Origin of the sequence: Nostoc mirabile CHAB5784 (genome assembly GCF_020829645.1) — a bacterium.
GTDB classification, from domain to species: domain Bacteria; phylum Cyanobacteriota; class Cyanobacteriia; order Cyanobacteriales; family Nostocaceae; genus Nostoc; species Nostoc mirabile.
Map to the genome: position 1 here is coordinate 1 of NZ_JAIVFS010000013.1, position 115,343 is coordinate 115,343.

A 115,343-nucleotide genomic window follows, 5' to 3' on the forward strand; every position below is an offset into this window, starting at 1 on the left:
CAAGTTAGCCAAACTCAAGCTAAATAAACTTGAAGTTATGGCTGATTCCTACCTGCGGGCATTGGCTTTCGATTTCGTAGAAATCTAACAAGCCTGCTTTCACAGTTTTGGAATCAACGGAGCGCACGAACGGAATATCATCTGGATCTGGTTCTTCCGCTTTCACTGCTGGATAAGTGGTTCGCTCATAATTTGTAGGTTGGGGTACGGGTTCGTAAGTTTTCGCCTGGGGAGCAACGCCAACAGGATTTGTCGCTGGGGTAGGCGCTGGACGTGGTGACTCGTAACTGGGAACGTCTTTCTGTGGAGGACGAGATGCTGAAGATGGTTGTCGGGAAGCAGTTTCAGTGAATGATGGAGTTACGGTTGCTGAGGGCAATGGATCGGTATTAAAACTACCTCCAACAGGTTGAATTTGTTGCACCGTCAATTCAGCGCGTTTTTCTTTAAAACCTTCTTGACGTTCAACAGTATTCATGCTTAAACGTCCTACCAGGATGACGCGATCGCCTTGGTGGTAGTTTTGCTGAATTTCCGTCGCTAAATTCCCCCACCCGACAACTTTCAGGGTAGCTGGCGGATCTTCTGGTTTCTGGGAATTGGGAAACTGCACCAGCATTTCCGTGACTCCCAGATTATCGGCTGTATAGCGGAGTTGCGGCTCGTTGATAATTTCCGCCATCAAAACGCAGCTGTTCATTAAAATTACTCCTGACTGCAAAAAGTACTGATTAAAAAAGAGAAGGTTTTTCTATGTAGTGCCAATTAATATCTAGATAGGTTTAATCTTTTGCATTTTTTAATAATGTTTGAACAAATTTTCTAAATCTACTCTTAGATCAGAATTCAGTCCTTCTGAATTCAGGAGTCAGGAGAACACTTGATGAATCAATATACCAATCATACTAAACTCCTTATCAATTCTGACTTCTGACTCCTGTGTGCTGAATTCTTTTGAGTCCTTTCTAGCATAAAAGCCAAGCGATCGCTTTGAACAGCATTAAATATGCCGCCCGCCACCCTCGCTTGACTAAATGAGCATTGAATTCTGTCTGGAGTAGTATAATTGTACCACTCATTGATTAAATAGAAAAAATTATTGGCAAAAATTAACTCTTGACGTGAACTGGAAAAACACCCAAGGCAATCAACCTGGCTGGAAGGTCGCCCAAGATGGGTAAGCGCAAAAACGCAGGTGGTACAAAGGTGCGATTTGAGGTGAGAACCGGGGCAAATACCCGCTTTTGGATAAAAGTTTGAAACGCCTGAATGATGCGTGTGGGTAACTCGCGTTGACGCTGTACTTTTGCTAGATCGCTAAGTTGTACTTGTCCGTTTTTGAGCGGTTTGCTGAGTACATTCGCCGCGACTACAGCATCTTGAATTGCATAATTAATGCCAACTCCACCGACGGGGGACATTATATGGGCAGCATCACCAATGAGTAACAAACCTGGACGATACCAGCGTTTGACGCGGCTGGACTCGACCGAGAGAAAAGCTATTTGTGACCAATCATCTAAATTTTGGATGCGTTGCTGGAATTCTGGCACTACTTCGACAACAGATTTTTTTAATTCCTCCAAACCCGCAGCCCGTAGTTGTTGATAGCCTCCTTTAGAAATAACATAGGCAACTTGCCACTCATCACCACGGTCAAGCATGGCAATGATTTTACCTTGACCAAAGCGCCCCATTCCCCCTTCAGGGTCTTCTGGCTGACGCGGTAGGCGGAACCAGAGGACATCCATTGGTGGCGAGGTTTCGATTGATTCAAACTCACCCAGGTGGCGTAAACGTGAGTGGCGACCGTCTGCACCAACTGTCACTATTGCCCGGATTTCATGCCAACCACCGCCTCCCCGATAGCGGACACCTTGAATTACGCCATTTTCCGTCATTAATTCCTGCACATTCGCACCCATTACCAGATGGAAATTAGGATATTTTTGTGCTTCTTGGGTGATAAACTCCAGGAATTTTACCTGGGGAAGCATCGTAATGTAGGGGTAATGGGTTTTCAGATGACTAAAATCTGCCAATGTGACAGTATCTTGAGGAGTTTTAAACCTAATTTGGCGCATTTTCGCATGGGGGAGTTTTAGCAAGCGATCGCTAAGTCCCAATTCTTCCATAATTTCCATCACCGACGGATGAATCGTATCGCCGCGAAAATCGCGGTCAAAGTCTTTGTGTGCTTCCAGCAGCATCACAGAAATGCCTTGACGCGCTAACAACAGCGCTAAAACTGCTCCTGCCGGCCCCCCACCCACAATGCAACAATCTGTGGTTTGTCCGTCTACAATGTCATGGACAGCGTTAATGCTTGGTTCTTGGGAAAGATTTTTAGGTACATCGGTAGTCATAACAACACCTCTTGATAGCCCTAAAATTCAGGATAGTTTGCTTTTGATAGTGGAAGCTGTTTTTTTAACTTTTCGTATTTACATAGAACGTGTATTATGATGGGCGCTAAACTGTCATTGGTCATTAGTCATTAGTCATTAGTCCAAATCCAATGCCCAATGCCCTATGCCCAATGCCCAATCCCCAATGACAATAATTAGTTGTGTCCCAAGTTATTTTAGAAAACGTTTATAAAAGTTTTTCCTCACATAAAGGGGAAGGTGTAACCTCACAAACTCAATCTCCCCTCACGTCTGGGGAGAAAACTGATGCAGCGCAAGAACGGGCGGGAAGTGTTAACGTCTTGCGGCGGATTAACCTGACGATCGCAGATGGCGAGTTTATGGTGCTGGTGGGCCCTTCCGGCTGTGGTAAAAGCACTCTGCTACGCTTAATCGCTGGTTTGGAAGTGATGACTGGCGGTAATATCTGGATAGGCGATCGCTTGATCAATGACCTACCACCCAAAGAACGCGATATCGCAATGGTATTTCAAAATTACGCCCTCTATCCCCACATGACGGTGTATGACAACATCGCCTTTGGGCTGCGGCGCAGACAATCGGGGAATAGGGAAAATCAGCATTCCCCACTCAGTAGAGACGCGATTAATCGCGTCTCTACCCATTCCCCACTCCCCACCTGGGCAGAAAATCTTTTTGTGGGTGCGACAAGAAAGTTACCTAAAGGACTGCGCTACATTTCCGACAAAGAACGCGCGGTGGATGAACAGGTGCGTAGTGTTGCCCAACTGTTGCAAATCGAAACATTGCTGAATCGCTTACCTAAACAGCTATCTGGGGGACAAAGACAACGGGTTGCATTGGGGAGAGCGATCGCGCGTGATCCCCAAGTATTCTTAATGGATGAGCCGCTTTCTAACTTAGATGCCAAACTGCGGGCACAAACCCGCGCTCAAATTGTCAAATTGCAGCGCCAATTGGGGACAACGACAATTTACGTTACCCACGATCAAACAGAAGCGATGACAATGGGCGATCGCATTGCGATTATGTCTGAGGGTAAAATTCAGCAAGTTGCTTCTCCCTTAGAACTTTACAATCGCCCTGCCAATCTTTTTGTAGCAGAGTTCATTGGTTCACCACCGATGAATTTTATTCCTGTAGAATTTCATGCCCCACAGTTGATTACTCATTCCCAGTTTCGTTTCACCCTCCCAGAAGTTTGGGGAAGAGCTTTACAAAAATATGATCGGAAAACTCTAATTTTAGGCATTCGCCCAGAACACTTAAACTTGAGTATGCCTGCTACCAAAAATTTACCAGTGCAAGTAGATTTGGTAGAGAATCTCGGCAACGATTCCTTTCTCGCTGTTAAGATTGCGGAACCTGGATCTCAAGGAGCCACTACCAATTACTTACAAGTGCGAATACCACCAGACCGATTTGTACAAGTTGGGGAGCAACTATGGCTATCTCTGACTACAGAGAAAATTCACTTTTTTGACTCGGAAACTGAGCTAGCAATATTTCCCTTGTAGAGTGGGAGCGGGGTTATGGGATACCAATATACCAGCTTTTCTGGTCTGACCGGATGGTGCGATCGCTTGAGATCGAGATTGTGATCTCAACGCAGAGCATCATAACTTTTATAATAAATTAAATTTATCCTTTTAACAAATAAGACTATTTGCTTTTATTGCATAAGCCGCTTTATCCTGAAATCAGTAGAGATTTGTACTTTGAACAAATATAAACTTGGCTTGCGATTAATACAAACCTTTGGCTGAGTCAGGGCTACCCAAAACTATACGCGGTAGGGGCAATACCCTGCCTTAAGCCGCTTCTCTACGTTCCCTGCAGGACGCTTAGGCGTAGCTTGCTTCGACCTAGGAGTATGCGTCTACATGAATTGCCCTAAGAAGAAAATCAAGTTTTTGGCCATTGTTTGCGTAAGTCCTGTGAGCAATTAACTTTACAAATCTCTAGTGCTATCAAATGTAAGTGTATTACCAGAATTTAAAGAGCAAACTAATGGTAACTAAATTGCCCAAAGAACTTTTAATGTACTTACCTTTCAACTTTGAGAAAACAAAGGAGGAGAATAATAATTAAATGCTAGATCAGCAGATTGATTACCCCACCAGACCCAAGACAAGTGCAATGATCATGAAACTTTTCCAAATCACTCTAGTGGTGTTAGTACTTTTGATCAACTTAGCAATTGCTTTCCCCTCTTGGGCAGAAAAACCGCCTTCTTTAACTAGTAAGCCTGACTACTTTCAAGTAGGGCAAAAAGTCATTTGGCTTTACAGTCCTCGCGCAGATTCTAGCGAAGTTCAAAGAATTCCCGCCGAAGTAGTCAAGTTAAGTTCCAAACAAGTGCAAATCAAAGTGTACAAACATAATCACGAATTTGTCAATCGTTGGGTGAATCCAAACAAGCTTGAGAATTCGCACAAAGTTAAAGAGTCAGTATTCTAAAATTGAGTTATATGGAAGTAAATCTAGTACAGCACTGCGTAAATCCAGCTACGATGTCAATTAACCAAACAACAAGGGGCAAAATTTCCTTGTTAAAGGTAGGCAAACTTTCCCCAAAGTCTACTAGTCATCAACTAGTTTATTTTTTATAAATCAAAAAAACTGAACCTATCGGCCCAAGGTTTTCTACATAAGTTTTCTGGTTATAATACAATCCTGGAGACATACCGCCATCAAATAATATCGCTTCTTGAATCTTACCTAAACAGTTATTGCTAGCAATACCTTCTAGGACATTATCAAACATATCTGGCAGTAACTCTTGATTAAGTTGAGATAATTCAATATCTGAATTAGCTTTCAAGTCATTAACTAATAAGATTACATAGCCTTGATTAGTGATAGCTGCCATAGAGCGATTTTTAGCATTTTTACAAGCAAATTCTCCTAAATCTTGACAAATATCTTTAAATTTACCCTGACGATAGAATCTGCCATTACCACCCACTAAATTGTAATTGAGAATATCACTTTTTCTTCTACCAGCTTGGATAGTAGCCTGTCGCTGGTTGGGTGTACCTCCTGATATCCCAAAGGAAGAACGCTTAGTTTTAAATGCTCCCGAATACTCGATACCACGAGAAACATTTAAGCCTTGTGGTTTATCATCAGTACCTATATAGTCGGCATTAATTGCAGCAATGGGTAGCTGTCCATTTAATTTGGCATTCTCATCGCCGATGAGTTCACGAAACTGTTTTGGTACATATTCTTTACGCAGTTTTCCTCTAGCATCTTTGGCGTAGAGTTTATGAGATAGACCCACATTAACTTTGAAATCTAATTCTGCTGATTTGGGATTAAAAATAATCACATTGTTAATAGCTTTTTGATTTCTTTTACCTTGATTATTGGTTTTAAAAAAATCAATGCTGAACTTAGCATCTTTGCCAGCGCAAGTTTTAGATGCTTTTGGGACTGAATTTGCTTCAATCTCTTGACAACCTGATAATAAGGTTGCACCAATTATCAAGATAAATAACAACAATAATTTTTTTGTATACATGATAATGCAAAAAAACCGCTACAGAATTACTATAGCGGGGAATAATTTAAAATTTCAGTCTGGAGTTTATCTCAGAACCAAACCTTAAGAGAACCATTCTAAAACAGCTTCTTCTTTGGTGTTGGTATTTCGGGATGGTGTCTCACGGTTAAATTTCATCTGAATTGACCGGGTTTGCTCACCATCAGCAGCTACAGCCAAAATTGGATAGTCAATTAAACCATCCTGGAAGGACATCTGGAAGCGGAATGTTCCATCTGGATTTAGCTGAATTGGACGGCCACCAATGGTTACGGTAGCATCGGGTTCGGTTGCACCGTAGACTATCAATTCAGCATCGGCAATTAACCAGAACTGGCGCGGACGCACTGGTACGGCGGAAGCTGAGAAGCCAACACCTGACATTCCTGCACCGGAAGCGGTTAAGCCTGACACGGTAGGAACTGCCCACATACCCACACCAGATGGGAAAATGTAGGAGCTAATAGCTTGTTCAGTACGCGCTGAACCTGGTACTTGGTGCTGGGAACCGAAGATAGAACCAGCAACCCGTAGTGCTTCGGCAGATTCGGCTAAACCAAAGATTTGGTCGTAGATGGGGTTGCCGTTACCATTGACAACAGCAGCATTACCATTGGCGGTAGCTGCAATCTTTTTGGCAGGGGGTACGAGTTCGTACTGAGTCTTACCACGTAAATCTTCTTCAAAGTTAACAGTGATGAAGACATCCTCAATCCAGTCAGAAGGATAAACGGGAGGAATGTGTACTCTAGCAGAACGAGCCAGTACCAACCAGCGACCATCAGCAGCACGATAGCCGATATCGATCACATAATCGCGATCGCTAACTGGAACTGGTAGATACCATTCTCTAGCTAGTTCATCAGCAGGATATTCTTGAATGCTATGGGGGCTTTGGTATTCGATATTGATGTCGGTGACATCATAAATCCGTAGTGCAAGTTGTTGTCCCCCTTGTCGGCGCAGTTCCTCTTTATGTTCATTGGGAATATCCCAGTAAGTGTAAGCCCATTGAGGATCGCGTGGTAAGAGTACAATCCGGCTTTCACCATAGCCAGAGGGCAAATCTGCGAGTCCTTCATCAACATCAGCTAAAGATCCACCAGTCCGATCTTCCTGACCTAATTCAAACTTTGCAGCTTCCACGGTTTCCTGTGCCTCCAATGAACGAGATGGACTAAGTAAATTTTTACTGCGCTGGACTTCTTGAATTGATGCCAGCAATTGTGATTTACGCATTCGGCTATAGCGAGAGATGCTATATTCGCTAGCAACTTTGCGTAGTTGGCGTAAAGTCATCTCCTCTAGTGGCGGGCGTTCTTTTGCCATTAATTTGGCCTCCAGTAGTTTAAGCGGTAAATGATTTCCCCTGGTTAAAGAATGCTATGTAAAATGTCATCCACTCCAGATGAATTTCTTATCCTGACTCCTGGTTTTGCCCAGTTTTTAAGTTTTTAATCTGTTTTTAAATTGGGGTCACTTCCAATCAATTCCTTAGTTATGCCAAAATTAGCATTTCTTTGGGATCGGAGTAGTTCGATTTGTTAAGTCAATATTAACCACTAAGCATATCTAGGGATCAAGGGGTAATAACTAGGTTTTTTGCCTGTTTCACGAATTTACAAGCCCTTCTGGGATCGGAATGTCATGATTTCATAACATTGGTAGTTAGTTACATGTTGAGCAAAGGTAATAATGTCAATTTTTTATGACATTGTGTTTTGAGCATTGAACCCACCACTATAGGGCTTCTGGGTTGAGTCCAATACAGACCTAACCCCCAGCCCCTTCCCTGCAAGGGAAGGGGAGTAAGATTTTATCGTCAATCAAAGGGTTTAAGACCCCAACCATTACACGTAGTGCGGAGTCGGAGCCACTCCGCCTCCGATCATTTTCAGTCGGGGTTTAAATCGAACGTAGTTGCCACAACGCTCTTAACCTATCGCTTGGCACTTCTCAACTCTTAGAGACGCATTCGCGTTCGTCTGAAAATGTCTAAAATGTTTGAATGCGTGAATGCGTGAATGCGTGAATTGTTAATTTTCTCTGCTAAAAAGAGAGAAGTCGGAGTGTATTGCATACAAGCAAAAAGCGCGATCGCTATGATTCAGTGAACATCATCCCAGCAATCTGAATCATAGCGATCGCTCCCAGCACAAACTCATGAATGTATAATACTTTACATATAAGCCGCCTCTGTATTTCTGGGGCTAGGAACAATAATATTTTTTATGTTTCTCTACAAATTAATTCTCTGCCCATAAAACTAATTAATTAGATTGTAGGGTTGAAATTTTTCTGCAATCCAAAATCAAATATTTAAAATTGGCACAGTCATTACTTAATCAGAAAGAACAAGGGACAAATGAATAACCTGATTCTAGTTGTAGACGACGATTTAATGCGATCGCATTTGTGTGAGCAATTGACAGAAGCAGGGTATCAGGTGGTAGAAGCGAGTAATGGGTTAGAGGCGATCACTATCTATACTCGCCTCCACCCAGATATAGTACTGTTGGATGCCATGATGCCAGTTATGGATGGGTTTAGTTGCTGTGTTCAACTGGAAGCACTCCCCGATGCCAAAGAGACACCAGTGTTAATGATTACGGATTTTTCTGATCAGGAATCCGTAGAAAAAGCTTTTGCTGTGGGTGCAGCTGATTTTATTACCAAGCCGATTCAATGGCCAATATTACGTCAAAGATTGCGCCGGATTCTGGAAGCTTATCGGGCTATGCAAGAATTACGACAGCAAACTGCACAAGCACAATTGCGGGAAACCCAACTCAGGATAGCATTAGGGACTTCCAAGAAATAAATTACTCAAATAAACGAACCACTCCAGACACAGAGAACACAGAGGAATAAGGAGGAGAGAGTTTTTTCGCCAGTTTTTTGGGTATTTTTTTATTTGGAAGTCCCTTAGATGCTGCGGGCATGGGCATCTGGAACTGGGATCTGCTGACGAACAAAATTACTTGTTCAGATAATCTGGAAGCGCTTTTTGGCTTAGAGAAAGGGACTTTCAACTACACATATAAAGCTTTTATCTGCTGTATTCATCCCGACAAGCGCGATTTCGTCAGGCGAGCGCATCAGCAAGCTATTCAGGATCGAGTCAAATATGACATCGAATTTCGAGTTATTTTACCTGATGAGAGAATTCGTTTTTTAGCAAGCAAAGGAGTTGTCTTTGGGGATGCTAGGATGGCTGTGCAAATGTCTGGGTTATACATGGACATCACCAAGCGCAAGCAAGCAAGTAAAGGAGACGCTAGAAGTTCATGCTAACCAATACTGCGTAGGTTTTGCCTAAAAAAGAAAAATGCGTAGGTTGGGTTAAGGAACGAAACCCAACCTAAGAGCGGGGTTTGTTGGGTAACACATTGCCCCAACCCAACCTATAAATATTCTTAACCGAGCAGTATTGATTCCCATTCTTGATTTTTATTCTTGGAGAAGGATAATCCTAGTACAGCACGGTGTAAATAAAGATACCATTTCAAATGGTGCAAAAGCTTAAAATACAATTCTTTTGACTTTTAATTTTTGACTTCCGTCTTGCGGTACTAGACTCCAAAATTAGCTTAATTGTACAACTGTGCCCTGTAATTTTTCGGACTGATGCATTGTACAAATCAGCCATTATGTTAAGTATTAATGAGATTGGATTATTTCAGGTTATTGGCGACTAAAACATGCCGCTTGGTGTTAAATATTAACGAAAAAATGAGCTTTCACAGATCAACATATAAATTGCATATTTGATTATTTATGTCAATGTAAGAGTTGTCATGTGTGCCAAGTTAATAACTTGATTCATACTAATACAAAGGAGACGATGCAGAGTGAAGGGTCGAGAAACAAATTGCTTCATTAGTTGAGGTCATGAAGACTCTAGTTAAATACTGGTTTGAAATTGTGAAACTGCCACTAGAAGCAGTGGGAGAAAAACATGGACAACAGCCCTATCAAAGTTCTGTTCATTGATGATGACGAAGACGACTATATTTTGACTCGTTATTGGTTCAGTGAATTTCAGGTAGTAAACTGCGAGTTGGAGTGGGTAAATAATTATGAAGCAGCAAGGAATGCGATCGCTTGTGACCAACATGACATTTATCTTGTAGACTACCGTTTGGGGCCAGAGAGTGGACTGGAACTTTTGCGCGAAGCAATTGCCAACGGCTGTTGTTCTCCGATAATTTTGCTGACTGGCCAAGGCGACTGGGAAATAGATATCGAAGCAATAAAAGCCGGAGCCGCAGATTATCTCGAAAAAAGCCAGTTGACTGCACCTTTGTTAGAGCGTTCTATTCGTTATGCCATTGAGCGCAAACAAACAGAACACAAAATCCGCGAACAAGCCGCTTTACTAGATGTTGCCACCGATGCAATTTTTGTCTGTGATTTAGACGAGAAAATTTTATTTTGGAACAAAGCTGCCGAGAGCCTGTACAGTTGGAAAAAAGAAGAAGCTATCAATAAAAAGACACGATTTCTCTGGCATGAAAAGCATGTGTCTCAAGTTGAAAAAGCACTCAATATTATGATGAAACATGGTTCTTGGCAGGGTGAGTTACATCAAAAAACAAAATCAGGTAAAGAAATTATTGTTGAAAGTCGTTGGACACTGGTGCATGAATTCGGTAATAAAGCACAATCTATTCTCATTGTTAACACGGACATCACACAAAAAAAACAACTGGAAGCGCAATTTCTCCGCGCCCAGCGATTGGAAAGTATTGGCACCTTAGCCAGTGGTATCGCCCATGACCTGAATAATATTCTTGCCCCGATTCTGATGACAGCCCAACTATTTGAGGCACAAGTCGATGATGAGCGTTCTCGGCGACTGTTGCAAATATTGATTACAAACGCTAAACGTGGGGCTACTTTAGTTAAGCAAGTCTTATCTTTTACTCGCGGAATTGAGGGCGATCGCACAATATTGCAATTAAAGCATTTAATAGTAGAAATTCAGCAAATTATTAAAGAAACTTTTCCCAAATCCATTGAAGTTTCCACTCAAATTTCGCAAAATCTTTGGCCTGTATACGGCGATGCTACCCAATTGCATCAAGTACTGATGAATTTGTGTGTCAATGCTCGTGACGCTATGCCAAATGGGGGAACTTTAAAAATATTGGCGGAAAATCTCTTAATTGACGAAAATTACGCCAAGATGCATATTGACGCTAAAGTTGGTTACCACATTGTTATTACTGTTAGTGATGGCGGAATTGGTATTCAAACAGAAATATTAGATCGGATATTTGAGCCATTTTTTACTACTAAAGAACTCGGTAAAGGTACTGGTCTTGGACTTTCTACAGTACTTGGCATTATTAAAAGCCACGGCGGTTTTATCGACGTAGTAAGCGTTCAGGGAAAAGGCAGCCAATTTAAGGTGTATTTGCCAGCACAAGAGGCGGTGGAAACTATAGAAGAACCAGAACAGGGATTACCTTCAGGACAAGGAGAATTAATTTTAGTAGTAGATGACGAAGCTGCCATTCGAGATGTGACAAAAACATCTCTAGAAAGCCATAACTACAAAGCAATTACAGCTAGTGATGGCATTGAAGCAATAGCCTTATATGCAGAACATCGAGATGAAATATCTCTTGTATTAACTGATATGGTAATGCCGTCAATGGATGGAATAACTACTATCCGCACCCTCCGAAAAATTAACCCAGATGTCAAAATCATTGCTGTCAGTGGACTGGCTTCGCAGGATAAAGTTAATACAGCTTATGACATGGGTATCAAAGCCTTTTTATCCAAACCTTATACAGCTAGTCAATTATTGCAAACTATTAGCACAGTTAAAAATAATTAGGAGTTGGGCATTGGGCATTGGGCATTGGGCATTGGGCATTGGGAATTGGGCATTGGGAATTACTAATTTATTTGTCAAACTTGAGAGTTATAATTTAATAATATAAAGTCAGCATAATTAGTTGCGATTCCCACAGTCATTGCACCCCACCCCTTAATCCCCTCCCCGCTAGCGGGGAGGGGAGACAAAGCATAGCTTTGGCGGGGTGGGGTTCTTCGAGTTTAATAAGTAATCAAGCGGGCATGATATAACTCCTAACTCCTAACTCTTAACTATTTAATTCCCCATGACTAAGGATGAAGTCTTAGCGGCTAATGCAGCTTTTTACCGAGCTTTTGAAAGAAAAGATATTGAGACAATGAGTGCAGTATGGTCACAAGGAACTGGTAGTTTTTGTATTCATCCTGGAAGTAATATATTGCGAGGTTGGAAGGAGATTCGCACCTCTTGGGAGCAGATATTTAAAAATACTGCTTATATCGAAATAAACACAGATATAATTTCTACAGAAATAACTGATAATATTGCCTATGTTGTGCTGAGAGAAAATGTGTTCCAAGTAGTAGGTGGCAGAAGACTAGAAGCACAATCAACAGCTACAAATGTATTTCAATTTCTCGGCGGTAAGTGGTATTTAGTTCATCATCACGGTAGCCCAATTTTGCGGTGATTAGCTATTAATCAATGCCCAATGCTCAATACCTAATGACTAATCAAATCTTGAAACCACTGAAGAACGCGGATTTAATAAAGTACAAAACCTCGCCCCCAACCCCTCTTTGTGAGTTGGGAGAGGAGAGACTTTGACTTTCGTCAAAGGCGGGGTGAGGCTGAAAACCATATTTGGATGTTATTTAATTCACATTCCTAAGTTTTTGAGCAGAGAACTCGAAACTTCGTGTTCAGAACTGGCAACCCAAACCAAAAGCCCTATAGTTCTGCCTCCAAATGACTAATGACTAATGACTAATGACTAATTAACTCCACTGCATCTCGTCCATCGCAATTTTGTAAGTAAACTTTGACAATTTCTTCTTTAGCAGTAGGTAACTTTTTGCCAATAAAATCTGGGTGGATTGGTAATTCTCGATGGCCCCTATCTACCAATACAGCTAAACGAATCACCTCTGGTCTACCGTAGTCGTTGACTGCGTTCAAAGCAGCGCGAATCGTCCGTCCTTTGAAAATCACATCATCCACCAGTACAACCGTTTTCCCTGTAAGGTCAAAAGGAATTTCGCTTTTCGCTGGAGTCCGCAATCCAATTTTGTCGAGGTCATCTCGATAAAATGTAATGTCCAAAGCGCCGACTGACACGGCTACACCTTCGAGCGTCTCAATCTGACGCGCCAACAATTCGGCTAATAACGCACCTCTGGTATAAATACCAAGAAGCACCAGTTGAGACAAATCGCGCGTCCTTTCCACAATTTGAGAGGCAAGGCGAGTTAAGGTACGACGGATTTCTTCGGATGAGAGAATTTCAACTACTTTGGCAGACATAGCTATAGAATGATACCCCTGAGTGATGAATCATATTAGAGATTTGGGGAGTGGGGAGTGGGGAGTGGGGAATATGAGAATCCTAATCACCATTCCCTACTCCCTGTTTGGGAGTATTAAGAATATTGCGATCGCTATCCCTAACCATACCAAAAAACAATATCGGGTCAACTGCAAAGCATTCTGAATAGAAGTTGCAGTAATGGGATAAATAGCATCTCCTAGCAGTGGTTTGTACTTAGCTACCCCGCGATACCAATTTGTACCCCCCATCTGCACACCCAAAAAAGCAGCATAGGCGCACTCACTCCAGCCAGAATTGGGACTAGGATCGTTAATCGCATCCCGACGACAAATTTGCCAAACATGCATCGGTTTACCCGATAACAGCGCCAGAGTCACGACTGTTAACCGACAAGGTAGCCAAGTCAAACAATCTTCCAACCGCGCACAGAACCATCCCAAATAAGTATAGGGTGCTTCTCGATAGCCCACCATTGAATCAAGGGTACTGCTGGCTTTATATGCTAAAGCCAAAGGAGTTGGCCCCACAACTGGCACAAAGACACCAACAATTGCATAAAAAAGCGGAGCCATCACCCCATCAGTGGCATTTTCTGCAACCGTTTCTAAAACGGCTCGTGAAATTTCTGCTTGTGAGAGGTTTTGGGTATCTCGACCAACGTAATTACTTAAAATCTTCCGAGCTTTTTCCAAATCTCCTGCTGTTAAAGGTTCTAAAACAGCCACCGCTGCGGCTCGTAAACTTCTGCCAGCAAAACAACTAGCCAAAAGAATGCTATCTATTGCAATTCCCAACAACGGATGAACTAATTTGGCACTTTGAATAATCAAAAAGCCAACAAGTCCACTACCAATTATGAGGATAATACCTAGTAAAATTCCAGCTAGGCGTTGCGTTAGAGAATTTTGACACAATTGAAGAGAAAATTTGGTCAGATGAGAAATTACCCACCCCATAACTTGCACTGGATGAGGCCAATTCCAAGGATCGCCAATTAAGTAATCTAAAAGTGCAGCAATAATTAAGATATAGATGCTATTGATCATAAGTTACGAGTCAAAGGTCAATATTTGGACTATTGACTGGAGCAACGGAAACGTCTCCGGCTCCGCTTTTGACTAAACCACAAAACTAGCTTCTTCCCCAAGGGCAGCTTGCCAGCTACGAGCATCATAATAAAGGTCTGCCAAAGTAATACTGTACAAAGCTTCTTTGAGCTTTTGGTTGAGTCTCTGCCATAGGCTAAATGTTACCCAATCTTCAGCTTGTGCAGGTGCTGGGGTGTGATGGGGTAAATGGCTAGTCTCGCCAACAGCTTCTAAAATTTGTCCTATAGATATTTGTGCAGGCTCTCTTGCCAATTGGTATCCGCCGATGCTACCACGAATTGATTTAACTATTGACGCACGACGCATTTCTATTAGTAGTTTTTCGAGGTAAGGAGCTGGGATATCTTGGCGTTTAGCGATCGCTCTGGCAGATACAGGGCCATATTTTGGCTGTAAACTCAAATCTAGCAACGCCTTCACACTATAGTGTCCTCTGGTAGTTAGTTTCATTTTGGCAAGCTTTGTTGTTTGTCCTTAGTCACAAGTCATTTGTAAATGACCAATGACTAAGGATCAGTTTTGCTTATCATTGCGTGACTCAGTTATCATCCTCAGCAACTAGACAAATTTTTGAGCATTAGTTTAGAAAACTTCAAACTTGTATATAGTCTAGCAGTGATTCACTAACTATATCTATATATATAGTTATCAGCATTGCCAGCATTCTCTAAAATAGATTGTGTTGGGAATATTGGTAATCGGATAACAATTGTGCATCTGAGTGTAATATACTTGGCTAGGTTGAGATAAAAACTAAAGGATTATGTTCCTATTAGCTCAACGTCAGCTAAAATAAAATCGATTCCAACACTTCAAACATTCATTTTCGACCTAAGTTGATGCCTAAACAGAAAAAAATTGAACCCCTGCTTGGTGAAGAACTGCTCAAAAAAGTCAAAGAGCTAGAGAGCGAGAGCAAAGAAGACAAAGCCAAAAAGTGCGGCTACTATACCGTTACCAAAAATGGTATAGAGCGCGTCAATATGATGAAGTTCTTAAATGCCCTAATTGATGCCGAAGGCATTCAGTTGGACAGTACACCCAGTGCTAATGGGCGTGGTGGACGTAGTGCTAGCTATAGAATTAGTGTGCAATCGAATGGTAACTTACTTATAGGTTCAGCTTATACAAAACAGATGAATCTGAAACCAGGAGATGAGTTTCTGATCACTTTAGGCAAAAAGCACATTCGTCTGAAACAGGTAGACCCAGAAGATCAAGAAGATGATGAAGGCATAGACGCTACAGCTTAATAAATGGTCATTAGTCAATTGTCATTTGTCCTTTGTGAAAACCAATGACTATAAATAGTCATTAGTCAATCGTCATTTGTCCTTTGTAAAAACCAATGACTAATGACCAATGACCAATGACCAATGACTAATGACTAATAACCAATGACTAATGACCAATGACCAATGACTAATGACTAATGACTAATGACTAATGACCAATGACCAATGACCAATGACCAATGACTAATGACTAATGACTATATCTGTGGTCGGTAAGAGTGGTAAATAGTGGCGAAGTGCTTTGCGCGTAACTGCTAAATTGCAGGTTAACGCAATTTGCTCTCTTTCTAGTAAACCCAAAATGTGATCGGGTTTGTCTCGTGCTACCACTGGTAATTGATGCAAACCTCGAAGACTCATGCGGTCTAAAGCCTCAGATAATAGTTCATCTTGCCATGCATAAAGGATTTCAGTAGTACAAATGTCTATGAGAGTTTGACTGGATAAATTATCTGGAATTTCAGTTGGCGAATTTGAGTAAGTTTGCCAAAGAGCAAGGGCACGGTTAATATCTTCCAAAGAAAGTATACCAATTAATTGCTCTGCTTCATCAATTACTAAAGCACTGCGGACGCGATCGCGGATCATTTCCACAGCTGCATCTAACACTCCAAGAGTTGCAGATAACTTTTTTGGGCAGGGATACATGGCATCTTCTACCAAAATTTGCTGCACAATTTCCGCTTGTTCATCTTTCAATTCAGAAAGACCAATTTGTTGTAAGTTAGAGTTAGAGTTAAAAGTTGGTTTAATTCTTTCCACTAGCCAAACACTCAAACCCACAGCTGCCATCAACGGTAAAACAATGCGATAGTCACGGGTTAATTCAAACAGCATTAAAATAGACGTTAACGGCGCTCTAACACTACCAGCCAGTACTGCTGCCATTCCTACCATTGCGTAAGCTGGGGGAGCCGCCATCTGATCGCAAATAGCCGGAAATGCTACAGCCAAAATTTTGGCGTAAGCTGATCCAAAAGAAGCACCTAAAAACATTGCTGGTGCAAACAATCCGCCGATGAAACCACTACCGGCACTAATTGCAGTCATCAATAACTTCACTACCAACAGCACCACCAACAAGTAGAGTGGAAACTCCACATCCTGAAGCATTGCTTCTACAGTTTCATAACCGACGCCCAGAATTTGCGGGAAGTGCAAAGCAACTGCGCCAATCATCACACCGCCAATAATTGGATGAATCGGCTCAGGAATTCGTCCCAAAAAGGCAAAACCTGGAACTTTCCCAGCAAAGCAGGCTTTTGCTCCCCGAATTGATTGAGTATAAGTGACAGAAACTAGGCTAGCCCCTAAACCTAAGCCAAGATAAAGGGGTAATTCCAAGGGACTGCGAACTTGGTAAACAGGTAAATCAAAAGCAGGTTGTGCCCCCAAACCAATTTGGGCAATTAATGCTGCTACCACCGCCGCTAACAGCACCACACTTACACCAGAAGTAGCGAAAGATGTCGCTCCCATCACCACCTCTAGGGCAAAAAATACTCCAGCGATAGGAGCATTAAATCCGGCCGCAAGTCCAGCCGCAGCGCCAGCAGCTAAAAGCAAACGTTGTCGTTCTTGAGATACATTAAGGATTTCAGAGAACAACATGCCAAAATTTGCGCCAATTTCTACACTCGGCCCCTCTGGGCCCAAAGAAGCACCGCTCCCCAAAGAAACAGATGCAGCCAGCATCTTCGTAACTGGTCGTAGTGGTCGCCTAATCTCTGTTCCCTGAGAAGCGGCGATAAGAGATGAAAGTTCAGGGCCAAAATCTTGAGTGCGCCAGCGCATCAAGCCAACGATTAATCCGCCAAGGGTGGGAACGCAGGCTAAAGTCCAAGCACCCCAGACGCCAATTTGACCCATTAAATTTTCCAGCATCAACTGGTGAATCAGCTGGATTAAATAGTGAAAAGTGACTATACCCATACCCGTACCACCGCCAATGAGCATGGCTAAAAACAGGACAACGGTTTCTGGGGATGGTTGAAAACGATTAATTAGGTGGGCTAAACGAGCGGAAGGTGTAGGAAAGGCAGGTTGTTCCGTTACCTTCCTCAGTTGAGTGAGAGGCAAGAGAGTCATTGAGAGGCGGGGTAAATGTAAGAAAAAATTTAAATTTTTATCTGTTACTTATCATTGTGAGCCATTATTTAGCAACCAGACAAGTAGACTTTATTTGCTTGATTTACAAAGATTTAGTAAAAAATGTCATTGTGCAAAATTTTGTGGGGAGAATAGTTAAATGGGAGACAATTATTATTTAAGGGTCAGCGATGCCTAGGTTGGACGTAGCTACGGCTAGTGTGGTGCAAGTGAGCGCCAACGCTATTTTTTCTAGGACAAAAAGTTTTTGTGGGCTGGGTGGACGCACCCGCAAACAAAAACTTGGAGTCATCCTTGCCTAAATCTAGCTATACTCGTGTTGCGACCATTGAGCCATCCTTGGTAGTAATACAATATATGTATGATTTATGGCTGATGTCAGACCATACTTGGAAGTCTGCTAAGTATCGATCGGAATTCAGTATAGCTATTGTTATAGAGCGAGTAAATGGACTAGGCGGACGAGGTAAATGAATATACACACCTTTGATAATCATTATGTTACTTGCCCAATTTGCCAAAGAAATGCTACGCCCAAACCAATTAAAACGCGCATGGGCTTGTTTTGCTGTCCCTATTGCCAGGAACGGCTAGTAGTTTGTCAAAGCGGTCATTATGTCCGCGATCCGTTTACTTGGAGACAATTAATGGTTGCTTCGTCGCTACGTCGTCAAAGCCGACCTTTAGCTAGGATTATTAGAGATTTTGTCTTGCTGAAGCGTCCTATGGTGGCCTTGGCTGTAGGAAGTGCCATTTTCTTTAGTGCGATCGCCTTGACTCAACAAAGGACAAACTACGATGATCACCAAGGGGTTCCCACAACAGAGAAAGTAAATAAACCAGGAAACAACTCTCAGTAAATGGATTACTTTGGTATAAATCAAACATTACTTTGATTTTTGCAATATTATAACTAAATACTTCTATGAAACCGTGTCTTATTCACCCCAAATAGGACACGGTTTTACATTATGTTCGCTTAAATGTCTTTGACGCTTGAACTAGCGATCGCATGAGATACTGGAAACACCGCTTTACCGATAACCTCAAACAGCCTAAGACCAAACTGCGATCGTTAAAAGGTTTAGAACAGGTGTTTGATGACATGAAAGCGCGTCAGGTGATTAAAGTGGCGATGATTCCTTAATTTTTTGCGGGATACAGCAGATGATCTCGATCTAGCCAAACAATGTAGAAAATCTCGTAAAAAAGTGATAGCAATTGCAGTTTCAGACGTATTCGGAAGTTTAGCCATGACTCAATTAAGACTAAATCTTCCGTTAACTCTGAAGTGATTCCCGTTAACTCTGAAGTGGTTCCCGTTAACTCTGAAGTGGTTCCCGTTAACTCTGAAGTGGTTCCCGTTAACTCTGAAGTGGTTCCCGTTAACTCTGAAGTGGTTCCCGTTAACTCTGAAGTGGTTCCCGTTAACTCTGAAGTGGTTCCCGTCACGACTGAGATGACTAATGTTCAACCATTGGTCATCAACTAAAACAGCAAGGAGTCCCACACCATAATCTTTGATTTGGTGTCGGGAGGAATTGCGAGGCAAATTAGTTGCATCCACCAACTGATTTTTCACGCGCGTGAAAACACGGCGGAGGATAGCAACTAATTTGCCAATAATCTAGGCTACTACGCATAATCTTGAACTCCGTTTTATTAACTTGATATTGTTGGGATTAAACTGACCAATACGTGACCAATTATGGTCATAAATAGAAATATTTTTTGTTTTGCCAGAATTGGTAAAACCGCCAACCCACCCGCGTATTACTTCACCTTTACGAGAAGTTTGAACATAATCACCCGACCGGAATCCGAATGGTGTTATCGTTCCACCTTGTCGCTTTAAAATTCCACCCTTTGAGTAGTTTTCTTGGTGTAATTTACGCCTAAATAATTTAGGGCGAGTAATCACAATGAATGGCGCTTTGGTTACAGCACACTCGCCAACCCAATGATGCCCGTGATTTCTTGCAGTATAGAAAGATTTATATTGAATAAATGCAGTGGAAGCTAACGCGATTGCGTCATTGGCGTGAGTCTCTGGAGTTTGCTTTGATTTGTCTTTCTTGTCCTTCGTAAGACCTAATCGAGTACGGTATTTCCCTGTGTTTAAAGAATCTATTTCCTTAACAGGGGCGATTTTGGATGCTTCCTGTCTAAACCATTCTTGACCCACTGTTACCGGAGATATACCCAACCCATTTCTCTTGGAATTGCCACCACATGATTCGTCTCTAATTTCAGAAATAGGTAAGATTTTAGCTATTTCTGTTAATATCCTTAACTCCATCTCCCTGTTAGCTTTAACGCTAGGAGGCAATTTATTTTGACAGCGATTAGAAAACCTTTTCTCTCGGTGATTGCGTAACTTAAAAGCAACTTTGCGATTAATACGCTGTCCTCTACGAGTACGTCGCAGTTCTGCGCGTTTCTCTATCTTGCCTGTTACAGATTGCCTATCCTTGCTGCTTTTCTTTGATTTATAAAAACCAGGAAGACAAACATGAAATAAGGCGATTATTGCTAACTTAGACTGAAAAGCAATACCAGTGAATGCCTTACCCCTATCTGTTCCTACTACTATTTCTTGTGTCTTATGTCCAGATGGTTTGTGTAATAGTTGGACGTAGAAAACGCCAACTTTATTTCGTCTTCCTACTGCTTTACCCAATTTTATCCACTTCCTCGCCCGTGCTGGAGTGGTTGGCATAAGTGGTTTTCGTAGGAGCGATATTACTGGCACTCTTGTTACTTGTTTCATGGGTATAACCCAAATTATTGCTAACTTGTATTTAGGAATAAATCCAGTCCCTTCGGGCAATTTAGTAAGCGTATCTTCTATTCACGACTAGACCGTAAAGAGGTACAAACTAGGGAAATATTTGTACGTTTAACCCTACTAAATCTCGATGCCCTAACCAACTCTTACGTTGCATACCGTGAGCCTAGCAAGCTAGGAATTTTGCAAGCCTACACTGTACCCGAAGGTGTCAGTGTAGGTAGTTGACCATCCTGATTTTTGTGACTAACAATAGGTAATAAACCTACGATAGTTGTTACTGTAACCTAGTTCCCAGTTCTTATTCCCTATTTCCTAGCCGGACACAGTTGCTGCACTTTTTGCGGAAGTTGCCGACACATCTGCTGGAATCCTTGAGGATTAACTTGCAACCAAGCAAATAATCCCAGACTTGTACCCCCCACAAGTAACGCCAACACTCCCCCCAGCATTACCAAACGTTTACCCCGATTAGGTTTTGTAATTAAAGTTGGTGGGAGTTCAAAGCTCATAACTGGTTCTTCTGTAAGATCCAAATCTAGATCCAAATCTAGCAAAGTTTGCGAACTTTCTGTAAAGGAAATTAATTCCTCTTCTTCCTCTTGTTCTGGTTGTTCCTCTTCTTCTTGTATTTTTGCTTCTATAATCTCTTCTGGCAACGCCGGAGTCACAGGTACTAAGTATTCTGGGGAGACACGGCAATAAGTGAGAACAACTGACGTATTATCACGCCCATTTTTTTCGTTTGCTAAGTCAATCCAGTTGCCAACAGCATCTTCAACTGTCAGTTCACCTGTTAACACGGGTATTGCATAATCTTGCCAAGATTGTTCCACCCAGTTATTGTCACTTAAACCATCAGAACAAAGTAGCAATATGCCATCTTCTTCTATAATTAATCGCTGAACCTTAAGACGCAAAGATTCTGAATCTCTTGTGCCTAATGCTTGAGTTAAGGCACTAGCATCTGCTCTCAAAAGTGCCTTTCGATATAAGCTTTTAGCATAGCGTACTTCTCGCGTTGCCACATCATCATCTACTGTCAGAAGCTGACAATAATTGCGAGTAATCCAATAGGCACGGCTATCGCCAACATTAGCCAAGTAAAGTTCATGGGTATTATTTGATTGCCACCCAGTACTCGTCTGCACTCGTTGTGGAACTTGCACCGCCATGACGATGGTTGTAGCCATGCGTTCTCTGCCTTGGCGTTTTTGCTGATTATTGCGGGCACAAATCAGATTATTTACCACCCGTAAGCTTGCTTCTAATTGTTCTTGCAACAACTCTGGTGGTACAAGTACAGTTTGTTCAGTAACCTCCTTGAGTAAAGCGCGAATTTGCAACTTTACAGACTCCACTGCCAACTTACTGGCAACCTCGCCGCCTTCGTGTCCGCCAATGCCATCGCAAACAATCGACAAGTGCTGCAATAAAGGTTCATCTAAGTCACTCAAAGCATTGGGATAGCAAGCGTCTTCATTTTGCGCCATAATTGGGCCAATATCTGTAGAGCCTGCCACCTTCAAAACTAATGGCAATTCTGCAGCAGATGCTAGTAGTAAATTATTGAGTTGAATATTAATAGTCTCTAACTCAACCTCATCACACATCAGCTGGACTATTTTTTGTAACCCTTTGGCTACTGATGCCTTTGCAGACGCTACCCAAAACTGCCAACACTCCCCCAGATTTCGTAAACTCAGTTTCTCATCTGCTGGTGTTTGGTAGAGTTCCAACAGTCGCACACACCAACCTTGAACTCTCAAATTGTCTACTACTAGTAAACTGCGGCTAAGTCCCAATTCTGATAAAGGTGTCCAAAGTTGGAGAATTTGCCACAGCCAATAAACTTGTCGTACCGCCGTTGCTTGCTCCCATGCCTCAACAATAGTTGGATAGATATTTCCTCTCTCATCTATCGGCACATTTTCTAATAAGAGGATATCAGTTGTATCTTCCTCAAAGTTACTAGCAAACCCATAAGCCTGGGGGAGATGTAATCGCTCTTGATATAATCGTAGGTAAGAAATTACTTGCGTTGATAATTCTTCAGGTACATCTGGCGACAGTCCCGGTTGAGTATCTAGCCAAATCTGGGGACTAATTACCTCATACCTCTGTGCTACCCTCGTACCTGGTGATATTTTGGCAGACAATGAGCCAGTAGCCCAAAGATAGCGGTGAACTAAAGGAGTTTGACAAGTGGCACAAACACTATCTCCAATAGGATTAATGGGGCTATTACAGCGTGGATTTATACAATAAATTATCAGTTGAGTAGAAATCATAAAGGTATAAATTTAACAAACAAATCAACTAATGAACTTCGATTAAGTTTAGCTGGCAAAGATTTGAAGGCTAGAATAGACTGAATTTGTGTACCGCTAGCTACATCTTGTTACTGAAATTAATCAAAATTATTGGTAAAAATACCAAGTTTGGTTTTTTGTAAATAACTTACGTCTGGCTGTATCTAATCGTAGAAATGCATTTACGTCAATGTACAGTTTAGGATGGCGCTATGCCAAGTTTTACCTTAATCTGGCTTCTGGCAGGAGCAGTCCTGTGTTTGATGGAACTGTTCTTACCATCGGCGTTTGTCGCCTTCATGATGGGAATTAGCGCTTTTGTGGTGGCGTTGCTGTCTGGAGTGGGTTTGGAAAGTGTATGGTTGCAAGTTTTAGTTTGGTTATTATTTTCCACATTTTTAATCGTGCTTTCTCGTCGGTTTTTGCAACCGCGACGACGCAAATCGAAAATTCAGGATGCAGTCATAGCTGAAACCTTAACAGAAATTCTGCCTGGTAAAACAGGGCGGGTGCGGTATGAAGGAAATTCTTGGCAAGCACGATGTGACGATGACAAATTTGTGCGATACATGATGGTAGACATCGCCTCATATTTCATCTGACCTATTTGATAAAATTACAATGGCTAGTGAAAAGAATGCGATGTCTACGATGGTCACTGAGCTTGTCGTACCACTTTGTGGATCTTGCTACGCGCAGCGTCTCGTAGAGAAGTGCGGGCTACGCCTACGCACTAATCGTCGCATTCTTCCAGTGATAAAATAATCAAGCTTTGATAAGTTGTAAATTATGACATTATCTATTCAGGCAACTACAGCATTAAGTGTCGAAGAGTTCTTAAAACTACCAGAGACGAAGCCAGCAAATGAGTATTTTAACGGTCAAATATACCAAAAACCTATGCCACAAGGAGAACACAGTACGTTACAAATTGAATTAGCTTCTGCCATAAATCAAGTTACAAAACTACAAAAATTAGCTTATGCTTTTCCTGAATTACGCTGTACATTTCAAGGTCGTTCAATAGTACCAGATATTGCAGTTTTTGAATGGCAAAGAATTCCATTGCTTCCTAATGGAAGAATTACAAATAAATTTGAGATTCCCCCAGATTGGATAATCGAAATTCTCTCACCGGAACAATCACCCAACCGAGTTATCAGCAAAATTACATTTTCTATTCAAAATGGAGCAAAGCTAGGTTGGTTACTAGATTCTGCTGATGAGTCAATCATGATTTTTGAACCCAATAAATTACCAGAATTAAAAGAAAATCAAGATATTTTACCCATTTTGAGTGTTATTGAAAATTGGCAATTAACAGTTGCAGATGTATTTAGTTGGTTGAGTTTTGTTTGAATAAAGCAACAGTAAGCTGACGCTAATGCACTTCTGAATCATTATGGTAAATGAAGATTTGTAAAAGAAAATTGATTTACCGCAGTAACAAAACCTCAACTGCTAAAACCTCAGCACTTGTTGCTAAAGCTTCATCAGCCGTTACTAATCGGATATTATTTTGAAATGCGATTTTAAAAGGGAACAGGGAACAGGCACTCTTGGAACAGGGAAATCCCCATAATTAAAATTAGGGGATTTGTACAAGGACGCATTTTTTCTTGCTGCACTCTCCGCTCGAAAAAAAATATTTTTATTTTTTTTCATAAATAAATTTACTTGCTCTCTACCCTTGATATCAAGGGGCTAATTTCTTTTCTGTTCCCTGTTCCCTGTTCCCTGTTCCCGCCCCGAAGGGGCTTGGTCAAATGTAGAGCATCCAGTGTACGTAATGGTGTATCAAACCGACTAATCCACTCACGCGCTAAATTATAGTGAACTGTTTCCACCGCAATTTGAGTATAAAATCCACTATCCAAATCTGCTTGGAACCTAGCTACAATAGCTGTTGCATCCTGCTGAGATATTTCTCGCATTCTGACTCGACGCGATAACGCAGAAACGAGTTCAACCTCAACCAATTGACTCAAAGCAACTTGAGTTTCATTGAGAAGTAATTGTTCAACTGCATCGCTTAAAGTTTCTGTCCAATACAAAGGAGCGATAACGCTTGTATCTAAATAAATCAATGATTAAGCGATACCTGACGCTAAGTTAGCGCGATGTCTACGACATGGTATGATTATTGACTAATCCCAGTAGCTTGATTTACTTGGCATTCGCTGCACAACCCAAAAAACTCTAGGGTGTGGTAAAAAACTTTAAACTTATGGCTGGATTCTAACTGGTCTTCTAGGTCATGAACGGGGCATTGATTAATCGCAATTGATACACCGCATTGCAAGCAAGTAAGATGGTGTTTGTCTTGCTGCGCTAGGCTATAGAGGGCTTCACCATTAGCCAAATTTCGCACTTGTACCATGCCTTCGAGTTTTAAGGCTTCTAGGGAACGATAAACTGTCGCTAAACCCATGCTCTGATTGATGTTACGTAGTTCTACATAAATATCCTGGGCGGAAATGCCTTTTTTGATGGTTTTCAGTAGATTGAAAATACGCTCTTGACTGCGGGTGCGTATGGCTCTCATAGACAATTATTTTAATATGCCACTGTAGTTGAAGCTGTTAGATGGGCTAATTGATCAATTAACTTTAACTGCTTCGTAATCTTATTTTCACTCAGTTGGAACAGAAAGTTATAGTATAGCGATCGCAGCATTCAGCAAAAGCCCGTGCAAACCAAGTATCTAGCCAAAATTTTCGTGACGCTTCGTCCTTCAGTCTTAGACCCTGCTGGCGTGGCTGTACAATCCGGTCTTAAGCAAATGGGATACGAGAACGTTGACCAGGTGCGGATTGGTAAGTACATTGAACTCACCATCACTTCGTCTGATGAGAAGAAAGCGCGTCAAGACCTCGCTAGCATTTGTGACCAAATGCTAGCAAATCCCGTGATTGAAAATTATCGCTTTGATTTGATTGAGGTCGAAACACAGACTGGGGTATTTTAGGGATTGGGGATTGGAAAGAGGCGGAGGGGCAGTTCTTACTGGGAGCAGAGGGGAAAGAGCTAATTTTTTATTCTCCCCCAGCAAGAACTGCCCCCAGCAAGAACTGCCCCCACTCCCCACTCCCCACTCCCCACTCCCTTTGATTAATCATGAAATTCGGTATTATTGTTTTTCCCGGTTCTAATTGCGATCGCGATGTTGCTTATGTAACCAGAGACTTGCTCTTACAACCGACTCGCATGGTTTGGCATCAAGAAACGGACATTACTGATTTGGATGTCGTTATCATCCCTGGTGGCTTTAGTTACGGGGACTATTTACGCTGCGGTGCGATCGCGCGTTTTTCACCCGTGATGCAGCAGGTTGTGGAACACGCCCAAAAGGGTAAGTTTGTAATCGGTATTTGCAACGGTTTTCAGGTATTAACTGAAGCTGGACTTTTGCCAGGGGTGTTAACTAGAAATCGGGATTTACATTTTATTTGCGATCGCGTCCCTTTGAAAGTTGAGCGTAGTAATCTCCCTTGGACACAAGCTTATACGACTGGTGAAGTTATCACTTTGCCCATTGCCCACGGAGAGGGGCAATTCTACGCTGACGCAGCCACTCTTGCAGAAATTGAAGATAACGGGCAAGTTGTGTTTCGCTATGAAGGTGAAAACCCCAACGGTTCACTGAACAACATTGCCGGAATTTGCGATCGCCAGGGCAATGTGTTGGGGATGATGCCGCACCCAGAAAGAGCGTCTGACGCGATGCTGGGGAATAGCGATGGCTTGAGGCTGTTTCAAGGATTGTTAGAGAAGGTAGCCGCATTAACCTAGAGCAAATATCGGGCGACTAGGTTGGGTGTTTTGCTATCCGCTAAACAGTGGACATTAGTGGACAAATAATACAAACCATTGTAGAGGTAGCCAGTCTAAGTCCCTCGCGGACTACGTTGATAAGGTCACGATACCTAAAAGTGCTTTCCAGCTTTTAGCTCTATCCTTCAGTTTTAAACATCTGTATTTAGCTAAAGAAGTGAACTGAACATAACAAGCCTTAACAACATTGACGGGGAAAACATTACCTGAGAAATCAGAGGACTTATGTCTAATTTCGTTTTCGTAATTGATACTAACAAGCAGCCACTTGACCCTATCTTGCCAGGACAAGCAAGGCGATTACTGAAATCCGGTAAAGCCGCAGTTTGGCGACGTTACCCGTTCGCAATTATCTTGAAACACGTTGTTAGTGACCCAAAAATAGAACCAATTCAACTTAAGATTGACCCTGGCTCTAAAACAACCGGGTTGGTACTAGTACAAGGTAATAAAGCAATCTGGGGTGCTGAGTTAACCCACCGTGGGCAACAAATCAAAAATGATTTAGAGTCACGCCGCGCCATCAGGCGTAATAGACGCAACCGCAACACCCGTTACCGCCAACCTAGATTTTTAAATCGTACTCGCCCTGATGGATGGTTAGCATTGCCAGTAGAAACAGGGACGGGCGGTAGGACTAAATATAATCGTGTTCGCCTCAGCCTGCCTAAAGCTCATTGGTTAGATGCAGCTTGTGTAGGAATAGTAGAAAACTTGCATATTCTCACCTCACAACCTTTGTTAATCGCTGCGAAGGGGTGGGGAAACCGTCAAATGTCTACACCCAATAAATACGGATTCCCTACAAAGCATAGAACACGCTGCAAGGCTTTCTTTGGTTTCCAGACTGGCGAAATGGTACGGGCAATCCTCCCAAAAGGGAAGTTTGCAGGTACTCATATTGGTAGGTTAACCGTTCGAGAGAGTGGCGTTTTTGAAATGAGGACAGCGCATGGCAAGGTTAGCCCAGTTCGCCATAAGTACTGTAAGTCAATTCATCGTAACGACGGGTATATGTATGCGTTTTCCACAAATGAAAGAGTGAATCAGTGATTAGAGGAGTACCGATCGCTGTCTGAAACATATACTAAAATTCTTCTACAAACAGCGATCGCTCCATCACATCAAGTCTTAGCTGCAAACAGCGATGATGATATTAACGTACCTCTTTAAGAGTATCAATTTGCTTGGTAAACAACTCAGTAAATAAACTAAGCACAGTCCGTTCTTCGCGTACTTTTATATTGGCACTAATTGACATACCTGATTGCAAGGGGACGTTTTTACCCCTAATCACTAAAGATTGTTTATCTAAATTGAGCTTTGCCGGAAATCTATAAAACTGATGTGTTTGGTCTGGCGGTAATGCGTCTGATCCTATCCCAGCCAGTTCCCCTTTGATATCGCCAAATTCGCTGTAAGGAAAAGAGTCAATTCTGATATCTACCCTCATACCTTTTCGTACAAAACCAATATCTTTATTAGTGATGAAAACTTCAGCTATATAGTTTTCATTTGGGACTATTTGCAGCAGTTTTGTAGTCGGAGTCGCTACAAATCCAGGGTTTTTTGCTTGCAAATCGAAAACTGTTCCGGCTACAGGCGCACGGAGTTCTTGATATTTAACATTTAACTGTGCTTGAGATATTTTACTATTGACATCTGCCAAACGCTGCTCATTATCTAAAATAACTTTCATGAATTGGCTATCGATTTCGGCAATGCGCTGTTTGTTATTAGCTATCTTATCCAAAATGTTTTTATCAGAAACAGCCACCGTATTGCTTAACTCTTGTTGCCCTCTTTCTATGTCAAACTGGAGGCGTTTTTCTTCCTCACCTAATTGCGCTACTTCTGCCGTGCGGTTTTGTACTTCTTGTTGCTGGTTGAGATACTGAAGCTGAGAAATACCACCTTCTTCTGATAATATCTTCAGTTTCGCTAAAATCCCCTGTTGAATAGCTAAACTTGCTTTACTATCTTCCAGCTTATATTTATTTTGAGCTAGTTGTTTTTTGATTTTTTCTACTTCTAATCGCGCTGCTGAAGATCGAGAATCTAATTCCTTTTTGGCAACTTGTAGAAGTTGTTGCTCATCAATTCCTAGTGCAGAACCTACACCAGAATTTTTTAATTGAGTCCGTAATAATTCATTTTCTCCTACTAACGTTGCCCGATTTTTCAGCAGAAAAGCAGTTTCTTGTGGCAAATTACCGCGTAAATATGACAGTTCAGAACCAGTGGCGTTAGTTGCCGTCATCAATCGGCGATAAATCTGGTTTTCTCTATTTAATGCAATGCGAATTTTTTTCAAAGAATCTAATTCAGCCACAGAAGCAATGGAATCAAAAGTCAGCAATAAATCTCCTGGCTTTACTGCTTGCCCATCTTTAACATTAACTGTTTTCACGACTCCACTAACAGGAGCCTGAACATCTTTGACTGTTCCTTGTGGCTTTAATTGCCCTGTGGCTGGCACTACTTGCTCAATTTTGGCAAAATAAGCCCAAGCAATCCCAAAGCAGGCTAACGCCATTAGGGTCACCATGATTGTACGCGACCAAATTGGAGATTGGCGCAAGACAATAGATTGCTCAAATTCCTGAGTACTTGAGTTGATTAAAGACTGTTGAGCAGCTTTCTGTTGTTTTGTAAGTACTGGTGAATCTTGCTTGACTCCATTTTTGTGATTGCCGTTTTTCTGATTGCCGTTAAGGTGATTCCTATTAAGTTGAGTCATAACGATTTTGGATTTTGGATTTGTCGTGAGCGTTCAGTCGAACGATTTTGGATTTTGGATTTTTTGTAGAGCAGTTCTTGATGGGGTTATTTCCTCCTGCCTCTTCGTTGCCATGCCCCCAGCAATGACTAATTACAAGTTCACATCTTGTTGCTGATACAGGTAAAAATAATGACCTTTAGCAGCCATTAATTCTTGATGGCTACCTTGTTCTATAACCCTGCTATTATCCATCACAACGATCATGTCTGCATTACTTACAGTATTCAATCTATGGGTAATAAAAAATACTGTATCACCCTTGAATGCTTTGGCTAAATTGAGACATATTTGCCGCTCTGTGGGATAATCTAATGCGCTGGTTGCTTCATCTAAAACTAGTAATTTTGGTCGTTGTAAAACAGAGCGGGCGATCGCAATTCTTTGTCGTTGTCCACCTGAAAGTGCAGAACCCCGTTCTCCCACCCGCGTGTTGTAACCGTTGGGTAAGTTCATGATAAATTCGTGGGCGCACGCAACCTTAGCCGCTTCGATAATTTCTTCGGTTGTGGCATCGGGATTGGTTAGGGCAATATTTTCTTGAACGCTACCGTCAAACAACAACGTTTCTTGGGGAACTACACCAATTTGTCGTCGCAGCGAATAGAGTTCCACTTTGGCAATATCATAACCATCAATCAAAATTCTGCCAGACTCAGTTTCGTAAAGTCTCAGCAGTAACTTCATCATCGTACTTTTACCAGATCCACTTTGTCCGACAATGCCGACAAATTTCCCTGGCTCAAATTCGAGGTTGACATTAGAAAGTTGCAGAGGGCCACTTGTGCCAAAACGGAAGGAAACATTTTCGTATTTCACTGCTCCCTTAATCGTGGGTAAGGGTATATTGTAGCGGTCTGTTTCTCCTTCTTGTGGCGTATCGACAATATCGCTTAAACGCTCTAGAGACAAGGCTGTTTCTTGGAAACTTTGCCAGAGTTGAGCTAAACGCAATATTGGGCTGGTGACGTAACCCGATATAATTCTAAAGGCAATTAATTCGCCTAAAGTTAATTCTCCTTGGAGTACTAGATAAGCTCCTACCCACAAAACGAGTAAGCTGCTGAGTTTGTTGAGAAAGCTGCTGGTGGAGTTAGCGAGGGTGGAAGTCACAACTGTTTTAAAACCAGCAGCGACAAACCGAGCATAACGCTCTTGCCAAGAAAAGCGCGATCGCAATTCGATATTTTGCGCTTTTACGGTTTGAATTCCTGACATCACCTCCACTAAATAAGATTGAGTTTCGGCGTTGCGTTCGGCTTTGGCACGTAACTGTCTACTAATGGTGGGAGAAGCAACTAAGGTGATAATCACAAATACTGGAATTGTGCTTAAGCCTACTAAGGTGAGTTGCCAACTGTAAATTAGCATCACACCGATATAGACCAGCGAAAACAGAGCATCTAACCCTACTGTTAAAGCAGTACCAGTCAAGAATTGACGGATATTTTCTAATTCGTTGATGCGAGTGGAAAGTTCACCCACCGGTCGGCGTTCAAAGTAGCGCAGTGGTAAACGTAATAAGTGGTCAATAATTTGCGACCCTAAACCCATATCGATCCGGTTAGTGGTATCGACAAATAAGTAGGTTCGTAAAGTAGTTAGTACTGCTTCAAATAGTCCGACTACTAATAGTAAAATCCCCAAAATATGTAGTGTGCCAATACTATTTTGAGTGATAACTTTGTCGATAATTAACTGAACCACCAGAGGATTCGCCAACGCTGCCAACTGCACGAAAAAGGAAGCGATAAAGACCTCTATCAGGACTCGACGGTGGCGTGACAAATAGGGTATAAACCACCGTAAGCTAAAACGCTCTTGCGGCGTTTGATTGGTAGCAGTCAGCAGTAATACCTTAACTTTGGGCGGAAAGTCGGTTGGATCAACATCTAATTGTTCAACCAATTGAGCGGGTTTGCAGCGCACAATTCCTTTGGATGGGACACCCACAACCACGGTATTTGCATCCACTTCATATAAAACCGCAAAATTATCACCATAACGAATCAGCGCCGGTGTGGGAATACGCGTCACTGAAGCGATTGGTAGCTCTATCAACTGCGCTTTCAGTCCGATTGACTCTGCCAAGTAAGCAGTAACTTGAAACGATATGACACCCTGACGTTTGACTTGCTCAGTTAAGATGCGGCGAACCACTTCTCGACGAAACGGTATTTCTAGGTGCTTCGCGATCATTTGGAAACAGGCGAAGGCTGTATTTAATTCTCCATCACCACTAAAAAACGGGTATTTTTGTTTTGACGAACTCTTTGAGGCTTGGGGGGCTGCCTGGGGAACTATTTCGTCTGATGCGTAGGGAATATCTAATTCCTCTATGCTATCTGATTTGGTGTTACTTACCGCAAGGACTATCTCATGACTATCTTCCAATATCAAATCTGACGGATGTATACCAACCAACCGTGCGGGGTTCTGATTTATGACTTGGATATTGTCTCTGTCATTGTCCGATTCTAGGCGATCGCCAGGTGAGAAATTCGTGACTCTACCTCCGCCACTCAAAAACCAGACCCTTTCGCTATCGAGTTGGTTGAATGGAGTTGCCCCTGGAGGGAGGTAATGTATTCTCGCCTGTGGTAGGGCGTTTTCTGCCACTTCTTTAAAATTTAAAGTAGCGATTGGTTGCTGTTTCCAATACGAGCTGAGAATATCGAAAACTTCCACCAAATAGCTGCGGTTCTTGCGAACATTGGCAAAAGCTGGGTATAAACCCAGAAAGCTAAAATATGCCGATGCATTCAAGGTTAAACATACTACTTCGGTGGAGGCGATCGCTGTTTCACAGGCCACATCGCGCAACAAACCAATTTCGCCGATAATTTCCCCCGGTTGCAGCAATTTTAGGGTAATTGGCAGTTGCGTCTGGGGATCATATCCCAACAGGCGCACTTGTCCCTCATAAATGATCGTGATGTGTTCTGGGAGACTTTCTTTTCCGATGATTTTCTGACCTATCCGATAGCGCCAAGCTTGCAGCTGTTCTGATAGATTAGCGATCGCTCCATCTGGTAAGTGATCAAACCCTTCTATGGTGGTGACAAATTCGACGAAACTGTTCTTAATATAAGTCATATCAAACAAGTAAAAGTGAGGAATTAAGCCGAAAATATTAGGGAGTATTTCTTTCTAACAGTGACACTGTTTGCTTTTATGCTAGTAGTGGCAAGACTTATGTGGAATTCCGGGGTCTAAATATGTAAAAGTACGCAGGGGAGGTTTGTCTAATTGCAGGACTGTATTTATATCACACGCTTACAATTGTTATGCGTTTTTCAAAATAAAGTTAAAGTATAGTGTAAATACATTGAGGATAAGTTATCACTTGGTTAATATTACATAATTTATACAAGGTTGAACTCAGTAATATTGCAATTATGTAAAATGGATACTCATCATTAAACTAAGACACAGAAACGCAGTTGTTAAATTTAGTGTCGCCCATTTTAAATATATGATAATCAACATGAAATTATCACAGATGCTTTTTTAAGTAAATACCCTAGTTAAGAATTATGTAATAAAAAAACTTTAAATTTCTGAATTTTTTTTTACAAATTCTTGAGTATAGGGATTGGCAGTATCACTGATGGCAAAAACGGTAAGCTTTCCTCGGTAAACAGCGCTATACCCGATTTGTAAAGAATTACCCATCACTTTTTTGCTAGCTTACATTTAATAAAAATTAACTGGAAAAATAAAGGTGATGATTTTTTGTCACCGTAGAGGAATCAACTATTAAATTTATGAAGGAAAGACAATAACTGCCTTCAGTAAATTTACTAGTTTCATTAATATGGCTCTTCATTACTTATTATGCTAAACACGTATGTCATTGCCGGAGGCAGGGGAGCAGGGAGCTCTTAGCTGGGGAGAGACTGGGACGGAGCTTGTACTCCGCACTACTATCAAGCGTCCTTTATGACGGGGCTTGATACCCATGTTCCGATCAAGCTTCACAGCAGGGGGGAAGGGCTTGCTCCCCCAGCAAGAACTGCCCCCTTCCCCCCTGCTTCTTCGGTCAATCAGCTTAAAACCCTTGCTGGACAATAATAACAGCCGTTATTCTTAGCGTTTGAGGCAAGATTTTTGAAATTTACGCTATAGACCTCTTGCAAAAGTCCCTAACACACCCCACCTCTAACCCCTCCCCGCAAGCAGGAGGGGAGCGTTTGCGTGAGCAAATGCGGGGTGGGGTTCTTTATTTTTGATTTATGCAAGAGGTCTTATAGCTACCTGTAAGGCTTGATTTTCAAGGCAAGCTACGGACTTTAATGAAAATTCCAGCATAATACGTACCGAAGAACCATTAATATCAAGTCCATCTAATCGCTACGCATAAAATAACCCCACCCCGCAACCAAGATGAGGTTGTTTGATTTTGCTAAGTTAGGACTTACGCAAAAACCCTCTCAAACTCTCATTCCTCCGTGACGCGCCAGTTGCTTCAAGTCTCTTAACCGCAAGGGCGCACTGGCTTCTCTGCGCCGCGCCAGTTGCTTCAAGTCTCTTAACCGCAAGGGCGCACTGGCTTCTCCGTGGTTCGTTTTCCGTTACTCGTGCGTAAGTCCTATAAGTAATTACTTGCGTTTGATATTAGGCAGCATTGACACTCAATTTTATCTGCACAATCACATCGTTGTAATCTTTATCACCACCATTTGGTAAATCCTCAAAACCAAAGGTGTTATTTCCCAACAGTCGAATGTGATCTACCTTATCTGAGTTAGCACCCAAGAATGAGAAGTAAACCTTCTTATTGGCATTGCCATTGAGAATAGCATCGGGTTTACCATCTACAATAATAAATGGTGCAAACAAAGAATTCGCCCCGAAAGTGCCAGTGTAATTTGCAGTACCTTGGTTGTCTACCGCCAAGTCAATGCCTCCAACACGCCCACGCACAGCGGCTTCGGCGTAACCAGCCTGGCCAACGAGGATATCTGCTTTACCATCGCCATTGGTGTCAATACCACCATTCTCATCAGCCACCTGATAGAAGCCGACAAAGTTGTTGTAAGATGCTTCTCTGTTGACTACAAACTCAGCTTTTGCCGATTGTGTCACACTCCGTAAATCAATCAGTTCGCCTTGCTTTTTGCCTTGCAGACCAGTACCTAAAGATACCTCTTGTTCTGTTGCCTGAACTGTCACAACAAAATTCTGGAAGTTGAGAGAAAACCCTTCCTCTTCTGTGCTGTTATTTGTAGCTGAGGAAAAAACGACACTTGAGAAAGAAGTTTTTCCAGATAGTACAGCCTGAGTAGTACTGTTAGATACCAGATAGAATCTGAGTTTCGTACCAGACTCGAATTCTAAGATATTTTTCAGGTCGGCGTTCTTAAAACCCTTGGGCAGTTTAGCAAGGGAGGAGAAAATCACCTTTGAACGCTCTAAAGCCACTTGTGTATAACCCTCTGCACCAGGGGCTATGCCGTTAATCTTACCTTCTTCATCGTCAACAGCAAATACACACAGTTCATTCACCTCTTTAGCGGTGTTGTTTTTAATCTTAATAGAGAGCTTTCCTTTACGATCCTTAACTTTACTGTTGACGATAAAAATATTCTGAGTAATATTGACTAGCTGGAAAATTGTTGTTATTTGGTTATTTGTAGTAGACCCAAAGCCATCAATATTAACATCCAACTCTTTATCAAAAGAGAGTCCACCAGTGTCAGTAGTGCGGACGCGAACTTTATAACTAGATTTAGTCACGTCAGATTTAATTTTTAAGCTATTCCCCTCAATGATGAATGCAGCATTATCAGTGTCGCCAGTGCCCGCCACCAAACTATAAGTGTGCTTATCGTCTTGGTCTGGGTCAGTGCAGCTGAAGACGCCGAGGATTTTTTTATCATCATCATCTCCATCACCACCATCATCACCATCACCACCATCATCGTCATCGCTGATAGCGCTAAATATCAAGTCTGTGGGATTTTCGTTGAGGCCGTTGACATTGATAACTAACTCCTTCTCAAAGATGAATCCAGCAAGGTCGGTACTAGATACCCGAATGTTGTAAATTGATTGGCTTTCAAAGTTAGGGGAATTATTTATTTGTAGACTATTATCGATAATAGTGAATAGGGCGTTATCAGTATCGCCAGTACCCGCTATTAAACTATAGGTGTATTGAGCATTGATGTTTAAGCCAGTGGTGAAAGTGCCAACTTCAGTTGCCGCAGCCACATTCTCATCTATACTGGCAACATTCAACATCAAGTCTGTATTTAGCAGTACTGATACATTGCTAGAACCGAAGTTAGCTACTACCAAGTCCAGTTTACCGTCACCGTTAAAGTCTTCCACAGCAACGGACTCAGGACTTGAACCGACTGTGAAATCAGTGGCAGTGCCAAAGCCGCCATTGCCATCGTTCACTAGCACTGAAACATTGTCAGAACCGGAGTTAGCTACCACTAAGTCAAGTTTGCTGTCACCGTCAATGTCTTTCATAGCAACGGAACGAGGATTTGTCCCGACTGCAAAGTTGGTGGCAGCGTTAAAGCCGCCACTGCCATTGTTCAGGAGCACAGAGACATCGTTGGAACTATAATTAGCTACTACTAAGTCCAGGTTGCCGTCACGGTCAAAGTCTTCCACAGCTACAGCAGCGGGATTTGAACCGACTGTGAAATTGGTGGCAGCGTTAAAGCCACCATTGCCATTGTTTAGCAACACGGAGACATTAGCAGAATTATAGTTCGCGGCTACAATGTCCAGGTTGCCGTCACTGTTGAAGTCTCCCACGGCAACCGAACGGGGTTTTGTTCCAACTGTGAAACTGGTGGCAGCGTTAAAGCCGCCACTGCCATTGTTCAGTAGTAGCGAGACATTGGTAGCACCATAGTTAGCTACCACCAAGTCTAGTTGGTTGTCACCGTTAAAGTCTCCTACAGCAATAGAAATGGGTTGTGACCCAACTGAGAAACTGGTGGGAGGGTTGAAGCCGCCACTGCCATTGTTCAGTAGGAGCGAGACAGTGCTGGAATTATAATTCGTAACTACAAAATCTAGTTGGCTATCACCGTTAAAGTCTTTTACAACAACAAAATTGCTAGATGTCCCAGCTGGGTAGTTGGTGGCAGTGCCAAAGCCGCCATTAGCATCGTTGAGCAACACTGAGACATTGTTGGAACCGGAGTTAGCTACCACCAAGTCTTTTTCACCGTCACCGTCAATATCTGCCACCGTAACCGAATTGGGATTTGTCCCAGCTAGGAAGTTAGTGGCATTTGTAAATGATACGCTCATGATTGCTTTTATTAATAGTGTCTTAGCTTTCTCACACCTGCTTTTGCTAGTAAAAGTAATATTCTTTGTTAGCAAGGTAGGAATGCACCATAAAGCTTATTGTGTAAATCAGGGTAATTACCTCAGTAAATACACGGCTATAAGTCCAGTTTAGGACTTATGCAAAGGCTTTATTAGCGATCGCATCTACATATACAGGGCTTACGCAAGTGTCACAAAGAAGACGTAAATTGAAGCTTGTAGTAAACACTAAAGTAGCTGAACCATATTGTATTATTTCCGCAAATTAAAAAACCCCATCCCGCAAGCGAGATGAGGTTGCAAAGCTGCACTAAATAAGCTGTATGAAATTGAAAAATTAAGAACTAAGCCACGACACTAGCAGAAAAAACGAAATCATTTAGTGTGAGGCTAGTTGATGCAATTCCCAGCAATGAAGCCAACTCTATATTTCCGGTTTTCACGATAGTGTCAGCACCCTGTTGCAATACCGTTAGATTACTGACGCGAATACCGCCCAACCCGATTTTATCAATGCCGATTGTAAAATCAGTAATAATGTTCTTGCTAGTTGGCAGAGTGGCGTTAGCAATCCAAAACTGGTTAGCACCAGCACCACCACTGAGGCGATTACCGCCCTGTTGACCGGCAAATAGCACATCATCGCCATCGCCACCAAACAGGGAATCATTGATATTGGAGAAGAGTTTGTCATCTCCAGAACCACCGTAGAGACGGTTATTGCTACCGCCACTGCTAAGGGTATCGTTGCCGGAGCCACCGAAGGATAATTGACGAGAACCTTCAATTACTGTGAGGGTATCAGCACCTGCTGCCCCAAATAGACTATTATTACCACTACTTTCAACGACAGCGATCGCATCATCACCATTACCACCATTGGCACTAGTATTTTGAGCCGCGCCGTTTTGACCAATAAATACCTGATCATCACCATCACCTGTGGACACTGATGAGTCACTACCTACAAGCACCGTGTCATCCCCGTTCCCAGTGACGATTGTGTTACCTTTATTACCCTCAACAAAATCTGCTCCGTCACCTGTAAGTAAGGTTTGATTGGGCCCAGTGGTAATATCATCGCTGGTAGTAGAGCCAAACTTAATGTCTTCAGCTTGAGGTTGACCTAAACCAGGGGCAAGGTTGAGGGGATTCTCCAGTTTCAACAGAATAATTTCATTGTTGTCTATAACTGGATTTTGAGGATCATCTCCAGGACGACCTGTAGAGAAAGGATAGTTGTTGTCATTAGCTACCAAAATGGTGTTTTTGTCAACAACTAAAACATTTTCAATGGTTACAAATGGGAAGTCAAAAGTAGTTTTGCCATCTCCATTGAGGTCATTAGGGTCTTGGATGTTCAACAAGTCGCCAACTTCTTCTTTAGCTACATAGCCATTAGAATCTGTTTTAGACAAGTCTATTTTGAAAATCTTCTTAAATTGAGCAGAAGTTCCTTGACCACCATCTCGCTCAATAACTAAGTACTCATTATCATTAATGACTGCTAGATCCCCGATCGCATAAGCAGGATTTTCTAACTTGTAGTAAAGTTTATTACCAGTGTACTCACGGTTGGCGATATCAAATTCGTTAATCCGCAAAGCACCAGCAGGATCACCCTGAACCGTACCCTCTAGCAGCATATAAAGTTTGGTTTTGCTGGCATTGATTGCTCCGCCTTCAAAACCTTTGGAACCACCTAAGTTAGGAAAAGCATCTCCTGAGAGAACATCGGGGTTTTGTGGCGATCGCACTAAGTTATTCTGAGGATCACTCAAGAAATCTCGGACTTTATCCCCTGTCTTTGGGAAATCTGTAAAGAGTTTATCTACCCCTAATTGAAAGAACTGCTGAAATTCTAGTTCTGGATTACCTTTGTAATCTGCTGCTAGGTACTGGTCTTCATTGCGGAAGGTGTAAGGATCAACCTGTAAACCTGCATTGTGGGCATCTTGAATTAAGCTAGTGGGAGGTAACGTAGTCTTATCAGCATCATTTACTGTTCCATCCCCATTCACATCATCAGCTTTGCCATCACCATTAGCATCAGTACCTTTGACACTAACAATCATCCGCTTCCAAGGGCCAATACCATCAGCATAAGTGGCAATTTCAGTTAAGCCTTCTGGAGTTCGCAAGTCGCCATAAGTGCGACTGTCACCACTGACTTTCAAATCATAAGGCTGACTCTCAATAATCTTGCCGTTGATGTCAATGTCACTGGCATCTAAAAGTTGGACAAGTGGAATATCCACCCCTGCCGCAGGCATAATGCTATCATTCAGTTGTTTGAGGTTAGATACTTCAAAGGACTGGATGAAGATGCGACTGGGGTCAGTAAAGTTATTTGCCTTGAGTGTATCGATCAGTATATCGCTGATGTTTCTGTTAATTTTCTCTGTCGTGCCTACATAAGTGGCTTCTTCGGCAAAATAGGTGGGATGCTTCGTTTCTGGGTAGATGCCAATCTTTTTACCTGTCTGCGCTTCTACCTCTTTAACCAAGTTGATGATTTCGGCGAGAGTGGGAATTTCAAATTGACCATTGAAGGATTGGTCACGGAAAGGTAGACGCTGTATCGCCCCTAAAGTCTTGATTTCTTCTAAAGTAAAGTCTTCAGCGAACCAACCTGTAATTGTGTTGCCATCTAGACTGACTGTTTTCTTGCGATCGGCAAACTGTGGATATTTGCTAATATCGTAAACGTCTGTGGTTGTATTGCTTAAATTGACGCTGCCATCAGCATTTAAAATTGCCAAAGCAGGCTCATGACGAGCAATTAACACACCATCTTTTGTAACTACTAAGTCTGGCTCAATAAAGTCAGCACCGTCTGCAATTGCTCGTATGTATGCTTGTAAGGTATGTTCTGGAAGATCCCCACTTGCACCTCTGTGGCCAATTACTTTAGGTGCTTCTCCATTTAAAGTTTTGAATTGGTCGGGTGTAGCGATCGGAGCTTCTAACAATTTACCAGTGGCATCAAAATGCAATAGATAGGGGCCAAACTCATCTCCAACCCAGATTGTCCCGTCTTTATCAAAGACGAATGACTCTACATCGAAATCTGCACCAGTCAGTAATCTCTCAGAACTTCCTTCGTTAACTATTTGGAAAGGAATCTTGTTGTTAGGGTCAGACAGTTGAATGTAATCTAAAACTTTAACGCTGCCATCTCCATTTTCTGTTCCCTTAAAATTCGGGTCTAAACGATTGATTCGCAGTAGGAAATCTGCACTATTGTCTTTGCTACCGTAACCATTATCTGACAAAAAGTAGAAAGAGTTACTGTTAGCAAACTGGACACCGCTAAAGCCCTGTATTGGCTGTCCTGGAAAAGGCCCCGTTCTGCCGTTAGCTGAAATTCCTTCACCAGAAGTTGGCCCATCACCATAGGTATCAGCGGGTAAAGAAGCAAAGCCGACTAACTCAATTGCCATAGTTTAGAATGTTGGTTAGGTATTTGGATTTCACTGCATCACAAGCTATTGAAGTTTTCTCATTACTTGTGGAAAAATAAATCATGAACTCAGGCTAGAAATCAGAATTACTGGTAAATTTCAGAATTACAAAAATATAGTTTAGGCAAAGCCCTTTAAGTCCAATTTTGTATTAACGCCGAGAATACATTTACGAAAAACGTATTTTCTCAGAGTTATCGAAACCTTGAGACATGATAGTGGAATGTCAACTACTAATCTGTGTTAGTGAATAATCAGCATGGAAGACTGAGATTCAGAATTTAATGTTGATAGTAGTTATGAGATAACTTAGCTAGCAGTAAAGATGTTTCCATGAAAAGATTAAGATAAGATAAAATTAAACAGAAGAAATGATTAAAATATATTTGCATAAATAAAAAGTAAAACGGCGTAAATAATTAAAGGTTTGTAGTAAGGAGTTTAATCCTAAAAAAAGGACTAAACTCCTTACTACGAACTCGATTAAAATAATTTAACATTACTTAATATATAGGACTAGTATTTGATTTTTGAAATGCACGTAGTGGACTGTCTACGCAAAATAGTGCATTAGACGTAGTGCATTAGACGTAGGTTGGGTGGAGCGGAGCGCAACCCAACATATATCAGGATGTTGGCAATGGCTTAGCCTCCACCCAACCTACAATTTTTTTGCAATCATTAAAGCCTAGACAGTCCATTACAAGACTACCGAGATTTTTTCAGAAATCAAATATGATTCCTATAGTTCTATTTATTCCTACCGATTTACTTATTTATGAAAATTTATACATATTTGAACATGAGAAAGTTAATCTGACTTTTCACGTTATGTGGAAAAGTCCACCAAAAACCTAACCCCCTAACCCCCAACCCGTGGCGGGAAGGGGGAAAATTCAAAGTCTCTCTCCTTAAAGGAAGAGAGAAATAGAAGTGAGGTTTTCCAGATGACCTGAATTGTCAGGAAAGTTAATATATTTATATTTTCAATTTAATCCCCCGTTTATTGGGGAGAAACAGGAATCTAGTTCCCTCCCCAATGCATCGGCTACGGTGTACACACAAGTCTAATTACCCCCCTTAATCCCCCCGTTTATTGGGGGGAAACAAGAAATCCAGTTCCCTCCCCTTTCCAAGGGGAGGGTTAGGGTGGGGTAAAATCCAGGTTCGCAAGCTTTGATTATTTTGAGATTTCCGGTAGCAAATCAATTCATAAGTTCATTACAACAATTGTTGCAATGATTTAAACGTTTCTTATACATGGAAGAGTATTTGTTGCAAAGTATTGAGCAATTGCTGCAACTGATTATACATTTGCAAGAAATACTTAAGCCTTTCTTATACATGGAAGAGTATTTGTTGCAAAGTATTAAGCGTTTGCTGCAACTGATTATACATTTGCAAGAAATACTTAAGCCTTTCTTATACATGGAAGAGTATTTGTTGCAAACGTTTAAATTTTCACAGATAAATTAGGCGTAGGTTGGGGAGCCACTGCGCCCTTGCGGTTTCCCGACTTAAAGCAAGTGGCGTTTGAGGAACGAAACCCAACATTATCGAGACTTTGTTGGGTAACGCTTACGCTCAACCCAACCTACTATTCTCTTAACCCAAGCGTATTGCCTTACCAAGTTGCAATCTGCTGTATACCATTTGTGTAAATCTTTGCAACTAATGAAATGTTTAGATACCCGACTTCTTTAAGAAGTCAGGTATCTCGTTGTTCAGGAATGATATTATGTCCGCTTGATTACTTATTAAACCCGAAGAACCCCACCCCCAACCCCTCCCCGCAAGCGGGGAGGGGAGACAAAGCACAGCTTTGGCGGGGTGGGGTTCTTTTATTATGGGTAATTTGGCGGACATGATATGATTTAGGATTGGGATAACACTAGGCAACAAACTAAGCCACGACGCTAGCAGAGAAAACGAAGTCATTTGCGGTTAGGCTGGTTGAGATAATTCCTAGCAATGAAACCAACTCTGTATTTCCGATTTTCACCAAAGTATCACTACCCTGTTGCGACAGTGTTAGCCCAGAAAATTGAGTTACGCCAACACCACCAAGCCCGATTTTGTCAATCCCGACTGTAAAATCAGTCACGATGTTATTACTAATTGGCAGACTACCATTGGTAATCCAAAATTGGTCAGCACCAGCACCACCACTGAGGCCGCTACCCTGTTGACCGGCAAATAGCACATCATCACCATCGCCACCAAATAGCGAATCATTGACATTAGAGAAGAGTTTGTCATCTCCAGAACCACCGTAGAGACGGTTATTGCTACCGCCACTGCTAAGGGTATCATTGCCTGAGCCACCGAATAATGATTGGCGAGAACCTTCAATTACTGTGAGACGATCATCACCTGCCGCCCCAAACAAATTATTACTACCACTGGCTTCTAGCACGACAATCAAATCATCACCATTGCCACCATCAGCACTGGTATTTTGAACCGGGCCATTTTGACCAATAAATATCTGATCATTACCGTCATTCCCGGAAACTGAAGAGTCACTCCCTGCAAGCACTGTGTCATCACCGTTTCCAGCTATGATTGTGTTACCTTGAGCGCCTTCTACAAAGTCTGCTCCATCACCTGCACTAAAGAATTGTCCTGGCTCAAGACTGACAGTATCGCTGTTGCTAGAACCAAAACCGTTCGGGAAAGTAGGCTGTACAGTTGTCAGATTATTTGGTAGTTCCAAGATGCCAAGTTTTTCAGCAGCCGTATTACCTGTAATGTTGAAGTCGTTGTCGTTAATCAAAGCTAGAGTGTTTGGTGCTACCAGTGCCAGACCTTCTAATTTTTCTACCCCGGTGTAACCCAATTGAGCGGCATTAGCGATTAGGCTTTTGGTGACAGGGATAATATTGGCAGCAACTAACTCCGCAGAGGAAAGTTGTTCGATGGTTTTATTAGCTGGCAAAGTAAAGTTAGCAGGGTTATTGATGTTCGTTGCCCCGGCTAAATCAATTTGGTAAATTAGTTTATTGCCAGCAGATGTACCATTATCATCTCGCTCAACTACTGCAAATTTGCCGTTACCTAAAGATACTGCATCGCCAATTTTGTCTGTTGCCGGTAAACCTTCCAGGAGATACAAATATTCTCCTGTTACCTGCTTGGTGACAATATCAAACTCTAGAATTCGCAGGTTGAGAGAAGCTTTAGATGTCGCGTCATTAGCAACATCTGGATTGTCAATGGGACTTTGGATGAAAGCGTATAATTTAGTACCTTCCAGGGCTACAGCTTCAAATCCCCGGTTATTGCGGCGTTGGGCATAAACGAATGGTAATACCTCAGTTCCAAAAGTTCCCACTGGTTGATCTGGGTTGGGTGCAGTGGCAGTTCCTTGAGGAATAAAGCGGTCAATTAGTTTACCATTAACGTCAAAGTGGTAAATTGCCGGACGGTATTCATCTACCAGCCAATAGTCTCCATTTTCCGCAATTACAATACCTTCTAAGTCAGCACCCAAAGGATCGTTAGCTAGAATATTGTTGTCTAAGTCAACAGCAATTTCATCAGTGTAAGCCAAACCGTTTGCCCCAGCTTGCAAATTAGGCAATCCAGTTAATGGTGTTGTCCCATCTTGACGGAATAGTCCTGTTCTATTGGTAATGCTGATTTCACCCGTGGTGCGGTTGAGTTCAAAACTGACTATTTCTGGTTGGAAGTCGGGTAAGAAAAATGGTCTGTTTGAACCCTCAGATTCTCCATTGGGGCCTCGGTCTGTGTTGGTGACAAACTTTAGGTTGCCATTTGCTGCAAATCCTTGAAAATATAATCCAGAGAAACCACCTAAGAAAATATCTTGATTTTCAGAGGTTGTTCCTAACTTGGGTAGGTTTTCAAATTCATAGATAGTTAGCTTGGGTTGAGCAACAGGATTGCGTGGATCGTAACTAGTGGTGTCGATAGTTAGAGAATTAGGGAAGGCATTGGCAATATTTTCCCAAGGTACAAACTTGAAGTTAGAACTTATATTTTCCTCTTCACCTTCATCACTAACTATTTTGGCAGGTTCATTGGAACCATCTTGAGTGACAAATAAACCAAATGGAAAGTTAGGCCCCAGTGGCACGTTAATTACATCTGCACCGTCTGACTCTTGTACGCTGTCAATGGCCCCATTGTTACCAACGGCAAAATTACCTAGGTATTCGTTGTTACCTTCACGAGTGTAAGCAACAAAGGTGTTGTCGCCTTGGCTAGATGCTAATAAGTAGCCTGTGCCATTTTTGCCGTAATAAATGGTCAGTCCTTCTACGTCATCGGTGAGATAACTACCACCCAAATCTCTGACTTGATCAATTAGCTTGCCAGTTGTGCCACCGTTTGGTTCTGCTTGGAACTTCCAAATCCCGACATTTTCCTGGCCGATGTAGAGGAAACCAGTTTCCTGGTCTACTACCATACCCTCTGTTTGCGGATCGCGTTCGCTAATTGTCGGTACGGTAAATTCTCGCACTCGTTCAGCCCCAATTTTGCCATTACCTTTGTCAATCAGTTTAAACTGAGCGACATCTCCGGTTTCTCGGCGATTGGCAAAGACATAATAATCATTGGTGATTGGACTGCGGTATAGAGTAAGCCCGTAAGCACTCCGAGAAGATGAGGAATAAGGTTCTGCAAAAGGTAGCCCTTGGAAAAGGGTTCCAATATTGCTGTCGGTGATGTCTTCCAGGTAGTTACCGGGAGTGGTAGGGTTGGGGTTAATTTTGAAGATTGCTAGTTTATCATTACCGCGATCGCTAGCTACGGCAATATCAACAGATTGATTGCCTAATTGAAAACCGTATTGCAGGTCAATATTGTTGTAGCGAATACCACCCGGATTAACTGTTTGCAACAAATTACCAGACAAGTCATAAACCCGCAGCCCGGCATTTTTGACTGAGGTCAATACTAGGCTATCAGCAGAATTTGTGGCATTAACATAGATAGCAGGATCATCAGCATCAGCCCGTTGATCAACTGGGAGTGTTTCATCGTCCAACAAATCGGGACGGGTTTCTAGCGTGGGTGCAGCAGTTGGAACTAAGTCTGCATCCAGTGTGAGAATTTGGGTAAATTGGCTTTGATTGAAATTGTTATCACTTACCAGCACAATCGACTGACGACCATCTGCTAGTTTGGGGCCAAAGGTAATACCTTCGATGTTATCTGTACCGTTAGGCAAGTTTAAATCATTTAAATTCAACAGTAAGCGCTTTTGAGCGGGTTGGATAGCAGCTAGTTGCTCAGTACTCAGATTATTGAGAGAATCGTAGAAACTAATGTCTGTTGATCCTTGCAAGGAAACTTCGTAGATTTTGATGGTGTTGCCGACACCTTGTGCAAAGGAACGTTCTAACGCCAGTAAGGTTCCCCGGTTATCGATGGCGAGTAAATCTGTCAAGCCATTGTCAGCAGAGCCTGAGCTAGGGTTGGGTGGTTGGGGGATTGCATCAGTAATATAAAGGTATTCTTTTTCTGCTTGTCCACTAAGTAGATTGTATTGCAGAATTCGGGAAGGGCTGCCACTAGTGAGTGAAGCCCTTAATCCATCTTGAGAAAGCGCGTTTTCGGTGGCGGTGAATAGGGTTTTCTGGTCGGGTGTGATGGTGAGGCTTTCAAATGCCAAATTATTGTAAACGCCTGATGTCTGCGTATCACTTGCATCTACAATACCGTTGCTGTTGGTATCCTCAACTACTGGCAGGAATTTGCTGGGAATAAGTAGCGATCCTATTTCTTGCCCCGTTGTAAGGGAAAATTCCTTAATAAAGGGATTGGTAATACGACCAGCAGTAGGATTAACTTCACCCTCTGAAGAGATGAAAACAGTATCATTGTTAGTTAAAGCAATGCCTTCTGGGTCAATGCTAAATGTTGCAAATAAGTTGCCATTGCTATCTTTCAGGGGTGTAACATTGGTAAAAGTCACCCCAGTATCAGCAGTGAAAGTATAGAAGCGGGCGGGGCCAAATTGGGAGCGATCGTCTGAGATAGCGTAGTAGCGGTTGTTAGCTGCATCGTAGGTGACACCAGACAATCCACCCAGTGGAGTTTCTCCTCCATTCACAGTTCCCGCCGCGCCAGCAGGAATAAAACCAGTAACGAAAGTAGACTGCCCCTGAAATCCTATACGAGGAATGGTTTTACCTGGTTCAGTTGGCCCAGTTTGCACATCTGTAAATACTAAGCGATGGTCAGAACTAGGGAAGGGAAAAGTACCCACCAAGGGGAACGTTGAGTCAGTATTCAGTGGCCAAAATACTCCTGAGTTGGCAATTGTCAAGTCAGTGGAGGGTAGCACGTAATCAGTCCGTAGGTTTCCTGGAGCCGTATCAGCAAAGTCTGCGGTATCAAAGCTAGGATTACCGTTTTGGCTAGCGTTTGCACCACCTTGTAAGTCTGCTTGTTGGGGGCCACCAAGACTGCTAGGGATGACATTAGTATTGATATTGGGGTTTTGCAATAGTTGGCGAATAGCATTGTCAAAACTATCACCATCCAACGGATCGGCATTTTGATCACCCACAATCACAAAGCTTGACCCAGCAGCAATCCCGCCCGTTTTTCCCTGATCATCGTAGATGTAATTACCTTTACCAGGAGTAATATAGTCTGCCCAAAAGCGGATCTCGTCGTGATTGCGCTTCCCGTTGCGGTCTTCTGGCCCATCAAAGGTTGGGGGTGTGGGGTGGCTGGCGAGGACATGAATTGTCTCGCCGTTTACCTGGATTGGGACATCCCAATGACTTTTGGAGGATAGGCGTAAAACTTCCAATTCCTCCTGAGAATACCAATCATTTGGCTGTGGTGTTGTAGGATCATCGGGAAGCAAAGCATTGGGCATATCCTTCCAGAGGAAGTTTTGGAAGGTGCGGACGTTAGCTGTATCGATGGGATATTTGGACAACAGCAACATCCCAAATTGACCAGGAAAATTGCCGAATCCGAAGGCATCATCGCCATATCCCGGTTCGCCTGGGGTTGTAACTACTGCGCCGTTGTTGTTCAAGTCAAAACCAGAGGCAATACCCGTGTTAGAAGGAGCAATATAGAAGTAGGGGTAGTCAACGGGAGTCGCACCGTTTTGGCTGATAGCTAAATAATTTTGCTGGAATAGTTGAACTGCCTCTTGAGAGTAGTCAAACTCATTAATTAACAGCACATCCGGGTTGTTACGCTGGATAATTTCTGCCACAGCTTTTGCCTGAGCATTATCGGGAGTTGACAAATCGGCCACTAATTGGCCTTGAGCGCTGCGGTTTAGGGAAGCATTGAATTGGGAAAAGCGGATTGTCTTATTATTTACCATAAGTTGGTGCTAGGGTAGATTCAAGTTTTGCGGAAATTAGTGGTGTCTGCGAAGACCACAGAACCAAGTTGCCCAATTGCATCGCTGCAAAAGTGGGAAAAACTTTCAGTGTAAGTATCATTTATATTGTCAGTAAAAGACCATTAACTGCGAAGTGCATCTTTGCAGTTAGAGAGTTTGCAATATCAACATGGACAATATAAAATATGCCTTCTAAAACACTATTTTTAGAGATGATTAGAAGACAGCTATATAACTTTTTGTTATCAGTTGCGAATTGGGCACTCTCAAAGTATCCCAGTAAGATTAAGAAACGGCTAGCAAAGGGTTAAGAAAAAAATAATTGCAGATTTAGGGATGCTTTTGTCCCACAGCTTAAAGATGCGATTTCTGTTATTTTAGCGATCGCCTACCTCATACTAGTAGTCTGTCAAGCTAGTTTTAAGGGTTTGTAGTAAACACAAAGCGTGCTTAGAAAACAAGGACTAAAGTCCTGACTACGAACTTGTTTACCCCTCAATTAAAAGCTGACAGACTACTAGTGCAACTCCATTCCAATACTGCTCGGGTTTTGGTGCATAGTTATTGGAGATCCCCTTAGTTCCCCGATAAATTGAGGGAAAATAAGGCATTTTTAGCCCCCCTTTTTAAGGGGGGTTGGGGGGATCGACTCAAAACCTACGCAGTATTGAACTCCATTCTGCATTCTAAGTTCTGTATTCTTCTTCAACTATGATTTGATGATATACCAAATACCATTATTACTTTGACGTAAAATTTGGTATTTTTGCTCAACAAATTCTAGCAGTTTGGGAAAATTTTCTTTGATTATAGCCTGGGGGCCATAATCAATAAAGATATAAGGAGGCTTTGATGAATCTAACTGCTCTCTAAGTGTTAACCATTGCTCAGGCAGAAAATATTCAAGTGCCCAACCACGTAGGATTGTTGCTTGAGTCCGACCAGAAAAGTAGTAAATAGATGGATCACCAGCTACATAAATCTCACCAGCAAGACTTCCTGCTTGAGAGATAAAGCTAGCCTCTGAGTGAAGAGATGGATATTTTTTTCTAAAGACAGTCTGATATTTTAATCGCGTATCTTCAGTTAAAGCAAAGTTATTATTAACCATAGTCATACTCTTTTTTGTAAGAGTGGATGATAAAGGAAATAACAATAAAAATATCAGCAGAATTGTCGGTATTTGAGACCTTAATTCTTTTAAATAGTCCCATAATATATCTAATCCTTTAGCTGCTAAAATACCTATGGGTACAAACAATAGTAAAAAATGGTATTCCCACAATGCTTTATATTGTAAAGTAATAACACTCAAACCAAAAACACACCAAACAACAAGTAACAAAGTCAATACATTCTTAGACTTACGCAATGAAGCATCTATTGCAATAATAGCTAGTAAAGCTAAAGGGTAAAAATTCTGTAAAAACCATTTTATTCCCGAAACAAAGTCTTTTTGATTTAATGCAGAATTAGCAATAATAAGAGGTGGATATATAAAAAATGTCTGATACACTATCGAAAAACTATTGTACCAGGCAAAGTAGCTGGCAACGACTAGAAGAGGAAAGATAATCCCTATAAAAATTGGCAAACAAATCTCAATAAATATTTTTTGAATACCCTGCCGTTTTATTAATACAGAATACATCAATATAGTTAGCCAAAACGAAAACAATATAAGCAAAAATATTAATTTAAATAGCAGGACAATTCCGCCAATAAAGCCTGACAGTAAAAGCAAGATAAATCTTTGCTTTCCTTCGTTTTTAAAAGATTGAAAAGTTAGCCAAAGGCAAAGGAATAAAGGAAAACCAACCAGTGCTTCAACTTGAGTAAGGTGCCAAGCGCCTGAAACAACATAGTAAACACCAACCGTTAACAAAGGTACTAGGCTTGCGATTATCTGATGCCGAAAATAGCTTTTTAGAGTCAGCAGCAATATTATAGAAAAAAATAGCATGTAAATAAGTTCAAAGGCATGGATGCCAATCTCATTAAAACCAAACAAAGTTCCCGCCAAAAAATAAAAGCAGAAAATCCCTGGTTGCTTGACATCCCAAAAATCACGATAGAGTAATTTTCCTTGTTGCATCTCTAAAGCACCTAGCCGAAAAAATGCTTGATCTCCGTCAAATGGAAAAGGTAAATGTATAAGACCAATTATGACAATAATAATCATAACTAGAAAGTCAATTCTATTTAATTTAGTAATACTAATCATGACAGTTTTAATTTAAATATAAGTGACTATCCCGCACTAGTGAATATGCAGGGCTATTTCATTCTCCGAAAAGCCCGCCTCAGAATGAATTCTGAGTCTAATAGCACTCATTCATCTAAAGATGACTGAGAAAAGGTTCTAGTCCGTTTTAACGGACTTTAGCTAAAAGCCAAAGAACTTTAGTTCTGGGCGGTTTATGTATAGAATGAAATAGCCCTAAGTGAATATGCTAGCGAGATAACAGTAAGTATGTAGCTTCTTCGTCACTGATAATGTTTAGATAATGTTTATAAACTGTAAAGAAACTGTAATAGGGAATGGCTATAAGCCTCTTTTTACTTAACTTTGTTATGTTATGCCACTCTTTTTAGGGGTTGCAAATGTTTCTAGTGTAAGCAAAACTCCATATTGATATCTTGCTTCAATAAGTAGGTAGGCACGAAAAAACTAAACTATGTAAAGATAAATCTGAATTCTTTTTCAACAGCAAGTAAATGCATTCCTAGCGGAACGTCTAAATTGTTACTTTGATCAACTGCAAGTATAGGAATCCGGTTTGATTCCTGAATTTACTTGCGTGGGCAGGGAACAGGGAATAGGGAATAGGGAACAGGAAAGAAAGCATAGATCCGTACTGAGTCTTGTTCAAAAATTAGGCGTTGCATATTTGCGGGATGATTTTGCTAGTTTTGTGGGATGGGCATCTTGCCCGTCCCTTGTATTTCAGGGCGGGCGAGACGCCCACCCTACAAGAATCATCCCTTGATTCAGCAACGCCAAAAATTAAATAGGAGTCCTATATATCGGTAAGTATGTGGTGTGTGTCTCAAGTATTAATGTGGATATAGACACAGTACAATAACTTGCATTAAAGGAAATACTGATGGAGCGTTCAAAATTAGTTGCCATTATTACAGGTGCGATTTCGATCATTTTAGCGATCGCTTACCTCATCTTAGTCCAACTGTTGGACTACCGGGACATGAAACCCGCCCCCATCAGCCAATTTGACCAAACGCCTGCGATTATTTCTGTTTTTTGGCAGGTTGACAAAATTACCGAAGCGTGAATTACATTTAGCTGAATTGTAGAGACGCAAGTCCTTTGCGTCTTTTATCATTTATGTCAATAAGTAAAAACTCATGATGAATATTGATTAAGCCAACAGTTAATTCATAGATAAAAAACAATAGCTATTATTCATTACTCAAATAGTCTTTTATATAAGATTTATTTAGAGTATTTATCTCAAATTTGTTTAGATAAAGTAATACCATTTTGACAAAGATAACGGTAAGCTGTTTCTAAGAAAATTAAATAAAGATAAATTTGTCTGAGCTGCGTAGGGGTAGCCTATCGTAGACATCACTGGGTTAACGGGGATCAACGCGAGTTGACTCAAAACCCCAAATTTTTGATGACAATATAGAGGTAAGTTGATGGCTCAGTTTCTACTTGAGACTGTTTGGCTAGTTCCGTGCTATGCCTTAATAGGTGGCTTGTTAGCCGTACCTTGGTCGCCGGGGATCATTCGGAAAACGGGGCCAAGACCGGCGGGTTATGTAAACTTGGTAATGACATTTTTGGCGTTTGTACATAGTGCGATCGCCTTACAAGCAACTTGGAATCAGCCAGCCCAAGAAGTATTTATTCCTTGGTTATCTACAGCTGGTTTAGACCTCACCATTGCTTTGGAAATATCCTCGGTGAGTATCGGCGCTTTGGTTGTGATTACTGGCTTGAATTTACTGGCGCAGATTTATGGCATCGGCTACATGGAAATGGATTGGGGTTGGGGACGCTTCTATTCCTTATTAGGATTATTTGAAGCAGGACTATGTGCCCTTGCTTTGTGTAATAACTTGTTCTTCAGCTATGTAATTTTGGAAGTCCTGACGCTGGGAACCTACCTACTAGTCGGCTTATGGTTTAGCCAGCCGTTAGTAGTCTCAGGTGCCAGAGATGCTTTCTTAACTAAGCGGGTGGGAGACTTATTCTTACTGATGGGCGTGTTGGCATTATGGCCCCTCGCCGGAACTTGGAGTTATCCAGAACTAACCAAGTGGGCGGCTACTGCTAACGTCAACCCGACAACAATGACATTGGTAGGTTTAGCCTTAATTGCTGGGCCTATGGGTAAATGTGCCCAGTTCCCCCTGCATCTGTGGTTGGATGAAGCGATGGAAGGCCCTGTTCCTAGTACGATTTTGCGGAATTCCGTAGTAGTAGCTAGTGGTGCATGGGTGCTGATTAAATTGCAACCTGTGTTAACTATTTCGCCCATAGTTTCCTCGGCTATGGTGGCCATTGGGGTAGTTACGGCGGTAGGTGCTTCTTTAATTGCGATCGCTCAAATTGATCTTAAACGCTGCCAATCCTATTCTGTCAGTGCCTACATGGGTTTAGTATTCATTGCCGTGGGAGTGCAACAATACGAAACGGCGCTGTTGTTAGTACTCACCCATGCCATATCAGCAGCCCTGTTGGTGATGAGTACCGGGGGAATTATTTGGAATAGCATCACCCAAGACGTAACCCAATTAGGCGGATTGTGGACACGTCGCCCGATTTCAGCAATAGCTTTTATCGTCGGGACTTTGGGATTAATTGGTTTTCCACCCTTGGGTAGTTTTTGGGCGTTGAGCAAATTAGCAGATGGCTTGTGGGAAACGCAACCTTGGTTAGTGGGAGTAGTAATAACGGTAAATGCTTTGACAGCCGTGAGTTTAACCAGAGAATTCGGTTTAATTTTTGGCGGTAAGGCTACACAAATGAGTCAGCGATCACCTGAAGCACACTGGCCGATGATTCTGCCAATGATGATTTTACTTGGTGTCAGTCTACATCTTCCTTTAGTGTTGCAAAGCTTATCACTTTTACCAGATTGGGCAACTCTCAATAAAGATGTCGCACTACTTTTAATTTGGTCGAGTATTTTCGGTTGCAGTATAACTGGCGTGATTTATTTCAGCAATATTCCCAAACCAATTCGTTTGCCTTGGAAAGGTTTACAAGACTTAATCGCATACGATTTTTACACTCCCAATATCTATCGGATGACGATTATCTTCAGCGTTGCCAAAATTTCCCAACTTGCCGATATGATTGACCGTTTTGTAGTCGATGGCATTGTTAATTTCGTTGGTTTATTTTCGCTTTTGGGTGGTGAAGGTCTTAAATACAGCACCTCTGGTCAAACCCAGTTTTATGCCTTAACCGTTCTTTTAGGAGTAGGTGTTTTAGGAATGTGGGTAACTTGGCGATTTTGGGGAATGCAGTTTTTAAATTTGATGTTTCAAATTTCGACACTTGGATAGTTAATCAGCGTTTTCTTACAAGCAGACAGTTTAATATTTTGAGGAGAATTCCATGAGCATACAACATTCCCGATTTAATCTTTCCAGAAGAAGTTTATTCAAGTTTGGTGCAGGTGCGATCGGTACAGGTGTATTGACAGCCGGACTTGGCTCAAAGTTACTTGCAGCCGAAAAAAAAGCTCCAGCAGAAGATGAAATCACCCCCGATAAAGCATTGCAAGAGTTATTAGATGGGAATGACAGGTTTGTCAAAAGAAAACGTCGCAATCCCAACCAAACTTATTCACGTTTAGTCGAAGTTGCCAAAGGTCAAAAGCCATTTGCTTCTATTCTAGGTTGTGCAGATTCACGGGTTCCTTCAGAAATTGTTTTTGACCAAGGACTTGGAGATTTATTTGTCTGCCGTGTAGCGGGTAATATTGCCACACCAGAAGAAATTGGTAGCCTAGAATTTGGCAGCTTAGTATTAGGTTCTAAAGTCATTATGGTAGTAGGACATGAGAGATGTGGTGCGGTAGATGCCGCAATCAAAGGCGCTCAAGTACCAGGGCAAATTGGAAGTTTGCTTGCAGCGATTAAACCAAGTGTAGAAAGCTCAAAAGGAGAATCAGGAGATAAGTTAGAAAATGCTTGTAAAGCAAATATTGCGGCACAAGTTGAAAAGTTGAAATCATCGTCAGTTTTATCTGAGTTAATCAAGGCAGAAAAGCTGAAAATAGTCGGAGCTTATTACGATTTAGATACTGGGAAAATCAGCGTAGTTAGTTAGCTTTTTTGTCCTTTGTCATTAGTCATTAGTCATTGGCTAAGAGTCAGCCATAAAGGATAAAGGGCAAAACACAAAGGACGAAAGACAAAGGACGAAGGACAAAGGACAAAAGACGAAGGACAAAATTACCATGTTAAGTGTATTAATTTGGCTTCCAATTTTCGCTGCTCTTTTCATAGCAATATTACCTGTAAGTATCCCTAAAGATCGTATTCGTTTAGCAGCATTAGTTTTTTCTGGAATAGTTCTCTTCTGGAACCTTTTTATCCTGCTAAAATTTGATATCAGCAATCCAGGAATGCAATTTAAAGAATATTTACCCTGGAATGAAACCCTTGGATTGAGCTATCAAATAGGTGTTGATGGGCTTTCTATATTAATGTTGGTGTTAAATAGCCTGCTCACCTGGATTTCTATTTACAGCAGTAGTAAAGAAACTGAACGCCCTCGGCTGTTTTACTCCATGATTTTATTAGTTAGTGGAGGAGTCGCAGGTGCTTTCTTGGCTGAAAATCTACTACTATTCTTCTTGTTTTACGAACTAGAATTAATCCCCTTTTACTTACTAATTTCCATTTGGGGAGGAGAAAAACGGGGTTATGCTGGAATTAAATTCCTGATTTATACTGCTGTTTCGGGAGCATTAATTCTGGCAACATTCTTGGGTATGGTGTGGCTGAGTGGTTCTACCAATTTTGCTTTTGATGCAGTCTCAACAGAAAATCTCTCAACAGCAAAACAAATCCTTTTACTAGCAGGGATAGTATTAGGTTTTGGAATCAAAATTCCCTTAGTTCCCTTCCATACTTGGCTACCGGATGCTTACGTTGAAGCTTCAGCACCAATTGCCATTCTTCTGGGTGGCGTGTTAGCAAAGCTGGGAACTTATGGATTGTTGCGATTTGGGTTGGGTATGTTTCCTCATGCTTGGAGTATTATTGCACCGACTCTGGCAATTTGGGGAGCAGTCAGCGCTATCTATGGAGCAGTAATTGCGATCGCTCAAAAAGATATCAAGCGCATGGTAGCATACAGTTCCGTCGGTCACATGGGCTATATCTTACTAGCTGGTGCTGCTAGTACTCCCTTAGCACTTGTAGGTGCAGTCGCCCAAATGTTTAGCCACGGTATCATCCTGGCGATTCTCTTCCACTTGGTGGGAGTTGTAGAAGCCAAAGTAGGAACGCGCGAGTTAGATAAACTCAATGGTTTGATGAGTCCCATACGCGGCTTACCTCTAATTAGTGCCTTACTAGTTTTAAGTGGGATGGCTAGTGCAGGTATTCCCGGTTTAACAGGATTTATCGCAGAATTTATTGTCTTTCAAGGTAGTTTCTCTATCTTTCCCATTCCGACAATTTTGTGTGTAGTAGCTAGTGGATTAACCGCAGTTTATTTTGTCATCCTCCTCAACCGCACTTGTTTTGGCAAACTAGATAACTTCGCCTACTATCCCAAAGTCCTTTCGTCTGAGAAAATACCAGCTTTAATTTTGGCAGCTTTTATCATCTTTTTGGGAGTACAACCCACTTGGTTAGTGCGTTGGAGTGAATCTACAACTACAACAATGGTAGCTGCAATTCCCTCTTTAGAAAAAACCGTAATCTCTGAAGTTGCGCTGAAATAGAAAATAAATCAAAACACTTGTAGAGACGGCGATTTATCGCGTCTCAAAACCTATCCCCCAGACATGATAAATCACCTCTCAAAACCTATCCCCCAGACGCGATAAATCACCTCTCAAAACCTATCCCCCAGACGCGATTTCTCGCGTCTCTACCAATTTTCGATTACCATGACAGCAATTAAAACAGCAATTAAATTACCTCCTTCCAAGCACGAATTTGCTGAAGTAATTCACCGCTTAGAAGCAGGCGGTGCAATGTTACCTGATACTCCAGAAAATTTAATGCAAATCATCGGTTTATACAAAGCTTATGCTGTGCCGATGGACTTTTACTGGCGTGACCTACTTTATATTGCTGAACGTGAATTTTTAAACCCGCTTCCCTTCTTTAAATACTTCTTACCCAAAGAGTATTTAGAACTGCATAATCATTACGCTGGCGATGATGCAGATTTACGAATTTGGCGCGGCGAAGCTACTGCACATCCAGAACTTTTGGCATTTATTGAGAAAGGTGAAACTTTCAAAATGCCCAAGTTGTTGCATCACTTATTCCACGATCGCATTAACATGGAATTTGCTGAAGCTTGTATGCGGGCGATGTTGTGGCATAGAGGGATGGGTGGACAATTTGACCCTTACCTAGATTCCGAAGAATACAAAGCCAACGCCGATAGGGCAATTAAAGCTTACTTCCAAGGGAACCCGGTAATGCTGGGACTTTACAAGCTGTTCCCCGATATGTTTTTAGAACAGTGCCGCCAGATGTCATACTACGCTAATCTGGGCTTATTCTGGGAAATCATGGCCCCAGTGTTCTTTGAAATGTCCGATCGCTATGACGAAGGTACCATTAGCAGCGTCCCAGAGGCAATGAGTTTCTTAGTTAATGGTATATTTGCGATCGCAGGTCGTCCCATTTACCATCACGTTTATATTCGTGGCGAATGCTACGAAATTGTCCCCAAATCCAAGGGTTTTATGTGGCTATATGAAGCAGCATTACCTTATGTAGAAGCTGTTTTCTACCGCACCGCACCCTTCCGAGGGACAAAATCTTATAATGCTCAAGCGCGTCAAGTACCGGCAGACCAGAAAGACTTTCACTATGGTATTCTTTACGCTGATGTATTCCCAGTCGGTACTGCTGGCATTCCTCCCACATTATTAATGCAAGATATGTTGCATTTTTTGCCCCCATATCTTGTTGATTACTACAGCCAACATTGCCGGGGTGAAGAAGATATGTTGATTCAGTTGGGAGTTAGTTTTCAACGGTCAATGTACTGTGTGACTTCTGCGGTAATTCAAGCCTTGCGAACTGCACTTTTATATCCATTAGATGATCCGAATCCCAAGCATTTACAAGCCAATCGAGATTTTTTTGAAATGCAGCTAAATCGCTTTACTCGACCCGACTACAACATTCGTGATGCTGCTCGTTTGGGGAGTATTCAAACGCAAGATTATAGATAAGAGATCCCCCCAACCCCAATACTGTTCGGTGAAGTTTAAAAAATAACTCCAATGTAGTAGCACGGCAAGCTTAATTTGTTGGGTTGAGTAATCATAGAATAGTTTTATTTGGGACTTTCTAGGTTTTTTGAACCCAATATTTTAAGGCTGACGTGCTAGTAGGTTGGGTTGAGGAACGTAGACCCAATACGGTTCGGTTAGCTTGTTTACACTGCGAAGATCCCCCCAACCCACGCCAGTCGCTCCACTTGGGGAGACCCCAAGACCGCGCTGGCTCCCCGATAAATTGGGGGGCTAATTTCCTCCTTTACCCCCTTTTTAAAGGGGTCGCCACAGGCGGGGGGATCTTATCCGAACCGTATTGAACGTAGACCCAAAGGGGCTTCCCGCAGGGTAACCCAACATTTTCGCAGCTTTGTTGGGTTTCACTCCGTCAAACGCTCTGGACAAGAACCGAATTTCTCCAAAAGCTCAGATATAAGCTTAGTATTTGAACAATCCCAAGTAACACTAGTGTTAGTAGCCTTATAAAAACCTGGTTGACCGTAGCCTGATAATGCATTAGTATCAGGTATCCTACTCACACACCCTCACCAATACATCGGGGAAGGTTCGTGAGGTGTGTACTTCATTTAGTTGCAAAGTGCTGTAAGTAAAAAGTAATTTCATCAGGTTCGACTAGATTTAGTTAATCGCTGCTTAATCGATTCAGGTAATCGTTCTGGATGCTTAGAAAAATAAAAGATTTTTAATAAAATAAAATTCAGGTTCCGAGCTAACCAAATTTGCGATCGCTCCATCAAGGATAGTGTTTTAATATAATCATTAAATAATTGTTTAATTCGCACCAAACTGGTTCCTCTAGCAGAATCATCAAATGTTTTGGTTCCTGGATAATATCTATAGTTACCCCAAATCTCATTGAAATATTTAACATGAGATGATCTAACCGCTTTCAAAAGAAAATCTAAATCCATTACATAATGATCTTCTACCTTATAGAGTCCGATTTGCTGATGCAATGATTTGTGATAGAAGTAAGCAGATGGATTTACTGGAAAAGAAGCATCGATAATTCCATCTTGATTAACTCGCCTTTCTAAGAGTAAATCAATCCTCCGTAATCGGCTAGGCTTATTAATATAAATTAGTTTACCTTGTTGATTGCAAACATTACAGTTGCCAACAACTAAGCTAGGCTCTGGTAAAGTTTGGAAAATTTCACAAATGCGGTTAAGAACGTTTATTTCATAAAAATCATCAACATTTAAAACACCAATAATCTGTCCTTGTGCTATAGCAATCCCTTTATTGATAGCATCAGATTGTCCTCGATCCTTTTCACTAATCCAACGAATGTGGGGATATTGATTGGCTTTATCCTTAATAATGTCTACTGTCTTGTCGCTTGAACCTCCATCGACAATGATATGCTCCACTTCTAAACAGTTTTGGTCAATGACAACTTGAATGCAAGATTCTATGAATTTCTCTCCGTTATAAACTGGTGTAATTATACTAATCATTAACAAGCGCCTCTTGTGGGTATTCCAAACAAAAGAATAATTTAAACGATTGATCTCTAATCATAGTGTTCCCCATTTGCACAGATTTATAACGCAACTGCCTTTTTGCGTAAGTCCTATACAGTTTATACAATAGCTTTGTCTGCGACAAGAACATGGCTCTCATGAAGCTTGTTATAAACTATACATTATTATCCACAGTGTGGCATTCACTGCTCATGAATGGAGAATTCGCTGGTCGTTCTTGTGCATAAGTCAATTGCTACGGCAAAAAGATACTTTGACATCAACTATTCTCAAGCTTTTCATCCTTTTTTTGGTTGATACGGTAAATCCAACTTATGTCTGTACGGTTTACCCAACTTTTTTGATATCTTTCTTTTATTAAATTAGTTACTAGAGAGAACAAACAAAGCAAACAAAGCTTCTCTCAAAAAGTAGAGGTTTGATAATTGGTTAAATATCTGAAACCTCTAAATCCCCCTAAAACTTAGTTTGATTACTCAAAAGTCAATTAGAAAGTTAAGGAGAGATTGAAATATGGCACTCATTCGTTGGGAACCATTCCGTGAAATGGAGATTCTACGTCGTCAAATGGATCAACTCTTCTCTGAGCTTACAGCAGCCGAGCGCGGCAACTCTGATGTTTCTGCATCACCGAGAACAGCATGGGTTCCTGCTGTTGAATTATCTGACAATGGTTCAGAGTTCGTATTAAGAGTTGAGATTCCAGGCGTGGAAGCTAAAAACCTGGATGTTCAAGTTACTCAAGATGCAGTTTCGATTGCTGGTGAGCATCGTTACGAAAAACATTCCGAATCTAACGCTAAAGTTCATTCTGAATTTCGGTATGGCAACTTTACTAGAGTAGTCCCTCTACCAAGCAAAGTTCAGAATCAACAAGTTAAGGCAGACATGAAAGATGGGATTTTAATTCTGACTTTACCTAAACTGGAGCAAGAGCAAAACAAGGTATTCAAAGTGAATTTAGGCCACTCTCAAAGTGGTACAGCTTCTATAGAAGCTGGCAATGGTAATACACAACCCAACATTACATCACAACAAAGTGTTTAAGTGACTTGAGAAAATGTTCTCTCTGATTCAATAGTTCCTATATCTCTGAAATAGTTGCATTTTGAGAAAAACCCCAGCTAAACTTATCGGCTGGGGTTTTTGTCGCCTAACTCCTAAAAAATAGATAGGCTAATATATTGCAAGAAATTCAGGGAAAGGGCGCTATTCCTCTTGCACATCAACCCAAATACTGCCTTCTTCTACACGAATAGGAAATACTGGCAATGCTTTTTGTGGCGAAACCATCGAGAGTACTTTACCTACACCAGGTGGCCAAGAACACCAGCCTTGTACCTCACCAGTCCGCAGATCAAAAGCACTGCGATGGAACGTACAAACTATTGCCCCATCTTCAGTGATTTTCCCACTTTTCAACGGTAATTTTAAGTGGGGACAGTTGTTATCTACAGCATAAAGCTGATTTTCGTGGTTCAAAACCAGAATTTTCCGGTTGCCAACTTTCACCACTTGTCGCGTACCTGGGGAAAGTGCTTCTACTGCAAGAACTTTAGTCCAACTCATTAGGTTCTCCTTTCCTAATTAATCTGCTTTCAGTTTCTCGCAATTGTGACTAGTGCGATCGCCTTTCAGTACTGGGGAGCGGGGAAGGATAAACTCACTAGATGACATTTGCCCAAAATAGTGATCGCTACGACGGGCTTTGCCTACGGTGGGAAAATATCATAACTATAAAATGTTACATGAAATTCTATTTTTACACTGGATAAACTGATTTCTGGGTAAACTAAAGGAAGCACTTCCTATCCTCGTATCATAGGGCTTGTGGCTTATACCAGACAATTTTGAGCTAGATAAAAAATGATTAAGACAAGTTACGAATTTGACCAGTCTATCCTCCCCGCAGGATCTTCATTAAAGACTAATATTCTGCTACGTTTTCGGGCTGAGGTAGCTGAATCTCCCCGACGTAACCTTAACCTTTCTCTTGTAATTGACCGTTCAGGCTCTATGGCTGGCGCTCCCTTGCATCATGCACTCAAAGCCGCTGAGTCTGTGGTGGATCAACTTGAGCCAGATGACATTCTCTCAGTAGTTGTTTACGACGATGAAGTGGACAGCGTTGTGCCACCCCAGGCTGTGACTAACAAGGGCGCACTGAAAAATTCTATCCGCAAGGTTAAAGCAGGCGGTATTACCAACTTATCCGGGGGATGGCTCAAAGGCTGTGAACATGTGAAGACGCGACTTGATCCGCAAAAAATCAACCGTGTTCTCCTGCTTACCGATGGTCACGCCAATATGGGCATTCAAGACCCCAAGACACTCACGGCGACATCGGGGCAAAAAGCCGAGGAAGGTATTACCACAACTACTTTAGGTTTCGCTCAAGGTTTTAATGAAGACCTACTGATTGGTATGGCAAGGGCCGCCACGGGCAACTTCTATTTCATTCAGAGCATCGACGAAGCAACTGAAGTGTTTAGTATTGAGCTAGACAGTCTTAGAGCAGTAGTGGGACAGAACCTCAAGGTGACACTTGAGTTGGCTGATGGTGTCAGCCTTGTTGATACCTTAAGTCTTGCTAAAGTTAGTCAGAATGACGCTGGTCAAGCTATCCTCACCTTGGGAGAGCTTTACGAGGGCGAAGATAAACTTCTTGGTTTGAGTTTGGAGATATCAAGCGCTCAAGTTGGTGAGCTACCTGTGATGAAACTGCATTACAGCGCCGATGTTGTGCAAGATGACCTAATTCAAAGCGTGTCAGGCACAGCAGATATCATCGCCAAAGTTGGCAGCGTTGAGGAAGCAGCTTTTGCCTCTACGAGCCATATCATTTTGGAACTGAGTCGCCTCACCATCGCTAAGGCCAAAGAGACTGCTCTCGATCTAGCTGAACATGGCAGACATCAGGAAGCGGAACAAACCCTCCGGGCGCTTGTGAAAGATTTGCGGGATAAAGGGTTGAACGAGAATTTTGAAATTGCTGAGGAAATCGATCAGCTTGAGTATTTCGCGGGTCGGATCGCCCAAAAAGCTCTAGGCAATGCCGGACGTAAAGAGATGCGGGATCAGACTTACCAGACGATGACGCGCAATCGCAGCGATCTGGTGGGTCGCGGTGTCACTACTGGCGATGATGTGTACACAATGCCAGTTGTAAATGAAGTCGGTTCAGGCGTTGAACTATACTGCGTTCGTGAAGGGGGTAAACTGCGGGTCAAAGTCATGTCCGAAGGCTACGATTCAACCAAGAATGTCCAGTTTCCCCGCGCCATTCGTGCCGAGGCAGCCCGCTATGTTGTTGAAGGACTGGAACTTTCAAGCGATGGCACTTTCTACCGTGTACGTGGTAGTATCACCCGTTTTGCTCAACCCGGTGAAGCAGATATCTTCGTTGCCCCTAGACAATCAAATATAGCTAACACAGGCAAAGCCTCCAAAGCCCCTGCCACTGCGGCCGACCTCCCAACAACTGACACTGTAAAGGATGCCATTCTTGTTCAGTGTGTCAAAGATGGCAGCAAGCTACGCGCTAGGGTGGTTTCCGATGGATATGAACCGGATTGGAACATGCGTTTTCCGCGATCGGTTCGTGAGGAAGGGATGCTTTACGTCGTTGATGAAATCAAAACAGCACCTGATGGAAAATCTTATATTGCGTGTGGTGAAATCAAGCGATTTGTTCAACCTAACACTACCAATTAATGGACTTCCAAGAAATAAATTATCCAATCTTGTGGGGTGGGCATCTTGCCCGCCCAGTAACCAAAGGCGGGCAAGATGCCCACCCCACCCACAACAAGTAGTTTCCTTCTTTTTTATTTGTCAGTCTCTTACGCCTCGATCGCAGGGTTATAATCATCTGGGTTATTGAACCCTGCAATCCAGGCGGCTGCTTGATGGCAACTTCGCATCTGAGGGGGAACACGCAAAATATGAATATGTCCTGTGGATGGACAAGTGACTTTCAAGACCATAAGCGGCTCGTCATCCTCAAAAGGAATGTAGACTAGTTGACGTTCCCCACCAGCGTCTCGATCGCGATCGCGGATCAACCCTCCCACTTGCTGCAAAAATGTCTCGTATCCCAGACGTTCAATTAGTACGCGGCGCAACTCAACATTCTCTATATTGAGGATATCCTGCCCCGTTAAAGACTGGGATTCAAAGGCAATCTTATCCGTCACTTGCACGCCTCGCCAGCGCAAGACAAAACCATGCCCCGCAGATAGACTGGTAATCCCACTTCCGGCCAACTCGATCCAATAAGTGACGTGGAGTCCTTGGGGAAGGGTAGTGAGGTTTACACAGTCGCTGATATCAAGACTTTCACAAGTGAGATTTTCCGGTAGATTGTAAAGATTCAACGCACCGCTTAAATCCAGATAACCTAAAACACGCATACCATCCCAGGCGCGATGCTCAAGGATGAGTTTTCGAGCGTGTTCAGCCGATACAGGCTCGTGGCTTTGGTTTGGGCGCTGCAAAACTTGTTTATTCGGCACACGTCCATTCGACATGATCTTGAGCATTAGTCCATCACCTCAACGTAAGCATCAGGGCGATATTCACGTTGTCTCCAGACGCGGTAAAGCCCTTGGGGTAATTCAATCGCCCGATGTTCTTCATGAACTAAAGTGGCACTTGCTTCTTTAACCTCAAGAAAAAGTTCACTACCATGTACCCACAACTGAACAGCATTAGATTGCTGAATGCGATGGCTGTGTCCTGTGATTTCACCATGAGCCAGAGTAGCACCTATACGCCTCACAGCGCCGACAGGTAAGCTAGCAATACGTCTGATCAGAACGTCGCCATGTCTGTAGAGAACACTAGCTTTGTTAGCTTGGAAGTTATTGCTGTTGTTAAACATTTTATTTTATAGGTTATTAAAAATTTTAGGCTCATTTCTAAAAAAATCAATGCCCTAGCCTCAAACCTCTTTCCATAAGCATTTGAGGTTCGATATTCTCAACTTTAGGTATCGCTTCTAACTCAGGAATCCGGGCGAGCGCATCTGCAATATTACCTGATTGGGCACGCAACCAAGCGGTGTGAGGTGCATAGTCAAGGCTTTCTACTATTTCGTAACCCGCTCGATTAATTACCTCGCGCTGCGACTTCACATCAACGCCTTTAGCAAAGCGGATAAAAACAAGCCCAGTTGGTACTGCTACCGAACCATTTGGTTGTAGTGTGTAAATTGGAGTTAGTGTTGCCTGTTCTGATTCATTGGGTTCGCCTGGAAAAATTGCGATTGCACCATCGTTAAGTTGTAAAATTGCTCCTGTTGCCACAGTCCTGGGTTGATTGTAATGTATTGCATAGTACCCAGACTTACGAGTGTAGAATACAGCAGTGCGTAGGCGTAGCCCGTCGTAGGCATCGCCGCCAACGCGAATTTGTTCAGGATATTCAGAAAAGTAGTCTTTTTGAAATTTCACTTCAGCAATCAGGGGTAAAGAGTACGCCTGTAGAAAATACTCTGCCGCTAAATAAAACATTTTTCTCAAGTTCTAATGATGTTATAGCGTTTTTCAGTGGTATGGAATACAAATCTTTCATTGCAATGCAAGCTATACGCCTTTATTGATATTGAAGATTAGTAAAACAGCCTGACCTTGAATGCCTCTTTTCTGGAAAGACGAATCGAAGCGTTATATGAACTTAGAGAGATTAAATTCTGTTTAAGCTGTATCTTTTTAATACCGTAATACACATATAGGACTAATATTTGATTTCTGAAAAAGCTCGGTACAGCTCGAAAAGCCTAATTCCCTACTCCCTACTCCCCACTCCCCACTCCCCGCCCACGTAGATAATTTCAAAATCAAATACGATTCCTATATAGCATATGAAATTAGAAGCATCCATAAACTAAAAGTAAATGCCAAGCGCACGCTGCAAGAACACAACGCATGATGCGGTTTTTCCCATCTCAATGCCCAATTTTTAAGATAGTAATATTCCAAATATCCCAGGAGATAAAATTATGGTTCAAGTTCGTTATGGTGGGCAGAACGGCCAACAATATGAACTTGCTATCAGTGACGAACACGTTGTAGTGCGTACCGAAAGCCGCAGCGCTCTTATTGGTGCAAGACCCTTTGAAGTCGCACCGGTATCACCCACAGCTCGCAACATCCTTAATGAATTCGAGTTAGCAACGCGGTTTCGGCAAGCGGGTGTAGAAATTTTGCGAGCGAAAGTTCCCACTGAAGGTGTGGCTTTGCGCGATCGCGCCCGTAAAATTCTCAATAGAGAGCCTGAAGTCCAATTTGCCGGACGTGTTCTTGTCGATCCAGTATCCCAACAACCTATAATTTACACCGAAAACCTCTTCCTTAAATTCCATAGCGAAGAAGAGTTAACGGTCTGCCAAGAGGTCTTAAGACGTTACAACTTAACAATCAAACGCCAACTGGAATATGCACCAAATGCTTACTTTGTCAGTGCATCTGCAAATACTGGTATAGCCATCTTCGACATCACCGAAAGACTTTTGAATGAAGAATCAGTTGATCTGTGCCATCCTGAACTAGTGCGTGAGTTACGCCAACGTCAGGTTTTCCCGCAGCAGTGGCACTTAAAGCAAACAACAATTAATGGTAAGGTAATTAATGCCCATGCCAGCGTTGAGGCAGCTTGGAAGTTGAGCGATGGCACTGGGACGATTATTGCAATTATTGACGACGGTGTGGATCTCGATCATGAAGAATTCCGTTCCTCTGGAAAAATTGTTGCCCCGCGTGATGTCACACGTAAAACTGACAATCCCAGACCGGGAAACGACAATAACCACGGGACAGGCTGTGCAGGAGTAGCTTGTGCAAACGGCAACTTTGGTGCATCTGGTGTGGCACCAGGTGCAAAGCTGATGCCGATTCGTTTAGCTTCGGCCCTAGGGTCGCAAGATGAAGCAGATGCTTTTGTTTGGGCGGCTCAAAATGGTGCTGATGTAATTTCTTGTAGCTGGGGGCCCTCAGACGGTGTTTGGTTTGAGCGAAACGATCCTGTACATAACCAGAAAGTACCTCTGCCTGATTCCACACGCCTTGCTATGGACTTTGCAATTAATAAGGGACGCAACGGCAAGGGCTGTGTAATTTTATTTGCGGCTGGCAATGGTAACGAAAGCGTCGATAATGATGGCTACGCCAGCTACCAAAAGGTGATTGCTGTGGCAGCTTGTAACGACTACGGCACGAGAAGCGCTTACAGTGACTTTGGTCAGGCGGTCTGGTGCGCCTTCCCCAGCAACAATGGTGAGAGTTCTCAAACTACTGGAATTTGGACAACCGATCGCTCTGGTGTACTTGGCTATAATTCGGGTAATCGGAATCTGGGTGACGCCCCAGGCAACTACACGAATCAATTCGGCGGAACTTCCAGTGCTTGTCCGGGTGCGGCAGGTGTAGTAGCCCTAATTATTGCCAGAAACCCAAATCTGCGTTGGGACGAAGTGCGAGATATTATTAAACGCTCTTGCGATCGCATTGATCAAGCTGGAGGTAAATATGATGCCAATGGTCGTAGCCCTTTCTACGGTTACGGTCGAATGAATGCTCTCAAAGCTGTAGAATTGGCCAAGCCACCTGAAACATCACCCATCAGCATATTCAAGGCAGTTCAAGATATCCCAATTAACGATTTGCAGATATCAACATTGTCGTTGGCGATCGCTAATACCACCCTCCTAAAATCCATCAAAGTTAATGTAGATATCGAGCATACTTATATTGGGGATCTTATAGTTACTCTCCTTCCTCCAGTGCAAATAGGCATACTTCCCATAAATCTGCACGATCGCCAGGGTGGAGCTACAGATAATATTAAAACAACTTATGACGAAGTAAACACCCCTAAACTTGCTGCCTTTAAAGGTAAAAGTCCCCAAGGAACCTGGACTCTGGAAGTTGCAGATAAAGCTGAAGGAGATACAGGAAAAATTCGCAGCTTGACCATTGAAATTGGATTTTGAGTAGGGATGCACAGCTGTGCATTGATGTCAACTTAAGGTAAAAGTTAGGTAAGAAAAAGCGTTGTAGAGTTGCCCTTATCCCCTAATATCATGTCCGCTTGATTACTTATTAAACCCGAAGAACCCCACCCCGCCAAAGCTGTGCTTTGTCTCCCTGCCCCTAATCCCCAGAGGGGGCCCCGAGTTCCCCGCAGGCTCTTAGGGGTTGGGGGTGGGGTGTAATGATCGTGGTTAGCATAACTATTTATGCGGACATGATATAACCCCTTCTCCCATGTTGGGAGAAGGGGTTAGGGTGCAATACGCTTGGGTTAGCGCCAAAAGCCTTAAAGTGTGTAGTGTGTAGGTTGGGTTACTTTTGCAAGAGGTCTAATCTGTCAACTTTGAGTCACAGCCTCTTTCGCCAAGAACTTCTCTAATTCTGTCAGCGCATCAGCATCAACCTTAGTTTGCATTGGGCAGAACTTAGGCCCACACATCGAACAAAACTCAGCAGTTTTATAGATATCTGCTGGCAGAGTTTCATCGTGATATTCCTTAGCTCTTTCTGGATCGAGTGATAATTCAAACTGACGGTTCCAATCGAAGTTGTAACGCGCCTTAGAAAGTTCATCATCTCTATCCCTTGCACCAGGGCGATGTCTAGCAATATCAGCCGCATGAGCCGCTATTTTATAGGCAATCAACCCATTCCGCACATCTTCGGCATTTGGTAGACCCAAATGTTCTTTGGGTGTTACATAGCACAGCATTGCAGTACCGTACCATCCAGCCATCGCTGCTCCAATGGCTGAAGTGATGTGGTCATAACCGGGAGCAATGTCTGTCACCAATGGCCCCAAAACATAGAAAGGTGCTTCAGAACACTCTTCCATCTGCTTACGGACGTTGAACTCAATTTGATCCATTGGGACGTGTCCAGGCCCTTCCACCATCACCTGTACATCATCTTCCCAGGCTTTGCGAGTTAGCTGTCCAAGGGTTTTCAATTCAGCTAATTGTGCTTCATCTGAGGCATCATGGGTGCAGCCAGGACGCAGGGAATCTCCTAAACTGAAGGAGACATCGTACTTTTTGAAAATCTCAATAATATCTTGGAAGTGGGTATAAAGCGGGTTTTGTTTGTGGTGATGTAGCATCCACCGTGCCAAAATACCACCGCCACGAGAGACAATACCAGTGATGCGGTTTCTCACCAAGGGCAAATGCTCAATCAAAATCCCTGCGTGGATAGTTTGATAGTCTACCCCCTGCTGGGCGTGCTTTTCGATGATATGGAGAAAATCATCAGCAGTCAGGTTTTCGATTGTGCCGTGGACACTTTCTAAAGCTTGGTATACTGGCACTGTACCAATGGGAACAGGTGAAGCCTTGATGATGGCGGTACGAATTTCATCCAAATTACCGCCGCCTGTGGACAAATCCATTACGGTATCAGCACCGTACTTCACGGACAGATTCAGCTTATCAACTTCTTCCTGAAGATTAGAAGAGTTGGGGGAAGCGCCGATATTAGCATTTACCTTACATTTAGAGGCGATGCCAATAGCCATCGGCTCTAGGTTAGTGTGATTTATATTAGCTGGGATAATCATTCGTCCCCGCGCCACTTCCTCACGAATGAGATCAGCAGGGAGATTTTCGCGTTGGGCGACGTAGTGCATTTCTTCGGTGATAACACCTTGGCGGGCGTAGTGCATTTGAGATACATTACTCTGCCCACGTCGTTTAGCAACCCATTCTGTCCGCATATTGTAATTCCTCAATAAACAGCTTCCCTCCGCTGGTATTACCCAGACTCAGGTGTTAAGGGTGTGATCTCAGCCTGGTTATGTAGGCACCCCTAGCATTGATGTAGTGTACCACCTTGGTTATATCTGGGAGCAAGGGTGTTAACAATTTATCAGAACGCCGTAATACCCCATCCCTCTACAGGGTGGGGATGTAAGGCGGCGATTGACGATTACATCTGTAATCAATTTTGGTCTTTACATCAGACTAAAAGACGAATCACCTTTACTGATAAAAAAGGTATTGGTGAACTCAAGTTGTTAGGGAAGTGGGATATTCATACATATCCGCTTAAATCCATTAAGCGAGTCAGGATCGTTAAACGTGCAGATGGTTTTTACGTTCAATTCTGCTTGGATATAGAAGTCAGTTTAGAGGCAAGAATAGGTGATGGCGAGATTGGACTAGATGTGGGGTTAGAGCATTTTTACTCTGATTCCAACGGACACCATGAACCTAATCCCAGGTTCTTGAGGAAAACTGAAAAAAGTATTAAACACGCTCAACGCCTGATTTACAGAAAGGAGAAAGGTAAAAACCAACGACGGATAGCAAGAGCAAGATATAGCCGTAAACATTTAAAAGTAAGTAGGCAACGTAATGAGCATTCCAAGAGACTGGGACGCTACGTATGCAAGGCTAACGCCTTAGTAGCCTATGAAAATTTAAACGTGAAAGGGCTGGTAAAAAATCACTGTCTTGCAAAGTCAATTAACGATGTTGGTTGGACTCTGTTTCGTCAATGGTTAGAATATTTCGCCATTAAATTTGGAACTGTTGTAGTTGCTGTTCCTCCCCAATACACAAGCCAAAAATGCAGTAGTTGTGGTGTAACTGTCAAAAAATCTTTGTCAGTTCGCACCCATGTTTGTAAATGCGGTTGTGTTTTGCAGAGGGATCATAATGCTAGTATCAACATTCTGAATATTGGCAAACAAGCTACCGGAGGGCATCCGGAAAGTAACGCTACAGGACTAGCGACCTCTACTCTATTTGGGGAAACTCTGATAGAGCAAGTAGCTAGGATGAATGTAGAATCCCCATCTTCAAGGTACTCCTAAGATGGGGAGTGTCAAGCTGTTTTTTCGGAGTCTGGCGATGTCTACGACGGGCTGCGCCTACGCTGTTTCTGTTGAATAATATCTAATACTGCCTTGTGGATTTCTTCTGGAGTCATTGATGCGGGATAAGTCGCAGAGGGAGGTTTTGCCGTCAAACGATCCGCAAATGCGTAAAAAGCCTCTTGATCATCTCGATGTTCCAAGACATAGGTGCGTAATTCTGCTTCACTCATAGCATCAAAGTTTGGTTTTGTCATAGGTATCGCCAATTTCCATCACGACTAATTAAAATTTCTATTTCGTTGCCAGATAAGATGAATATGTTTCCTGTCCGCTCATCTAGACGAACTATGTAGATGGGTAAGTAAGCTGTAGTCAATGATTGACATAAGTAGACACATTTTAGACCTTGTGCTGCTGTTGGAAGGATAACCGCTCCTTTGATATAAAAGCTTATTGATATTTTATAGTAATTTAATCGAGGCAAAGCTATACCATAGTCTGTTAATTTTGCGTAGTTTACAGCCGGAGGCATCGCTGACATTGATGGCGATTGGCGTGCAAACATCTTGTGGTTTAGCAAGCTGTAACTTGAACATTAGAAGAAAAAGATTGTTCGCAATACTTTCTAATTAGGGCTTGGGCATTTTCTCGTCGGTTTCCTGTAAATAAATTACATACTACTTCTTCAGATTGAGAGTAAAGATGTAATAATCCAAAGTCTTTCACCCGTGAATAAAGTAAGGGAACTTCTGCAAGAGCGAGTAAAGTTGCCTTCTTGCGATCGCGCTCTTTTGCTTCATCTGAGTCATGATATGAAGACTGAAAATCTACAACCAAACAAGGTTTATAATCATGGTTTGTTATTAAAGCATCCACATTAGAGCTAAAGAAAAATTTTTTTAGTTCCCAATCAATGCTGTTATCTAGTTCGCAAAATTGGGATAAGCTAACCTGTGTATGAATTTTATAACTATCATCTACACAAGTTTGCAAAAACTCTAGCATCCTTTCTTCGTATGCATTAACTAGCCTTTTGACCTTGAGAGACATTATTGTTGCTCCATGAGTATTTTTGCAAAATAACTAAGAAATTCTTCTAAAACTTCTTTTGAATTTATAGCTACCTGATATGCATAATTAAAAAGCTTGTCTTTACCTATGTCGCCTTTACCAATTTTTAAGCAACAGTCACTATTATCCAAAGAGTTTGAAAGTGGATGTTTACTTATATATTTTTTTTGTATTATATCAATGAGTTGCATATCATTAATATTCTGAATTTTAGAATCCGAATAAGCATTTTCTGCTTCCCTATAAGCTATGCCATCAAAATTTAATTCAAAATCTCCTGCAATTTGGCTTTTAAAAGTTTCTCTATATTCTTTAGTTAAATCAAAAAAAACGTTTTTTTGACTAGGTATTATCCAATAAAATTTAGATATTTCCTGAAACATTGTTACTACATTTTTCAATTCAGGCATTTTTGTCAAAAAATTGATTGAAAAGTTTAGCTTTAACAAATATGGCTCTAATATCTCCTGAGGAATAGAAATGGATAAACCTTCTTTTCTCTGAGCCAAAATAAGCTGATAACGTTTAGCTCCTTTTCTAGGATTTTTCAGTTTATATCCTATGTATTGAGATGTTCGCTTCTCCTCAAACTTGTCATAAAAATCAAGTTTATCCAGCAGATTGGTAGCCAAAGACATTAAATCTTCTCCGCCTTCAATCACCTGAATATTTGTTGAAACCAAACGGGGAACGCCGTTTTCTACCTCAAAACGCTGGATAACATCGTATATAATTTTTGACATGAGTTAATTACCAAAAACCTTGGCTAAGGTTCATGGAAATAGTTTAACGCTAATTCTGAAATAATCCAATAGTCTTAGATAATATTTTTGGATTTTCTTGGAAGTGCTAATTATCTCCATAGCTTGATGGCTATGGGAAAGGCGATCGCACCCTCACGCCCTTCAACCAAAAGTTTTTAACCACCAGGTATTATGGGGCGATCGCCTTGAATTTGTACTTGGCTCATCCATTGCTGAGTTGCGCGAATTGTACCTGAGTAAAAGAAACCTCTAAGAAGGTTTTACTACGCAAAACCCTACGGTGTATAAACAAGTCCAATTGACACTCCCTGACCTTTAGGTACAGGGATTCTTCTATCTATGAAACAGCTTGCTCTGACAGGATTGCTCCAATTAGAGTAGAGGTCGATTCTCCAGAAGCGTTGCTTGCGTCTAGCACAAAGTGGAAAATCCAATAAGAGTTCACGCTCAACTGGTTGAGGAAAAAGCATTTGGAGACTCTCGACTGATAAAAAGGGGGCAGCATTGTAGGGATCTTTGGGAAAACATCAATCAGTCAGCATTCGTCAAATCAGTAGAAACAGAGCAGAACAAGTCTACGGTGTGGCGATCGCCTACTTTCCTCTAAGAAAATTTGCCCCTGAGCGATCACTATATTATGGCTGATGTAATTATCATTGCCTTGAGGCGATCGCCATTCTCATGCATTAGAACTGGCAGACGCAGCTCGATTATTGCTTCGCTTTTTGTAATTAGCTAATCTCCTTTCTCAATAATTCTGGAATCTGAGAAGGACGTTCAGCGACTGGAACTTCCGCTTCTTTTAAAGCAGCTAATTTACTTTGGGCTGTGCCAAAATTAGGATCGCGTCCGATAACTGTTGCTAAAGTCCCAGTTTGACGCCAAGTTTTTCCTGGTGGTGCAAGTCTACCTGCAATGTAGGCAATTACTGGTTTATCAATTGCCTCAGTAATGTACCGGGCTGCTGCTTCTTCACTACCACCGCCAGGTTGACCAACTAAAACGATCGCCTCTGTAGTTTCATCCTCATCGAGAATTTGCAGCCATTGGAGAAAGGAGGAACCGACGATCGCATCACTACCAATACTGACACTAATCGACTGCCCCAAACCTGCTTTCGTTAATTCGTAGGCGATTTCGTAGGTAAGGGTGCTGCTACGACTAACGATCCCCACTCTCCCAGGAGTATAAAACTCGCTAGGTTGAGTACCTAAGAGAATTTTTCCCGGCACAATGATCCCCGGACTATTTGGCCCGATTACCAAAGTTTCACAGGCTTCGGCTTTGCGGAGTAATTGCACCATATCCAAAGGTGGCACGCCAGCAGTGATAATAATTATCTGGCGAATATGAGATGCGATCGCTTCTAATGCCGCGTCTAGCACGTCGTAAGGATCTACACAGATAATTGTTGTGTCAATTACCCCAAATTGTTCTATTACCTCCTCTACTAAGTCAAATACTGGCAGTCCATGCAGTTCCTGTCCGCCACATCCAGGATTGACACCGGCTACCAAGTTCGTACCATAAGCTTTCATTTGATCAACATGAGTGCCTGATATAAATTCACAAAAGCCTTGAATTAACACTTTGCTATCTGGCGTTAGGTTCATAAAAAATTACCGTAAGTTTGGCAACCCAGTGCCTTAGACCACTGGGCATAAAAACGACATATTTACAGTGTCGTATTGATTTAATTTTTACCGAAATTCCAAAAACTAGCCTTGAGGCTGAGTGTTCCAAAACTCGGAAAACCCACCTCTAGGTAGAAATATTAAGTTGGAATGCACTATTAGTTAGTTTCCAAAAGTTAGTGCTTACTTGTTTTGGGTGTTTAATTCAAAAATTTACGCTTTGCAGTAAAAATTAATAATTTTTGAATTTGAACAAAGTAACACTCACTACCTCTTATTAGCCGTTGGTTTAGCCAGACGAACTGCTGCCGCTACTGCCTCATCTAAATTTTCTACCACGAGGAGCGCATTGCTGTGGGTTTTTAGTGTTGCTAAATACTTTCTAGCAGCATCAAATTCAGAACCAGCAAGACGGACAACCAAGGGTGAAAAATTCTGCTCTCGCCGACTTTTACTACCATTAGAATGGACAACCTGTGATTTAAGTTCGCTGTTCTCTTGCTGCACAACTCTGGCTATAACTTCAACTACTTCTTCAGTTTGAGGAATGCTACCCAGAAAGTTAATTAATATTACTTGAATGCTGTTATCAGCCTCCAGGATTTTTAAACCTGTCTCTAGGCGATCGCAGAAAGTAGTTGGTTTAGTATCTGTGAGGTAAGCATGACGTAGATTCAAACAAACACCTGGATTGCCACCAGCATTAGCGACTAAATCCAAAGTTGCCATTACTGAACCAGTGCCATTACCTAAAATACCGATTTTACCGTGCATTTTCACGCCATCCCAGTCACCCAATATACCATTTATTTCAGTACTCGGATGACGGCTGATGATTTTTGCCGCCATTTCAGCGAGGTCGGGATGACGCTTGATCGACCGTTCGTTGACCCTGACTTTACCATTAAGAGCCATAACTTGACCAGTAGCACTGACTGCCAACGGATTGATTTCAACTAAATCCAGGTCTTTTTGCACAAATAACTGGTACATCTTCTGGACAACGCTGCTTACCGACTGCATCAGCGTCCCCTGCAAACCCATTTTCAAAGCCAGTCGGCGGGCATAAAATGGCGAGAATTCCTGTTCCACGACAACATGGTGCATTCTTTCCCCAGCAGATTCCCAATCAATGTCTGCTTCCTTGCAACCTAAAAGTACTGGTCGGCAAACAGCAGTATCTAAAACCACCGCGAGATAAAATTCCTGGTTGGCGTCGTATTGAGATTCTGCCAGCACAACTTCTGGCAACTCGCCCCATATTGGTAAATTAAAGATATTTTGAGCAGCTGCGATCGCATCAATTGTAGTCTCCGCAAACCTGACTCCACCTGCTTTTGCCCGTTCCGCTCCATGTACTTGAGATTTCAGTACAATTGGAAAGCGAATTTTTAAACGTTTCAAATCTGTAGGATGGTCAATTCGTTGGGAAGGCAATACAGGAATGCCTATCTTGCCAAACCATTCTTTAACTTGATACTCTAATAAATCCATTGATACACCTTGTATTCACACTTTCCCAGCCTTTGCTTAGTGCTGTCTTAATATTTTGCAGCACTTTTATTTTAGAATTAAGCTTTTGGCAGCTATAAAAATTTATTTTTCACAGATCAATTTTATCGAATTCACCAAATGAGGCACATTAATTTTGATAGCCAACCTGTTGGTGCTAGAGTCACAACATGTAATTTATTTCTTCAGTAAGTTTCCTAGCATAGAAGATAACTACCATTTCTGTCAAAACCCTCTGACTTAGCATCGTTTCCTTAACCAATGGATAAATTTGTCACAACTGTGCAACTAGAATTTTGCAGAGCATTAGCTCCTGTGTATTTTATTGTCCCGAAATAATGCAGTTAAAATCCTCAAAAATTCTATTATTCCCATTTTTTATTTGTAATTTACATCTAAAGACAGATAATTTAATTTTGCATCTGGCACTATGAAAATGTAACGACGCGAACAATAATTGCTTTTTTTATTTTTGGTGAAAAGTCCGAATCTGTGTTAGAACGTTGGTCGTTCAGATTTTCAGGCTGTGGTTGGTTAAACTGTGCATTTGCATTCAACAAACCTAAAAAGTTCTTTTCATTCTCCTAAACATAATCAAAACAATATAGAAATTAAGCGGGAAAGCTCTATGAAAGTAGCAGTCCAGCAGGAAGATTTACAGCTTTTAGCCAAAACTTTGCAGGAAGAATTACTTGTAGAAGTCTCAACGGCTAAAGTCTTCGAGGTTAAGTGTGCCGTCAATAAAGACGAGCTAATGATTTTAACGCAACACGAATCAGATGTAATAGTTGATGCTCAGATAATCTTTGCAGTAATTGAGGAAGTACTTCTGTCTCTAGCACCCCATAGAGAGCAGCGAGTGCAATGCTTCCTTAGAGTTTTTGGTGAACAACTCCCTTATGCGAAATGTTTCTTGGCTCTGAAGCAGACGGGGGAATGGGGAGCAGGGGGAGCAGGAGGGCAATACTTTTCTACCATTTCTTCATCAGCTCTGACCTATTCTCCATCAATCGATGAGGCTGAGGAGGAACTGTTTGACCCGTTTGCAGATGCGCCGAATTTGCCGACTTCAAAGCCAGCATCTCAAATTAAACTCATCTTACTGGGTGTAGCTTTGGTGGGAATTGTAGTCTTAGGCGGTGGTGCTTACTTATTGACTCGCCCTTGTGTGATGTCTGAGTGTAAAGAAATACAAAATGCCGAGCAATTAAAAACAAAATCCCCGCAACTGATGCGCCGCGCCAAGTCTGAAAAAGAATTAGTAGCTGTACAACAACAATTTGCGGCAGCCAGTACAGCTTTGAACACAATTCCTAGTTGGTCGCCTCGTCACCAGGTGTCAGAAGAACTAAAAGCAAGTTTGTCTGGACGGTCAGAAAAAATCGGCCAGGTGGTCAAGGCTTTGCAGACGGCATCTTTGGCGACACAAAAAGTTCAAACTCCTGCATATAGCCTAGAGGAATTACAAGCTAGGCAACACTTATGGCGACAGGCTATAGCGCCACTAGAAACTATAACTTCCAGTAGTGAACTCTATGGGCTGGTGCAAGGAAAATTACTTAATTATCGTGTCCGTTTGCAAGCTGTCAATCAGCAGATAGTTACGGAAGAAAAATGGCTTAAAAAACTAACGGCAGCAAAAGCTGTGGCTAATGCAGCCGAGAAGCGGGAAGCTACTGCTAAATCTTTGAATGACTGGCAAAAGGTGCAGTCTACTTGGCTGGTGGCCATTAATGCCTTGAATAGCATTCCCCTAACTAACCCTGGATACCAAGAAGCCGAAAAGCTGTTGGTAGATTATAAACCTAAGTTAGTAGCGGCACGCGATCGCGCTACTAAAGAACGATTAGCTGTTAAAGCCTACCAACAAGCCGTTAGCACTGCCAAGCAAGCTAAAGTATATGAGCAACAAAATCAATGGCTTGCAGCAGCGACATACTGGGATCAGGCTTTGCAAACTGCTAAACGGATTTCCCAAGATAGTTTGTACTACACTCAGGCTCAGTCTCTCATAGAACCCTATTCAGCAGCTCTCAAACAAGCACAAGAAAAACTACAAGTGGTTAGTAGTTTGCAACAAAGCCGCACCGACCTGAATAAAACCTGTATTAATGGAATTCGGATTTGCACATTTAGCATAGACAATGCAGGAATTATTGTCCGGCTAACCCCTGAGTATGACCAAATAAGGCAAAATAACTTGGCTAATCCTTATTCTGAGAACTCGGAGACTGCTGTTGACGTTACCAATCACTTGCAAATCTTACGGGAAGCCCTAGCTGTAATTAGTGACAATGCCAGCCTGTCCCTTTTCCTCTATGATTCCCAAGGTCAGGTAATTTATACGCGGACTTTAGGCGGATAGAAAAGTTAGGAGTTAGGAGTTATTTGCAGTTATTGTTTGTTCAGGTGCATCATAGTGAACCTGGAGCATTTGAATATGATTATCTGTCAGATTATTTACTGCCTGAAAACCAGCTACATATTGCTGGACTTCTGGAGGATTTGATGAAGCTAGGGTTGGCATACTTAAGCCATAATACCTCACTACAAAGATAACTTGATTACATAGATTATTGATCGTCTCTACCTGGCCGCCTGAGTGCTTCCATTGAAACTACACTTGCTACAAAACTATTATATTGAGTTGTTATATCATAGGGTTTTAAGGGTTATAAAGGGGAAAATCAAACAAAGAATCACTCTAATTTCATCGGGAGATGACACTATGTTATTCTTTTTGTATTTTTAATTCACATTGTTGAAAAATATAATTAACCGCCGCAAATAATTTATCTAAATCTTGAATTACATACAAATTTCTATTCCGAGTAAACACATCAGCAATCAATTTTCCAAATTGCCATATTTTACCGTTAGAAACAATCCCAAAAATATCGCTAGCAAAATCATCATTAATTCGCTGTACTGCGAGCATTTCAGCTAAACACTGACCCCAGCCTTCTTCAAATTTGTCTTGTTTAGCTTCAACCGTCAAAAAATAAGGTTTATCAAAAACAATCGTACCCAGAGGATTTCGCTGTGTTACCGTATAATCTGGAACGCCTGATAAATCTTCATCGTAAGCTAATGTTTCATGACTCCAAAGTGTTAATTTACTTCGGTAATTTTTCCATACTTCTTTCAATACTGGATAAATGAGATTTTCACAAATAGCATCTTCAGAATTATCAATAACTCCATCTGTAAATAGCAAATCTAATTCTTCTTTGAAAGATTGTTTAACTGGAAAATCTACTTCCAGTAGAAAATTAGACTGTACATATTTGATTTGAAATTTTTTAATTACTGCGCTAATACTTTTGTAATTACTAAATGCCATTTTAATTTACCTTTTATTAAAAACTCTGTCATTATCTAAACACAGGTATAGCGGTTCTCAGTTGAGTTAATACAAGAACCCCACCCCCAACCCCCTCCCCGCAAGCGAGGAGGGGGCTATGATGTACCTCATTTGATGATGAAATACTTTTGGATTGTAGATTAACTCTTCACCTCACCAACTGCGCGGCGGAATTAAAAAATTGACGACACAACCCCTTCGTGACTAAAACTGTTGTCAACAAGTTAGCAAAAGCCACCATGAATATAATCAAAATTTCGTAGGATACAGCATCCAGAGGTTTGACACCAGCTAGTAACTGTCCGGTGGTAATTCCTGGTATTGCCACCATACCGATGAGGAGCATTTGATTGAGAGTCGGAATCAATCCGGCTCTGATGGCATCTTTGCGATACTGGCTAACTGCTTGCTGGGGCGTTGCGCCTAAGCTCAAATGGGTTTCTATTTCGAGATGGCTGGAATTAATGGTGCTGACAAGACGTTCGCCTGCGATCGCAGCTGCATTGGTAGCATTACCTAAGACTATCCCTGCCAGAGGAATTACATACTGTGGTTCATACCATCTGTCTGGTTGAACAATCAAGAAGTTGGTGTAAAGCACTGTCAGGGCGGTACTAATTAAAATTGCACCCCACACCAAAGGCAATACATAAGGAATTTTTGGAGTAACGCGATTTCGTGCGACAATCGCCGTAATTGTCAGCATTATTGTTAATATCGCCAAAACTGCCCAAGCATTGTCCAAAGCCAAGATGAAATCTAAAATGTATCCCAATACAAGTAGTTGTAAGATGGTTCTCCCAGTAGCAAGGGCTAAGTTTAACTCTAGTCCTAATTTTTCCCAGGCAGATAAACCAATGGCGATCGCCATGAATCCCACAGCAATAGCTAAATCTACGAAATCCAGCTTGATCAGATCCTGCATGGGTTCTCTATCTCCTAGTATTTTCTTCTCAAAGCAGCCCACACACCTGGAACTTTGAGCCGATGTGTCGGATCTTGGTTGATATATCACCTTCATCAATTCAAAATTCAAAAATGGTACAACCTTAAACATGGCAAACACCTAGTATGCCTACTATCTGTAAATTAAATGTGCGGTAGTTTATAGCGCCACAATTTAAGTAAAAACCCTAATAGATGCGTATCTTGGGCAATAGTCTTTTAGTAGCTCCTTTTTGATTAATAATTCAATTAGCAAAAATTGACTCTCGAAGTGCATCCTTTGTATCTCCCAATAAAATAAGAACTCATGATCCAAAGTGTAAATCCTATCCCTGCCTTTGATATCAAGCAGCAATACACCACCATCGAAGCAGAAGTAAGTGCAGCTGTCTTAGAGGTTCTGGCTTCTGGTCGCTATATCGGTGGCCCCTTAGTCGAAGGCTTTGAGCAACAGTTTGCTGCTTATAATACTGTTACTGAATGTGTGGCTTGTAATTCTGGTACTGATGCGCTCTACTTAGCGTTAAGAGTGTTGGAAATTGGTGCAGGCGATGAAGTGATTACAACGCCTTTCACCTTTATTGCTACATCTGAAGTAATTAGCGCCGTGGGTGCAAAGCCTGTTTTCATTGATATTGACGCTACTACGTTTAATTTGGATGTGGAGCAAGTAGCGGCGGCGATTACACCCAAAACCAAAGCGATTATCCCGGTTCACCTATTTGGACAACCTGTGGATATGACATCATTGATGGCGATCGCTCAGTCTCACAATTTGTCAATAATTGAAGATTGCGCTCAGTCTACAGGCGCAATCTGGGCTAATGAAAAAGTAGGAAGCATTGGACATATTGGTTGCTTTAGTTTCTACCCTACCAAAAATCTTGGTGGTTGCGGCGATGGCGGGGCAATAACGACTAATGACCCTGCGATCGCCACTAAACTGCGAATATTACGAGATCATGGCAGTAGAATTAGATATTTACATGAAGAAATCGGTGTAAATAGCCGTTTGGATGCTCTCCAAGCAGCTATTTTGCAGATTAAGCTACGTTATTTAGATATTTGGAATGATCGCCGACGAGATATCGCCAACTATTACTATCAGTTCCTTAGTCAAGTTCCGGGAATCGTCCCACCGCAAGAATTACCTGAGGGTGTTGGGGTATGGAATCAATACACTATTCGCATATCAGGCGAAGGGCGAAATGGTTCTAGCGCCAAATATCGAGATTGGGTGCGTAGTCAATTGCAAGAACAGGGCGTAAGTTCAATGATTTACTATCCCCACCCTTTACATTTACAACCAGTTTATCAAAGTCTGGGCTATCAAATTGGGGACTTGCCAATAGCAGAGCAAGCTTGTCATGAGGTTATATCCTTGCCTATGTACCCAGAACTGACACAACAACAGCAAGATCAGGTGATTTATGCGTTGAAGGATTGTTTGGGGTGAGGGGAGTAGGTAGAGACGCGATTAATCGCGTCTGTACTGAATAGGGAATAGGGAATTTTAATATTCACCACTCCCCACTCCCCACTCCCCATTAAAAACTAAGCGATCGCTCGGTTGTTAGCAGTTGCTAAGGCTTCTACTAAGCCACGCACAGCAGCAATCATTGCCACTTCGCTATTGAGTTGGTTGATGGCGGAACCAACACCAACACCAGCAGCACCAGCCGCGATCGCTAATGGTGCGGTAACGTTAGAAATGCCTGAAGCACACAATACTGGTACTGACACCACACGGGAAATCTCAAAAGCTGCTGCCAAGGTGGGAGCAGCTTTTTCAATTAATCCTAGAGTTCCAGGGTGAACTGGGTTACTGCTAGTACCGCCTTCGGTTTGGATAATATCTGCTCCAGCTTTCACCAGTTCTTCTGCTAACTGCACCTGTTGATCTAGTTCCAGAATGTGGGGAACGGTGACAGATAGGGTGATTTCCGGGAGGAGAGCGCGGGTTTGCTTAGTCAGCGCTAGTACTTCGGGAGCCTCAAAGCGGCGTCCTTGGGCATAGAAGGAATCGAAATTCCCGATTTCAATTAAATCAGCACCAGCTGCCACAGCTTGCACAAATTTCTCTGGTTCTACTGCCGATACACAAATCGGTAAATTTGTCAAACTTTTAGCTAGCTGAACTAAAGCAGCATCGGCGGCGATATCGACAAAAGTAGCACCGCCAAATTCAGCAGCTTTAACAGTAGCAGCGACGCTAGCGGCGTCGAAGTTATTCAAGCCGCTAATCACTTTCAGGACGCGGCGGTTAGTAAATGCACGTTGGAGTGGAGAATGCATCGTCATAGTTTGGCTTTTGAAGCTACGAAAATTAGGTATATTCTACCTTCCCTCAGTTGATCAGGGACTAAATCACTATCGCAGTTGCCAAATTTTGATAGTTTTATCCTTTTTTCTCGGATTAGCGATCGCTATATTGTAAAATTTTGCTCTTGGAGTTTACTCTTACAATTCAGCTAGGTATTAAATACAGTAAAACTTTAGCATATTTCTATGTAAAAATAATTAAGTTATTCTTTTCAGGAGGAAGATATGACTGAAGAAATAATGGCAAACTTTGACGATAAAGAAATACTTGAACTCTGGGATAATAGAGCTAGAGACTGGGATATTCAAGTTGGCAACGATGGCGACAGCAATCGAATTCTAAACTCAGATCCAGTACTATGGAGTTTCGCTGGTAATGTTGCAGGATTGTCTGTTCTCGATGCTGGTTGTGGCACAGGATATTTAGCACGCCAGCTTTGCCTTAAAGGGGCCAGTGTAACTGGTATAGATTTTTCACCTAAGATGATAGAAATTGCCCAATTCAGAGCTAGCCAAAATAATCTAGATATAGATTTTCATTTGGATTCATGCACTGAACTCAAGTCGCTTGCAGATGAGCAATTTGATATGATCATCTCGAATTATGTTCTCATGGATTTGCTTGATCTCGAAGGAGCAATCAGGGCATTCAATCGTGTTCTCAAGCCTAGTGGTATTGCAATCCTTGTGTTCTCACATCCTTGCTTTCCCCAAGGCAACTCGACGAGTGTAAGTGAGGATGGGACAGTTTTTTATAGTTGGCCTTCTTCTTATTTTGAAAGGACACAACGCAACGACCAACCTTGGAACCATTTTACAACACCATTTATCTGGTTTCACCGTCCTCTTTCCGATTACTGGAAAGCTTTCAAGGTAGCAGGTTTTTCTGTGGACGAATTTGAAGAACCAAGAATTACCCCAGAGCGATATCATCTTGCAGAAAACGACCAGAAACTCTTTAATTCCAAAACACGTCCCTATTCGGTAGTTTTTAAACTCCAGAAAGTAATTCGTAATTCGTAATTAAGTTTTATAACGGCGATTTAGATCCCTATTTTTAAATATGGGGTTCCCTTTCTCCTTCTTTTTCATCACTATCCTAGTCAAATTCTGGAGGCCACAAATCTGCAATTGGTACTTCCCATCCTGGGAGCAGTTCGGGAACTGTTAAAATATCGCCATCACGAAGTATTATTGCTTCTTGTCCAAAGTTGTAAAGTTCAACAATCCGCTCATCTGGATTGAGCAAAATTCCTACCTTAGTTCCCAAACTCAGAAACTCTTGAATTTTGGCTCTCAAATCTTCTAAATTATCGCTAGGGGACTTCACCTCTACAGTCAAATCGGGAGCCAATTGAGCAAAAGACTTCGGACTGCGACGCAAGCGTTCGGCTATAACAAATGAGGCGTCCGGTGCACGCAAATCGGAATTAGGCAACCTGAAACCGGCGCTAGAAGCTGCTGTTCGTCCCAGTTTGCGCGGTCTAACCCAGTTAGATAACTGGGCAATCATCGCGGCTGCGACCTCATCTGATTCGTATCCTGATGGACTCATAACAATAATATTACCCTTGACTAGTTCCATGCGAAAGTCGGGATGCTGTTGCTGCATTTGTTCCAAGTCTTCAAGAGTTAGGGACATAACACCTCTCTAGGAGCGATCGCTTTATTTTGCCTAGAATTACTATACCGTAATACTTATAGACCTCTCCAGGAGCGATCGCCCTATGAATTCCCCAGTCATCGCCAAACCTGTCACTCCAAAGACTTCCTATGTTTTGCTGTATATGGTTAAAACAATTCGTAATTCGTAATTCGTAATTCGTAATTCGTAATTAAGTTCTGTAACGGGTATTTAGGCTAAAGATGAAAAAATATAAATAGGAATAAGCATTCAAATCGAATATTATTGCTTATTTTCCAAAAAACTCCATTGCTGTTTGAACTTTATCAACTTGCTTGGGTGCTTGCATTTCATTAAAAAGTGCGATTGCTTGCACAAAACTTTCCCGACTTTGAGCAATTTTACCCATTTTTTTATGAGTCAATGCCAACTGATAATAAGCTTCAGCTAAGTCTGATTTAGCACCAATTTTATCAAGAATTTCTATTGCTTCTGAATGATGAAAAATTGCTCTGGCAAATTCTCTCTGTTCTCGAAAAAGTTCAGCCAGACAACTTATAGCTTTAGCCTTAATTTGGGTAAAGTTGTTTTGTTCAGAATGAAATATAGCTTGTTGGCACAACTCAAAGGATTTTTTTAGATTACCTAAATTTTTATAAGTTATGCAGAGAGTTACTAAACTATGCCCTATTCCCCATAAAGTTACTCTAGTTGATGATGACATGGCAGAAAAGGCAACTTCAGCAAGACCAAAAGCATCTTCTCTGCTACCAGAGCGTGATTTTATCAAAGCTAGACAGCATTGAGCATAAGTCATATAATCATCAAGGTTGCTATTTTGTTCAGCAAGGCTACAAACAGAATTGAAACAATCTTCGGCTGCTTCTATTTCCCATAATTCAAGTTTACAAAGCCCAGTATTGAACAAAATAGATATTTTTGTTTGCTTGACATCTAATTTGCCTAATACTTCTTCTGATTTCTCATAGCATTCTATAGCTTCTCTAATGCAACCGATAATTCGATATGTATAGCCAAGTATATTGTAAAGTCTAATTAGCCTTTCTTGCGATTTTATATCGTCTATTATCCGTTTAATTACAGAGAAGTTTTTCTGGAGCAGTCCCAGTTGGTAGAACGAGCAACCCAAAGGCAAACCTATACTCCACTGTTTACCTCGCCCTTGTAAAATTACATCACCAGCTTGCTCAAAATCACTAATTTCTACATAGTGATAATAAGCTTCTAAAGCGGTTAATGCATCTGTGATATCTTTGATAGCTGTAACTCGTTGCGTCCAACATTCTGCGGCTTTTCGGTTTACTAATTCCCATTCTTCACTGACTAACCTTAATCTACTAATCGCTTCATCACGAATTACCGGATGCAGCCAGTATTGTCCTTTTTTTGCTTCTATTAAAGACAAATCTTGCAGAGCTTTAATTATACCTCTACGTTTTTGTTCTGGTACATCCCAAAGCAAACATAAAACTCCCTCAATAGGTAATGAAGGAATATCTTGATAACGATAGCATCCTAAACGACACAGGAGACGATAGGCTTCTAAGTCATTTTTTTGGAGACGGTTAAATTGACTGGCGACTAAATCTTTTAACTCTCTTTCTATTAATAAATCTGTACAGTTTTCCTGCCAATAGGCATGTATATCACCAGAAAAATCTGTCAATATTGCTCCTCGGAGAATTTGCATGGCTTTGGCGTTACCTCCATAAGCTCTGCACATTTCACTGAGAATAGTACAATCACAATTAATGTGGCAACTGTTGAAAAACTCTCGCCATGCTTCATCATCTAAACCTTCGAGCGGATAGAGATAAACCTCTACACTAGACTCCCGCAAACGCTCACGACTTGTTACTAAAGTAACTGAATGCACATCCGAATCTGCTAATACTCTTAATAGCTCAACATAAGGGCGACGATATTCTAGGAACTTACCATTTTTATCGAGAGCAGTTTCTAGATTATCGATAAATACCCCAATTTTAGATGTTTGTTCTCGGAGTTTGCGCCTTAGTCGTTCTAAGCTGATACCAAAGTCTCCTCCCGGTTCTTCGTTAAAGTATCGCCGTAGCCATTCTTCAACCACACTCTCTACAGGAGTAAGGTTTTGGATTTCTGTGGCCATCCACAGTTCTAGGACAAAATTAAATTTTTGACTTTTAAAATATTTGCGTGCTAATCTAGTTTTGCCAACACCACCTTCACCCTGGATGAGGATGACTTTTTCTCCCCGACTGACTAAGGTGTGGAGTTCGGCTATTTGGCGATCGCGCCCCACGAAGTTAGAATCTAAATCTTGGGGTTTAGCGTCATTCCCCACTAGATTTGGAATATCGGGGATTTTTTGCGACTGTTGAGTTGTTCTAAACCTCTGAACCACTCCTTGGAAGGTTGATTTTGAGACTTTCTCTCCTAGCACTTTTGATAGTAGATGCCAAAGTTCTGCACCAACTGCTTTTAAATGCGCTTCTGTATAACGAAGGTTGTTGGCGATATGCTGGTAAGTCCGCTTTTCATCCTCCCACAAATGACTCAAGATAATCCTTTGAGTTTTATCTAAATGTTCTCCCGTCTTGAGAAAAACCAAGTTATCTACAAACTCTAAGGCTTCTTCTACACCCATTTGCTAACTTGATGTATCATTTGTAATTCATTATAACGATATTTTTACTACTTCTTCCTACCCGCCATACTACAAAATACTTTTTCCTACTCGGTAGGGGATTCACTTTATCCGACTGCAAAGCATTCTGGACTGTATTACTCTTGTAATTAATACAGGCGAAGTTAAGTTAAGCGCCAATAAAAGGTGGTTGAGGAGAGATTTAGAGAGCGTTACTACTGCAAGCTTAGTAAATCACAGATATTACTTGTTACTGTCCGATATTAATGACTCATGAAAGTGGTGTCTACTAAACAGGCAGTGGGTATTAACTAACTAGATTCTGTAGAGCATATTTACAACTCAGTATGTAATTCATTATCCTACAGGAGGTTCAATGATGTTAGACAGAGATTGTCATCATGATTGCAATCAAAATCAGTGCCCCTTTGCCCAAGATACACGTAATCCCAATAGATATGTTTGTCTCAAATGTGGTGTTGAGCGAGAAATAAATAAGTATTCCTCTGGTTTCGGCTCATTTTTGCTGCTGTTGTTGGGCTTGTTTATTTCGTTTCAACTATTAGCTAATTATGAAAAGCAAAACAATCCACAAAGACAACAACAGTCTTTGAATAATTCATCCAATCAGATGAATATCGACGTGTAAAACTAATCTTCAGGCTGGGCACGATTTCCCATAGCCTTCTTTTTTAAATGGGGAATGGGAAATCAAAAAGAATATTCACTGCTAAAAAGTCGGCTAATTTCGTGAGTAAAATTATGGACTCAAATCAAGATACGCTTCTATTTCGCTTTGCTTCTAAATCCTTGAAATATTTCTTGCTGGTGCTAGTTGGCATTGCGATCGCCTATGTTCTATCCAGTGGTTTAGGTATCTTACAAATCATACCCATACTGCTGTACCTTTTACAACAGTTTTTGCTTCCACTGGGAATTATCCTGTTGTGTTTAATTACAACAGCAGTAATTATTGAATCCCTGCGTTAAGAATCTAGGGAGTGGGGAGTGGGGAGTGGGGAGTGGGTACAGACGCGATTAATCGCGTCTGTACGGAGTGGGGAGTTAGGAGTGAAGAATTGAGATCAAATACATCCAGAATTATCTCGCCAAACACGGGTTCATCATTCGCGATCGCAATACTGAATCTAGATAAAATTAATCTTCTAGGGATTCATCTTACTCCTAACTCCTGTACAGACGCGATTAATCGCGTCTCAATACTCCTAACTCCTAACTCCTAACTTCTTCACTTGCCGTAGTAAACCCTGGCATTACCGTATCCTGTATTTCGCAGATATTTATTCCATTCCCCAGCTTGGAATCGATCAGAGAAAGGCCCGACTGCTACATGTGGCCCTCGTGGTTGCGTCCTTTCGAGGACTCCGCCAGATCGTCCTAAATCTTGGCTAAATCGGGCTAGATTCTGCCTAATTTGTTGTGCGATCGCAGGTAACTGTTCTTGAGTGGTCGGAATCACGACATAATATCTAGAGGCTTGCTTAGGAGGATTTATATTACTGCGATCGCCTACAAAGTTTCTATTACCTACATCTATTTCCTGTCCGTTAGCGAAGCTGAGAATCCGGGCGTTATATATGCCTAGTGACTGTAACTCACTCACCCGTTGTTGGGCGTTAGATACTCTGTTAAAAACACCTGATTGAATTACATTCCGTCCTTGGTACTGGCGAATGTAAGCACTGGGTTCAATCCGACGGATTGCTTGTAACGTCTGGAAATCACTACCATCTACGTAAACTAAGTAGCGCTCAAAGTTCTGGTTATATTGACTAAACTGTGGAGGTTGGGAAGGCTGAAAGTTCGGTTCAAACTGATTGTCCTGTAATGGTTGGGAGGGCTGAAAATCCTGCCCAAACTGATTGTTTTGTACTGGTTGAGAGGGCTGAAAATTCGGCTCCAACTGATTGTCCTGTAATGGTTGGGCCGGTTGTAACTGCGGTGATGGCTGTTGACCAAAGGGAATTGGCGGTGGCGGTAAAATTTCACCTGCTTCTTGAGCCAGTAGCACGTTGTTGTTGGGAATTAGCAGTAACCATCCTCCCATTAACAGGGGGAGAAATTTTTTAGTGGGCTTCCAACCCTTAGAACTTCGACGCAGCATTTGAAATGGGATAAATTGACTTGGTATTCCTCTCGACATAGTACTTTAGAAAGTAGTCAAAGTATTTTTAGACAATTTCCATCTAAGCCTCCGGGGTACTCCCGCCACATTGGTACTCCAATTGGCGGTGATGGGGGATAGGAGGGCTCCCAACGTGGGGTTCGATACCGCCGAAATCAGCTTTCTTAATTGCAAGGAAAGTTTTGCTTCTCAACATAAGACTTGAGTTCATTGAGGGTAACGCCTCCACATGAAGCGACGAAGTATGCACCTGTCCAAAAAACTGGTTTACTGTAAAACCGATTAACGTGTTCATGAAACTCCTTGCGAATTAACCGACTAGATACCGTCTTGATGTTGTTCACGAGTTTACTTACTTCCACATCCGGGGGGTAACTAATAACCAAGTGAACATGGTCTGACTCTGCGTTGTATTCTGTAACTTTGCTCCTCCACTTAGTACAGGTGTTCTCAAATATTTCTTGCAGTCGTTTTAGCATTGCTTGATTGATAACCTTTTTTCGGTACTTAGTAACAAGCACTAAATGAATATTAAGGCTATAAACTGCTCTGTGTCCTATATTGTAAGTCATGCCGCCAAATGATATTATGACTATATGTTACTAACTTACCAGTTCAAACTCAATCCCACTCCCGAACAAGTTGTCATTCTTGAGACTTGGGGAGAGTTACTGCGTCGCCACTGGAACTACGCGCTAGGAGAAAGATTAGACTGGTTAAGACGTACAACGTCACGAATAGACCGATGCAGCTTAGTTTCTGAACCAATTGGGGAGATACCACAGAAAGCGGATTACTACACACAAGCAAGCGACCTCAAACAGACTTCATATCTATTCCCCGATTACAAAAACATTTATGCCGACTGCCAACAACAAAATTTAATGCGGTTGGACAAGGCGTGGAAACGGTGGATAGTACCTGATAAGAAAGGAAAAAGGGGAGGGAAACCACGCTTTAAGAAACGTGGTGATATAAGTTCATTTACTTTCCCGCGTGTCAACTCACCCAAAGCTGGCGCACATCTGGTAGGTAATATTCTCAAATTATCCAAGATTGGTGAGATTGGGGTGATTTTACATCGCCCAATTCCAGATGGTTTTGAGATTAAACAGGCGACAATTTTAAGTAAAGCCGATGGTTGGTATTGTAGTTTTTCTTTGGAAGACAAGACTGTTCCCGATGCAAAGTCTATTGATAAAATCACAACTGCCACAGGTATAGATGTAGGACTGGAAAAGTTTTTAACTACTGCTGATGGACAAAGTATTGAAGTACCGCAGTATTACCGTAAGGCACAGTCTACATTAGCACGTATTCAACGCCAGCTTGCACGTAAAGTCAAAGGCTCTAAGAATCAGAGCAAACAATCTAACAAGGTAGCTAGACTTCATTTGCACGTTGCCAGACAAAGAAAAGAGTTTCATTATCATGTCGCTCATTGGTTGGTTAACTCCTATGACTTAATTATTTTTGAGAACTTGAACATTAGAGGATTAGCTAGAACACGATTAGCTAAGTCAATACTTGATGTCGCGTGGGGTAAGTTCCTTCAAATTATGCAAGCAGTAGCGGTAAAACGCGGCAAGCTGACACTTGGAGTTGACCCTAGAGGCACGAGTATTAATTGTTCGAGTTGTGGTGAGAGGGTTGAAAAAACCTTGGCAGTCCGTGTTCATAGTTGTTCTTGCGGATTGGTTATTGACCGCGACTGGAATTCAGCATTGAATCTTTTAAAGCGTGGGTCGGTTGGACTACCGATTCCTGGCTGCGGAGGCTTAGATGTTAGTCAGCCTGTGAAGCAGCAAGTCTCATTTGTGAATCTGAGATGCTCCCGCTACATTGCAAGCAATGTAGCGGGAGAGTTGTCACCAAGAACTAATTAGTTCACCGTTGTAGCAACTATATAGCGTTAAGCTAAAATTAGCTCATCTGCGTGGCAAAAAATACATCTGTAATTAATCTTAGATAAGGGTGATGGGGGAGCAGGGAAAGAATGGTTTCTCAGTTCTCTTTGATGATGACGGAGTGAAAAACAATAGACCTCTTGCAAACCCCACCTCGAACCCCTCCCCGCTTGCGGGGCTACTGTGTACACACAAGTACTTTCGTTCAGAACACAAGTACTTTCGTTCAGAACACAAGGACTTTCGTTCAGAACACAAGGACTTTCGTTCAGAACACAAGGACTTTCGTTCAGAACACAAGGACTTTCGTTCAGAACACAAGGACTTTCGTTCAGAACACAAGGACTTTCGTTCAGAACACAAGTACTTTCGTTCAGAACACAAGGACTTTCGTTCAGAACACAAGGACTTTCGTTCAGAACACAAGTCTTTTCGTTCACAACACAAGTCTTTTCGTTCACAACACAAGTCTTTTTTGAGCCTTTGAATAAGAGGAAAAGGGGCAGGGAGCTATTAGCTGGGGGGGTAGAACAGAATTGGGATTCTACACTTCGGCTACGCAGTTCGACTGCGCTCACCGTAAACTCAGTGACCATCCCACCTGAACGAGAACCACGCTTGGTTGTTGTGGGGGACTCAAACCCATGTTCTGCTTTGCTCCACAGCAGAGGGAAGGGGTCATTTCCCCTTGCTCCCTGCCCCCTTCCCCCTGCCTCTTCGTTGAGGGAATGAAACAGCTTCGTTTTTCAAGAGAAGTTGGGGGGATTAAAAGTCTGTGGAGCCACTCTAAAAGACTTGTGTGTACACGGTAGGCTTGCGGGGAGGGGAGCGTTTGCTTTACTCAAATGCGGGGTGGGGTTCTTTATTTTTGATTTATGCAAGAGGTCTAATCTCTATTTACTTCTTCAGAAACTGAAGTGCTTTGCTAGCAAGGCAATGAAAGAGTATGTGCTACAATTGGACAACCACGCAGCTTGTCGTGCAATGTATGAAAAAAGTCGTCGTTGGTCTTTCTGGTGGCGTTGACAGTTCCACCGCCGCAGCTATCCTGCACCATCAGGGCTATGAAGTGATTGGTTTGACTCTTTGGCTAATGAAAGGCAAAGGTCAATGTTGCTCTGAAGGTATGATCGACGCGGCTGAACTCTGTGAACAACTGGGCGTTCCCCATCAGGTTGTGGATATTCGAGATATCTTTCAGACGCATATTGTCGATTACCTGGTGACTGGTTACAGTGCTGGAATCACGCCTTTGCCTTGCTCCCAGTGCAATAAAACGGTGAAGTTTGGGCCAATGGTGCAGTATGCTCGTGAAGAATTGGGGTGCGATCGCATCGCCACTGGTCATTATGCCCGAATTAGCTATGACGAAGCAACTGGACGTTACCAATTATTAAGGGCTGTTGACCGCAACAAAGACCAGTCATACTTTCTCTATGATTTGTCTCAAGATTTACTTGCAGCAACCATATTTCCTCTGGGCGAACTAGAAAAAACTGACACCCGCCGCATTGCGACTGAATACGGACTGAAAACTGCTGATAAGCCAGAAAGTCAAGACTTATGCTTAGTGGAAAGTAACGGTTCCATGCGGGCATTTTTGGATAAATATTTAGCCCCCAAAACAGGCGATATTGTCGATGTTACAGGCAAAATTTTGGGACAGCATGATGGTGTCCATCACTACACCATTGGCCAGCGCAAAGGCTTGGGAATTGCTGCTGCCGAACCACTGTATGTGATTGAATTAGATGCGGAAAATAATAAGGTAATAGTAGGCGATCGCACTAAGGTAACTCAGCCAGAATGCACTGTCGGACGGGTAAACTGGGTTTCTATTGCTGAACCATCGACCCCAATTCGTGCCGAAGTGCAAATTCGCTATCGTTCAACGCCTACACCAGTGACGGTGATTCCGTTGGAAAATTCCCGTGTGCGTTTGGTATTTGATGAACCCCAATTTAGCATCACCCCCGGACAAGCGGCGGTGTGGTACGACGGGGAAAAGGTGTTAGGTGGTGGAATTATTGAACAGTTTAGTTGAATCTCACCCTGCTTGTGCGCCCCTCCTGACTTGTAGAGGGGTATTTTTTATCAGATTTTTGTAAAAAAGTTGATAATGCTGTTTCAATTGTCGATGATACCCCTTTCTTGAACCTCACACGACTTCAAGTCGCGTGATTCCTGCTTCAACGATCTCCGCCTGAATTACTCCAGGACTTACAATTTCTCCACAGGCGTTTAGAGCATCCGGGATACCCACGGCTGCTGTCAAAATTCTTAATCCCTCATCCAAAATATTTAAGCTTGCGTTCACGTCTCTCAAGTTGTAACTACTACAACTAGGACAAGACCATTCACGCAACTTTAAATCTTTAACTAATGGGTTAATGAAACCACAACAATTACAAGTCTGAGATGAGGGGTAAAATGTACCAACTTTCTGTAAAACTCTGTCATGCCAGTTAGCTTTGTATTCCAGCATGGTAACAAACTTAGACCAACTAGCAGACGCTCGAAGACTCGCTAACGCTGCGCTATCAGAAATACTCATAGCTAATTTATGATTTTTAAGCATGTTGCCAACTCGTAAATCTTCGATACAGATAATAGTATTTTCTTTGATTAGGCGAGTCGAAAGTTTGTGCAGAAAGTCATTTCTCAAATTAGTAATGCGTTCGTAGGTATGAGCCAGCTTGATTCTCGCTTTGACTCTATTGCTACTGCCTTTTACACTACGAGATAGTTTTTTATGTGCCTTACGTAGCTTCCTTTTTTGAGTTCTGTAATATTTAGGATTATTTACAACTTCGCCGTCGCTAGTAACGAGATAAGATTTTATGCCTAAGTCTAGCCCAATATTTTTAGTGACTTGGGGATGTTTTTCTATCTCTGTTTCACACAAAATAGTAGCAATATACTTGCCTGTATTCGTGAGAGTAACAGTAACGTTCACGAGCTTTCCACTAATTTGTTGAGACTTGTGAAACTTTACCCATCCTAGTTTTGGGAGTTTTAAACGATTCTCTATTACTTGAATGTTCCCGTTGGTAAAATTTGTCTTATAAGACTGCTTACACCTATGCTTCTTTTTAAATTTAGGAAAACCCACACCTTTTTTATTTTTTGCTTTTTTTAGGTCAGTAAAAAAGTTTTTGTATGCTGCCTCTAAATTCTTGAGTGAGTTCTGTAAAGCAAACTTATCTACAACTTTTAGCCATTCAATCTCTTTTTTAAGTAAAGTTAACTGCTGACTGCAAGCGTTGTAATTTAACGTTTTTTGTTCGGCACTGTATAACTCTTTTCTCAGTGCCAAAAAATGGTTATACACAAATCTAGTACACCCAATTGTCTTGTTAATTAAGATTTTTTGACTATGACTAGGGATGAGTGTAACTTGAAACGCTTTTTGGACGTAAGCCAACTTCAAAAATTGTGTTGAATACACTTGAATTTTAACATAGAGTCCACGCTGAATATGGAGCGCCTAACTATGATGTTAAGTCACGAGTGTGCGGCTTACAGAAATCAACAAAATCATGGTTTTCGTAACGACAGCTTTCAAAGGGATGAGGCGAGCATCTCTCGCCCTCTCTGCCGACACACGATTATCATTTTTATGAAAAATATTTTGAGTATTTTAACTGATTGACAAAAAGTGTTTTATCTTAAGTTCTCACGGATGGGTAGGGGTAGGTTGAAGATTTCATGGTTTGGCTGACTGGGTAGTTGAGCCATTCCAAATTTGATTGAATTGATCTACCGATAACGACTGTAAAATACTGAGATTAAGCGGTTCTTTACTGATAAATGTGGCGTATGAAGGCTGCAAATAGGAACGGTATTCAGGGCGGTTGAGAAGATGGGTTTCCAAAAAAGCTACGCTGAGGGCGTTGAGATAGGAATAAACAGGGGCGCGATCGGGGCCCAGTAAGGCAGGTGGCACAGGTAAGACATTATTTTGAGAAGTAGTTTCTCCGATCGCCGAAAAGTGGGTGGCGTTTTCAATTAAAGCTAGATACTTATTAGAGTCAGAAAGCCAGGTAAAGGGGCGAATCTGCTCAAATACAGGTGGGGCAAAAATATCTTGACTACCTGCTACCAGCATTACTGGAATTTTAATTTGACTCACTCCGCCCTCACCGAAAACTAAGCTGTCAATCGGATTAATCGCCATGATGACCTTGATGCGATCGTCTTTGAGTTCGTAATTTTTTGGGGGTAATTTATTTGCTTCACACTGCAACAAGAGCGACAAATTAAAGGATGAATAATTAGGATTACAGTTTTGCCTCAGTTGCTCAAAGTTAATATTTGCTCCTGCTAGAGCCAAAACAGTGTAACCACCAAAGGACTGACCGATCGCCCCAATTTGCTGAAAATTGAGTTTTCCTTGCAGGGTGGGATCAGATTTTTCCAAACGCTGGAGTTCATCGAGGAGATATTTGATATCCAAAGGTCGGTTGATAAATTCTGCTGCGTCTGGCGCTTTGGCCAAACCTGCAAAATATTGTTGAATGCGTTCGGCATTACTACCAGGGTGTTCCAGTACAGCAACAGCAAAACCATAGGATGCTAGATGTTCAGCCAGGTAGACAAAGGAAAAGCGGTCTGAGGCGAGACCATGAGAAATTACAATCAGGGGAAAGGGAGGTGAAAGTAGTTCTTTAGTGCTTTGTGAACCTGTTTCCGGCAGATAAATATCCACCGGTAGACGGCGATTGCGAGAAAAGTCATTTAACTCCAGGCTTTTTTTCTGCCAGCGAAATTTTCCTGGCGATCGCAAATCTGGCTGTTGTGAGAAGTCAACGGTTGAATTGGCTGCTTGAGCGATCGCTTCTTTTTGAAGAGAGGCAACAACTTCATCCCTTCTCTTGAGCAATTGTGACAAGTCATCGACTATCCTTAATCCCTCTGTAAAATTCACCCGGATAGTATTGCTAGGAAATTTCCGCAGCAAATTCACAACTGTTAAACCTTCTCGATCAGCAGCAGCCAAAATCAAAGAGGCACGTATGGCATAGAAGCCGTTCTGTCGAGATTCAGTGAGGAGGAATTCTCCCAGCTGTTGCATCACTTGTTCGCCTATAGGTGAGTAGGTGACTTGTGATACTAATGTAGGAGTAACATTGAACCTTTGCTGGAGCAGATCCCGCAGTTGAGCCAGTTGTTGGGGGGTAGCACGGCTAGCATAAAATGACAAATCTTGATCAATTTTGCCAACTTTCGCAAAAGTTTCCAGCGAGTCCACAGACAAGGAGAATTCGCCGAAGGGAGGGTAATAAAAGCTAAGGCGTTCAGCTCCCAATCCGGGAGTTGCAGTCAAAAACGTAGATAGCAAACCTAAACCCAGGTATCTCAGAAATTTTTTCATTAGAAAAACCCACCGTCTAACCCTGCCAGACAAGTTTGAGCAGGGAGGAAAGCGGGGCGGGATCTATAACTGCTTTCCTGTTTACCGGAAAACTGGGTCTAGAGCTACGTCCTTCCAGGACGGCTTTTTATTCTATGTTTAATTAATTTTATACCAAACATGGTAGTATAAGGTCGCAGGTAAAAGCGATGTTTCGACTTTGCTCAACACAAGTGCTTGTTTTTGAGTTTAAAGCTTATGGTAAGTCAGCGCAATTCATCGCAGTAGATGATGCAATTCGGACTGCAAAGTTCATCCGCAATAGTTGTATTCGGCTATGGATGGATTTTCAAGGCATAGGTAAAAACGATTTGCAGAAATATTGTGCTGTACTTGCAGCTAATTTTCAGTTTGCCTCGGAACTCAATTCAATGGCTCGACAAGCCAGCGCTGAACGAGCATGGTCGTCTATTTCTCGATTTTACGACAACTGCAAAAAAGGTATTCCAGGTCTAAAAGGTTATCCTCAGTTCCAAAAAGATTGTCGTTCTGTTGAATACAAAACGTCAGGATGGAAGCTTGGAGATAATCGAAAATCCATCACCTTTACTGACAAAAAAGGCATTGGGAGACTAAAGCTTAAAGGTACTCGTGACTTGCACTTCTACCAAGTCAACCAGATTAAGCGGGTGAGATTGGTAAAACGTGCCGATAGTGTGTATGTTCAATTTTGCATTGATGTAGACCGTTGTGAAAATATAGAACCGACCGGCAATACAGTTGGTCTGGACGTCGGTTTGAAGGAATACTACACCGACTCTGACGGCGTTATGATCGAGAATCCTAAGTTTCTGCCCAGAGGCGAAAAGGTTCTCAAGCGTTCACAGCGTCGTGTTTCCAGGAAGGCAAAAGGTTCAAAAAATAGAGACAAAGCACGACTTATTTTATCTAAGCGCCACCTCAAAATAAGTAGGCAACGTAAAGACCATGCTGTGAAATTAGCACGGTGCGTAGTTCAGTCTAACGACTTGATAGCCTATGAAGATTTGAGAATTAAAAACATGGTGAAAAATCATTGTTTAGCCAAGTCTATTAATGACGCATCCTGGTATCAGTTCCGTATCTGGGTTGAGTACTTTGGGAAGGTATTTAAACGAGTTACGGTTGCGGTTAATCCGCAATATACAAGCGCTGTTTGCTCTAGCTGCGGTGAAGTTGTTAAGAAAACTCTATCTACCAGGACACACGTATGTTTGTGTGGTTGTGTCATGGATAGAGATGAAAACGCAGCTAGAATCATCCTTAGTCGAGGATTGGGTACGGTAGGGCATACCGGAACCTTTGCACTAGATGCAAGCAACGCTTGGGGAGATGGAACCTCTACTCCGGTTGGTGAAAACCTGCTTGAGCAAGTTCTGTCATAGATCCAAGAATCTCCCTGGCTTCAGCCCGGAGAGTGTCAAAAGCACAAGAAAGCAAGTACTTACAGCCATAGTTTCCCATATACGCTTTAAATCGCCCACTTTCAAGGCGAGGTATTTACCAAAAAACAATCATCAATGACCAATGACTACTTCAGCATGAGTAGCAAATTTTTCAGCCAAACAGCATCAGTAAGGCGATAATAGATATAGAGATCAAAATATTTTATATGTCCTTCTCCTCCTGCCCCTCTTGTGTTGTCGTCCTCAATCACCAACAGGAGCAAAATATCTCTCACCAAAACCAGTGCCAGGATGTCCCAGTTAACCCCAGCAAGAGCATGGTTAAAAGTTGCACTGTAGTTGAAAATGGTCGGGTTGTCGTTAAACCCTTACAAGCTCCAGTCAATCAGACTTTGGAGTAACTTTCAGGCATTTCAACTGTTTTTATCTAAAGGTAAAACATCGTGGAAGCGGTTGTAATCAATGTAGCGATGTCCATCGGGTGTGTGATGGAAGATATCGACAAATTGATTGTTCCACAAAATCTCATTAGCACCATAAGTATGACGGGCATGGACAACCTGTGCAACCGTTTCATCAATGCCACTCAAAGAGACGATCAGCATAGTATTTGTCTGGGTTAACGATTCTGGTGTCATCCCATATAGAGGACTAAACTCATCAATGACATGCATCACTGACCAGCTTAAGGTGAAGCTAGGTGTTTGGTTCCTTAGTAGTTTGAGGTCGTAGAACCGACGCATGAACTGCCCTTCTAAGGTTACATCGTCGCGCATTAAGTAGACTCGCATCTGCGCCTCCAGAATCATATTGCGACGCTGATTAGCACTGCGAAATATGAGAGTCGGCATTGCATTATGAGGTGTAATTACAGCAACACGGCTAAATAGCACACGGGCTGTAGGTCGGGAGAATCGAGCAAAAGCTAGTCCCGTCATCACAGCAATTCCCACCAAACCGATCATTGCTTCAATGGTGACAATAATGTTGGCGTAAGTTGTTTTAGGATACATTGCCCCATAGCCGATGGATGCTAGGGTTTGCACGCTAAAGAAAAAGACATCTAAAAAAGAGCCAGGTCGGGCGTTGGCAATACAATCTCCTCCTATCAAGTAAGCTAGGGCAAATAGAGCATTAATAATTACATAGAAAGTACAAATTAGGATCACAAAGCCAGTCCAGGGAATCGTTAGCAGCAGATGGTAAGGATCACGCCAGTAAGAATGCCATGCACCCATACCCATAATCTCAAATTTTCCATCTCGAACTTGAATCTGAATAGGTTGGATCAGACGCTGTTTTTTCTTCGGTGAAAGTCTCTTGAGTCGAAATTTCATTGCAAGTAGCCAAAAGAACGGCAACTGCTTAGTATTTTGACATTCCACTTACCCACAAGGGAACGGAAATTTCAACTTTACAGCAGATTGCAACAGGCGTGAGGTACAGATAATCGTAGGGGCACAACATGTTGTGTCCCTACCCGTGTACTTCATTTACCTGAAATACGCTGTATTTTCTTAAATCAGCAAAAAAAAATAGGGTGGGCAATGCCCACCCTAACAATCAGCGAGAAACTAACTCATTTTTCAGGGTTGAGTTGCTGACCTTTAGAACAGCGATCAAACCACTCCTGATATTTTTTCTGGTGTGACTCATCTTCAACAGCGATGGTCACTCGCACCTGGTTGCAGCCGTGATTTTGCTCTAGTGCGATCGCATTCAACAATAAACTAGCAGTTTTAGGTGAGCTAAATTCACCACTTACCATTAAACCGCTACCAAAATGCTGAACTTCAAGTCTTTCTACTTCCGTTAAGTCGATGCCAAAAATTTCCTCTTGTCCTAAATCAATTTCTGCAAGTTGTTTGTGTTCTGGGCTAATTTGTTCGACAATCAACTTTTCACGCCGGACAGGAACTTGTATCATCCGGGTTTCGATTTCTTTGCGAACAATCACCTCACCAACTTTACGCTTACTGCTTTCAACAACTAGTCGTTCTTCTAGTAAACGAATAATCTGTTCTTCGGTAGCCTCTTCTAAATTTACTGGCTCAACTGGGCTATTTGCAGTTTGATAATTCGCTAGTTGTTCAGTTGAGTTTTCTGATAGTGTGCGTAGATGCGGAGCAGCTTGCCGATAGGCATCGCCTGGTGTTTCTGTTTCTAAATATTCAGGCATATACTCGATTTCTGATTTATTTAAGTCTATGAAAACAGATTTAGTTGGCTTGTCTATTTTTTTTATTCTCTGGCTCTGCAACCGAAATAAAGAAGGATGTTTATCAGCTAACTGCTGACCATCTTCTAGAGTTTCTTGATTCGCCTGTTTAGATATAACTAGGTTTAATCGGCGATTAGCATCCACAATTAAATCATGAACTACTCCTACTAGCTGACCTTGCTGATCGAACACAGCAAAATTGTTGACCTTCTTTCGTAAATCTGCTAATGAGGTGCTAGTCTGAGAGTCAGAGTTTGCCTGTCCAATGTTTTTTGTCATCGGTTGGCTATTCATACGCTGCAAAGTTTATGAACTGTTTTCTACTTAGCTAAATTAAATGTATTGAGCATCTAAATACCATTTAGAAAATGTTTGCGACAGATGTATTTATCTAACTCATATTCAGAGCAATATTCGCAATCCAAAATCTAAAGTTGTATTAGTTATTAGAAGAACAGGTAAAGCTACTTTTACAGCCTCACCTGTACTGTATCTAATTAATTATTAGTCATTAGTTCCTAACTAACAACTCTGTTAGTTAGCGTTCTTCAATGGGAAGGTTACCAGAATTTACATCTAACTCTTCACGACGCACGGTTTCTTGAGTTTCAACTGTCTCTTGATCCACCACTTTTCTGACTCTGACTTCTTCACGTAAAAATGCTTCTTTGCGAATTTCAGGAGTTTCTTCATAGATTTCTACGCGAGCAACTTCGCCTTCACGGAAGTCTGCTTCGCGCCCAGAAACGGCAGTACCTGCATCTGCTGGAGTTACACGTTCAATCACAACTCGTTCTTTTTCTATTGGCACTGCAACCCGTGCAGTATCAGTCTCAACGTGCTTGCCAATCGTTACTTCTCCAGTTTTTTGGCGGCGTTTATTGGCAATCAGCCGTTCTTCATACAATCTCAGAGTTTGATGATCTTGCTCATTTAACCCGTATAAAGAAGGCTCTTGTTCGTAATTGTAGCTATCACGATTGTAAGTTGGGGTAACCGGCTGCTGATAGGTTGTATCCACTGGTGGTGTTGCTTCCAATGGTAATAATGGATCTACAGGTGGAACATAGTCTGTGGGTTGGCGATATACCCCACGCACCCGTTCTTCATAATCATAATCAAGCGTTTGACGCTCACTGAATTCAGGTAAATCTTCTGCTTGCTCTCTAGTCAAGCCAATTGTGTAGACGCGATCAACATTATAGTCGATACGGGCACGACCAAGTGGTAGTAGCACTTTTTTACCAAAAATCCAGAAGCCTAAATCAACGACTAAATAGCGGAAATGACCTTCCTCATCCACTAAAACATCGCTGACAGTACCAATTTTTTCATCAGTTCCTTGGGTATAAACGCCAAGTCCATTAATGTCGCGGCCTTCAAATGTATCACGATAGTTAGGCTCAAAATCTTGTAATTTGTAAAGTACCATTATATTTACCTCAAAAATTTTCTTCCCATCTCCTAATAACTAAATTAGCCATTTAATTACTTATTTTCCTCCTTCTGGCGAATGAATTATTTCAAGACTTAAATAATCAAAAGTTATACATATTTTTTGATGTCAGAGCAAAGAATTAAGTGGAGACGCGAAAGCATTGCGGTATGAAGTGCAATTTCGGATCTCTACATGGTTTATCAAAAGGTAAATTTTTCCACAACAAGATTCCCAACTTCTTAAAGGAGTTGGGAATCTTGTTGTTTAATACAAAAACACAGGCAGAGATAAAAATTAACTTTGCCTGCATGATTATTTCAGATAAATCTACCAAACAAACTTATTGACCAGCTACTTAAATAGCTTCATGTGTAGTGGTATCATGCTCTTGAACCTGTAAATTACCCTCAGTATCAACATCTAACTCTTCTCGACGAATGGTATCTTGTGTTTCCACAGTTTCCCGTTCTACTACTTTCTTGACCCGGACTTCTTCACGCACAAAGGCTTCTTTACGTATCTCAGGCGTTTCTTCGTATATTTCTATGCGTGCTACTTCCCCTTCTTGGAACTTAAGTTCATTGGGATCTACAACCTTTCCTGCTTCTGTTGGCACAACTCGCTCAATCACAACTCGTTCTTTTTGAATAGGTACTGTAACGCTTGCAGTTTCTGTTTCAATGTGTTTACCAACTGTTACTTCTCCAGTTTTGATGCGCTGTTTGCTGGCAATTAATCGTTCTTCATACAGTCTAAAAGTTTGATGATCTTGCTCATTCAACCCGTATAAAGCTGGTTCTGTCTGGTAATTGTATGTATTGCGATCGTAAGTTACACTGCTGCTTGGAGAACGAAATACACTACGTACATTTTCTTCGTAATCATGATCAACGATCGCGTCTTCTTTGTACTCGACTAAACCTTCTACTTGCTGTCTGCTTAATCCATCAACATAGACGCGTCTTGCAGCATAATTGATCCGCGAAAGACCAATTGGTAGTAATATTTTCTTACCAAAAAATTCTGAGCTTGTATCAATAACTAAATACCGGAAATGGCCATCGTCATCAACTAAAACATCTGCCACAGAACCAACTCTGTCTCCTCTTTCAGTGTAAAGATCCAGAGCTTTAACGTCGTCTTTGCCAAAAGTTTCTTGATAGTTTGGGTCAAAATGTTCAAGTTTATGAAGAGGCATACACTATTTCCAGATTGTTTATAAGGTTTCTTTTCTAGTGTAAAAAATATTGTGCTGAATCTCCTCCTGCTGGCGACTGAATTCAAGTGAGATATTTTATGGTTTATAGTTTATGGCTTATCAGGTAAATACTCAATTTTAACACTTTTGATAATCAATAGGAGTACAACTAAAGTCATAAAAGACTCTAGCTTATGCTGATAGAAAAATCTTTTAAGTAAGTTGGCACAATAAAACCAAACTATGTGAAGAACGCTAAACAGGACTAAAACTCCTTTTCCCCCTGCTCCCTGCCCCCTGCCCCCCGCCTCCTCCCTTATCCCAACTATAATTATTTACGCCGACTTACTTACTGGAGATGATCTCGAAGGCTAGCCAGCGTAGGCGGACTTATAGCGGTTCCTATTCAGATGCGGTACAACATTTGAACGGGTTCCAGGTTTAAATAATGTCGCAAGGATAGGCAATTTTAAGGCATCTTCGTTAACCAATAATCTCCGGGCTAAAGCCAGGGAGAGTGTCAAACAACCTGAAAACTAAAGCTAAGACTTGCCCAATTATTCACATCCAAGATATATGAGTCGGCTACTGTGCCGTTCATCTCTGCTTTGAGGGCGCTGACGTTATGCAAGTCTTGTAGCAAGGCTTGTGCAACGTCTAAAGGATTCAACAATAAACCAATCGGCTGTTGTTCGGCTGTGGAATACTTAACAGTGCTCAAGGCGGCGAGAGTTTCGCTAAAGGGGACAGTACTAAAAATTAGTTGTTGTTCGCAAAAGCAAGCTGGCCCTGAAATCAGCCATTCGGAAGCACCATTAGTTTGGGGTAGGGTGAGGGTTTTACCTGGGGCGATGACGACTTCTTTGAGGAGGGGCTTAGTGTCCGCAGTGTTTGGTTCTTGCGGGGTTTCCCAAGAATAGAAGGCAATTGCTGTATGATTATTGTTTAATCCCAGCAAGATTAAATATACTGGGCGATCGCTCTGGTTTTCCACTCGATATTGCATTCGACTGCCGATAGGCACAATCGCAGTGGGGAGAGACGCAATTAATCGCGTCTGTACTGATTTTTTTATCGAAGTTTCAGGTTTGAAAGTTCGTATTGTTTCACGCTGCATCACCATCTGTGGTGATATACCACTAATTATTTCTAAGGTTGCCTTGAGAGGCAAGCGGGAAGAACCTTGATTTTCTGTAAGTCGCCATAACTTAGCTGCAAACAGAGTTGATAATTTTGGCGCTAACCTTTGAACTGTTAATTTTACTGCTTCTCCTAGTTCCCCGACGGTATTGGGAATTAGTTCGCCACCAAGAGAAAATAGACCATAACGACTGGGAATTTCCTGTAGCTTGGCAAATACATAATCAGCAGGTTTTTCTCCTGCTACTAGGGTGGATACATGGGAAAAGCCAGCAAAGGCACTTGTGGCGTCTACCCGCTCAATTCTTTCCAATCCAGTATCCAAAGCTATTTTTAAATGAATATTTCGCGGTAATACCCGGACTGCTTCTTGGACAAATTGCCCGACTTGTAGGGGATTTGCACCTTCAATTTTGGAAATTTGCGCTTTTGCAGTTAACCCAGTCCGCGATCGCAATACTAATTGCTCTGTTGTTGCTAAGGTTAATCGAGAATTCACTCCATAGTATAGCAGCACTTGTGGAGGTAATCCTGCTAACCACAGATGGACTGTTTTACCGTCTTCTTCAATAGCACTCACCACGCCTTCTGCACCAATGATACCGTCTGGCTGTAGAGAAGTTATATCTGCATTTTTCTGACTGCTTAATAACCCTGGTTGCTGTTTACTACCCAATTTGGATAGAGAATTTTCCACATCCGAGAGGGCAACTTGAATTGTAGTAGTTGGGGTGAATTCCCACAAATACTGTGTCAAGGCGTAGGTAAATAACCCGGCACTAAAACCAGAAAAGAGTCCTTCCCTTGCTGACTGGTTTGGTTCTGAGGTAGCTGCTAAAACAATCGGAGTGCTGGATAACTTCTGAGTTTTAAGTTGTTTGAGAAAGTCCAGTTCCTCTACTGCTAGCTTTGCTACTGACTCCTGAAGGGCGCGAATTTTTAATCCTAAGACTGTGCTAGGAGCATAATAGCTAGTATCCAATACTGCTGTTACTCGGTCTGTGGGGAGCGATCGCAATAATAGCAGTAAAGTTTCTTCTAATATATAGTTGACTATTTTTTCATCTTCTATATCTTGATCCACATTAGCTGCCACCAGAGCATTTTGCATTGTATTTGGCGATGTTTCCAATTTGACACGGCTGCCATAGCCGCTAAAGTGGAAAAGCACCACATCGCCAGCTTTAGCTTGCTTACCGAAGTGATCCAAAAAAGCTGCCTCAATGAATTCCCTGCTAGCTTGTTCCTCAGTTAAGGTTAAAATATCTGACCCTTGGAAGCCAAAGCGATGAATCAAAAGTTCTCTTTGTAATTCCACATCCGTCAGACAACCACTGAGGGCTGGAATTTGTGGGTATTGGTTAATACCTATTAACAATGCCAATTTGCGCGGACTAGGTTGTGCCAAAGCCTGATAATAGCGATTTCCCAAAGTTAACCACTCAGCTTCAGTTACCCCCAATACCGCCAGTATTGAGCCAATTCTGTGTAAAAACGTGCGCCGTTCCATAATTAGCTATCAGCCCTCAGCTATCAGTTAGCAGCTTACAGGGCTGAACTCTGTATTGTAAAGTTACAGTTTATGCTGCTTGCTTCTTGACCAAATAATTGTTCATTCATAATTCATAATTTCTGGTAATAGAGTCACTAACTTGAGTTAGTAAAAAGATAAAAACACATTCCTGACTCAAGGAAAGCGGATTCATCAGTGGAGTCTTAATTACGAATTACGAATTACGAATTACGAATTATGCCGATACTTCTATCCGCATTGCCCGCGCTAACTCTGCCGCCACCTCTGGACGGGAAAATTCTGGTGGAGGTAACTCACCGCGTCGTAGCATTTCTCGGACTTTTGTCCCTGATAGGTGAATGCGTTCTTCTGGCTTGCTGGGACTGGTTTTAGATGTTGCCATCTGCTTAGTGCGCGTGCAGTAGAAAGCGTGTTCAAATTTCATCGGCACAATACCCAATTCACTTGGGGCAAATTCTTCAAAGATGTACTGAGCATCGTAAGTGCCGTAATAGTCACCAACGCCAGCATGATCTCGTCCGACAATAAAGTGAGTACAGCCGTAGTTTTTGCGGACTAAAGCATGGAATATTGCCTCACGAGGGCCAGCATAGCGCATTGCGGCTGGATTAATTGCCAAAGTTACCCGGTTTAAGGGGTAGTAGTGTTCCAGCAAAATTTCATAGCAACGCATCCGCACATCAGCGGCAATATCATCTTCTTTTGTCGCCCCGACTAATGGGTGCAAAAATAGACCATCAACAATTTCTAAAGCGCACTTTTGAATATATTCATGGGCGCGGTGGATGGGGTTGCGAGTTTGAAAGCCAACGATGGTTTTCCAACCTTTATCTCTAAATAGTTGTCGTGAGGCAGCCGGGTCAATTTGATAAGTGGGAAACTGGGGATGGGGTTGGCGTTGCAACAACCAAATATCACCCGCCAGATGTACATTACCTTGGTTATAGAGTACCTGCACGCCTGGATGTTTGACATCATCTGTGCGGTAGACATTAATAGCTTCGTGGGTTTTGTCGTAGTGATATTTTTGCGTGAGTTGCAAAACTCCAATAAACTCGCCTTTGGAGTTATCCAGACGGATTAAGCCGCCTTCTTGCAACGGGGAAGCTACTTCTTCGCTTACCGATAGTGTAATCGGGATTGACCACACAAGACCATTAGCTAATCGCATTTCTGTAACAGTGCGATCGTAGTCTTCCTGGTTCATAAAACCCGTGAGTGGACTGAAAGCACCGATCGCAATCATTTCTAGATCAGAAACGGCGCGATCGTCAAGTTGCACTCGCGGCAAAAAGTCAGCTTTTGAGAGAAACTCTGCTCTTTGTTCTGGTGTGGCGATACGCTTAACCAACTGTCCACCGTGCGGGGCTATGGCATCTGGATTGTGACTCAACTTAATCCCCTCTCTGCTTTTACTGTTATTGTTTCAGATTATGTACTAACTTACCAAATGCTGGTACGTAGAAAAAAGAGTTTGGGCATGGGGCAAACTAAGACCAACTCCGTGGACGCAAAGAAATTACTAAATACTTTCTTTGTCGGTTCTTTGTGTGCGTTATGGTGTCATACCATTTCTTGGTGAGGCTGCGCCAAACCCTTTTAACTTCTTTCTTTGTGTCCTACCCTGCCTTAAGCCACAACTCTACGAGAACCAAAACAAAACTCTCACCGAAGAGGCAGAGGGGAAGGGGGCAGGGAGCAGGGGGAGCAAGCCCTTCCCCCCTGCGACAAGCGTTGCGGAACATGGGTATGAAGCCCCGCCCTTGCAGGGCGCTCTTACTGAGGCGGAGTACAAGCTCCGTCTCAGTCTTCCCCCTTGCTCCCTGCTCCCTGCTCCCCTGCTTCTTTTGACCACCCATAAGGGAAAAACGCTGACTGTAACGCAGTTTGTAAAGTTTTGTAAAGAATCGGCTGGTTCTGCATAAACCCATGAGCCGCAACTGATAACTCAACACACACTACGCTGTCCACTTATCAGGCAGTATTTTTTTATGAACTTTCGTAAAAAATTGGCTGGCTGTGCATAAAACTTGTGCGCCTAACGTAAAGTAAACAGGTACTAGCTTGACGAACTTCAATAGTAAACAACTAATGATTCTAGGTGAAAGTTCAACATGAAAAAAGTGTTTGCATTAATTGAAAAAGAATCAGCCAAATTTGCTCAATTACCCTTCTTTGAGTTTTTAATAAATCAAAGCATTACTTTTCTACAAAGATTATATTTTGCTCTTTGTTTTGCACTTTTTGTAATGGGATATGGAGATTTAAACAAATTTGTTTGCTTAGAAGAAGCAACAGTTAACCCAATTAAATATATTGTTAACAAACCAATCCGTGAAGAAGAGAATCATTGGATATGGTTTTTAAAATATTTAAAATACTTGAATTTTAAGTCATTTTTAAATTTCACCGGCTCTGTAAAATTTATTTGTAGACAAATAATTTATGAACTATATCGGCGAACTTTTCAGGTTAATCTCATTCATCGAGTAAGCCAAGAGGAAAGCTGGCCTGTGTCTCCTGCCTTCGTTGATAAAATTTTTGAACTGTTTACAGCCTTGGTAGATATGGTTGTTAATTTTGCTGAAGAATATAACGTTAAACAATTATTAAGTCGGAGTTTCTATGGCTCCGACTTTGCTCAGTTACCCACCGGGAAGAAAGCTACATTGGGGTTTAAATTCCCTTATGTAACTCTCTTCTCTACGAGACACTGCGCGAACAATGTGTAAATTTAAAATTTGGAATTGTTATGATAATAATGACGTGGAATACACGAGTCTACACATCTGTTAGTAGCCTTGCTTTTCTCAGAATAAATGTTAGTAGGGTTTCTTTTTTGGAAATGATTTCAGCTGTAACTTCCATCCCTGCTTGAATAGGATAGGATTTATCGGCCTTTTTTAAATAAAGTCTCTCTGGCTCAATTGTCACCTCATAGTAAGGCGCAATTGGAATGTTGCCGTTACCTTGAGATGTAATGGCGTCGGCACTAATGCCTCTAACAGCACCTTTGAGGATGCCATAATCTGGGTACGGATAAGCAGAAAGCCGCATTTGTACTTCCCCCTCTGAACATTTGGCTACTTGTGCGACTTTACACACCTGTACTTTGCTAATATCTGAAGAGGGAACACGGGCTTTGATTACGAAAGGGGCATTGTTGGGAGCAATTTGAGCGATCGCATCCCCAAGACGGACAACTTGCCCAGCATTTCTTAATTCTAGTTTGAGGATAGTACCGGCCTCAGAGGTACGAATTACAGTTTTTTGCAGTTCCTTAAAAACTTGTTTAAGTTCTTGTTGAGCGCTGCTAATTTGGTTTTGGACTTCAACTTGACGCCTGATGAGTTCCTCTTTCTCTTTATTCAATTGAGCAAGAGTAGACTCACCCTTTGTCAATTCTTGAGCAATACGTTCTTGTGCGATCGCCACATTAGCATCACTAGGATTCAGTCCAGCTTTAGCCCGTTCGAGTCTAGCAATAGCAGCTTTAAAAGCTTGTTCTTTTTCCTTAATTTGGAGAGTGGCGATCGCCCCTGTATTTCCTAGCTGCTGATATCGCTTCAGTTCCTCCTTAGCTAATTCAACAGCAGCTTCTATTTCTTGTACGTCTGCCTGACTAATGATTTGTCTATCTTGATAATCTCTTTTGTTGCGACTCAAGTCTGCTTTGGCAGATGTGATCGCCTGTCCCATTGCATTAGACTCAGCAGCAATCTGATTTTTTAGTGCTTTTAGTTGTGCATCAATTTGCGCTCGTTGTAACTCATTCTGTTCGATAGTTCCGAGTAGTTGGCTTTTTTTAGTTTGCAATTGGGAGTTGTCGATCAGGGCGATCGTATCTCCCTTTTTCACAACCTGATTTTCTTTGACTTTGATGCTAGTCACCGTTCCCTCAGCTGCTGCTTGCACTAACCGGATCTCTCCGGTTGGGCGGACTGTAGCATCAGCTTTCACTATTATGTTGTATTGAAAGACACTGGCAAGGCTGAAGGCAGCGCCAACACTTCCAATTAAAAATATTCCTCCCAACCTCGTCCATATACTGACTGAGGGAAGATATTCGTCGTTTTGGACTAGGCGGAGAAAGTCTGGTTGGGGGTCAATGAGCATGAACGTTAAAAAACATTTTGGTTCCGTAAATAATCTAGCAAAAAAATCTCCGTCGCGTTAGTGTGACGATCAAGATTTAGGGATATCCAAAAAATAAAAGCTCTCTTCCGTTTCAATCATATTTTTTGCAAAAATCTCATAATTTTGGGGTTTTCGCCTTTCAGGGCGAAAGCGACAGCTTTTGCTTTTATTACTGATAAGTCCCTTACCCGTATATAGTTAGTATGTAAATACAAGGTTTATATACAGCTAAGTCTAAATAACAATTAGGCATTTTAGTACTAACATGAAATCTTTATAATTTGTATATAAAATTTTATCCTTTCTTTATTTATTTCCAAAAAAATAGTATAACAAATACAACTTTTTTACAACTATTTCTCATTTATAAAAAATTAAGTAAGTTTCCGCAGTTTTATATTAAATTAATTTATATTCATTCAATTCAGTTTTGTATATAAAAATTCGATAAAAATACTTTTACGTAAATATACTTGTTTACTAATGCAGAATCCCCGCTTTGACTTGTATCAATGTTTTATCAATGTTTTATCAATGCATTTAAATATATTCTGTATAAAAAATAATTGCTGTTATTAGATATATCTTTAATTACGGGCATTTTCTTTGTTTTGCCAGTATTAACACTTAATAATAGGAACTTATGTATTTTGGGGAAAAATACATCTTTTAGTTCGCCATATTTATATTCATATAAATATTGACGCCTGCGATTTTTTGATAATTAAAATTTTCTCTAATTAAATTTGTATAAAGAAGAACTATGTAGTATTTTTTTGAATAGGTGTAATACAGATTTCTTAAAAAATTAATTACTTGACCTTTACAGTAAGAGTCGTATAATACTTTTAGCGGAACAAAAAAGTAATTAAATATACTCTTTAAATGTTTATATTTATTACTTTGAAGTGACGTTAATTTAACCTTAACAATCAAGCGAGAACTAAGATTATGGAAAGCACATTGTTCACCACATTAACCGTTACCGAAGAAGCTAGTTTGTCTGGTGGTCGGTACGGTAGGAAGCACAGGCCCGCTCCCAGACCTACCCCCGCTCCTACCCCCGCTCCTACCCCCGCTCCTACCCCCGCTCCTACCCCCGCTCCCAGACCTACAGTGAGCCTGAGCAATATTACCCAAGTCAATGTTATTACTGACAGCAAAGACGCAGTAGCTGTTAACAACATTAGTATTGGTTAAGTAGAAGGAAAAGAATAAACGTAAAGACAAAATATACTCTTTACGTTTATATCTATTAGTTGAAAGTGACGCAGTTTTAACCTCAATAATCAAGCGAGAACTAAGATTATGGAAAGCACATTGTTCACCACATTAACCGTTACCGAAGAAGCTAGTTTGTCTGGTGGTCGGTACGGCAGGAAGCACAGGCCCACCCCCGCTCCCAGTCCTACCCCCGCTCCTACTCCAGCTCCTACTCCAGCTCCTACCCCCGCTCCCAGACCTACAGTGAGCCTGGACAATATTATACAAATCAATGTTATTACTGGCAGCAAGAACGTAGAAGCTGTTAACACCATTAAGGTTGGTTAAGTAGAACGAAAAGAATAAACGTGAAGACAAAATATAGTCTTTACGTTTATATCTATTAGTTGAAAGTGACGCAGTTTTAACCTCAATAATCAAGCGAGAACTAAGATTATGGAAAGCACATTGTTCACCACATTAACCGTTACCGAAGAAGCTAGTTTGTCTGGTGGTCGGTACGGCAGGAAGCCCAAGCCCGCTACCACCACCCCCGCTACCACCACCCCCGCTACCACCACTCCCACTCCTGCCCTTCTTCCTACTCCCTTAGTGAACCTGAACACTATTCTACAATTCAATATTGTTGTTTTGAGTAAGGACATAATAGCTTCTAACACTGCTGTTGTTAAGTAGAAGGGAAAGAATAAACGTAAGTACACCATTAACCGCGTCTTTACTGAGGTAAATGTCTTAAACAAACTAACCTGCTCCAACAGTGTAGTTTGCCTTTTTGTAAGACATTAGTTTTGTTGTTTATCGCAGTTATTTTAGCATTACGTTTATTCCTATCGCATACTTTTGTTGAACAAAGTTAACAAAGTCTATCAACGTTTCCTAATAGGCAACTGTTGATGGACTTACTTAATGCTTTTCCTAAAGATACTGCTCACCTTGAGTAGTCAAATACTAAGCGCTGCTATTTCAAAAATCAGTCAGATTCATCACAATTTAGTAATTTGTGAACAGAATGAAACTCTTTTGACCTCACTTAATCCAAACCAATAAGCAAATATGTCTATTTGGTTGCAGTAAGCGAAATAAACATACGAAAATTCTCGGTGTTTTCTCTGTTGATATACAAAATATAGTCAAAGCGATTACAACTAATGCAACTAAAGAAGTTGTTTAGCTAGTAAGATTAAGAGATTAATCTTCTCTAGTACAACATATATGGTAATGAGATAGCGGTTCTCAATTGCATGAAATACAGACCTAACCCCCAGCCACTTCCCTGCTAGCGTTGGGGAGTAAGACTCAAACCTCTCTCCTAAAAGGAGAGAGGAATGGAAGTGAGGTTAAAGTGTATTGCTTCCATTCGAGAAACGCTATAGTAAAACTAACTGTTGGTCAAATTTTTAACCACGCAGGGATGAGACCCTGCTATTTTTTTAGGTTTTTTCACGATGCTATTGGGTACTGGAGTGTGAAATGAAATACCAAGTTGTTGCACAACATAGTGAAGAAGATTGTGGAGCTGCTTGTCTTGCTTCCGTTGCCAAACATTATCGCCGTAACTTTACGCTAAATCGCATCCGGGAAGCGGTAGGCACTGGGCAACTTGGAACAACATTGTTGGGATTGAGGCGAGGAGCCGAGGCACTTGGTTTTAATGCCCGTTCGGTCAGGGCATCAAAAGAAATATTAGACCGAATGAACCAAGCACCACTGCCAGCAATCATTCACTGGAAAGGCTACCACTGGGTTGTTTTGTATGGTCAGAAAGGCAAAAAATATATAATTGCTGACCCAGCCTTTAACATTCGTTATGTCTCTAGAAAAGAATTAACAGAGGCTTGGTCAGATCAAGTCATGCTTTTGCTAGAGCCAGATTCGGTTCGCTTTTATGCTCAACCTGATGATAAAGTCAACGGGATTTGGCGCTTTGCGCGGCGGGCATTGCCTTATGGAGGCATAATATTCGAGGCTTTTCTCTGCGCTATAGTTATTGGTCTGCTTTCGTTAACTTCTCCTTTCCTAATTCAAATTCTAACGGATGATGTACTAGTTCGAGGTGATACCCAGCTTCTTATTGGTGTAATTATTGCGGTTGTGGTGATGAATTTGGTGGGAAGTAGTCTGCAACTAGTTCAATCTAACCTGATTGCCAATTTTGCCCAACGGCTTGAGTTAGGGCTAGTTCTAGAATTTGCCAGGGCAATCTTGCGGCTACCTCTGGCTTACTATGAATCACGTCGCAGTGGCGAGATTATTAGCAGATTGCAAGATATTCAACAAATTAATCAGCTAGTTGCTCAAGCAGTTATCAGTCTGCCTAGCCAATTATTTATCGGACTGATTTCTTTGGGTTTCATGGTGTTCTATAGCTGGAAACTCACCCTTGTTGCCGTTGTGATTGCTATTGTTATGAGTTTATCTACGGTGGTTTTCCTGCCGACACTTCAACAAAAAATCAGAAGTATGTTGGTCTTAGACGCGGAAAACCAGGGTGTTCTCGTTGAAAGCTTTAAAGGAGCGCTGACACTCAAAACTACTACTGCTGCTCCTCAATTTTGGGAAGAATTTCAGAACAGATTTGGTCGTCTCTCAAACCATACATTTCGCACAATTCAGATTGGAATTATTAACAGCACCTTTTCTGGGTTAGTTTATGCTATTGGCAGCGTTAGTTTGATTGGTTTCGGCAGCATCCTAGTTATTAGTAAGGAACTCAGCATCGGTCAACTCCTGGCATTTAACGGGATGAATGGGAATTTTTTGGCATTAATCGGTGCTGTGCTTGGATTTATAGATGAATTCATGCGTGTCAAAACTGCCACGGAACGCTTAACAGAAGTTATCGATTCCACACCTGAAAATCCAAGCGATAGTACCAAACCCTTTGCTAAAATTCCTAGTGATGCTGATATTATTTGCAAAAATCTAAACTTTCACTATGCAGGCAGGCTAGAGCTACTGGAAGATTTTTCCCTCACAATTCCTGGTGGTAAAGTTGTTGCCCTAATTGGTACATCCGGCTGTGGAAAAAGTTCTCTTGCTAAACTGATTGCCGGATTATATACACCTAATTCTGGCAATATTCGGTTTGGCATTTATAATATGCAAGACCTGGCTCTTGATTGTTTGCGGCAACAAGTTGTTCTGGTTCCTCAAGACGCTCATTTTTGGAGTCGCTCAATTATTGAAAACTTCCGCTTAGGTTCTCCTCACCTCACGTTTGATCAAATTGTCAAGGCTTGCCAAATTGCTGAGGCAGATGATTTTATTAGTAAACTCCCTGAAAAATATCAAACTGTTTTAGGTGAATTTGGGTCAAATATTTCTGGTGGACAACGGCAAAGACTGGCTCTAGCAAGAGCTATTGTTAACGATCCACCAGTCCTAATTTTAGACGAATCAACTGCTGGACTCGATCCAGTTAGTGAAGCTCAAGTTTTAGATCAACTTTTGTTGCATCGCAACGGTAAAACCACGATCTTGATTAGCCACCGTCCTAGAGTAATTACCCGTGCTGATTGGATTGTTTTGCTTAATCAAGGAAAGTTACAAATTCAGGGGACAGTAGAAGATTTGCGTGCCCAACCAGGAAACCATTTAGACTTTTTAACCCCTTAATTGCTCACCGTTTTAATTAGGGTCTGTCTCATTAAATTTGATGAGTTTGTAGTAAGCACTTCAGTGCTTAAAAATCTAGTCACACTCACCGAAATCCCGCCCTGAACTGAAGTTCAGCGGCTCATAGCTGAAGTCCACTCAAGTGGACTAAATAATCAATTCAGTCCACTTGAGTGGACTTTCGTTATGAGACTCGGAATTCATTCCGAGGCGCGATAGAAACGCAGTGCAAGATTTATTAACGGGACTTAAACATTTTTGAGGGATAAACAAGCCTCAAACCCATTCAGGGTAAGGGAAATACACCAAATGCTCAAAAATGGCTCAAACCCAGATATATCAATAAACTAAGCAAAACGATGTCAAAGTCTTTCTGTATATAGATTTGAGGCTTTTTTCTGGGTGTTTTTTGTCTAAGTCCCATTAAGAGAGATATCGCTGCGGTAAGACTTGTGTGCAATACTCTTAGGTTAAGGCTAAAAACTGAAACTGGTATAGGTTGGATTGAGGAACGTAGACCCAAAGCGGCTTCCCGCAGGGTAACCCAACATTTCGGGTACTTTGTTGGGTTGCGCTTTGCTTAACCCAACTTTGTATCTTAGAGCATCGGGAAGGGGTTAGATTAATTGTTAGCTTTTCCAGATGGCATGAATTGTCACACACCAGGCAAGTCTCAAGCATTCCTTTGATGAACTCAAAGCTAAAGCTAAACAAGTTATCATTTTTACTAAAGTTTTTGCAGATAAATCTGCTGTTCTAATTTGCATTAAAAACAATAATTTAACTCTCTTTCTTCTATTATTTAAGATATCAAAATCAGAAACATTGATTTTGGTTAGATACGTAAATATACTGATATAACTCTGCAAAGTAGCTGATATACTGAGGTTTTACGAGAATAACCAAAACCTATATGTCTTTTTTGTTTCTTAGCTATGACTGAGATACTACAATTTTCCAAAACGGGGCTTAATTGTCAGGAAAGTAAGATATTTGTACTTAGATATTCATAAAAACTTATTTAATAAAATCTTTTCCATATATATACCTGCCGTTAAGAAGTATTAAGAAATTCTGATTAAAGAATATTGCAATAGCTTGATTTAATTGCTAACGTGTGTAAGACAACGATGCTGATGAGCGCTCTGATCTAGGAGAAGTAAAATCTATGAGCTATATGCATTCAGCCAAGTCTCTTAGGCTTTGACAGGTTAAAAACGATAAATTTCTGCCTCGTATAGACAATTATGAGGGATTGCAGATTAACCAAGAAATATCTCGTTGCTAAAGGCTTAGTTTCAGTTTGATTTGAATTGCAATTGATTATTTGTCTTACCTTGTACCGACAAGCGAGTAGCTCTTAATTGTGTCGGTCAGGAATAACGAAGAGTTTGGTAAGACTTAGATTTTGGAGGATAAAACCAATGGAGATTCAAGGTAAAGTTGCCCTAATTACAGGGGCTTCGCGTGGGATTGGACGAGCGATCGCACTCGAACTAGCGCAAATCGGCATCAAGCGGCTGATATTGGTAGCACGCGATCGCCAAAAGTTAGTCGAGGTAGCTAACGAAATCGAGGCGATAGGAACAGAAACTGCGATCGTGGCCTTAGATTTGACTCAAACAATTGAAGTGAATATCGCTGTTGCCCAACTGTGGCGCAATTACGGACAGATTCACCTGCTGGTTAATTGTGCGGGAGTCGCATACCAAAGCTCGTTTTTGCAATCTAAAATGCCCCAAGTTCAAGAAGAACTCTCTGTGAACTTGTTAGGAATGTACAACCTCACTAGTCTGATAGCTAGACGCATGGCCAGCCAAAGGCAAGGGACAATCGTCAATGTGTCGAGTCTGATGGGGAAAGTGGCTGCACCGACGATGGCAACTTACTCCGCTACCAAGTTTGCCATCTTAGGATTTACCCAAGCTTTGCGCCAGGAACTAGCTGATTACAATATCCGAGTCATTGCATTACTGCCTTCTTTGACAGACACAGACATGGTGCGCGACTTAAAATTATTTCGCTGGGTGATCCCCATGACTCCCCAGCAAGTAGCTAAAGCACTCGTCACCGGAATGCAAAATGATTCACCAGAAATTTTAGTCGGATGGCAAAGTCATTTAGCTGTATGGTGTCAACGCCTTGCTCCCTGGTTGCTAGAGCTAATTTTACGAATAGCAACTCCGCCAGCACCAACGAAACAACAGCCGAGTCAAAAACTGAAAAAGCTGATGCCGAAACTGAATTTTTGATGATTTGTTCTCGTCAAGAACATGATTTTTTGCGTGTCTGCACGTCCTGAATTTTTTGAGGCGATCGCCTCCTTTTCTGCGGTCAATTAACTTTACCTTTAGAGTAAAAACGGGAGTACCCGACCAAATTAACTAGATTGACCGCAATCAGCAATCCTTACCCAACCCAACTCAATCAGCTTCTAACTCCAGACATCGGCAATCAGCATCTCAAATCTTGGCCACTATTATTTATTTGGCCAAAAGTGCTGAATCATGCTGACTATAAATTTCTGACTAAATCTGGATATTAACAGACGGTAAACAAACTTTATCAATCAGTAGAACACAAAGATGCGAATATCTGGGTAGACTGCACTGATGATTACTAGACTTGCCTGAGTTCGCAG

The 115,343-nt window shown here is 41.8% G+C and carries 85 protein-coding genes, 1 pseudogene and 1 riboswitch; of the genes and pseudogenes, 38 read left to right on the forward strand and 48 right to left on the reverse strand.

The features are described 5' to 3' along the window. Window positions 1–19: 19 nt before the first annotated feature. Both LC653_RS11225 and LC653_RS11230 read right to left on the reverse strand, forming a co-directional pair. Entirely contained in the window at window positions 20–700 is a 681-nt protein-coding gene (locus tag LC653_RS11225) for a single-stranded DNA-binding protein (protein WP_308189074.1), read from the reverse strand. Window positions 701–1,109: 409 nt separating this feature from the next. Further along, window positions 1,110–2,366: an FAD-dependent oxidoreductase gene (locus tag LC653_RS11230; protein WP_229494552.1), complete on the reverse strand. Its 1,257-nt coding sequence runs from the start codon at window positions 2,364–2,366 to the stop codon at window positions 1,110–1,112. Between the two features lie 203 nt (window positions 2,367–2,569). Between LC653_RS11230 and LC653_RS11235 the strand changes: the two genes are divergently transcribed. Together LC653_RS11235 and LC653_RS11240 are read left to right on the forward strand one after the other, a co-directional pair. Then, window positions 2,570–3,907, forward strand: a complete 1,338-nt coding sequence (locus tag LC653_RS11235; protein ID WP_308189075.1) for an ABC transporter ATP-binding protein — start codon at window positions 2,570–2,572, stop codon at window positions 3,905–3,907. Between the two features lie 574 nt (window positions 3,908–4,481). Beyond that, on the forward strand, window positions 4,482–4,850 hold the full coding sequence (locus LC653_RS11240) for a hypothetical protein (protein ID WP_229494553.1): 369 nt from the start codon (window positions 4,482–4,484) through the stop codon (window positions 4,848–4,850). Window positions 4,851–4,989: 139 nt separating this feature from the next. Here LC653_RS11240 and LC653_RS11245 read toward each other — a convergent pair whose 3' ends face one another. Together LC653_RS11245 and LC653_RS11250 are read right to left on the reverse strand one after the other, a co-directional pair. Continuing rightward, entirely contained in the window at window positions 4,990–5,916 is a 927-nt protein-coding gene (locus tag LC653_RS11245) for a phosphodiester glycosidase family protein (protein ID WP_229494554.1), read from the reverse strand. A gap of 84 nt (window positions 5,917–6,000) precedes the next feature. After that, window positions 6,001–7,266 (reverse strand): DUF4912 domain-containing protein, encoded by a 1,266-nt coding sequence (locus LC653_RS11250; RefSeq protein WP_229494555.1) that lies wholly within the window; start codon window positions 7,264–7,266, stop codon window positions 6,001–6,003. Window positions 7,267–8,302: 1,036 nt separating this feature from the next. Between LC653_RS11250 and LC653_RS11255 the strand changes: the two are divergent. From LC653_RS11255 to LC653_RS11270, 4 genes and pseudogenes are all read left to right on the forward strand, one after another. Continuing rightward, window positions 8,303–8,737 (forward strand): annotated as a pseudogene (locus tag LC653_RS11255) (response regulator); the annotation flags it as partial. 98 nt (window positions 8,738–8,835) lie between these two features. After that, window positions 8,836–9,231 carry a PAS domain-containing protein gene (locus LC653_RS11260; protein WP_229494556.1) on the forward strand — a complete coding sequence of 132 codons (396 nt, stop codon included), beginning with the start codon at window positions 8,836–8,838 and terminating at the stop codon, window positions 9,229–9,231. A 664-nt stretch (window positions 9,232–9,895) separates the two neighbouring features. Next, window positions 9,896–11,785: a hybrid sensor histidine kinase/response regulator gene (locus LC653_RS11265; RefSeq protein ID WP_229494557.1), complete on the forward strand. Its 1,890-nt coding sequence runs from the start codon at window positions 9,896–9,898 to the stop codon at window positions 11,783–11,785. 286 nt (window positions 11,786–12,071) lie between these two features. After that, on the forward strand, window positions 12,072–12,455 hold the full coding sequence (locus tag LC653_RS11270) for a nuclear transport factor 2 family protein (protein WP_229494558.1): 384 nt from the start codon (window positions 12,072–12,074) through the stop codon (window positions 12,453–12,455). A 296-nt stretch (window positions 12,456–12,751) separates the two neighbouring features. On the opposite strand, the gene pyrR is transcribed toward LC653_RS11270, so the two are convergent. The 3 genes from pyrR to LC653_RS11285 form a co-directional block, all read right to left on the reverse strand. Continuing rightward, window positions 12,752–13,288, reverse strand: coding sequence for a bifunctional pyr operon transcriptional regulator/uracil phosphoribosyltransferase PyrR (gene pyrR / locus LC653_RS11275; RefSeq protein WP_229494559.1), 537 nt, complete (start codon window positions 13,286–13,288; stop codon window positions 12,752–12,754). Between the two features lie 96 nt (window positions 13,289–13,384). Then, the gene (gene cbiB / locus LC653_RS11280) at window positions 13,385–14,359 is read right to left on the reverse strand and encodes an adenosylcobinamide-phosphate synthase CbiB (protein ID WP_229494560.1); all 975 of its coding nucleotides are present in this window, start codon (window positions 14,357–14,359) and stop codon (window positions 13,385–13,387) included. Window positions 14,360–14,431: 72 nt separating this feature from the next. Continuing rightward, entirely contained in the window at window positions 14,432–14,872 is a 441-nt protein-coding gene (locus tag LC653_RS11285) for an Rrf2 family transcriptional regulator (RefSeq protein ID WP_229453699.1), read from the reverse strand. 389 nt (window positions 14,873–15,261) lie between these two features. Here LC653_RS11285 and LC653_RS11290 point away from each other — a divergent pair, with 389 nt between their 5' ends. Next, window positions 15,262–15,675, forward strand: coding sequence for an AbrB family transcriptional regulator (locus LC653_RS11290; protein WP_229494561.1), 414 nt, complete (start codon window positions 15,262–15,264; stop codon window positions 15,673–15,675). A 225-nt stretch (window positions 15,676–15,900) separates the two neighbouring features. Here the strand turns inward: LC653_RS11290 and LC653_RS11295 are convergent, their stop codons facing one another. Then, entirely contained in the window at window positions 15,901–17,805 is a 1,905-nt protein-coding gene (locus LC653_RS11295; RefSeq protein WP_229494562.1) for a chloride channel protein, read from the reverse strand. 491 nt (window positions 17,806–18,296) lie between these two features. Here LC653_RS11295 and LC653_RS11300 point away from each other — a divergent pair, with 491 nt between their 5' ends. Together LC653_RS11300 and LC653_RS46180 are read left to right on the forward strand one after the other, a co-directional pair. Next, a complete protein-coding gene (locus LC653_RS11300; protein WP_229487288.1) occupies window positions 18,297–18,686 on the forward strand; it encodes a hypothetical protein in 390 nt (129 codons plus the stop codon). A 152-nt stretch (window positions 18,687–18,838) separates the two neighbouring features. Further along, on the forward strand, window positions 18,839–18,973 hold the full coding sequence (locus LC653_RS46180) for a hypothetical protein (RefSeq protein WP_267923016.1): 135 nt from the start codon (window positions 18,839–18,841) through the stop codon (window positions 18,971–18,973). Here LC653_RS46180 and LC653_RS11305 read toward each other — a convergent pair. From LC653_RS11305 to LC653_RS11315, 3 genes are all read right to left on the reverse strand, one after another. Continuing rightward, window positions 18,970–19,278 carry a hypothetical protein gene (locus LC653_RS11305; protein ID WP_229494563.1) on the reverse strand — a complete coding sequence of 103 codons (309 nt, stop codon included), beginning with the start codon at window positions 19,276–19,278 and terminating at the stop codon, window positions 18,970–18,972. The genes LC653_RS46180 and LC653_RS11305 overlap by 4 nt on opposite strands. A gap of 175 nt (window positions 19,279–19,453) precedes the next feature. After that, window positions 19,454–20,596, reverse strand: a complete 1,143-nt coding sequence (locus tag LC653_RS11310) for an RRXRR domain-containing protein (RefSeq protein WP_229494564.1) — start codon at window positions 20,594–20,596, stop codon at window positions 19,454–19,456. Window positions 20,597–20,922: 326 nt separating this feature from the next. Further along, window positions 20,923–22,905, reverse strand: a complete 1,983-nt coding sequence (locus LC653_RS11315; protein ID WP_229494565.1) for a 4-Cys prefix domain-containing protein — start codon at window positions 22,903–22,905, stop codon at window positions 20,923–20,925. A 233-nt stretch (window positions 22,906–23,138) separates the two neighbouring features. Here LC653_RS11315 and LC653_RS11320 point away from each other — a divergent pair, with 233 nt between their 5' ends. After that, complete coding sequence (locus LC653_RS11320; RefSeq protein ID WP_229494566.1) at window positions 23,139–23,528, forward strand: NfeD family protein; 390 nt, start codon at window positions 23,139–23,141, stop codon at window positions 23,526–23,528. A gap of 187 nt (window positions 23,529–23,715) precedes the next feature. After that, window positions 23,716–24,285: a Uma2 family endonuclease gene (locus LC653_RS11325; protein ID WP_229494567.1), complete on the forward strand. Its 570-nt coding sequence runs from the start codon at window positions 23,716–23,718 to the stop codon at window positions 24,283–24,285. A gap of 314 nt (window positions 24,286–24,599) precedes the next feature. On the opposite strand, the gene LC653_RS11330 is transcribed toward LC653_RS11325, so the two are convergent. Further along, on the reverse strand, window positions 24,600–25,013 hold the full coding sequence (locus LC653_RS11330) for a type II toxin-antitoxin system VapC family toxin (RefSeq protein ID WP_229494568.1): 414 nt from the start codon (window positions 25,011–25,013) through the stop codon (window positions 24,600–24,602). Window positions 25,014–25,066: 53 nt separating this feature from the next. Then, window positions 25,067–25,471, reverse strand: a complete 405-nt coding sequence (locus LC653_RS11335) for a Fur family transcriptional regulator (protein WP_229494569.1) — start codon at window positions 25,469–25,471, stop codon at window positions 25,067–25,069. A gap of 144 nt (window positions 25,472–25,615) precedes the next feature. Between LC653_RS11335 and purS the strand changes: the two genes are divergently transcribed. From purS to LC653_RS11350, 3 genes are all read left to right on the forward strand, one after another. Beyond that, on the forward strand, window positions 25,616–25,894 hold the full coding sequence (gene purS, locus LC653_RS11340; protein ID WP_229494570.1) for a phosphoribosylformylglycinamidine synthase subunit PurS: 279 nt from the start codon (window positions 25,616–25,618) through the stop codon (window positions 25,892–25,894). Between the two features lie 149 nt (window positions 25,895–26,043). After that, window positions 26,044–26,718 carry a phosphoribosylformylglycinamidine synthase subunit PurQ gene (purQ, locus tag LC653_RS11345; RefSeq protein WP_229494571.1) on the forward strand — a complete coding sequence of 225 codons (675 nt, stop codon included), beginning with the start codon at window positions 26,044–26,046 and terminating at the stop codon, window positions 26,716–26,718. Window positions 26,719–26,985: 267 nt separating this feature from the next. After that, entirely contained in the window at window positions 26,986–27,813 is an 828-nt protein-coding gene (locus LC653_RS11350) for an RRXRR domain-containing protein (protein WP_229494572.1), read from the forward strand. Between the two features lie 103 nt (window positions 27,814–27,916). On the opposite strand, the gene LC653_RS11355 is transcribed toward LC653_RS11350, so the two are convergent. The 6 genes from LC653_RS11355 to LC653_RS11380 all read right to left on the reverse strand — a co-directional run bounded on the left by LC653_RS11355 (window position 27,917) and on the right by LC653_RS11380 (window position 49,832). Further along, window positions 27,917–29,500, reverse strand: coding sequence for a beta-barrel domain-containing protein (locus LC653_RS11355; protein ID WP_229494573.1), 1,584 nt, complete (start codon window positions 29,498–29,500; stop codon window positions 27,917–27,919). Window positions 29,501–29,632: 132 nt separating this feature from the next. After that, window positions 29,633–32,635, reverse strand: a complete 3,003-nt coding sequence (locus LC653_RS11360; protein WP_229494574.1) for a peptidase domain-containing ABC transporter — start codon at window positions 32,633–32,635, stop codon at window positions 29,633–29,635. Between the two features lie 1,521 nt (window positions 32,636–34,156). Next, window positions 34,157–36,820, reverse strand: coding sequence for an FG-GAP-like repeat-containing protein (locus tag LC653_RS11365; protein ID WP_229494575.1), 2,664 nt, complete (start codon window positions 36,818–36,820; stop codon window positions 34,157–34,159). Between the two features lie 365 nt (window positions 36,821–37,185). Continuing rightward, the gene (locus tag LC653_RS11370) at window positions 37,186–40,284 is read right to left on the reverse strand and encodes an esterase-like activity of phytase family protein (protein WP_229494576.1); all 3,099 of its coding nucleotides are present in this window, start codon (window positions 40,282–40,284) and stop codon (window positions 37,186–37,188) included. A gap of 1,924 nt (window positions 40,285–42,208) precedes the next feature. Beyond that, complete coding sequence (locus LC653_RS11375) at window positions 42,209–47,629, reverse strand: phytase (RefSeq protein ID WP_229494577.1); 5,421 nt, start codon at window positions 47,627–47,629, stop codon at window positions 42,209–42,211. 730 nt (window positions 47,630–48,359) lie between these two features. Continuing rightward, on the reverse strand, window positions 48,360–49,832 hold the full coding sequence (locus LC653_RS11380) for a hypothetical protein (protein WP_229494578.1): 1,473 nt from the start codon (window positions 49,830–49,832) through the stop codon (window positions 48,360–48,362). A 925-nt stretch (window positions 49,833–50,757) separates the two neighbouring features. Between LC653_RS11380 and LC653_RS11385 the strand changes: the two genes are divergently transcribed. The 5 genes from LC653_RS11385 to LC653_RS11405 all read left to right on the forward strand — a co-directional run bounded on the left by LC653_RS11385 (window position 50,758) and on the right by LC653_RS11405 (window position 57,063). After that, entirely contained in the window at window positions 50,758–50,943 is a 186-nt protein-coding gene (locus tag LC653_RS11385) for a hypothetical protein (protein ID WP_229486015.1), read from the forward strand. 370 nt (window positions 50,944–51,313) lie between these two features. Next, window positions 51,314–53,191: an NAD(P)H-quinone oxidoreductase subunit F gene (locus LC653_RS11390; RefSeq protein WP_229494579.1), complete on the forward strand. Its 1,878-nt coding sequence runs from the start codon at window positions 51,314–51,316 to the stop codon at window positions 53,189–53,191. A gap of 52 nt (window positions 53,192–53,243) precedes the next feature. Beyond that, the gene (locus LC653_RS11395) at window positions 53,244–53,960 is read left to right on the forward strand and encodes a carbonic anhydrase (protein WP_229494580.1); all 717 of its coding nucleotides are present in this window, start codon (window positions 53,244–53,246) and stop codon (window positions 53,958–53,960) included. 130 nt (window positions 53,961–54,090) lie between these two features. Then, window positions 54,091–55,587 carry an NADH-quinone oxidoreductase subunit M gene (locus LC653_RS11400; RefSeq protein WP_229494581.1) on the forward strand — a complete coding sequence of 499 codons (1,497 nt, stop codon included), beginning with the start codon at window positions 54,091–54,093 and terminating at the stop codon, window positions 55,585–55,587. Window positions 55,588–55,755: 168 nt separating this feature from the next. Continuing rightward, window positions 55,756–57,063 carry a CO2 hydration protein gene (locus LC653_RS11405; RefSeq protein ID WP_229494582.1) on the forward strand — a complete coding sequence of 436 codons (1,308 nt, stop codon included), beginning with the start codon at window positions 55,756–55,758 and terminating at the stop codon, window positions 57,061–57,063. A 668-nt stretch (window positions 57,064–57,731) separates the two neighbouring features. Here LC653_RS11405 and LC653_RS11410 read toward each other — a convergent pair. Then, window positions 57,732–58,589, reverse strand: coding sequence for a glycosyltransferase family 2 protein (locus tag LC653_RS11410; protein ID WP_229494583.1), 858 nt, complete (start codon window positions 58,587–58,589; stop codon window positions 57,732–57,734). A 540-nt stretch (window positions 58,590–59,129) separates the two neighbouring features. Here LC653_RS11410 and LC653_RS11415 point away from each other — a divergent pair. Further along, window positions 59,130–59,663, forward strand: a complete 534-nt coding sequence (locus tag LC653_RS11415) for an Hsp20/alpha crystallin family protein (RefSeq protein WP_229494584.1) — start codon at window positions 59,130–59,132, stop codon at window positions 59,661–59,663. Between the two features lie 162 nt (window positions 59,664–59,825). Here the strand turns inward: LC653_RS11415 and LC653_RS11420 are convergent, their stop codons facing one another. Further along, a complete protein-coding gene (locus LC653_RS11420) occupies window positions 59,826–60,185 on the reverse strand; it encodes a Rieske (2Fe-2S) protein (RefSeq protein ID WP_229452053.1) in 360 nt (119 codons plus the stop codon). Window positions 60,186–60,482: 297 nt separating this feature from the next. Here LC653_RS11420 and LC653_RS11425 point away from each other — a divergent pair, with 297 nt between their 5' ends. After that, a complete protein-coding gene (locus LC653_RS11425) occupies window positions 60,483–62,330 on the forward strand; it encodes a vWA domain-containing protein (RefSeq protein ID WP_229494585.1) in 1,848 nt (615 codons plus the stop codon). A 128-nt stretch (window positions 62,331–62,458) separates the two neighbouring features. On the opposite strand, the gene LC653_RS11430 is transcribed toward LC653_RS11425, so the two are convergent. The 3 genes from LC653_RS11430 to LC653_RS11440 are packed head-to-tail and all read right to left on the reverse strand — an operon-like array spanning window position 62,459 to window position 64,129. Further along, entirely contained in the window at window positions 62,459–63,145 is a 687-nt protein-coding gene (locus LC653_RS11430) for a DUF6745 domain-containing protein (RefSeq protein ID WP_229494586.1), read from the reverse strand. An 11-nt stretch (window positions 63,146–63,156) separates the two neighbouring features. Next, the gene (locus LC653_RS11435) at window positions 63,157–63,498 is read right to left on the reverse strand and encodes a DUF8820 family protein (RefSeq protein ID WP_229494587.1); all 342 of its coding nucleotides are present in this window, start codon (window positions 63,496–63,498) and stop codon (window positions 63,157–63,159) included. 46 nt (window positions 63,499–63,544) lie between these two features. After that, a complete protein-coding gene (locus LC653_RS11440; RefSeq protein WP_229494588.1) occupies window positions 63,545–64,129 on the reverse strand; it encodes a hypothetical protein in 585 nt (194 codons plus the stop codon). 488 nt (window positions 64,130–64,617) lie between these two features. On the opposite strand from LC653_RS11440, the gene LC653_RS11445 reads away from it, so the two are divergent. After that, window positions 64,618–66,606: a S8 family serine peptidase gene (locus LC653_RS11445; protein WP_229494589.1), complete on the forward strand. Its 1,989-nt coding sequence runs from the start codon at window positions 64,618–64,620 to the stop codon at window positions 66,604–66,606. A gap of 377 nt (window positions 66,607–66,983) precedes the next feature. Here the strand turns inward: LC653_RS11445 and thiC are convergent, their stop codons facing one another. Next, complete coding sequence (gene thiC, locus LC653_RS11450; protein WP_229494590.1) at window positions 66,984–68,357, reverse strand: phosphomethylpyrimidine synthase; 1,374 nt, start codon at window positions 68,355–68,357, stop codon at window positions 66,984–66,986. Window positions 68,358–68,364: 7 nt separating this feature from the next. Continuing rightward, window positions 68,365–68,461, reverse strand: a riboswitch (TPP riboswitch). 34 nt (window positions 68,462–68,495) lie between these two features. On the opposite strand from thiC, the gene LC653_RS11455 reads away from it, so the two are divergent. After that, window positions 68,496–69,458, forward strand: a complete 963-nt coding sequence (locus LC653_RS11455) for an RNA-guided endonuclease InsQ/TnpB family protein (RefSeq protein ID WP_229494591.1) — start codon at window positions 68,496–68,498, stop codon at window positions 69,456–69,458. Window positions 69,459–69,499: 41 nt separating this feature from the next. Here the strand turns inward: LC653_RS11455 and LC653_RS11460 are convergent, their stop codons facing one another. The 4 genes from LC653_RS11460 to LC653_RS11475 are packed head-to-tail and all read right to left on the reverse strand — an operon-like array spanning window position 69,500 to window position 71,275. Next, entirely contained in the window at window positions 69,500–69,715 is a 216-nt protein-coding gene (locus LC653_RS11460) for a DUF6887 family protein (protein ID WP_229494592.1), read from the reverse strand. Further along, entirely contained in the window at window positions 69,712–70,026 is a 315-nt protein-coding gene (locus tag LC653_RS11465; RefSeq protein WP_229494593.1) for a DUF6888 family protein, read from the reverse strand. The genes LC653_RS11460 and LC653_RS11465 overlap by 4 nt, the downstream gene beginning before the upstream one ends. An 8-nt stretch (window positions 70,027–70,034) precedes the next feature. Further along, on the reverse strand, window positions 70,035–70,511 hold the full coding sequence (locus tag LC653_RS11470) for a DUF2726 domain-containing protein (protein WP_229494594.1): 477 nt from the start codon (window positions 70,509–70,511) through the stop codon (window positions 70,035–70,037). Beyond that, entirely contained in the window at window positions 70,511–71,275 is a 765-nt protein-coding gene (locus LC653_RS11475) for a hypothetical protein (protein WP_229494595.1), read from the reverse strand. The genes LC653_RS11470 and LC653_RS11475 overlap by 1 nt, the downstream gene beginning before the upstream one ends. Before the next feature lie 537 nt (window positions 71,276–71,812). Here LC653_RS11475 and LC653_RS46185 point away from each other — a divergent pair. After that, entirely contained in the window at window positions 71,813–71,941 is a 129-nt protein-coding gene (locus LC653_RS46185) for a hypothetical protein (RefSeq protein ID WP_267923017.1), read from the forward strand. A gap of 86 nt (window positions 71,942–72,027) precedes the next feature. On the opposite strand, the gene LC653_RS11480 is transcribed toward LC653_RS46185, so the two are convergent. Both LC653_RS11480 and LC653_RS11485 read right to left on the reverse strand, forming a co-directional pair. Next, the gene (locus LC653_RS11480; protein ID WP_229494596.1) at window positions 72,028–72,909 is read right to left on the reverse strand and encodes a succinate--CoA ligase subunit alpha; all 882 of its coding nucleotides are present in this window, start codon (window positions 72,907–72,909) and stop codon (window positions 72,028–72,030) included. A gap of 288 nt (window positions 72,910–73,197) precedes the next feature. Next, window positions 73,198–74,424, reverse strand: a complete 1,227-nt coding sequence (locus tag LC653_RS11485; RefSeq protein WP_229494597.1) for a succinate--CoA ligase subunit beta — start codon at window positions 74,422–74,424, stop codon at window positions 73,198–73,200. A gap of 646 nt (window positions 74,425–75,070) precedes the next feature. On the opposite strand from LC653_RS11485, the gene LC653_RS11490 reads away from it, so the two are divergent. Continuing rightward, window positions 75,071–76,807, forward strand: coding sequence for a hypothetical protein (locus tag LC653_RS11490; protein WP_229494598.1), 1,737 nt, complete (start codon window positions 75,071–75,073; stop codon window positions 76,805–76,807). A gap of 12 nt (window positions 76,808–76,819) precedes the next feature. On the opposite strand, the gene LC653_RS11495 is transcribed toward LC653_RS11490, so the two are convergent. From LC653_RS11495 to LC653_RS11505, 3 genes are all read right to left on the reverse strand, one after another. Next, window positions 76,820–76,969, reverse strand: a complete 150-nt coding sequence (locus tag LC653_RS11495) for a hypothetical protein (RefSeq protein WP_229494599.1) — start codon at window positions 76,967–76,969, stop codon at window positions 76,820–76,822. A 204-nt stretch (window positions 76,970–77,173) separates the two neighbouring features. After that, on the reverse strand, window positions 77,174–77,785 hold the full coding sequence (locus LC653_RS11500; protein WP_229494600.1) for a hypothetical protein: 612 nt from the start codon (window positions 77,783–77,785) through the stop codon (window positions 77,174–77,176). Between the two features lie 169 nt (window positions 77,786–77,954). Beyond that, on the reverse strand, window positions 77,955–78,731 hold the full coding sequence (locus LC653_RS11505; RefSeq protein WP_229494638.1) for an ABC transporter permease: 777 nt from the start codon (window positions 78,729–78,731) through the stop codon (window positions 77,955–77,957). A 327-nt stretch (window positions 78,732–79,058) separates the two neighbouring features. Between LC653_RS11505 and LC653_RS11510 the strand changes: the two genes are divergently transcribed. Beyond that, a complete protein-coding gene (locus tag LC653_RS11510) occupies window positions 79,059–80,207 on the forward strand; it encodes a DegT/DnrJ/EryC1/StrS family aminotransferase (RefSeq protein ID WP_229494601.1) in 1,149 nt (382 codons plus the stop codon). A gap of 98 nt (window positions 80,208–80,305) precedes the next feature. Here LC653_RS11510 and LC653_RS11515 read toward each other — a convergent pair whose 3' ends face one another. Then, window positions 80,306–81,052, reverse strand: coding sequence for a DUF561 domain-containing protein (locus tag LC653_RS11515; RefSeq protein WP_229494602.1), 747 nt, complete (start codon window positions 81,050–81,052; stop codon window positions 80,306–80,308). A 246-nt stretch (window positions 81,053–81,298) separates the two neighbouring features. On the opposite strand from LC653_RS11515, the gene LC653_RS11520 reads away from it, so the two are divergent. Next, window positions 81,299–82,096 (forward strand): class I SAM-dependent methyltransferase, encoded by a 798-nt coding sequence (locus tag LC653_RS11520; RefSeq protein WP_229494603.1) that lies wholly within the window; start codon window positions 81,299–81,301, stop codon window positions 82,094–82,096. A 76-nt stretch (window positions 82,097–82,172) separates the two neighbouring features. Here the strand turns inward: LC653_RS11520 and LC653_RS11525 are convergent, their stop codons facing one another. Further along, entirely contained in the window at window positions 82,173–82,715 is a 543-nt protein-coding gene (locus LC653_RS11525) for a Uma2 family endonuclease (protein WP_229494604.1), read from the reverse strand. A gap of 271 nt (window positions 82,716–82,986) precedes the next feature. Beyond that, on the reverse strand, window positions 82,987–85,344 hold the full coding sequence (locus tag LC653_RS11530; protein ID WP_229494605.1) for a tetratricopeptide repeat protein: 2,358 nt from the start codon (window positions 85,342–85,344) through the stop codon (window positions 82,987–82,989). 376 nt (window positions 85,345–85,720) lie between these two features. Here LC653_RS11530 and LC653_RS11535 point away from each other — a divergent pair, with 376 nt between their 5' ends. The 3 genes from LC653_RS11535 to LC653_RS11545 all read left to right on the forward strand — a co-directional run bounded on the left by LC653_RS11535 (window position 85,721) and on the right by LC653_RS11545 (window position 86,588). Beyond that, a complete protein-coding gene (locus LC653_RS11535; protein WP_229494606.1) occupies window positions 85,721–85,993 on the forward strand; it encodes a hypothetical protein in 273 nt (90 codons plus the stop codon). 113 nt (window positions 85,994–86,106) lie between these two features. Then, window positions 86,107–86,334 carry a hypothetical protein gene (locus LC653_RS11540; protein WP_196524301.1) on the forward strand — a complete coding sequence of 76 codons (228 nt, stop codon included), beginning with the start codon at window positions 86,107–86,109 and terminating at the stop codon, window positions 86,332–86,334. A 32-nt stretch (window positions 86,335–86,366) separates the two neighbouring features. Then, complete coding sequence (locus LC653_RS11545; RefSeq protein WP_229494607.1) at window positions 86,367–86,588, forward strand: hypothetical protein; 222 nt, start codon at window positions 86,367–86,369, stop codon at window positions 86,586–86,588. Between the two features lie 5 nt (window positions 86,589–86,593). On the opposite strand, the gene LC653_RS11550 is transcribed toward LC653_RS11545, so the two are convergent. Both LC653_RS11550 and tnpA read right to left on the reverse strand, forming a co-directional pair. Then, complete coding sequence (locus tag LC653_RS11550) at window positions 86,594–87,508, reverse strand: hypothetical protein (protein ID WP_229494608.1); 915 nt, start codon at window positions 87,506–87,508, stop codon at window positions 86,594–86,596. 146 nt (window positions 87,509–87,654) lie between these two features. Further along, complete coding sequence (gene tnpA, locus LC653_RS11555; RefSeq protein WP_229494609.1) at window positions 87,655–88,062, reverse strand: IS200/IS605 family transposase; 408 nt, start codon at window positions 88,060–88,062, stop codon at window positions 87,655–87,657. 24 nt (window positions 88,063–88,086) lie between these two features. Here tnpA and LC653_RS11560 point away from each other — a divergent pair, with 24 nt between their 5' ends. Continuing rightward, window positions 88,087–89,376, forward strand: a complete 1,290-nt coding sequence (locus LC653_RS11560; RefSeq protein WP_229494610.1) for an RNA-guided endonuclease InsQ/TnpB family protein — start codon at window positions 88,087–88,089, stop codon at window positions 89,374–89,376. A 967-nt stretch (window positions 89,377–90,343) separates the two neighbouring features. Beyond that, the gene (gene mnmA, locus LC653_RS11565) at window positions 90,344–91,441 is read left to right on the forward strand and encodes a tRNA 2-thiouridine(34) synthase MnmA (protein ID WP_267923018.1); all 1,098 of its coding nucleotides are present in this window, start codon (window positions 90,344–90,346) and stop codon (window positions 91,439–91,441) included. Window positions 91,442–91,555: 114 nt separating this feature from the next. Here the strand turns inward: mnmA and tnpB are convergent, their stop codons facing one another. After that, the gene (gene tnpB / locus LC653_RS11570) at window positions 91,556–92,845 is read right to left on the reverse strand and encodes an IS200/IS605 family element RNA-guided endonuclease TnpB (RefSeq protein WP_229494612.1); all 1,290 of its coding nucleotides are present in this window, start codon (window positions 92,843–92,845) and stop codon (window positions 91,556–91,558) included. Between the two features lie 258 nt (window positions 92,846–93,103). Next, complete coding sequence (locus LC653_RS11575) at window positions 93,104–94,771, reverse strand: alpha/beta hydrolase (protein WP_229494613.1); 1,668 nt, start codon at window positions 94,769–94,771, stop codon at window positions 93,104–93,106. A gap of 212 nt (window positions 94,772–94,983) precedes the next feature. Here LC653_RS11575 and LC653_RS11580 point away from each other — a divergent pair, with 212 nt between their 5' ends. Together LC653_RS11580 and LC653_RS11585 are read left to right on the forward strand one after the other, a co-directional pair. After that, the gene (locus LC653_RS11580; RefSeq protein ID WP_229494639.1) at window positions 94,984–96,174 is read left to right on the forward strand and encodes an RNA-guided endonuclease InsQ/TnpB family protein; all 1,191 of its coding nucleotides are present in this window, start codon (window positions 94,984–94,986) and stop codon (window positions 96,172–96,174) included. Between the two features lie 227 nt (window positions 96,175–96,401). Next, window positions 96,402–96,596: a hypothetical protein gene (locus tag LC653_RS11585; protein WP_229494614.1), complete on the forward strand. Its 195-nt coding sequence runs from the start codon at window positions 96,402–96,404 to the stop codon at window positions 96,594–96,596. Window positions 96,597–96,608: 12 nt separating this feature from the next. Here LC653_RS11585 and LC653_RS11590 read toward each other — a convergent pair whose 3' ends face one another. The 6 genes from LC653_RS11590 to sat form a co-directional block, all read right to left on the reverse strand. Continuing rightward, the gene (locus LC653_RS11590; RefSeq protein ID WP_229494615.1) at window positions 96,609–97,532 is read right to left on the reverse strand and encodes an ion channel; all 924 of its coding nucleotides are present in this window, start codon (window positions 97,530–97,532) and stop codon (window positions 96,609–96,611) included. Between the two features lie 242 nt (window positions 97,533–97,774). Then, on the reverse strand, window positions 97,775–98,695 hold the full coding sequence (locus LC653_RS11595) for a YsnF/AvaK domain-containing protein (protein ID WP_229494616.1): 921 nt from the start codon (window positions 98,693–98,695) through the stop codon (window positions 97,775–97,777). A gap of 259 nt (window positions 98,696–98,954) precedes the next feature. Next, window positions 98,955–99,848 carry a DUF2382 domain-containing protein gene (locus LC653_RS11600; RefSeq protein ID WP_229494617.1) on the reverse strand — a complete coding sequence of 298 codons (894 nt, stop codon included), beginning with the start codon at window positions 99,846–99,848 and terminating at the stop codon, window positions 98,955–98,957. A gap of 361 nt (window positions 99,849–100,209) precedes the next feature. Next, window positions 100,210–101,052, reverse strand: a complete 843-nt coding sequence (locus tag LC653_RS11605; protein WP_229494618.1) for a DUF2382 domain-containing protein — start codon at window positions 101,050–101,052, stop codon at window positions 100,210–100,212. A 520-nt stretch (window positions 101,053–101,572) separates the two neighbouring features. Then, a complete protein-coding gene (locus tag LC653_RS11610) occupies window positions 101,573–103,702 on the reverse strand; it encodes a caspase family protein (RefSeq protein ID WP_229494619.1) in 2,130 nt (709 codons plus the stop codon). Between the two features lie 238 nt (window positions 103,703–103,940). Then, complete coding sequence (gene sat / locus LC653_RS11615; protein ID WP_229494620.1) at window positions 103,941–105,119, reverse strand: sulfate adenylyltransferase; 1,179 nt, start codon at window positions 105,117–105,119, stop codon at window positions 103,941–103,943. A 721-nt stretch (window positions 105,120–105,840) separates the two neighbouring features. Between sat and LC653_RS11620 the strand changes: the two genes are divergently transcribed. After that, window positions 105,841–106,458 (forward strand): hypothetical protein, encoded by a 618-nt coding sequence (locus LC653_RS11620; RefSeq protein ID WP_229494621.1) that lies wholly within the window; start codon window positions 105,841–105,843, stop codon window positions 106,456–106,458. A gap of 49 nt (window positions 106,459–106,507) precedes the next feature. Here the strand turns inward: LC653_RS11620 and LC653_RS11625 are convergent, their stop codons facing one another. Continuing rightward, window positions 106,508–107,842, reverse strand: a complete 1,335-nt coding sequence (locus LC653_RS11625; protein WP_229494622.1) for an HlyD family secretion protein — start codon at window positions 107,840–107,842, stop codon at window positions 106,508–106,510. A gap of 1,680 nt (window positions 107,843–109,522) precedes the next feature. Between LC653_RS11625 and LC653_RS11630 the strand changes: the two genes are divergently transcribed. The 3 genes from LC653_RS11630 (at window position 109,523) to LC653_RS11640 (ending at window position 114,954) form a co-directional block, all read left to right on the forward strand. Beyond that, window positions 109,523–109,762, forward strand: a complete 240-nt coding sequence (locus tag LC653_RS11630) for a hypothetical protein (RefSeq protein ID WP_229494623.1) — start codon at window positions 109,523–109,525, stop codon at window positions 109,760–109,762. Between the two features lie 795 nt (window positions 109,763–110,557). Continuing rightward, the gene (locus tag LC653_RS11635; protein WP_229494624.1) at window positions 110,558–112,702 is read left to right on the forward strand and encodes a peptidase domain-containing ABC transporter; all 2,145 of its coding nucleotides are present in this window, start codon (window positions 110,558–110,560) and stop codon (window positions 112,700–112,702) included. Between the two features lie 1,424 nt (window positions 112,703–114,126). Then, window positions 114,127–114,954, forward strand: coding sequence for an SDR family NAD(P)-dependent oxidoreductase (locus LC653_RS11640; RefSeq protein WP_229494625.1), 828 nt, complete (start codon window positions 114,127–114,129; stop codon window positions 114,952–114,954). The last annotated feature ends 389 nt before the right edge of the window (window positions 114,955–115,343 follow it).

What these genes read in the sequence shown, in the direction of transcription:
- LC653_RS11225 (WP_308189074.1), bottom strand. Translation starts at nt 700, where the DNA reads ATGAACAGCTGCGTTTTGATGGCGGAAATTATCAACGAGCCGCAACTC.
- LC653_RS11230 (WP_229494552.1), bottom strand. Translation starts at nt 2,366, where the DNA reads ATGACTACCGATGTACCTAAAAATCTTTCCCAAGAACCAAGCATTAAC.
- LC653_RS11240 (WP_229494553.1), top strand. Translation starts at nt 4,482, where the DNA reads ATGCTAGATCAGCAGATTGATTACCCCACCAGACCCAAGACAAGTGCA.
- LC653_RS11245 (WP_229494554.1), bottom strand. Translation starts at nt 5,916, where the DNA reads ATGTATACAAAAAAATTATTGTTGTTATTTATCTTGATAATTGGTGCA.
- LC653_RS11250 (WP_229494555.1), bottom strand. Translation starts at nt 7,266, where the DNA reads ATGGCAAAAGAACGCCCGCCACTAGAGGAGATGACTTTACGCCAACTA.
- LC653_RS11265 (WP_229494557.1), top strand. Translation starts at nt 9,896, where the DNA reads ATGGACAACAGCCCTATCAAAGTTCTGTTCATTGATGATGACGAAGAC.
- LC653_RS11270 (WP_229494558.1), top strand. Translation starts at nt 12,072, where the DNA reads ATGACTAAGGATGAAGTCTTAGCGGCTAATGCAGCTTTTTACCGAGCT.
- pyrR (WP_229494559.1), bottom strand. Translation starts at nt 13,288, where the DNA reads ATGTCTGCCAAAGTAGTTGAAATTCTCTCATCCGAAGAAATCCGTCGT.
- cbiB (WP_229494560.1), bottom strand. Translation starts at nt 14,359, where the DNA reads ATGATCAATAGCATCTATATCTTAATTATTGCTGCACTTTTAGATTAC.
- LC653_RS11285 (WP_229453699.1), bottom strand. Translation starts at nt 14,872, where the DNA reads ATGAAACTAACTACCAGAGGACACTATAGTGTGAAGGCGTTGCTAGAT.
- LC653_RS11290 (WP_229494561.1), top strand. Translation starts at nt 15,262, where the DNA reads ATGCCTAAACAGAAAAAAATTGAACCCCTGCTTGGTGAAGAACTGCTC.
- LC653_RS11295 (WP_229494562.1), bottom strand. Translation starts at nt 17,805, where the DNA reads ATGACTCTCTTGCCTCTCACTCAACTGAGGAAGGTAACGGAACAACCT.
- LC653_RS11300 (WP_229487288.1), top strand. Translation starts at nt 18,297, where the DNA reads ATGAATATACACACCTTTGATAATCATTATGTTACTTGCCCAATTTGC.
- LC653_RS46180 (WP_267923016.1), top strand. Translation starts at nt 18,839, where the DNA reads ATGAGATACTGGAAACACCGCTTTACCGATAACCTCAAACAGCCTAAG.
- LC653_RS11310 (WP_229494564.1), bottom strand. Translation starts at nt 20,596, where the DNA reads ATGAAACAAGTAACAAGAGTGCCAGTAATATCGCTCCTACGAAAACCA.
- LC653_RS11315 (WP_229494565.1), bottom strand. Translation starts at nt 22,905, where the DNA reads ATGATTTCTACTCAACTGATAATTTATTGTATAAATCCACGCTGTAAT.
- LC653_RS11320 (WP_229494566.1), top strand. Translation starts at nt 23,139, where the DNA reads ATGCCAAGTTTTACCTTAATCTGGCTTCTGGCAGGAGCAGTCCTGTGT.
- LC653_RS11325 (WP_229494567.1), top strand. Translation starts at nt 23,716, where the DNA reads ATGACATTATCTATTCAGGCAACTACAGCATTAAGTGTCGAAGAGTTC.
- LC653_RS11335 (WP_229494569.1), bottom strand. Translation starts at nt 25,471, where the DNA reads ATGAGAGCCATACGCACCCGCAGTCAAGAGCGTATTTTCAATCTACTG.
- purQ (WP_229494571.1), top strand. Translation starts at nt 26,044, where the DNA reads ATGAAATTCGGTATTATTGTTTTTCCCGGTTCTAATTGCGATCGCGAT.
- LC653_RS11350 (WP_229494572.1), top strand. Translation starts at nt 26,986, where the DNA reads ATGTCTAATTTCGTTTTCGTAATTGATACTAACAAGCAGCCACTTGAC.
- LC653_RS11355 (WP_229494573.1), bottom strand. Translation starts at nt 29,500, where the DNA reads ATGACTCAACTTAATAGGAATCACCTTAACGGCAATCAGAAAAACGGC.
- LC653_RS11360 (WP_229494574.1), bottom strand. Translation starts at nt 32,635, where the DNA reads ATGACTTATATTAAGAACAGTTTCGTCGAATTTGTCACCACCATAGAA.
- LC653_RS11365 (WP_229494575.1), bottom strand. Translation starts at nt 36,820, where the DNA reads ATGAGCGTATCATTTACAAATGCCACTAACTTCCTAGCTGGGACAAAT.
- LC653_RS11370 (WP_229494576.1), bottom strand. Translation starts at nt 40,284, where the DNA reads ATGGCAATTGAGTTAGTCGGCTTTGCTTCTTTACCCGCTGATACCTAT.
- LC653_RS11375 (WP_229494577.1), bottom strand. Translation starts at nt 47,629, where the DNA reads ATGGTAAATAATAAGACAATCCGCTTTTCCCAATTCAATGCTTCCCTA.
- LC653_RS11380 (WP_229494578.1), bottom strand. Translation starts at nt 49,832, where the DNA reads ATGATTATTATTGTCATAATTGGTCTTATACATTTACCTTTTCCATTT.
- LC653_RS11385 (WP_229486015.1), top strand. Translation starts at nt 50,758, where the DNA reads ATGGAGCGTTCAAAATTAGTTGCCATTATTACAGGTGCGATTTCGATC.
- LC653_RS11390 (WP_229494579.1), top strand. Translation starts at nt 51,314, where the DNA reads ATGGCTCAGTTTCTACTTGAGACTGTTTGGCTAGTTCCGTGCTATGCC.
- LC653_RS11395 (WP_229494580.1), top strand. Translation starts at nt 53,244, where the DNA reads ATGAGCATACAACATTCCCGATTTAATCTTTCCAGAAGAAGTTTATTC.
- LC653_RS11400 (WP_229494581.1), top strand. Translation starts at nt 54,091, where the DNA reads ATGTTAAGTGTATTAATTTGGCTTCCAATTTTCGCTGCTCTTTTCATA.
- LC653_RS11405 (WP_229494582.1), top strand. Translation starts at nt 55,756, where the DNA reads ATGACAGCAATTAAAACAGCAATTAAATTACCTCCTTCCAAGCACGAA.
- LC653_RS11410 (WP_229494583.1), bottom strand. Translation starts at nt 58,589, where the DNA reads ATGATTAGTATAATTACACCAGTTTATAACGGAGAGAAATTCATAGAA.
- LC653_RS11415 (WP_229494584.1), top strand. Translation starts at nt 59,130, where the DNA reads ATGGCACTCATTCGTTGGGAACCATTCCGTGAAATGGAGATTCTACGT.
- LC653_RS11420 (WP_229452053.1), bottom strand. Translation starts at nt 60,185, where the DNA reads ATGAGTTGGACTAAAGTTCTTGCAGTAGAAGCACTTTCCCCAGGTACG.
- LC653_RS11425 (WP_229494585.1), top strand. Translation starts at nt 60,483, where the DNA reads ATGATTAAGACAAGTTACGAATTTGACCAGTCTATCCTCCCCGCAGGA.
- LC653_RS11430 (WP_229494586.1), bottom strand. Translation starts at nt 63,145, where the DNA reads ATGTCGAATGGACGTGTGCCGAATAAACAAGTTTTGCAGCGCCCAAAC.
- LC653_RS11435 (WP_229494587.1), bottom strand. Translation starts at nt 63,498, where the DNA reads ATGTTTAACAACAGCAATAACTTCCAAGCTAACAAAGCTAGTGTTCTC.
- LC653_RS11440 (WP_229494588.1), bottom strand. Translation starts at nt 64,129, where the DNA reads ATGTTTTATTTAGCGGCAGAGTATTTTCTACAGGCGTACTCTTTACCC.
- LC653_RS11445 (WP_229494589.1), top strand. Translation starts at nt 64,618, where the DNA reads ATGGTTCAAGTTCGTTATGGTGGGCAGAACGGCCAACAATATGAACTT.
- thiC (WP_229494590.1), bottom strand. Translation starts at nt 68,357, where the DNA reads ATGCGGACAGAATGGGTTGCTAAACGACGTGGGCAGAGTAATGTATCT.
- LC653_RS11460 (WP_229494592.1), bottom strand. Translation starts at nt 69,715, where the DNA reads ATGACAAAACCAAACTTTGATGCTATGAGTGAAGCAGAATTACGCACC.
- LC653_RS11465 (WP_229494593.1), bottom strand. Translation starts at nt 70,026, where the DNA reads ATGTTTGCACGCCAATCGCCATCAATGTCAGCGATGCCTCCGGCTGTA.
- LC653_RS11470 (WP_229494594.1), bottom strand. Translation starts at nt 70,511, where the DNA reads ATGTCTCTCAAGGTCAAAAGGCTAGTTAATGCATACGAAGAAAGGATG.
- LC653_RS11475 (WP_229494595.1), bottom strand. Translation starts at nt 71,275, where the DNA reads ATGTCAAAAATTATATACGATGTTATCCAGCGTTTTGAGGTAGAAAAC.
- LC653_RS11480 (WP_229494596.1), bottom strand. Translation starts at nt 72,909, where the DNA reads ATGAACCTAACGCCAGATAGCAAAGTGTTAATTCAAGGCTTTTGTGAA.
- LC653_RS11485 (WP_229494597.1), bottom strand. Translation starts at nt 74,424, where the DNA reads ATGGATTTATTAGAGTATCAAGTTAAAGAATGGTTTGGCAAGATAGGC.
- LC653_RS11490 (WP_229494598.1), top strand. Translation starts at nt 75,071, where the DNA reads ATGAAAGTAGCAGTCCAGCAGGAAGATTTACAGCTTTTAGCCAAAACT.
- LC653_RS11495 (WP_229494599.1), bottom strand. Translation starts at nt 76,969, where the DNA reads ATGCCAACCCTAGCTTCATCAAATCCTCCAGAAGTCCAGCAATATGTA.
- LC653_RS11500 (WP_229494600.1), bottom strand. Translation starts at nt 77,785, where the DNA reads ATGGCATTTAGTAATTACAAAAGTATTAGCGCAGTAATTAAAAAATTT.
- LC653_RS11505 (WP_229494638.1), bottom strand. Translation starts at nt 78,731, where the DNA reads ATGCAGGATCTGATCAAGCTGGATTTCGTAGATTTAGCTATTGCTGTG.
- LC653_RS11510 (WP_229494601.1), top strand. Translation starts at nt 79,059, where the DNA reads ATGATCCAAAGTGTAAATCCTATCCCTGCCTTTGATATCAAGCAGCAA.
- LC653_RS11515 (WP_229494602.1), bottom strand. Translation starts at nt 81,052, where the DNA reads ATGACGATGCATTCTCCACTCCAACGTGCATTTACTAACCGCCGCGTC.
- LC653_RS11520 (WP_229494603.1), top strand. Translation starts at nt 81,299, where the DNA reads ATGACTGAAGAAATAATGGCAAACTTTGACGATAAAGAAATACTTGAA.
- LC653_RS11525 (WP_229494604.1), bottom strand. Translation starts at nt 82,715, where the DNA reads ATGTCCCTAACTCTTGAAGACTTGGAACAAATGCAGCAACAGCATCCC.
- LC653_RS11530 (WP_229494605.1), bottom strand. Translation starts at nt 85,344, where the DNA reads ATGGGTGTAGAAGAAGCCTTAGAGTTTGTAGATAACTTGGTTTTTCTC.
- LC653_RS11535 (WP_229494606.1), top strand. Translation starts at nt 85,721, where the DNA reads ATGATGTTAGACAGAGATTGTCATCATGATTGCAATCAAAATCAGTGC.
- LC653_RS11540 (WP_196524301.1), top strand. Translation starts at nt 86,107, where the DNA reads ATGGACTCAAATCAAGATACGCTTCTATTTCGCTTTGCTTCTAAATCC.
- LC653_RS11550 (WP_229494608.1), bottom strand. Translation starts at nt 87,508, where the DNA reads ATGTCGAGAGGAATACCAAGTCAATTTATCCCATTTCAAATGCTGCGT.
- tnpA (WP_229494609.1), bottom strand. Translation starts at nt 88,062, where the DNA reads ATGACTTACAATATAGGACACAGAGCAGTTTATAGCCTTAATATTCAT.
- LC653_RS11560 (WP_229494610.1), top strand. Translation starts at nt 88,087, where the DNA reads ATGTTACTAACTTACCAGTTCAAACTCAATCCCACTCCCGAACAAGTT.
- mnmA (WP_267923018.1), top strand. Translation starts at nt 90,344, where the DNA reads ATGTGCTACAATTGGACAACCACGCAGCTTGTCGTGCAATGTATGAAA.
- LC653_RS11575 (WP_229494613.1), bottom strand. Translation starts at nt 94,771, where the DNA reads ATGAAAAAATTTCTGAGATACCTGGGTTTAGGTTTGCTATCTACGTTT.
- LC653_RS11585 (WP_229494614.1), top strand. Translation starts at nt 96,402, where the DNA reads ATGTCCTTCTCCTCCTGCCCCTCTTGTGTTGTCGTCCTCAATCACCAA.
- LC653_RS11590 (WP_229494615.1), bottom strand. Translation starts at nt 97,532, where the DNA reads ATGAAATTTCGACTCAAGAGACTTTCACCGAAGAAAAAACAGCGTCTG.
- LC653_RS11595 (WP_229494616.1), bottom strand. Translation starts at nt 98,695, where the DNA reads ATGACAAAAAACATTGGACAGGCAAACTCTGACTCTCAGACTAGCACC.
- LC653_RS11600 (WP_229494617.1), bottom strand. Translation starts at nt 99,848, where the DNA reads ATGGTACTTTACAAATTACAAGATTTTGAGCCTAACTATCGTGATACA.
- LC653_RS11605 (WP_229494618.1), bottom strand. Translation starts at nt 101,052, where the DNA reads ATGCCTCTTCATAAACTTGAACATTTTGACCCAAACTATCAAGAAACT.
- LC653_RS11610 (WP_229494619.1), bottom strand. Translation starts at nt 103,702, where the DNA reads ATGGAACGGCGCACGTTTTTACACAGAATTGGCTCAATACTGGCGGTA.
- LC653_RS11620 (WP_229494621.1), top strand. Translation starts at nt 105,841, where the DNA reads ATGAAAAAAGTGTTTGCATTAATTGAAAAAGAATCAGCCAAATTTGCT.
- LC653_RS11625 (WP_229494622.1), bottom strand. Translation starts at nt 107,842, where the DNA reads ATGCTCATTGACCCCCAACCAGACTTTCTCCGCCTAGTCCAAAACGAC.
- LC653_RS11630 (WP_229494623.1), top strand. Translation starts at nt 109,523, where the DNA reads ATGGAAAGCACATTGTTCACCACATTAACCGTTACCGAAGAAGCTAGT.
- LC653_RS11635 (WP_229494624.1), top strand. Translation starts at nt 110,558, where the DNA reads ATGAAATACCAAGTTGTTGCACAACATAGTGAAGAAGATTGTGGAGCT.
- LC653_RS11640 (WP_229494625.1), top strand. Translation starts at nt 114,127, where the DNA reads ATGGAGATTCAAGGTAAAGTTGCCCTAATTACAGGGGCTTCGCGTGGG.